The organism is Plantibacter sp. MPB07 (genome assembly GCF_046619465.1).
Lineage (GTDB): Bacteria > Actinomycetota > Actinomycetes > Actinomycetales > Microbacteriaceae > Plantibacter > Plantibacter auratus.
The window spans coordinates 454,620-566,332 of the sequence record NZ_CP177043.1; the positions used below are offsets into that span (position 1 = coordinate 454,620).

General features: G+C 69.5%; 108 protein-coding genes, 1 tRNA gene and 1 riboswitch (2 of these 110 cut by a window edge). Of the genes, 63 read left to right on the forward strand and 46 right to left on the reverse strand.

Going from position 1 to position 111,713, the window contains the following annotated elements; translation table 11 throughout:
* From ACLIME_RS02155 to folP, 3 genes are all read right to left on the reverse strand, one after another.
* Positions 1-1,957 carry the 5' portion of a hypothetical protein gene (locus ACLIME_RS02155; RefSeq protein WP_411558096.1) on the reverse strand. The gene continues 107 nt to the left of window position 1, outside the view, so the window shows 1,957 of its 2,064 coding nt (coding positions 1-1,957); it begins with the start codon at positions 1,955-1,957; the stop codon falls past the left edge of the window.
* Positions 1,958-2,051: 94 nt separating this feature from the next.
* Positions 2,052-2,804 (reverse strand): pyrimidine reductase family protein, encoded by a 753-nt coding sequence (locus ACLIME_RS02160; protein WP_411558097.1) that lies wholly within the window; start codon positions 2,802-2,804, stop codon positions 2,052-2,054.
* Positions 2,805-2,826: 22 nt separating this feature from the next.
* Positions 2,827-3,759: a dihydropteroate synthase gene (folP, locus tag ACLIME_RS02165; RefSeq protein ID WP_159878161.1), complete on the reverse strand. Its 933-nt coding sequence runs from the start codon at positions 3,757-3,759 to the stop codon at positions 2,827-2,829.
* A gap of 124 nt (positions 3,760-3,883) precedes the next feature.
* On the opposite strand from folP, the gene mfd reads away from it, so the two are divergent.
* From mfd to eno, 7 genes are all read left to right on the forward strand, one after another.
* Positions 3,884-7,495 (forward strand): transcription-repair coupling factor, encoded by a 3,612-nt coding sequence (mfd, locus tag ACLIME_RS02170; RefSeq protein WP_411558098.1) that lies wholly within the window; start codon positions 3,884-3,886, stop codon positions 7,493-7,495.
* Positions 7,496-7,581: 86 nt separating this feature from the next.
* The gene (locus ACLIME_RS02175) at positions 7,582-8,526 is read left to right on the forward strand and encodes an alpha/beta fold hydrolase (protein ID WP_411558099.1); all 945 of its coding nucleotides are present in this window, start codon (positions 7,582-7,584) and stop codon (positions 8,524-8,526) included.
* Positions 8,527-8,603: 77 nt separating this feature from the next.
* On the forward strand, positions 8,604-10,055 hold the full coding sequence (locus tag ACLIME_RS02180) for an aldehyde dehydrogenase family protein (RefSeq protein WP_411558100.1): 1,452 nt from the start codon (positions 8,604-8,606) through the stop codon (positions 10,053-10,055).
* On the forward strand, positions 10,052-10,720 hold the full coding sequence (locus ACLIME_RS02185; protein WP_411558101.1) for a MazG family protein: 669 nt from the start codon (positions 10,052-10,054) through the stop codon (positions 10,718-10,720). Before ACLIME_RS02180 ends, ACLIME_RS02185 begins: the two co-directional genes overlap by 4 nt.
* 60 nt (positions 10,721-10,780) lie before the next feature.
* A complete protein-coding gene (hisS, locus tag ACLIME_RS02190; protein ID WP_411558102.1) occupies positions 10,781-12,088 on the forward strand; it encodes a histidine--tRNA ligase in 1,308 nt (435 codons plus the stop codon).
* A 198-nt stretch (positions 12,089-12,286) separates the two neighbouring features.
* On the forward strand, positions 12,287-13,216 hold the full coding sequence (locus ACLIME_RS02195; RefSeq protein ID WP_139382428.1) for an endonuclease/exonuclease/phosphatase family protein: 930 nt from the start codon (positions 12,287-12,289) through the stop codon (positions 13,214-13,216).
* A 116-nt stretch (positions 13,217-13,332) separates the two neighbouring features.
* Positions 13,333-14,613, forward strand: coding sequence for a phosphopyruvate hydratase (eno, locus tag ACLIME_RS02200; protein ID WP_056007454.1), 1,281 nt, complete (start codon positions 13,333-13,335; stop codon positions 14,611-14,613).
* Here the strand turns inward: eno and ACLIME_RS02205 are convergent.
* A complete protein-coding gene (locus ACLIME_RS02205; RefSeq protein ID WP_411558103.1) occupies positions 14,603-14,851 on the reverse strand; it encodes a hypothetical protein in 249 nt (82 codons plus the stop codon). The genes eno and ACLIME_RS02205 overlap by 11 nt on opposite strands.
* Here ACLIME_RS02205 and ACLIME_RS02210 point away from each other — a divergent pair.
* The 14 genes from ACLIME_RS02210 (at position 14,829) to ACLIME_RS02275 (ending at position 24,248) form a co-directional block, all read left to right on the forward strand.
* A complete protein-coding gene (locus ACLIME_RS02210) occupies positions 14,829-15,464 on the forward strand; it encodes a septum formation initiator family protein (RefSeq protein WP_411558104.1) in 636 nt (211 codons plus the stop codon). The genes ACLIME_RS02205 and ACLIME_RS02210 overlap by 23 nt on opposite strands.
* Positions 15,465-15,502: 38 nt before the next feature.
* Positions 15,503-16,024, forward strand: coding sequence for a DUF501 domain-containing protein (locus tag ACLIME_RS02215; protein ID WP_124768964.1), 522 nt, complete (start codon positions 15,503-15,505; stop codon positions 16,022-16,024).
* Between the two features lie 104 nt (positions 16,025-16,128).
* Positions 16,129-17,367, forward strand: a complete 1,239-nt coding sequence (locus ACLIME_RS02220; protein ID WP_411558105.1) for a S8 family serine peptidase — start codon at positions 16,129-16,131, stop codon at positions 17,365-17,367.
* Positions 17,368-17,433: 66 nt separating this feature from the next.
* Positions 17,434-18,984, forward strand: coding sequence for an NAD(P)/FAD-dependent oxidoreductase (locus tag ACLIME_RS02225; protein WP_411558106.1), 1,551 nt, complete (start codon positions 17,434-17,436; stop codon positions 18,982-18,984).
* A 102-nt stretch (positions 18,985-19,086) separates the two neighbouring features.
* Positions 19,087-19,160 (forward strand) — tRNA-Leu (locus ACLIME_RS02230).
* Positions 19,136-19,384 (forward strand): hypothetical protein, encoded by a 249-nt coding sequence (locus ACLIME_RS02235; protein ID WP_411558107.1) that lies wholly within the window; start codon positions 19,136-19,138, stop codon positions 19,382-19,384. Before ACLIME_RS02230 ends, ACLIME_RS02235 begins: the two co-directional genes overlap by 25 nt.
* Before the next feature lie 297 nt (positions 19,385-19,681).
* A complete protein-coding gene (locus ACLIME_RS02240) occupies positions 19,682-20,017 on the forward strand; it encodes a hypothetical protein (protein ID WP_411558108.1) in 336 nt (111 codons plus the stop codon).
* A gap of 8 nt (positions 20,018-20,025) precedes the next feature.
* The gene (locus ACLIME_RS02245; RefSeq protein ID WP_079705478.1) at positions 20,026-21,255 is read left to right on the forward strand and encodes an NRAMP family divalent metal transporter; all 1,230 of its coding nucleotides are present in this window, start codon (positions 20,026-20,028) and stop codon (positions 21,253-21,255) included.
* Positions 21,252-21,683: a hypothetical protein gene (locus ACLIME_RS02250; protein ID WP_079705479.1), complete on the forward strand. Its 432-nt coding sequence runs from the start codon at positions 21,252-21,254 to the stop codon at positions 21,681-21,683. Before ACLIME_RS02245 ends, ACLIME_RS02250 begins: the two co-directional genes overlap by 4 nt.
* The gene (locus tag ACLIME_RS02255; protein WP_411558109.1) at positions 21,670-22,017 is read left to right on the forward strand and encodes a PRC-barrel domain containing protein; all 348 of its coding nucleotides are present in this window, start codon (positions 21,670-21,672) and stop codon (positions 22,015-22,017) included. The genes ACLIME_RS02250 and ACLIME_RS02255 overlap by 14 nt, the downstream gene beginning before the upstream one ends.
* A 166-nt stretch (positions 22,018-22,183) precedes the next feature.
* On the forward strand, positions 22,184-22,804 hold the full coding sequence (locus ACLIME_RS02260; protein WP_411558110.1) for a CinA family protein: 621 nt from the start codon (positions 22,184-22,186) through the stop codon (positions 22,802-22,804).
* Positions 22,805-23,095: 291 nt separating this feature from the next.
* Entirely contained in the window at positions 23,096-23,311 is a 216-nt protein-coding gene (locus ACLIME_RS02265; protein ID WP_064296464.1) for a histone-like nucleoid-structuring protein Lsr2, read from the forward strand.
* Positions 23,312-23,406: 95 nt separating this feature from the next.
* Complete coding sequence (locus tag ACLIME_RS02270; RefSeq protein ID WP_411558111.1) at positions 23,407-23,661, forward strand: hypothetical protein; 255 nt, start codon at positions 23,407-23,409, stop codon at positions 23,659-23,661.
* A 275-nt stretch (positions 23,662-23,936) separates the two neighbouring features.
* Positions 23,937-24,248, forward strand: coding sequence for a rhodanese-like domain-containing protein (locus ACLIME_RS02275; RefSeq protein WP_064296463.1), 312 nt, complete (start codon positions 23,937-23,939; stop codon positions 24,246-24,248).
* A gap of 67 nt (positions 24,249-24,315) precedes the next feature.
* Here the strand turns inward: ACLIME_RS02275 and ACLIME_RS02280 are convergent, their stop codons facing one another.
* Both ACLIME_RS02280 and ACLIME_RS02285 read right to left on the reverse strand, forming a co-directional pair.
* Complete coding sequence (locus tag ACLIME_RS02280) at positions 24,316-24,753, reverse strand: hypothetical protein (RefSeq protein ID WP_159878169.1); 438 nt, start codon at positions 24,751-24,753, stop codon at positions 24,316-24,318.
* A 107-nt stretch (positions 24,754-24,860) separates the two neighbouring features.
* A complete protein-coding gene (locus ACLIME_RS02285; protein ID WP_411558112.1) occupies positions 24,861-27,047 on the reverse strand; it encodes a hypothetical protein in 2,187 nt (728 codons plus the stop codon).
* A 206-nt stretch (positions 27,048-27,253) separates the two neighbouring features.
* On the opposite strand from ACLIME_RS02285, the gene ACLIME_RS02290 reads away from it, so the two are divergent.
* The 6 genes from ACLIME_RS02290 to ACLIME_RS02315 all read left to right on the forward strand — a co-directional run bounded on the left by ACLIME_RS02290 (position 27,254) and on the right by ACLIME_RS02315 (position 33,295).
* Positions 27,254-27,883, forward strand: a complete 630-nt coding sequence (locus ACLIME_RS02290; protein ID WP_411558113.1) for a TetR/AcrR family transcriptional regulator — start codon at positions 27,254-27,256, stop codon at positions 27,881-27,883.
* On the forward strand, positions 27,880-29,136 hold the full coding sequence (locus ACLIME_RS02295) for an MFS transporter (protein WP_411558114.1): 1,257 nt from the start codon (positions 27,880-27,882) through the stop codon (positions 29,134-29,136). Before ACLIME_RS02290 ends, ACLIME_RS02295 begins: the two co-directional genes overlap by 4 nt.
* Positions 29,136-30,380 carry an alanine racemase gene (locus tag ACLIME_RS02300; RefSeq protein WP_411558115.1) on the forward strand — a complete coding sequence of 415 codons (1,245 nt, stop codon included), beginning with the start codon at positions 29,136-29,138 and terminating at the stop codon, positions 30,378-30,380. The genes ACLIME_RS02295 and ACLIME_RS02300 overlap by 1 nt, the downstream gene beginning before the upstream one ends.
* Positions 30,380-31,690 carry a D-arabinono-1,4-lactone oxidase gene (locus tag ACLIME_RS02305; protein ID WP_411558116.1) on the forward strand — a complete coding sequence of 437 codons (1,311 nt, stop codon included), beginning with the start codon at positions 30,380-30,382 and terminating at the stop codon, positions 31,688-31,690. The genes ACLIME_RS02300 and ACLIME_RS02305 overlap by 1 nt, the downstream gene beginning before the upstream one ends.
* A gap of 134 nt (positions 31,691-31,824) precedes the next feature.
* Positions 31,825-32,391: a LemA family protein gene (locus ACLIME_RS02310; protein WP_064296457.1), complete on the forward strand. Its 567-nt coding sequence runs from the start codon at positions 31,825-31,827 to the stop codon at positions 32,389-32,391.
* A 19-nt stretch (positions 32,392-32,410) separates the two neighbouring features.
* Positions 32,411-33,295, forward strand: coding sequence for a M48 family metalloprotease (locus ACLIME_RS02315; RefSeq protein ID WP_124768976.1), 885 nt, complete (start codon positions 32,411-32,413; stop codon positions 33,293-33,295).
* A gap of 78 nt (positions 33,296-33,373) precedes the next feature.
* Here the strand turns inward: ACLIME_RS02315 and ACLIME_RS02320 are convergent, their stop codons facing one another.
* Together ACLIME_RS02320 and ACLIME_RS02325 are read right to left on the reverse strand one after the other, a co-directional pair.
* Complete coding sequence (locus ACLIME_RS02320; RefSeq protein WP_411558117.1) at positions 33,374-34,861, reverse strand: hypothetical protein; 1,488 nt, start codon at positions 34,859-34,861, stop codon at positions 33,374-33,376.
* Positions 34,862-34,899: 38 nt separating this feature from the next.
* Positions 34,900-36,246 (reverse strand): winged helix-turn-helix domain-containing protein, encoded by a 1,347-nt coding sequence (locus ACLIME_RS02325; RefSeq protein WP_411558118.1) that lies wholly within the window; start codon positions 36,244-36,246, stop codon positions 34,900-34,902.
* A 111-nt stretch (positions 36,247-36,357) separates the two neighbouring features.
* On the opposite strand from ACLIME_RS02325, the gene ACLIME_RS02330 reads away from it, so the two are divergent.
* Positions 36,358-37,680 (forward strand): AI-2E family transporter, encoded by a 1,323-nt coding sequence (locus tag ACLIME_RS02330; protein WP_411558119.1) that lies wholly within the window; start codon positions 36,358-36,360, stop codon positions 37,678-37,680.
* Entirely contained in the window at positions 37,677-38,933 is a 1,257-nt protein-coding gene (gene ilvA, locus ACLIME_RS02335; RefSeq protein ID WP_411558120.1) for a threonine ammonia-lyase, read from the forward strand. The genes ACLIME_RS02330 and ilvA overlap by 4 nt, the downstream gene beginning before the upstream one ends.
* Before the next feature lie 85 nt (positions 38,934-39,018).
* Here the strand turns inward: ilvA and greA are convergent, their stop codons facing one another.
* Both greA and ACLIME_RS02345 read right to left on the reverse strand, forming a co-directional pair.
* The gene (greA, locus tag ACLIME_RS02340) at positions 39,019-39,510 is read right to left on the reverse strand and encodes a transcription elongation factor GreA (protein ID WP_229938696.1); all 492 of its coding nucleotides are present in this window, start codon (positions 39,508-39,510) and stop codon (positions 39,019-39,021) included.
* A 156-nt stretch (positions 39,511-39,666) separates the two neighbouring features.
* Positions 39,667-40,101: a DUF4307 domain-containing protein gene (locus ACLIME_RS02345; RefSeq protein ID WP_159878183.1), complete on the reverse strand. Its 435-nt coding sequence runs from the start codon at positions 40,099-40,101 to the stop codon at positions 39,667-39,669.
* 168 nt (positions 40,102-40,269) lie between these two features.
* Between ACLIME_RS02345 and mca the strand changes: the two genes are divergently transcribed.
* Together mca and ACLIME_RS02355 are read left to right on the forward strand one after the other, a co-directional pair.
* On the forward strand, positions 40,270-41,145 hold the full coding sequence (mca, locus tag ACLIME_RS02350; protein ID WP_411558121.1) for a mycothiol conjugate amidase Mca: 876 nt from the start codon (positions 40,270-40,272) through the stop codon (positions 41,143-41,145).
* Positions 41,145-41,465, forward strand: coding sequence for a hypothetical protein (locus ACLIME_RS02355; RefSeq protein ID WP_411558122.1), 321 nt, complete (start codon positions 41,145-41,147; stop codon positions 41,463-41,465). Before mca ends, ACLIME_RS02355 begins: the two co-directional genes overlap by 1 nt.
* Positions 41,466-41,508: 43 nt before the next feature.
* Here the strand turns inward: ACLIME_RS02355 and trhA are convergent, their stop codons facing one another.
* Positions 41,509-42,225, reverse strand: a complete 717-nt coding sequence (gene trhA, locus ACLIME_RS02360; RefSeq protein ID WP_079705497.1) for a PAQR family membrane homeostasis protein TrhA — start codon at positions 42,223-42,225, stop codon at positions 41,509-41,511.
* 73 nt (positions 42,226-42,298) lie between these two features.
* Between trhA and ACLIME_RS02365 the strand changes: the two genes are divergently transcribed.
* The 4 genes from ACLIME_RS02365 to ACLIME_RS02380 all read left to right on the forward strand — a co-directional run bounded on the left by ACLIME_RS02365 (position 42,299) and on the right by ACLIME_RS02380 (position 46,554).
* On the forward strand, positions 42,299-43,081 hold the full coding sequence (locus tag ACLIME_RS02365; RefSeq protein WP_085510483.1) for an isoprenyl transferase: 783 nt from the start codon (positions 42,299-42,301) through the stop codon (positions 43,079-43,081).
* Complete coding sequence (locus tag ACLIME_RS02370) at positions 43,078-44,244, forward strand: aminotransferase class V-fold PLP-dependent enzyme (protein WP_411558123.1); 1,167 nt, start codon at positions 43,078-43,080, stop codon at positions 44,242-44,244. The genes ACLIME_RS02365 and ACLIME_RS02370 overlap by 4 nt, the downstream gene beginning before the upstream one ends.
* 344 nt (positions 44,245-44,588) lie before the next feature.
* A complete protein-coding gene (locus ACLIME_RS02375) occupies positions 44,589-45,872 on the forward strand; it encodes a PhoH family protein (protein ID WP_370282231.1) in 1,284 nt (427 codons plus the stop codon).
* Positions 45,873-45,972: 100 nt separating this feature from the next.
* Positions 45,973-46,554: a prepilin peptidase gene (locus tag ACLIME_RS02380; protein ID WP_411558124.1), complete on the forward strand. Its 582-nt coding sequence runs from the start codon at positions 45,973-45,975 to the stop codon at positions 46,552-46,554.
* A gap of 72 nt (positions 46,555-46,626) precedes the next feature.
* Here the strand turns inward: ACLIME_RS02380 and ACLIME_RS02385 are convergent, their stop codons facing one another.
* The 5 genes from ACLIME_RS02385 to xseA form a co-directional block, all read right to left on the reverse strand.
* On the reverse strand, positions 46,627-47,985 hold the full coding sequence (locus ACLIME_RS02385; protein ID WP_056011369.1) for a class II fumarate hydratase: 1,359 nt from the start codon (positions 47,983-47,985) through the stop codon (positions 46,627-46,629).
* 107 nt (positions 47,986-48,092) lie between these two features.
* Positions 48,093-48,734, reverse strand: coding sequence for a carbonic anhydrase (locus ACLIME_RS02390; protein WP_079705503.1), 642 nt, complete (start codon positions 48,732-48,734; stop codon positions 48,093-48,095).
* Positions 48,731-49,426: a DUF4245 domain-containing protein gene (locus ACLIME_RS02395; RefSeq protein WP_192005253.1), complete on the reverse strand. Its 696-nt coding sequence runs from the start codon at positions 49,424-49,426 to the stop codon at positions 48,731-48,733. The genes ACLIME_RS02390 and ACLIME_RS02395 overlap by 4 nt, the downstream gene beginning before the upstream one ends.
* Positions 49,423-49,659 carry an exodeoxyribonuclease VII small subunit gene (locus ACLIME_RS02400; RefSeq protein ID WP_064296575.1) on the reverse strand — a complete coding sequence of 79 codons (237 nt, stop codon included), beginning with the start codon at positions 49,657-49,659 and terminating at the stop codon, positions 49,423-49,425. The genes ACLIME_RS02395 and ACLIME_RS02400 overlap by 4 nt, the downstream gene beginning before the upstream one ends.
* A 9-nt stretch (positions 49,660-49,668) precedes the next feature.
* Positions 49,669-50,928: an exodeoxyribonuclease VII large subunit gene (gene xseA / locus ACLIME_RS02405; RefSeq protein ID WP_411558125.1), complete on the reverse strand. Its 1,260-nt coding sequence runs from the start codon at positions 50,926-50,928 to the stop codon at positions 49,669-49,671.
* 134 nt (positions 50,929-51,062) lie between these two features.
* Between xseA and ACLIME_RS02410 the strand changes: the two genes are divergently transcribed.
* Positions 51,063-52,094, forward strand: coding sequence for a 4-hydroxy-3-methylbut-2-enyl diphosphate reductase (locus ACLIME_RS02410; protein ID WP_071261248.1), 1,032 nt, complete (start codon positions 51,063-51,065; stop codon positions 52,092-52,094).
* Entirely contained in the window at positions 52,091-52,699 is a 609-nt protein-coding gene (locus ACLIME_RS02415) for a DUF6264 family protein (protein ID WP_192005251.1), read from the forward strand. The genes ACLIME_RS02410 and ACLIME_RS02415 overlap by 4 nt, the downstream gene beginning before the upstream one ends.
* 62 nt (positions 52,700-52,761) lie before the next feature.
* On the opposite strand, the gene fbaA is transcribed toward ACLIME_RS02415, so the two are convergent.
* Complete coding sequence (gene fbaA / locus ACLIME_RS02420; RefSeq protein ID WP_085510491.1) at positions 52,762-53,787, reverse strand: class II fructose-bisphosphate aldolase; 1,026 nt, start codon at positions 53,785-53,787, stop codon at positions 52,762-52,764.
* A gap of 76 nt (positions 53,788-53,863) precedes the next feature.
* Here fbaA and ACLIME_RS02425 point away from each other — a divergent pair, with 76 nt between their 5' ends.
* Both ACLIME_RS02425 and glpX read left to right on the forward strand, forming a co-directional pair.
* On the forward strand, positions 53,864-54,859 hold the full coding sequence (locus ACLIME_RS02425) for a fructose-bisphosphatase class II (protein WP_411558126.1): 996 nt from the start codon (positions 53,864-53,866) through the stop codon (positions 54,857-54,859).
* Between the two features lie 50 nt (positions 54,860-54,909).
* Positions 54,910-55,908: a class II fructose-bisphosphatase gene (gene glpX / locus ACLIME_RS02430; RefSeq protein WP_064296437.1), complete on the forward strand. Its 999-nt coding sequence runs from the start codon at positions 54,910-54,912 to the stop codon at positions 55,906-55,908.
* A 79-nt stretch (positions 55,909-55,987) separates the two neighbouring features.
* On the opposite strand, the gene rmuC is transcribed toward glpX, so the two are convergent.
* Positions 55,988-57,367 carry a DNA recombination protein RmuC gene (rmuC, locus tag ACLIME_RS02435; RefSeq protein WP_411558127.1) on the reverse strand — a complete coding sequence of 460 codons (1,380 nt, stop codon included), beginning with the start codon at positions 57,365-57,367 and terminating at the stop codon, positions 55,988-55,990.
* Between the two features lie 58 nt (positions 57,368-57,425).
* A complete protein-coding gene (locus ACLIME_RS02440; RefSeq protein ID WP_064296572.1) occupies positions 57,426-58,007 on the reverse strand; it encodes an exonuclease domain-containing protein in 582 nt (193 codons plus the stop codon).
* A 132-nt stretch (positions 58,008-58,139) separates the two neighbouring features.
* Between ACLIME_RS02440 and ychF the strand changes: the two genes are divergently transcribed.
* Positions 58,140-59,213 (forward strand): redox-regulated ATPase YchF, encoded by a 1,074-nt coding sequence (gene ychF, locus ACLIME_RS02445; protein ID WP_085510494.1) that lies wholly within the window; start codon positions 58,140-58,142, stop codon positions 59,211-59,213.
* 69 nt (positions 59,214-59,282) lie between these two features.
* Here the strand turns inward: ychF and ACLIME_RS02450 are convergent, their stop codons facing one another.
* The gene (locus ACLIME_RS02450) at positions 59,283-59,621 is read right to left on the reverse strand and encodes a hypothetical protein (protein WP_411558128.1); all 339 of its coding nucleotides are present in this window, start codon (positions 59,619-59,621) and stop codon (positions 59,283-59,285) included.
* A gap of 143 nt (positions 59,622-59,764) precedes the next feature.
* Between ACLIME_RS02450 and ACLIME_RS02455 the strand changes: the two genes are divergently transcribed.
* Positions 59,765-60,046, forward strand: coding sequence for a type II toxin-antitoxin system RelE/ParE family toxin (locus ACLIME_RS02455; RefSeq protein ID WP_191940773.1), 282 nt, complete (start codon positions 59,765-59,767; stop codon positions 60,044-60,046).
* 43 nt (positions 60,047-60,089) lie between these two features.
* A complete protein-coding gene (locus ACLIME_RS02460; RefSeq protein ID WP_411558769.1) occupies positions 60,090-60,350 on the forward strand; it encodes a HigA family addiction module antitoxin in 261 nt (86 codons plus the stop codon).
* A gap of 90 nt (positions 60,351-60,440) precedes the next feature.
* Here ACLIME_RS02460 and ACLIME_RS02465 read toward each other — a convergent pair whose 3' ends face one another.
* Entirely contained in the window at positions 60,441-60,959 is a 519-nt protein-coding gene (locus tag ACLIME_RS02465) for a hypothetical protein (protein ID WP_411558129.1), read from the reverse strand.
* Between the two features lie 134 nt (positions 60,960-61,093).
* On the opposite strand from ACLIME_RS02465, the gene ACLIME_RS02470 reads away from it, so the two are divergent.
* Entirely contained in the window at positions 61,094-62,263 is a 1,170-nt protein-coding gene (locus tag ACLIME_RS02470) for a hypothetical protein (RefSeq protein WP_411558130.1), read from the forward strand.
* A 13-nt stretch (positions 62,264-62,276) separates the two neighbouring features.
* Here the strand turns inward: ACLIME_RS02470 and ACLIME_RS02475 are convergent, their stop codons facing one another.
* The gene (locus ACLIME_RS02475) at positions 62,277-62,624 is read right to left on the reverse strand and encodes a LysR family transcriptional regulator (protein ID WP_064296432.1); all 348 of its coding nucleotides are present in this window, start codon (positions 62,622-62,624) and stop codon (positions 62,277-62,279) included.
* 46 nt (positions 62,625-62,670) lie between these two features.
* A complete protein-coding gene (locus tag ACLIME_RS02480) occupies positions 62,671-63,891 on the reverse strand; it encodes an ice-binding family protein (RefSeq protein ID WP_229938680.1) in 1,221 nt (406 codons plus the stop codon).
* Between the two features lie 209 nt (positions 63,892-64,100).
* On the opposite strand from ACLIME_RS02480, the gene ACLIME_RS02485 reads away from it, so the two are divergent.
* Positions 64,101-65,756 (forward strand): ABC-F family ATP-binding cassette domain-containing protein, encoded by a 1,656-nt coding sequence (locus tag ACLIME_RS02485; protein WP_411558131.1) that lies wholly within the window; start codon positions 64,101-64,103, stop codon positions 65,754-65,756.
* 16 nt (positions 65,757-65,772) lie between these two features.
* On the opposite strand, the gene ACLIME_RS02490 is transcribed toward ACLIME_RS02485, so the two are convergent.
* The 8 genes from ACLIME_RS02490 to ACLIME_RS02525 all read right to left on the reverse strand — a co-directional run bounded on the left by ACLIME_RS02490 (position 65,773) and on the right by ACLIME_RS02525 (position 72,923).
* The gene (locus tag ACLIME_RS02490; protein ID WP_411558132.1) at positions 65,773-66,342 is read right to left on the reverse strand and encodes a carboxymuconolactone decarboxylase family protein; all 570 of its coding nucleotides are present in this window, start codon (positions 66,340-66,342) and stop codon (positions 65,773-65,775) included.
* Positions 66,343-66,560: 218 nt separating this feature from the next.
* Positions 66,561-66,776 (reverse strand): hypothetical protein, encoded by a 216-nt coding sequence (locus tag ACLIME_RS02495; protein WP_079705518.1) that lies wholly within the window; start codon positions 66,774-66,776, stop codon positions 66,561-66,563.
* A 135-nt stretch (positions 66,777-66,911) separates the two neighbouring features.
* The gene (locus tag ACLIME_RS02500; protein WP_064296429.1) at positions 66,912-67,112 is read right to left on the reverse strand and encodes a hypothetical protein; all 201 of its coding nucleotides are present in this window, start codon (positions 67,110-67,112) and stop codon (positions 66,912-66,914) included.
* 108 nt (positions 67,113-67,220) lie between these two features.
* Entirely contained in the window at positions 67,221-68,363 is a 1,143-nt protein-coding gene (locus ACLIME_RS02505; protein ID WP_411558770.1) for a cysteine desulfurase family protein, read from the reverse strand.
* 1 nt (position 68,364) lies between these two features.
* Complete coding sequence (gene nadC / locus ACLIME_RS02510) at positions 68,365-69,216, reverse strand: carboxylating nicotinate-nucleotide diphosphorylase (protein ID WP_159878220.1); 852 nt, start codon at positions 69,214-69,216, stop codon at positions 68,365-68,367.
* The gene (gene nadB / locus ACLIME_RS02515; RefSeq protein WP_411558133.1) at positions 69,210-70,835 is read right to left on the reverse strand and encodes an L-aspartate oxidase; all 1,626 of its coding nucleotides are present in this window, start codon (positions 70,833-70,835) and stop codon (positions 69,210-69,212) included. Before nadB ends, nadC begins: the two co-directional genes overlap by 7 nt.
* Position 70,836: 1 nt before the next feature.
* The gene (gene nadA / locus ACLIME_RS02520; RefSeq protein WP_274499657.1) at positions 70,837-72,144 is read right to left on the reverse strand and encodes a quinolinate synthase NadA; all 1,308 of its coding nucleotides are present in this window, start codon (positions 72,142-72,144) and stop codon (positions 70,837-70,839) included.
* Positions 72,141-72,923, reverse strand: coding sequence for an NUDIX hydrolase (locus ACLIME_RS02525; RefSeq protein WP_192018209.1), 783 nt, complete (start codon positions 72,921-72,923; stop codon positions 72,141-72,143). The genes nadA and ACLIME_RS02525 overlap by 4 nt, the downstream gene beginning before the upstream one ends.
* A gap of 151 nt (positions 72,924-73,074) precedes the next feature.
* A riboswitch (glycine riboswitch) is annotated at positions 73,075-73,160 on the forward strand.
* Between the two features lie 161 nt (positions 73,161-73,321).
* Between ACLIME_RS02525 and gcvT the strand changes: the two genes are divergently transcribed.
* The 3 genes from gcvT to gcvP are packed head-to-tail and all read left to right on the forward strand — an operon-like array spanning position 73,322 to position 77,745.
* Entirely contained in the window at positions 73,322-74,446 is a 1,125-nt protein-coding gene (gene gcvT / locus ACLIME_RS02530; RefSeq protein ID WP_192005239.1) for a glycine cleavage system aminomethyltransferase GcvT, read from the forward strand.
* Positions 74,447-74,449: 3 nt separating this feature from the next.
* Positions 74,450-74,824: a glycine cleavage system protein GcvH gene (gcvH, locus tag ACLIME_RS02535; RefSeq protein WP_124769004.1), complete on the forward strand. Its 375-nt coding sequence runs from the start codon at positions 74,450-74,452 to the stop codon at positions 74,822-74,824.
* On the forward strand, positions 74,824-77,745 hold the full coding sequence (gene gcvP / locus ACLIME_RS02540) for an aminomethyl-transferring glycine dehydrogenase (protein WP_411558134.1): 2,922 nt from the start codon (positions 74,824-74,826) through the stop codon (positions 77,743-77,745). The genes gcvH and gcvP overlap by 1 nt, the downstream gene beginning before the upstream one ends.
* A gap of 75 nt (positions 77,746-77,820) precedes the next feature.
* Here gcvP and ACLIME_RS02545 read toward each other — a convergent pair whose 3' ends face one another.
* Complete coding sequence (locus ACLIME_RS02545; protein WP_411558135.1) at positions 77,821-78,633, reverse strand: CPBP family intramembrane glutamic endopeptidase; 813 nt, start codon at positions 78,631-78,633, stop codon at positions 77,821-77,823.
* 336 nt (positions 78,634-78,969) lie between these two features.
* Between ACLIME_RS02545 and ACLIME_RS02550 the strand changes: the two genes are divergently transcribed.
* The 4 genes from ACLIME_RS02550 to ACLIME_RS02565 all read left to right on the forward strand — a co-directional run bounded on the left by ACLIME_RS02550 (position 78,970) and on the right by ACLIME_RS02565 (position 84,279).
* Positions 78,970-80,580 (forward strand): ABC transporter substrate-binding protein, encoded by a 1,611-nt coding sequence (locus ACLIME_RS02550; protein WP_241160856.1) that lies wholly within the window; start codon positions 78,970-78,972, stop codon positions 80,578-80,580.
* Positions 80,581-80,655: 75 nt separating this feature from the next.
* A complete protein-coding gene (locus tag ACLIME_RS02555; protein WP_064296418.1) occupies positions 80,656-81,585 on the forward strand; it encodes an ABC transporter permease in 930 nt (309 codons plus the stop codon).
* Positions 81,575-82,543: an ABC transporter permease gene (locus tag ACLIME_RS02560; RefSeq protein WP_064296417.1), complete on the forward strand. Its 969-nt coding sequence runs from the start codon at positions 81,575-81,577 to the stop codon at positions 82,541-82,543. Before ACLIME_RS02555 ends, ACLIME_RS02560 begins: the two co-directional genes overlap by 11 nt.
* Positions 82,544-82,554: 11 nt before the next feature.
* A complete protein-coding gene (locus tag ACLIME_RS02565; RefSeq protein WP_079705528.1) occupies positions 82,555-84,279 on the forward strand; it encodes a dipeptide ABC transporter ATP-binding protein in 1,725 nt (574 codons plus the stop codon).
* A gap of 82 nt (positions 84,280-84,361) precedes the next feature.
* Here the strand turns inward: ACLIME_RS02565 and ACLIME_RS02570 are convergent, their stop codons facing one another.
* Genes ACLIME_RS02570 through ACLIME_RS02585 form a run of 4 tightly spaced genes read right to left on the reverse strand, consistent with a single transcriptional unit; the run spans position 84,362 to position 89,036 of the window.
* Positions 84,362-84,979, reverse strand: a complete 618-nt coding sequence (locus tag ACLIME_RS02570; RefSeq protein WP_192005234.1) for a hypothetical protein — start codon at positions 84,977-84,979, stop codon at positions 84,362-84,364.
* A gap of 47 nt (positions 84,980-85,026) precedes the next feature.
* Positions 85,027-87,132, reverse strand: coding sequence for an ABC transporter ATP-binding protein (locus ACLIME_RS02575; RefSeq protein WP_202939683.1), 2,106 nt, complete (start codon positions 87,130-87,132; stop codon positions 85,027-85,029).
* Positions 87,125-88,048 carry an ABC transporter permease gene (locus ACLIME_RS02580; protein WP_079705531.1) on the reverse strand — a complete coding sequence of 308 codons (924 nt, stop codon included), beginning with the start codon at positions 88,046-88,048 and terminating at the stop codon, positions 87,125-87,127. Before ACLIME_RS02580 ends, ACLIME_RS02575 begins: the two co-directional genes overlap by 8 nt.
* A gap of 4 nt (positions 88,049-88,052) precedes the next feature.
* Positions 88,053-89,036, reverse strand: a complete 984-nt coding sequence (locus ACLIME_RS02585; RefSeq protein ID WP_079705532.1) for an ABC transporter permease — start codon at positions 89,034-89,036, stop codon at positions 88,053-88,055.
* Positions 89,037-89,332: 296 nt separating this feature from the next.
* On the opposite strand from ACLIME_RS02585, the gene ACLIME_RS02590 reads away from it, so the two are divergent.
* The 3 genes from ACLIME_RS02590 to ACLIME_RS02600 all read left to right on the forward strand — a co-directional run bounded on the left by ACLIME_RS02590 (position 89,333) and on the right by ACLIME_RS02600 (position 93,629).
* Positions 89,333-91,057 (forward strand): ABC transporter family substrate-binding protein, encoded by a 1,725-nt coding sequence (locus tag ACLIME_RS02590; RefSeq protein WP_159878240.1) that lies wholly within the window; start codon positions 89,333-89,335, stop codon positions 91,055-91,057.
* A gap of 161 nt (positions 91,058-91,218) precedes the next feature.
* Complete coding sequence (typA, locus tag ACLIME_RS02595; protein WP_056007297.1) at positions 91,219-93,126, forward strand: translational GTPase TypA; 1,908 nt, start codon at positions 91,219-91,221, stop codon at positions 93,124-93,126.
* Between the two features lie 71 nt (positions 93,127-93,197).
* Complete coding sequence (locus ACLIME_RS02600; RefSeq protein WP_192005231.1) at positions 93,198-93,629, forward strand: hypothetical protein; 432 nt, start codon at positions 93,198-93,200, stop codon at positions 93,627-93,629.
* A 67-nt stretch (positions 93,630-93,696) separates the two neighbouring features.
* Here the strand turns inward: ACLIME_RS02600 and efeB are convergent, their stop codons facing one another.
* The 3 genes from efeB to efeU all read right to left on the reverse strand — a co-directional run bounded on the left by efeB (position 93,697) and on the right by efeU (position 97,322).
* Positions 93,697-95,094 carry an iron uptake transporter deferrochelatase/peroxidase subunit gene (gene efeB / locus ACLIME_RS02605; RefSeq protein ID WP_411558136.1) on the reverse strand — a complete coding sequence of 466 codons (1,398 nt, stop codon included), beginning with the start codon at positions 95,092-95,094 and terminating at the stop codon, positions 93,697-93,699.
* A gap of 113 nt (positions 95,095-95,207) precedes the next feature.
* Positions 95,208-96,419, reverse strand: a complete 1,212-nt coding sequence (efeO, locus tag ACLIME_RS02610) for an iron uptake system protein EfeO (RefSeq protein WP_411558137.1) — start codon at positions 96,417-96,419, stop codon at positions 95,208-95,210.
* Between the two features lie 54 nt (positions 96,420-96,473).
* Positions 96,474-97,322, reverse strand: coding sequence for an iron uptake transporter permease EfeU (efeU, locus tag ACLIME_RS02615; RefSeq protein ID WP_124769014.1), 849 nt, complete (start codon positions 97,320-97,322; stop codon positions 96,474-96,476).
* Positions 97,323-97,507: 185 nt separating this feature from the next.
* On the opposite strand from efeU, the gene ACLIME_RS02620 reads away from it, so the two are divergent.
* From ACLIME_RS02620 to ACLIME_RS02635, 4 genes are all read left to right on the forward strand, one after another.
* Complete coding sequence (locus ACLIME_RS02620) at positions 97,508-98,041, forward strand: hypothetical protein (protein ID WP_079705537.1); 534 nt, start codon at positions 97,508-97,510, stop codon at positions 98,039-98,041.
* Between the two features lie 39 nt (positions 98,042-98,080).
* Positions 98,081-98,404, forward strand: a complete 324-nt coding sequence (gene fdxA / locus ACLIME_RS02625; RefSeq protein ID WP_079705538.1) for a ferredoxin — start codon at positions 98,081-98,083, stop codon at positions 98,402-98,404.
* A 4-nt stretch (positions 98,405-98,408) separates the two neighbouring features.
* Positions 98,409-99,530, forward strand: coding sequence for a succinyldiaminopimelate transaminase (dapC, locus tag ACLIME_RS02630; protein ID WP_411558138.1), 1,122 nt, complete (start codon positions 98,409-98,411; stop codon positions 99,528-99,530).
* A gap of 179 nt (positions 99,531-99,709) precedes the next feature.
* Positions 99,710-100,969 carry a citrate synthase gene (locus tag ACLIME_RS02635; RefSeq protein ID WP_411558771.1) on the forward strand — a complete coding sequence of 420 codons (1,260 nt, stop codon included), beginning with the start codon at positions 99,710-99,712 and terminating at the stop codon, positions 100,967-100,969.
* Positions 100,970-101,074: 105 nt separating this feature from the next.
* Here the strand turns inward: ACLIME_RS02635 and dapD are convergent, their stop codons facing one another.
* Positions 101,075-102,052, reverse strand: a complete 978-nt coding sequence (dapD, locus tag ACLIME_RS02640) for a 2,3,4,5-tetrahydropyridine-2,6-dicarboxylate N-succinyltransferase (RefSeq protein ID WP_071261031.1) — start codon at positions 102,050-102,052, stop codon at positions 101,075-101,077.
* Between the two features lie 51 nt (positions 102,053-102,103).
* Between dapD and dapE the strand changes: the two genes are divergently transcribed.
* From dapE to ACLIME_RS02655, 3 genes are all read left to right on the forward strand, one after another.
* Positions 102,104-103,201, forward strand: coding sequence for a succinyl-diaminopimelate desuccinylase (gene dapE, locus ACLIME_RS02645; RefSeq protein WP_411558139.1), 1,098 nt, complete (start codon positions 102,104-102,106; stop codon positions 103,199-103,201).
* The gene (locus tag ACLIME_RS02650) at positions 103,191-104,414 is read left to right on the forward strand and encodes a hypothetical protein (protein ID WP_244175442.1); all 1,224 of its coding nucleotides are present in this window, start codon (positions 103,191-103,193) and stop codon (positions 104,412-104,414) included. The genes dapE and ACLIME_RS02650 overlap by 11 nt, the downstream gene beginning before the upstream one ends.
* Positions 104,415-104,517: 103 nt before the next feature.
* Positions 104,518-104,691 carry a DUF3117 domain-containing protein gene (locus ACLIME_RS02655; protein ID WP_079002123.1) on the forward strand — a complete coding sequence of 58 codons (174 nt, stop codon included), beginning with the start codon at positions 104,518-104,520 and terminating at the stop codon, positions 104,689-104,691.
* A gap of 94 nt (positions 104,692-104,785) precedes the next feature.
* On the opposite strand, the gene ACLIME_RS02660 is transcribed toward ACLIME_RS02655, so the two are convergent.
* Entirely contained in the window at positions 104,786-105,418 is a 633-nt protein-coding gene (locus ACLIME_RS02660; protein WP_064296167.1) for an O-methyltransferase, read from the reverse strand.
* A gap of 71 nt (positions 105,419-105,489) precedes the next feature.
* On the opposite strand from ACLIME_RS02660, the gene ACLIME_RS02665 reads away from it, so the two are divergent.
* Complete coding sequence (locus ACLIME_RS02665) at positions 105,490-105,930, forward strand: Sec-independent protein translocase TatB (RefSeq protein ID WP_079705542.1); 441 nt, start codon at positions 105,490-105,492, stop codon at positions 105,928-105,930.
* 35 nt (positions 105,931-105,965) lie between these two features.
* Here ACLIME_RS02665 and ACLIME_RS02670 read toward each other — a convergent pair whose 3' ends face one another.
* From ACLIME_RS02670 to ACLIME_RS02680, 3 genes are read right to left on the reverse strand one after another with little or no spacing between them, the layout of a single operon-like run.
* Positions 105,966-107,141: an Mrp/NBP35 family ATP-binding protein gene (locus tag ACLIME_RS02670; protein WP_411558140.1), complete on the reverse strand. Its 1,176-nt coding sequence runs from the start codon at positions 107,139-107,141 to the stop codon at positions 105,966-105,968.
* Positions 107,134-107,676, reverse strand: coding sequence for a DUF1003 domain-containing protein (locus tag ACLIME_RS02675; protein ID WP_071261025.1), 543 nt, complete (start codon positions 107,674-107,676; stop codon positions 107,134-107,136). Before ACLIME_RS02675 ends, ACLIME_RS02670 begins: the two co-directional genes overlap by 8 nt.
* On the reverse strand, positions 107,654-108,967 hold the full coding sequence (locus ACLIME_RS02680; RefSeq protein ID WP_079705545.1) for a magnesium transporter MgtE N-terminal domain-containing protein: 1,314 nt from the start codon (positions 108,965-108,967) through the stop codon (positions 107,654-107,656). Before ACLIME_RS02680 ends, ACLIME_RS02675 begins: the two co-directional genes overlap by 23 nt.
* Positions 108,968-109,035: 68 nt before the next feature.
* Here ACLIME_RS02680 and ACLIME_RS02685 point away from each other — a divergent pair, with 68 nt between their 5' ends.
* Complete coding sequence (locus ACLIME_RS02685; protein WP_079705546.1) at positions 109,036-109,539, forward strand: general stress protein; 504 nt, start codon at positions 109,036-109,038, stop codon at positions 109,537-109,539.
* A 42-nt stretch (positions 109,540-109,581) separates the two neighbouring features.
* Here ACLIME_RS02685 and ACLIME_RS02690 read toward each other — a convergent pair whose 3' ends face one another.
* Together ACLIME_RS02690 and ACLIME_RS02695 are read right to left on the reverse strand one after the other, a co-directional pair.
* Entirely contained in the window at positions 109,582-110,979 is a 1,398-nt protein-coding gene (locus ACLIME_RS02690) for an aminopeptidase P family protein (protein WP_137241952.1), read from the reverse strand.
* Between the two features lie 41 nt (positions 110,980-111,020).
* On the reverse strand, positions 111,021-111,713 hold the 3' portion of the coding sequence (locus ACLIME_RS02695; protein ID WP_411558141.1) for an endonuclease/exonuclease/phosphatase family protein. 345 nt of this gene lie beyond the right edge of the window; only the last 693 of its 1,038 coding nucleotides appear in the window; its start codon lies off the right edge, out of view; it ends in the stop codon at positions 111,021-111,023.

A 111,713-nucleotide genomic window follows, 5' to 3' on the forward strand; every position in this document is an offset into this window, starting at 1 on the left:
CCTCCGCTCCCGTCCGGACCAACGGCGCCTGCGGTTCGAGCGGCGCGACCCTCCACACGATGCCGAGCGAGGTGTGGAGCGCCCCCGTCGATACGCGGGGTGCGTCCGGGAGTGGCAGGCGACCGGTGTCGGCACGGTCCGACGCGCGCGAGTACCCGGTCAGGACCGCCTCGAACGCGTGGGCGAACGAGCCGTCGTCGAGCGCGGTCGGTGTCAGGACGAGCGGCTCGCTGCTGGTGCAGTTCGTCGAGGCACCAGGCTCGATGAACTCGCTGCTGCAGGTGAGGCGGGTGTCCGGCGTCTCCGCGAGGGTGATGTCGCCCAGCGCGTTCTCGCCGGTGTTGGTGACCGTCGCGATGACACGCAAGCGGTCACCGGGGTCGGTCGCGACGGTCTCGGCCTCGACCGGAACCCACGATCCGTCGGCACCCTGGATCTCGAGGCGGACGGTGCCCTCCACGGCCAGCGCGGGGACGATCACGCGGTAGGTGGTCTCGTCCGTGCTGCTGAGCCCCGCGGCGGTCTGCTCCACGCGCACGACCGCCTCGCCGGACTCGACGACCTCGGTGCTCGCGCAACTCCAGCGGCCGGCCGGGTCCACGGTGGTCTCACACCGGGTGTGGCCCTCGCCGTCGCGCACGGTGATGCCGGCGCCCGGCTCGCCCGTTCCGGCGGAGATCGGTCGTGAGGACTCGACGAGGGCGCCCGATGCCGGGCTCTCGATCGCGACCCGGTCGATGGCGGTCAGGGCCGGCTGTGAGCCGAGGTCGAGCCCACGGACGGCGTCTCCCGCCACGGTGACGGTCAGCACGCCGCGAGCGACCGGTGTTGCTTCGACCTCGACCGTGCAGGACTCCTCGCCCGCCGCGAGGTCGCCGGTGAACGCGATGTCGGCCCCGGACGCAGGAGCGGTCACCTCCGCCGAGCAGCTCGTGGTCACTCGCGGATCGGTGGCGACCGCGAGTCCACCGGGCAAGGCCGTCTGCACGGACCAACCGGCCTTCGCGGCGAGTTCCGGGGTGTTGCGCACGACGAAGCGGAGACGCATCGTGTCCCCGACGAAGGCGGTGTCCTGCGACAGCTCGACATCGAGGGTCGGGGTCACGTCGATGATGCTCAGATCGTCGAAGGCGTGGTCGTTGCCCGATCCGCCGCCGTGATCGTTGCGCATCACGACACCGATCGAACCGTCGTCCATGAGGATGGAGGAGTCCGCCGCGAAATGGCCGGCACGGACGGCGTATCCCGCAGCGGTGTGGTCGGAAGCACGGTCGTCGTTGCACGGGTCGATGGCGGCGTCCGAGACCGGCCGCTCAGCACCGTCCTCCGTCCGCAGGGACAATCGAAGCGCCGGGGAGATCGCATCGCCGCAGTTCGTGGCGGCCGCATTCACCGTGGCCGTGAGGAAGCGGCCGGTCCCGCCGGTCAGCGGGATCGACGTGGTGGTCTCGAGTTCGACGGCGTCGTCCGGGCCGCTCCGCTCCGTGTACGCCGCCACCGCCGAATTCGTCGCCGGGTCGGTTCCATTGACGAGACCGAGCACGCCTGCGAGGGCGCGGACCCGCGCATGGTTGCCGGGGAAACCGGAGCAGTCCGACGAGTCCTCCTCGACGTTCGCCGACGAGAGGATGAGGCCGTTGCAGGCGGAGCGGTCGGCCCAGAAGCCGTCAGACTCGAAGCGGGCACCGTCGGCGCCGACGTAGTCGCGGATGGAGGTGCCGCTCCCCGTGTCCGGCGCGCGTTCGAAGTCCTCGAGGAAGACCGGGGAATGTGCCGGTGCCGTCCCGGTGACGGCACTGACGGACCGGACCGGTGCGGACGGCATCGTCATCCTCGTCGCCGTCGCCGGCGACGAGGCGAGTGCGAGGTTGCCGGCTACGGCGACGACGACGGCGAGTGAGGCCGAACCGGCTCGAAAGCGGCGACCGGACGGATGGGTATGGAGCAGAGCGCGCACGCGGGATCCCAACGGTATGGCAGGGGGAGGATCACCACTGTATCAACCGCTGATGTTCTAGATTTCAGTCGAGTGTCGCGTGGCCTGCGACGGGTCAGGCGCGTACGTACCGCGAGATCAGCAGCTCGTCCGAGCGCAGGAGGTGCTGCAACCGCATCGGTCGCGGTGCTTCGGACGCGGGACCCGCGGAGACCCGGACACTCTCGCCGCCGACGAGCGACGGACTGATCGTCAGACAGAGTTCGTCGACGGCGTCAGCGGCGATGAACGAGCCGAAGAGTGCCGGACCACCCTCGCACAGGATCTGCCGCAGGCCGCGGTCGGAGAGTGCCTGGACGACACGCGCCGGTTCGACGTGTTCGTCGCCGCACGCCACCACGTCGGCGACCGCCTCGAGCGCCGCGCGCTTCGCGGGGTCGGCGTGGTCTGTCGTCACGACGAGCGGCCGGACCGGCGCCTGGGTGAAGACCTCCGAGCGGAGATCGAGGTCGAGCGAGCCCGACACGATCGCGAACACCGGGTGCAGGGGGAGGTCGTGGTCGTCGCGCCACGCCGCGGCGTCGACGTCGAGCCGCATGGCACCGTAGCCCTCGTCGCGCACGGTTCCGGCACCGACGAGCACGACGTCGGAGAGCCGACGCAGGATGTCGAACACGGTCTTGTCGGCCGGGCCGCCGAGCCCGCCGGAGACGCCGTCGACGGTCGCTCCACCGTCCAGGCTCGTCACGAAGTTCACGCGGACGGTCGTGGTGGAGCGGTCCTCGACGGTGTAGGCCGCCACGAGCTCCTCGACCGACAGCGGTCGGTCCTGCGCGGGGACCAGGCTCGTGATGCTGGGGATGCTCATGTGACTCCTCGAGGGTTCCGGATCAGACGTTGTGGACGGGCGCCACCGGGGCACGGAAGCCGAGGATCGCCTCGGTCATCCGCACGGCCGCGATCGACTCGGGCACGGCGTGCATCCGCACGATGCGGGCGCCGAGGAGGATGCACGCCGCAGCGGACACCAGGGACCCCTCGAGACGTTCCGACTTCGGGCGGTCGAGGGACTCGCCGATGAAGTCCTTGTTCGACACCGCGGCGAGCGTCGGCAGGCCGAGCGCGGCGATCTCGTCGAACCGGCGGGTGAGTTCGAGCGTCTGCACGGTGTTCTTGTTGAGATCGTGCCCGGGGTCCACGATGAGCCGTGACTCGGGGACGCCGTGGGAGAGTGCGAGGTCGACGCGGGCCGTCAGGAAGGCGGCGACCTCACCGGCGACGTCGTCGTAGTGGGGGCGGGGATGCGGCTGCCTCGGCCTGGCCAGACTGTGCGTGATGACGAGCGTGGCCTCGCTCGCGGCGACGACGTCCGCGAGAGCCGGGTCGTGGATCCCCGTGGTGTCGTTGATGACGGAGGCGCCTGCCGCGATGCAGGCCGCCGCCACCTCGGGGCGGAAGGTGTCGACGGAGATGACGACGTCGCTCCGTGCGGCGAGCGCCTCGACGACGGGGAGCACGCGGTCGATCTCCTCGGCGGTGGGGATCTCCGGCCCGGGGGCGAACTTGGCTCCGCCGATGTCGACCCAGTCGGCGCCCTGTTCTGCGGCGGTCACGGCGGCGTCGACGGCTCGGTCGAGCGAGAACGTCGCGCCCTGGTCGAAGAAGGAGTCCGGGGTGCGGTTGATGATCGCCATGACCGCGACCTGCTTCGAGAAGTCGAACGTCCGCGCTCCGATCCGGCGGATCGGTTGGCGGATCGGGGGGAGCGGGAAGCCGCCGGTCCGTTCGGGGTGTCGGTCTGACCGGGGCTCCGTGCTCGTCATGGGTCAATCATGACGCGTCCGGCGCGAGAGGATGCCGCGTGACGCGTCGTCCGCAGCCGATTGACAGCGGTGGCCGGTGGGCGATGGGGTCATGGGTGTCGGTGGCTCGGCGTAGGCTGTCCCGGTGACGCTTCAGGGTTTGACTCACGCGCTTCGGCGCGCCGCAACGATCGACGATGCCCTCGCGTACGCGGGCAAGAGCGCGGACTTCTCCGTGATCGACGGGCTGCGTGCACCGCTCCTCGCGGCGCTCATGGACGAGCGCGGTCGGCAGGGTGCCGCCCAGGCGGCCCTCGTCGTCACCGCGACCGGCCGCGACTCCGAGCGTCTCCGCTCAGCGCTCAGCGACCTCATGCCCGAGGCCGAGATCGTCGAGTTCCCGGCCTGGGAGACCCTGCCGCACGAGCGCCTCAGCCCGAGCGCCGAGATCGTCGGCCGACGCCTGGAGGCGCTGCGGCGGCTCGGCTCCTGGACGGGGGAGCGACCGTTCCTCCTCGTCGCGTCGGTGCGCGCCGCGCTGCAGCCCGTGGCCGACAACCTCACCGAGACCGCTCCGATCGAACTCGTCCAAGGCGGTCGCGGACACGACCTCGCCGCGATCGCGCTGCGACTCGTCGAACTCGCGTACACCCGGGTCGACATGGTGTCGCGGCGTGGTGAGTTCGCGTTGCGCGGGGGCATCCTCGACGTCTTCCCGCCGGTCGCCGACCACCCGTACCGGGTCGAGTTCTTCGGCGACGAGGTCGACGGCATCCGGGCGTTCTCGGTCGCCGACCAGCGTTCGCTGCCCGAGCCGGTCGACGCGATCCGCCTGCCGCCGTCCCGTGAGCTGCTCCTCAGCCCGGCCGTCCGGCAGCGCGCCGCGGAGATGCAGCACGAGTTCCCGAGCCTCACCGGGATCCTCGAGAAGATCGCGGAGGGCATCGCGGTGGAGGGCATGGAGTCGCTCTCCCCGGCCCTCGTCGACCGCCTCGTCCCGATCACCCATTACCTGCCGGATGGAGCGGCCATCGCCGTCGTCTCGCCGGAGCGCGTCGTCACGAGGTCGATCAGCCTCGCCGAGACGAACCGCGAGTTCCTCGCCGCCGCATGGAGCGCCGCGACCGTCGGTGCGAACGCGCCGATCGACCTCGCCTCCGGCGACTTCATCTCGCTGGGCGCCCTGAAGGAGTCCGTCACCTTCAGCGCTCCTGGCCAGCCGGCGCCCGACCACCCGTGGTGGACGTTCAGCGGCTTCCGCGCCGGCCCCGACGTCGAGACGCTCCCGGAGCACCTCGAACTCGACGAGCTCCTCACCGTCACGGTCGACGGCGACACCGTGCCGAGCTTCCACGGCAACGTCGAGGGCGCCATCGAACACGTCGCCGACCGCATCCGCGAGGGGTGGACGGTCATCGTCGCAGCCCGTGGGGTCGGTCTCGTCGAGCGCGCGGCGGACGTCCTCGCCGAGCACGAGATCGCGGCCCGCATGGTCGACGAGCTGCCGGCCGACCCGGAGCCCGGGGTCGCCTATCTGCTGCAGGCCGACGTCGAGGGCGGCTTCGAGCTGGAGACGTCGAAGCTCATGCTGCTCGGCGAGACCGAGTTCTACGGACGCACCGCCGGGTACGACTCTCGCCTGGTCAAGAAGCTCGCCACCCGACGCAAGAACGTCGTCGACCCGATGCAGCTCCGGTCCGGCGACTTCGTCGTGCACCAGACCCACGGCATCGGCAAGTTCGTCGAGATGACCCAGCGCGAGGTCTCGAGCGGTGGACGCAACCCGGTGAAGAGCACCCGCGAGTACCTCGTACTCGAGTACGCACCCTCCAAGCGCGGCTACCCGGGCGACAAGCTGCTCGTCCCGACGGACCAGCTCGACCTCCTCACCCGCTACGTGGGCGGCGAGGCTCCGCAGCTCAGCAAGATGGGCGGCAGCGACTGGTCGCAGGCGAAGAGCAAGGCGCGCAAGGCCGTCCGCGACATCGCCGTCGAGCTGGTCAAGCTCTATTCGGCGCGCATGGCGTCGAAGGGGCACGCCTTCGGTCCAGACACCCCGTGGCAGCGCGAGCTCGAGGAGGCGTTCCCGTTCGCGGAGACCCCCGACCAGCTGCAGACCATCGACGAGGTCAAGGCCGACATGGAGCGGGAGATCCCGATGGACCGCCTCCTCTCCGGCGACGTGGGGTTCGGGAAGACCGAGGTCGCCGTCCGTGCCGCGTTCAAGGCCGTCCAGGACGGCAAGCAGGTCGCGATGCTCGTGCCGACCACCCTGCTCGTCAAGCAGCATTTCGAGACCTTCCAGGAGCGGTTCGCCGGGTTCCCCGTGCACCTGCGGCCGCTCAGCCGGTTCCAGTCCGACAAGGAGGCGCGGGAGGCGCTCGCCGGACTCGCCGACGGCACGGTCGACGTCATCATCGGGACGCACCGTCTGCTGACCGACAAGGTGCAGTTCAAGGACCTCGGCCTCGTCATCATCGATGAGGAGCAGCGGTTCGGTGTCGAGCACAAGGACGCCCTCAAGAAGCTGAAGACGAACGTCGACATCCTGGCGATGAGCGCGACCCCGATCCCGCGCACGCTCGAGATGGCGGTCACCGGCATCCGGGAGATGTCCACGCTTGCGACCCCACCGGAGGACCGCCACCCGATCCTGTCCTTCGTCGGTCCGTACAACGGCAAGCAGGTCGGTGCGGCGATCCGGCGCGAGCTCCTGCGCGAGGGCCAGATCTTCTTCGTGCACAACCGGGTCTCGTCCATCAGCCGCGTCGCGGCGGACCTCGCGGAGCTCGTCCCCGAGGCGCGCATCGCCATCGCCCACGGGCAGCTCGGCGAGGCCGCGCTCGAACAGGTCGTGGTCGACTTCTGGGAGCGCCGTTTCGACGTCCTCGTCTGCACGACGATCATCGAGACCGGCCTCGACATCTCGAACGCGAACACGATCATCATCGACCGCGCCGACAAGTACGGCCTGAGCCAGCTGCACCAGCTGCGGGGTCGTGTCGGTCGCGGCCGCGAGCGCGCCTACGCGTACTTCCTGTACGACGAGCACAAGCCGCTCTCCGAGACCGCCCACGACCGGCTCTCGACCATCGCGGCGAACAACGAGCTCGGCAGCGGCATGCAGGTCGCCCTGAAGGACCTCGAGATCCGTGGCGCCGGCAACATGCTCGGGGGCGAGCAGGCCGGCCACATCGCGGGCGTCGGCTTCGACCTCTATCTCCGCATGATCGGCGAGGCCGTGTCCACCTTCCGTGGCGACGTCGCCGAAGGGCAGACCGAGCTGCGGCTCGAACTGCCCGTCGACGCACACATCCCCGAGGAGTACGTCGACAGCGAGCGGCTGCGGCTGGAGGCCTACCAGAAGCTGTCGGCCGCGTCCGGACCTGCGGCCAAGGACGGCCAGATCGACCTCGTGATCGACGAACTCACCGACCGATACGGCGAGCCGCCGGCGCAGGTGAGCACGCTCATCGCCGTGTCGCGGCTCCGTCAGCGTGCGCAGCGCTCGGGACTCAGCGACCTCATCGCCGTCGGACCGAACCTGCGGGTCACGCCCGCCGACCTCCCCGACTCCATCCAGACGCGGCTGCGACGCATGTATCCCGGCGCGAAGTACCTGGCCCAGACGAACACCGTCATCGTGCCGTTGCCGCGCGTCGGCGACGAACCGCTGGCCGACACCGACCTCATCGCCTGGGTGCAGCAGTTCCTGAACGCGATCTACCCGCTGCCGGAGGGCTCGACGTCGTTCTAGCGGGCAGCCGCAGATGGGCCCGCGGGACGACAGCGTCGGTACCCGCGACCGATCCGACGGTCGTCGTCCATCCCTAGCGTGGAGGGATGAAGAAGTTCCTCCGCATCGTCCTCACCGGGGTCGTGGCGCTCGTCGCGCTCGTGCTCGCCGGGCTCCTCACGACCACCATCGTCAACACCGCCGCATCGGCTGCTGAAGCCACGCGCATCGAGGAGTACGGGCAGCGGGTCGAGGTCGACGGCAAACGCATGAACGTGTCGGTGACGGGGGAGGGAGACCAGACGATCGTCCTCCTGCCAGGCTTCGGTACCGGTTCGCCCGTGCTCGACTTCTCGCCGCTCGTCGGGGAGCTCTCGTCGTCGTACCGGGTGGTCGTGGTCGAGCCCTTCGGATACGGGCTGAGCGACCAGACCGACGTGCCGCGAACGACCGAGAACATCGTCTCTGAGATCCACGAGGCGGTCGCCGGGCTCGGCATCGACCGGTACGTGTTGATGGGGCACTCCATCGCGGGGATCTATGCGCTGGACTACGTCGAGCGGTTCCGCGACGAGGTGACGGCGTTCGTCGGCATCGACAGCAGCGTGCCCGATCAGCCGGGCATGGACGCCGCGCTTCCGGTCGACGCCCTGCGTGCGGCGAAGGCACTCGGCATCACCCGGGTCGTCACGGCGCTGTCGGGCGACCCGTACTCGGATCCGCCGTACGACCAGCACACGCGTGAGCAGCTCGGGATGATCTCGCTGCGCAACACCTCGAGTGCGACGTCCTCGGACGAGATGTCGCGCATCGCGGCGAACTTCCGAGCGGCGAAGGGGAAGACCTTCCCGGCAGACCTCCCGGTGCTGCTCTTCGCCCAGCGCGACAACCCGACGGTGGCGGGGTGGCTGCCGCTCCATGAGGAGCAGGCTGCGAGCGTCGACCGTGGAGAGGTCGTGCCGCTCGACGCCGACCACTACCTGCACCACACGAAGTCCCGCGAGATCGCGGCGGACGTCGACCGCTTCCTCGCGACTCCAGGCGTCGGGTAGCCGGTCGCCGGGTCAGGCCGTCGGTCTGCGGACGGACGTATGCTGGTGCCCACGATCCCGTCGAGTCGGAGGAACCCATGGCGACCAGCATCCGGACGAAGCAGGAGCCGAAGGTGGTCGCGGCCGGCACCGTGGCCCGGCTCCGACAGACCTTCGACCGCGGCACCACGAAGCCCGTGGCCTGGCGGCTCCGCCAACTCCGTGCGCTGAAGCAACTGCTCCTCGAACGCGGTGGCGAGCTCGAGCGGGCGCTGGCGACCGACCTGGGCAAGAGCGGCACCGAGGCGCAGATCACCGAGATCGGCCTCCTCGTCGGCGAGATCGATCACACGCTGAAGCACCTGAAGCGCTGGGTACGGCCCCGACGGGTCGCGGTGCCGCTCACCCTCGCCCCGGCGTCTGCATCGGTCGTGGCGGAACCCGTCGGCGTGGTCCTCGTCATCGGCCCGTGGAACTATCCGGTCCAGCTCTGCATCGGTCCCGTCATCGGGGCGCTCGCCGCGGGTGACGCCGTCCTGCTGAAGCCCAGCGAGCTCGCCCCCGCCACGAGCGCCGCACTCGCTCGTCTCCTCCCGGAGTACCTCGACGACCGTGCCGTCGCGGTGGTCGAGGGCGATGCGGAGGTCGCCACCGCCCTCCTCGCCGAGCGGTTCGACCACATCTTCTACACGGGTGGAGCCGCCGTGGGCAAGGTCGTCGCCCGTGCCGCGGCGGAGCATCTGACCCCGATCACCCTGGAACTCGGCGGGAAGTCGCCGGTGTACGTCGACGACACCGTGGACCTCGCGGACGCGGCCCGCCGGATCGTCTGGGGCAAGCTCATGAACGCCGGCCAGACCTGTGTCGCCCCCGACTACCTGCTCGCGACGCGCTCGGTCGCCGATCGACTCGTCCCGTACCTGCGCGACGCGATCGCAGCCCTCTACGGCCCGGACCCCGCCGACAGTGCCGACTACGGCCGCATCATCTCCGACAGGCACTTCGCCCGGGTCAGTGGTCTACTCGACGGTCTCGAACCGGCCCTCGGCGGCGGGGTCGACGCCTCGGAGCGGTACATCGCCCCGACGGTCGTGAACGGCGTCGACGCTTCGGCGTCGATCATGCAGGAGGAGATCTTCGGTCCGATCCTGCCGATCCTCCACGTGTCCGGGCTCGAACAGGCCATCGCGCACATCCGGGCAGGGGAGAAGCCGCTCGCGCTCTACGTCTTCAGCGACGATCGCGCCACGCGGAAGCGGTTCACGCGCGACACCTCCTCGGGCGCATTGGCGTTCGGCGTGCCGGCCGCGCACCTCCTCGTGCCGGGTCTGCCGTTCGGGGGCGTCGGGGCGAGCGGGATGGGCGCGTATCACGGCCGCCATTCCTTCGACACGTTCAGTCACGCGAAAGCGGTGTTCTCCAAGCCACTGTCCCCGGACACGCTGTCGCTCGTCTACCCGCCCTTCACCGAAGCGCGGGACCGGATCGCGCGACTGATCTCGAGGACCGGCAGCACCGACGACCGCCGCCCGTGGGGAGCCCGTCGGTGAGCGGCGAGCCCGTCGGCGACACCTCCACTGAGCGCCTCGTCGACGCCATGCGACAGATCCGCGACCGCTGCGTCTGGACGCAGGGCATCGACCACGACATGCTCGTGCCGTACCTCATCGAGGAGAGCTACGAGCTCGTCGAAGCGGTCGAGGCCGGGACGCGCGACGAACTCGTCGAGGAACTCGGCGACGTGCTGTGGCAGGTCGTCTTCCATGCGGAGATCGCGTCCCGTGACGCCGATGCACCGTTCGACTTCGACGACGTCGCCGAGGCCGTCACCCGCAAGATGGTCCACCGTCACCCACACGTGTTCGGCGACGAAGCAGCGCCGACCCCGGAGGACGTGGTGCGCGTGTGGAACGCTGCGAAGGCCGAGGAGAAGGCGAAGCGCAGCAGCGCGCTCGAGGGGATCCCGCAGGGGATGCCGTCGCTCGCCCTCGCCGACAAGGTGCTGGGCAGGGCCGTGCCGCTCGGGGTGGGCCCGACGGTCGACGCCGATGTCGTGGACGACGAGGACGCCCTGGGGGAGCAGCTCCTCGCCGTCGTTGCCGCAGCACGGGCGAACGGGCTCGACGCGGAACGGGCGCTCCGGGGTGCCGTCCGTCGGTTGAGCGCGCGAGTGCAGGACGCCGAGCGTCCGGTGGCGTCCCCGACGGACGGCTGAGCGAGGGGTCGCCAGGCGTCGGCTCGCGGAGCCGGTTCGCCGCCATGCCAGAATTGAGGCATGGCAGCTCCAGTGAACCCGCCGCGCGGCATGCGCGATTTCCTCCCCGCCGACAAGGCCCGTCGGGAGCACGCGCTGGGCACCATCCGTCGGGTCTTCACCGCACACGGCTTCGACGAGATCGAGACGCCCGTGGTGGAGGAGTACGACCGGCTGCACTCCGGGCTCGGCGGCGACAACGAGAAGATGGCGTTCAACATCCTCCGGCGCAAGCTCACTCCGGAGGCCATCGTGGCCGCGGCGGACAACCAGACCGAACTCACCGACCTCGGCCTGCGCTTCGACCTCACCGTGCCGCTCGCCCGGTTCTACGCGACGCACCGGGCCGAGCTCCCGCCGGTGTTCCGCTCGATCCAGATCGCTCCGGTGTGGCGCGGCGAACGGCCGCAGCAGGGCCGGTACCGCCAGTTCGTGCAGTGCGACATCGACATCATCGGAGAGTCCTCGAACCTCGCCGAGACCGAGCTCATCATCGCGACCCTCGGGGCCCTCGCGGAGCTCGGCATCACCGGCTGCAGCGTGCGGATCAACGACCGCCGACTCCTCATCGGCATGCTCGAGTCGCTGGGCTTCCCCGCCGACGAGCACGCGCAGGTGCTCATCACGATCGACAAGCTCGACAAGATCGGTCAGCAGGGGGTGGTCGCCGAACTGCGCGACCGTGGCGTCAACGCCACCGCCGTCGACGCACTCGAGGCCTTCTTCTCCCGTCCGCAGACGATGGAGTTCAACACCTTCGGCGAGCGGGCGATCCGCAAGGCGCTGCCGCTCGGTGCGGACGACGCCGTCGTCGCGGAGCTCGACGCACTCGGGAAGGCCGTCGCCGCGGCCACCTCCCTCCAGGGCCAGCCGGCCGACCCCTTCGCGAACCCGCTCGTGTTCGACCCCTTCCTGGTGCGGGGCATGGGGTACTACACCGGCGCCATCTTCGAGATCGCGCACCCCGACCTCGGGTACTCGCTCGGCGGCGGCGGTCGCTACGACGGCATGATCGGGCGTTTCCTCGGCCAGGACGTGCCGGCGGTCGGGTTCTCGATCGGCTTCGAGCGCATCGTCGACCTCATCGAGCTCCCCGCGGGCGCGGCCGCGGATGCCGTCGTGCTCGTGCACGACCGCGACGTGCCTCCCGTGACGCTCGTGGCGTTGAAGGCCAAGCTCGTCGCCCAGGGGCGTCGGGTGCGCCTCGAAGCCCGCGTGAAGAACCTCAAGGCCCTCCTCGACCGCGTGTCGGCAGCCGGCTTCGGCGCCTTCGCGTTCGTCTCGGCCGACTCGACCCTCGAGTCGCTCGAGTTCAAAGCGCTCGACTGACGATTCCCGCTCCTCGGCGCGCTTCCGAGCCGCTGCCCAGCTCGTCGGTGCAGGATGGAGCATTCGGCCGGATCCCCTCCCACGAGCGATCCGTCCGTTCTGCCCCCGATCGAAGAACTGGTTCCCCCGATGAGCGTCATGGCCCCTGCAGCGCGCCCTCGGCGCGCGCCGGAGTCGACCGGTCCCACGCGCCGCCGGGTGAGCCTCGCACGGCGCCGGGCGACCACGCTCGCGCTGGCCGTCGGTGTCCCGCTCGCCCTGCTGACGGCCGCTCACGCCCTCGTCCCCGACATCCTCGGCCTCGGACTCGTCTGGGACAACGCCCTGCCGTGGACGTGGGTCGTGCTGCCGGTGCTCTTCCTCGTCCTCCTCGTCGCCCGCACGCCGGGCGCCGTCATCGGTCTCCTCGCGCCGACGCTCGTCTGGGCCTTCCTGTTCGGCCCCGGCGTCGTCCCCATGGGTGACGCACGCTCGGCGGTCCCTGCCGAAGCCTCCCTCACGGTCGCCAGCCAGAACCTCGGGCCGGAGGGCGACCCCGCGGTCATCGCGGCTTCCCTCCAGGCCAGTGGGGCGGATCTCATCGCGCTCCAGGAGATCGAGGACCACGACCGCGAACCGCTCGCCGCGACGCTCGACGAGCAGTACCCGTACTCCGTGCTCACGGGGACGGTGGGTCTCTGGAGCCGCTATCCGATCGCCGACTCGGTCGGATTGAAGCTCGGCCTCGACTGGTACCGGGCGATCAACGCCGTCGTCGACACCCCGTCCGGAGCCGTGAGCGTCTACGTGATCCACGCCGACTCCGCGCGTCCGGGTGCCCACGCCGAGCGGGACGTGATGCTCGCGGAGTTGGCCGACACCGTCGCGGCGAACACCCGTGATCGGATCGTCGTCATGGGTGACTTCAACGCCTCCGCCTCCGACCGGGCGCTCGCCGCACTCCAGAGCGAGGTGTCGGAGCCCAACCAGAGCGAGGGCGGCTTCGGACTCACCTGGCCGGCCGGGACACCGCTCATGCGACTCGACCACGTCTTCGTCCGCGGCATGACCGCGACCCACAACGCCGTCGGCGCCGCCGAGGGCAGCGACCACCACGGCATCGTGTCGAGCTTCCGGCTCGACCGCTGACCGCGCGCCTCGGGCGACGATCCGCGGCTCTGCGCCCGTTCAGCCGATGTCACTAGACTGAGCGCGGGCGGCCGTCGTACCCGTCCCACGTCCCAATCCCCACAAGGAGAACATCAGTGGCACTCATCGAGGCAGTAGGCGCTCGCGAAATTCTCGACTCCCGAGGCAACCCGACCGTCGAGGTCGAGGTGCTCCTGGAAGACGGCACGGTCAGCCGTGCAGCAGTCCCGTCCGGCGCATCGACCGGTGCGTTCGAAGCGTACGAGCTGCGTGACGGCGATGCCGCGCGTTACCTCGGCAAGGGTGTCGAGAAGGCGGTCGACGCCGTCCTCGACGAGATCGGCCCGGCACTCGAGGGCATCGAGGCGGACGACCAGCGCCTCGTCGACCACACCATGATCGAGCTCGACGGCACCGAGAACAAGAGCCGCCTGGGCGCGAACGCGATCCTCGGTGCGAGCCTCGCGGTCGCCCGTGCCGCTGCGGACTCCGCAGACCTGTCGCTCTACCGCTACGTCGGCGGCGCCAACGCCCACGTCCTCCCGGTCCCGATGATGAACATCATCAACGGTGGCTCGCACGCCGACACCGGCGTCGACATCCAGGAGTTCATGATCCTCCCGATCGGCGCTCCGAGCTTCCGTGAGGCGCTCCGCTGGGGCACCGAGACGTACCACACGCTCAAGGGCCTGCTGAAGTCGAAGGGCTTCGCGACCGGCCTCGGTGACGAGGGTGGCTTCGCCCCCGACTTCGAGCACAACCGTGCGGCCCTCGACTTCATCGTCGAGGCCATCGAGCAGGCCGGCTTCACGGTCGGCACCGACATCGCGCTCGGCCTCGACGTCGCCTCCAGCGAGTTCTACAAGGAGGGCGCGTACCAGTTCGAGGGCAAGGCGCTCAACAGCACCGAGATGACCGCGTACTACGCCGACCTCGTCGCGAACTACCCGCTCATCACCATCGAGGACCCGCTGGCCGAGGACGACTGGGCGGGCTACGCCCACCTCACCCCCGAGCTCGGCTCCAAGGTTCAGATCGTCGGAGACGACCTGTTCGTCACGAACCCGAAGCGTCTCGCCGACGGCATCGCCAAGGGCGCGGCGAACTCGCTGCTCGTCAAGGTCAACCAGATCGGGACGCTCACCGAGACGCTCGACGCGGTCTCCCTCGCGCAGCGCTCCGGCTACACGACGATCCTGTCGCACCGCTCCGGCGAGACCGAGGACACCACGATCGCCGACCTCGCGGTCGCCACGAACGCGGGCCAGATCAAGACCGGTGCGCCTGCGCGCAGCGAGCGGGTCGCGAAGTACAATCAGTTGCTGAGGATCGAAGAGGAGCTGGGCCAGGCAGCCGTCTACGCCGGCCGCAGCGCCTTCCCCCGGTTCACCGCCTAAGCATCGTCACCTGAAGGCTCTCAGGGGTGCCGATCGGCACCCCTGAGAGCCTTCGTCGTGTGCGGGAGGCGCCTGTGAAGAAGCCATCGATGCCGGCCGGCGGCGAGTCGAAGCCCACGTCGTCCGGCAGCGGAGCAGCGTCCTCCTCGTCCTCCGGCTCGTCGAAGCAGCGACCGACGTCGAAGCCCCGGTCGCGCTCCGCGGATGCCTCCTCCATGCGCGCCTCCTCGTCGTCCAAGCGCCCGACGGGAGCCACCGCGAAGCCCGCACGCTCCGCAGGCACAGCCCCGCGGTCGACGACGAAGGCACCGCGATCCGCGTTGGCCGGTTCCTCGGCACCGCGCTCGCGGACCGGCTCGACACGGACCGCCCCGGCACGCCAGTCGGACGCCGGCGGCTGGTTGCGGAGTCTGCGACTGTCCGGGTTCAGCGTCCTGCTCCTCGGAATCCTCGTGCTCGGGGTCGTCGTCCTCGCGCCGAACCTCAAGACCTTCCTCGAGCAGCGGCAGCAGATCGCCGCGCTGGAGGCCGGTGTCGCCGACACCCAGAAGAAGGTGGACGCGCAGCAGGCCGAACGCGAGCGCTGGAACGACCAGAGCTACGTCATGACGCAGGCGCGCGACCGCCTGTTCTACGCCCTGCCCGGCGAGGTCAGCTACATCATCATCAACGACGTCGACCCGGCCTCCTTGCCCACCACCGAGACACCCGTGAGCGACACGCTCGTCGACTCGCAGTCCGACTGGCTCGACGGCCTGCTGTCCTCGCTCGTCGCCACCGGCTACTCGCCGGCCCCCGTGGCGACCGAGACCCCTGCTCCCACGCAGACGACGCCGCCCGCCGGCGGCTGACGTCCGGACGCAGTGGTGAACCCGGCGATAATGGAACCATGAGCACCCCTCCCTTCGGCCCCGTCTCCGAGCGCGACGTCGAGATCGTGTCGGCGCAACTGGGACGCCCGGCCCGAAACGTCGTCGGCATCGCGGCGCGCTGTGTCTGCGGCGCCCCGACCGTCGTCTCCACCGCTCCTCGCCTGGCCGACGGCACGCCGTTCCCCACGTTCTACTACCTGACCCACCCGGCCGCCACGGCCGCGGTCTCATCGCTCGAGGCGACCCAGGTGATGAACGAGTACAACGAGCTCCTGGCCGAGGACGAAGCGGTCCGTGCCGACTACGCCACCGCACACACGGCCTACCTCGCCGACCGCACCTCCATCGCCGAGGTCGCCGAGATCGACGGGATCTCCGCCGGCGGCATGCCGGTGCGGGTCAAATGCCTCCACGCGCTCGTCGGCCACGCCCTTGCGGCTGGTCCGGGCGTCAACCCCATCGGCGACCTCGCGCTCGACCGCGCGAGCTGGAGCCCCGAGGTGTGCGCATGCGCGGACGGCCAGGCGGGGCAGGGATAGGCCCCGCACGCGACGGGGGTCGCCTGTGGGGGAGTGACGGACCGCGACGCGGAGACCGTCGTCGTCCGCGCGGCCTCCGAGGTGCACTGTCGGCGCTGTCCGCGATGCTTCTGGCGCTCCTGCTCGTGGGGACGCAGGCGCTCCCGGCGTCGGCGGACACCGTGCGCGACATGCAGTACTGGCTCGGCGACTACGGCTTCACGACGGCGTGGGAGACGACGAAGGGCGCCGGTGTCACCGTCGCCGTGATCGACACCGGTATCGCGAGCGGTCCGGCGGAGTTGACCGGGGCGGTCGCGGGTGGCGTCGACGTCTCCGGGCTCGGGAGTCCCGACGGGCGGACGCCGGTGGGTTCCGAGGGGAGCGAGCACGGGACGCTCGTCGCCTCGATGATCGCCGGTCGTGGCCGCACGGGCGGTGCCGGGGTCATCGGCGTGGCGCCCGAGGCCCGCCTGCTCTCCGTCTCGGTCGGGTTCGGCTCCGACGGGTCGGCCGTCGTCCCCTGGGACGATCAGATCGCGACCGCCGTCCGGTGGGCGGTGGACAACGGTGCGGACGTCATCAACATGTCGCTGACGCGCAACAGCCTCGACTGGCCGACGAGCTGGGACGACGCCTTCCTCTACGCCTTCTCGCACGACGTCGTCGTGGTGGCTGCAGCGGGCAACCGGGGGAGCGGGACGGTCGAGGTCGGTGCTCCGGCGACGATCCCGGGTGTGCTGACCGTCGCCGGTGTGGACCGCGCGGGGTCGGCGAGCTTCGACGCCTCGAGCCAGGGCATCACGATCGCCGTCGCTGCGCCGAGCGAGCAACTCGTCGGGGTGACGCCCGCCGGGTCCTACGTGCAGTGGCAGGGGACGAGCGGGGCGGCACCGATCGTCTCCGGACTCGTGGCCCTCGTCCGCTCCGCCTGGCCGGAGCTCAGCGCCGCCGACGCCATCAAGCGCGTGACGGCAACGGCGAAGCAGGTGGGCGACTCCGCACAGAGCCCCATCTACGGGGCAGGACTGATCGACGCCGCGAAGGCGGTCAGCGGTTCCGTCGGCCCGGCGGCGACCTCGCCGGAGCAGCAGCTGTCCGACTGGATCACGCTCTACCGACGGGCCCCGCAGGCCCCCGATCCCGATCCGGGTGCCGAGCAGCCGTCGCCGACACCGGAGCCGGTACCCCCGGCGATCCCGGAGAACGAGGCCGTCGAGGTGCGCGCCAACCCGTTCCTCCCGACGCCGAGCACTCTGCTCTACGGCTCGCTGCCACTGGCGCTCCTCCTCGGAACTGGTAGCCTGGTCACGCTCGGTGTCATAGGCGCTACCAGGCATTTCAAGCGGGTGCTGCAGAAGTAGTACCCTGTTCCGATATTCTCAGACACTCATCTGAACCAATCGTCTTGACGTAGGAGATCGTTCGCCGTGCCCAAAATTCTGATCGTCGGTGGTGGTTACGCCGGGTTCTACACCGCATGGAAGCTCGAGAAGCAGCTTCGTCGTGGTGAGGCCGAAGTCACCATGGTCGACCCGCTGCCCTACATGACCTACCAGCCCTTCCTGCCGGAGGTCGCCGCCGGTTCCATCGAGCCGCGTCACGCGGTCGTCTCGCCGCGTCGCCACCTGAAGCACACCAACGTGATCACCGCCAAGGTCACGGGCATCAACCACGCCGAGAAGAAGGCGACCATCACGCCTGAGGTCGGTGAGCCCTGGGAGGTCGACTACGACATCATCGTCGTCACCGCCGGAGCCGTCTCCCGCACCTTCCCGATCCCCGGTGTCGCCGACACCGCGATCGGTCTCAAGACCATCGAAGAGGCCGTCGCGATCCGCGACCGCGTGCTCTCCAACTTCGACAAGGCCGCGAACCTGCCGGCCGGGCCCGAGCGCGACCGCCTGCTGACCTTCACGGTCGTCGGTGGCGGCTTCGCCGGTATCGAGGTCTTCGCCGAGCTGCGTTCGTTCGCGAGCTCGCTGCTGAAGTTCTACCCGCAGCTCTCCTTCGAGGACACGCACTTCCACCTCATCGAGGCCATGGGTCGCATCATGCCCGAGGTCAAGATCGAGACGAGCCACTGGGTCCTCAAGAACCTGGCCGAGCGCGGCGCGCTCGTGCACCTCGACACCCAGCTGCAGTCGGCTGTCGACGGCAAGATCGAGCTCTCGACCGGTGAGTCGTTCGAGTCCGACCTCATCGTCTGGACCGCCGGTGTCATGGCGAACCCGGGCGTCGTCCGCGGTGGCGACCTCCCCGTCGAGGAGCGCGGTCGCATCAAGACCCGCGCCGACCTCCGCGTCGGCACCGACGACGACATCGTCGAGGGTGCCTGGGCGGCCGGCGACGTCTCCGCCGTCCCCGACCTCAGCGGTGGTGGCGTCGGCGGGTTCTGCGTGCCGAACGCACAGCACGCCGTCCGTCAGGGCAAGCTGCTCGCGAAGAACATCACCGCGGTCCTCCGTGGCGAGGAGCCGAAGAACTACTTCCACAAGAACATGGGTGCGGTCGCCGGTCTCGGCATCGGCGTCGGTGTCTTCCAGTCCGGCAACCTCGCGATCAAGGGCCTCCCGGCCTGGTTCGCGCACCGTGGGTACCACGGGCTGGCCATGCCGAGCTTCGAGCGCAAGTTCCGCGTGTTCGGTGGCTGGTGGAACAACTTCTGGCTGGGACGCGACATCGTCTCCCTGTCGGCCGTGCAGAACCCGCGTGAGGCCTTCGAGACCTTCGCGTCGCGCCCGAAGCCCCCGGCAGACGCTGCGGCCCCCGCAGCAGCTCCGGCGGCTCCCGCAACGGCTGAGAAGCCCGCTCGCAAGGCTCCCGTCAAGCGCAAGCCGAAGGCCGCCCCGGCCGAGCCCGCAGCGCCTGCCGCCGAGGCCCCCGCTGCCGAGGCTCCTGCTGCTGCTGGCGCCCCGACCGGTGCCGACGACGAGCAGGCCTATGCGACGCCCGCTGAGGAAGTCAGCGCGAACAAGTAGTCCGGTCCGGAGCCCAGCTCCGTTCCTCGAGAGGCGCATGTCATCCGGTCCGCCGGGGCATGCGCCTCTCGGCGTTCGACGCCTCGATACGATGAGGTGCACGCCCCCGTAGCCCAACTGGCAGAGGCAGGCGACTTAAAATCGCCGCAGTGTGGGTTCGAACCCCACCGGGGGTACCGCCCTGGGCGGCGAGATCACGCAGATCCGGGAGGAGGACATCGCGTCCATCAGCGATGTCTCCTCCGGCGTCATCGAGCTTGTCGTCCAAGTCACCGCCGACCAGACCACCGATGATGAGGCGAAGCGGTTGTGGATCATGGTGTCGAGCCTCGTCGGAACCACCTGCCCTGAACTGCAGTCGGTGATCGTGCAGACGGCCGGCGATGTCACGAGCAACTGATGTCCAGCGGCTGTCTGAGGCGCGGCCAGCCAAGCTCACTGGACGCCTCAACGTGTCGACGTCGGCGGGCAGCACGCCGAACTGAGCAGAGTGGAACGTGGCAGGTCAAGGGCGTTTGCGTTGCAGCGACGAAGGAGTACCGTCTGGCTGGTGAATCTGGATGTGAGACGTCGAAACATCGCGCGGGGTCGCTCGTCGGTCAGCGTCCGGGGCGGTGCCGTAGCCGTTGCCCTCGCCATGGTGGTGGTGTCGAGTGGCTGCTCGGGGGGTGCGGTCCCGACGATCGGAGCGGCGGCGGTGCAGCTTGATTCCGCCGTGCAGACGGCATCCCTTGCTCTCCAGCAGGCGGACGCCGACATCACCTTCACGCCCGTCGCGGAGACGACGCTCGAGAACGCGATCACCGAGGTCGACGACGTCTCGACGCAGCTGAGCGAGACTCCGGTTCAGACCGGCCGCGAGCAGGATGCGAAGCGTCAGGCCACGGCCGTGCTGCAGGACGCCGTCGCAGTCCTCGACGACGCCCGCACGGCACTCCAGGCCGGCGACGACCTCCCCGACACCGTGGAGCAGTTGCAGCAGACGGCGAAGCAGACGGCCGAACTCCGCGAGCGGTGGGAGCCGTTCTCGTGAGCGGTGTGATGAAGCGTGTTCTCGGTGTCGCGCTCGGTGTCCTCACCGCGATCGGTGGCTTCCTCGACATCGGAGACCTCGTCACCAACGCGGTCGTCGGCTCGCGGTTCGGGCTGTCGCTCGCCTGGGTGGTGCTCGTCGGCGTCGTCGGCATCTGCCTGTTCGCGCAGATGTCCGGGCGCGTCGCTGCGGTGAGTGGCCGGGCGACGTTCGAGATCATCCGGGAGCGCCTCGGGCCGAAAGCAGGGCTCGCCAACCTGAGCGCGTCGTTCCTCATCAACCTCCTCACGCTCACGGCCGAGATCGGCGGTATCGCCCTTGCTCTGCAGCTCGCGTCGAGCGTGTCTCCAGGCCTGTGGATCCCGGTCGCCGCGTTCGCCGTCTGGCTGGTGATCTGGCGGGTGAAGTTCTCGATCATGGAGAACGTCACCGGGCTCGTGGGCCTGTGCCTGATCGTGTTCGCCGTCGCCCTGTTCCTCCTCGGCCCGGACTGGTCGAAGCTCGCGGAGCAGGCGTTCGCGCCGTCCGTGCCGGGTTCCGAGTCGGCGGGCGCGTACTGGTACTACGCCGTCGCCCTCTTCGGAGCGGCGATGACACCTTACGAGGTGTTCTTCTTCTCCTCCGGTGCGGTCGAGGAGAAATGGACGAAGAAGGACATCGGGCAATCGCGCATCAACGTGCTCGTCGGGTTCCCCCTCGGCGGTGTGCTGTCGGTCGCGATCGCCGCCTGCGCCACCATCGTGCTGCTGCCCCGTGGGATCGAGGTTTCCTCGCTGTCGCAGATCGTCCTCCCGGTGGCGGAGGCCGGCGGCAAGCTCGCGGTCGCGTTCGTGATCGTCGGCATCGTCGCAGCGACGTTCGGCGCGGCCCTCGAGACGACCCTGTCGAGTGGCTACACGCTGGCGCAGTTCTTCGGCTGGTCGTGGGGCAAGTTCCGGAAGCCGGCGGAGGCGGCGCGGTTCCATGTCGCGATGATCGTCTGTCTGCTCGTCGGCCTCGCCGTTCTGGCGACCGGTGTCGACCCGATCCTCGTGACGGAGTACTCGGTGGTGTTCTCCGCGATCGCACTGCCGCTCACCTACTTACCGATCCTCATCGTGGCCAACGACGAGCAGTACATGGGCGATGCGCGCAACGGCAGGGTGACGAACGCGTTCGCGCTCGTCTATCTGGTGATCATCCTCGTCGCCTCGATCGCAGCCATCCCCCTGATGATCCTGACAGGAGCCGGAGCATGACCCGCCGATCCAAGCGCTTCGACGCACCATTGCCGGTGCTGGAACCGGCCGAACAGTACGCCGGACAGGTGCTCGACGCCCGGCTGCACCTCCTCGACCGGCAAGTACTCGACCGCGACGGTGTCCCGGTGCAGGTCGTCGACGACCTCGAACTCAGTGACGTCCCCTTCGGCGAGTCGATCCCTTCGGAAACGCCGGCGCCGGTCATCGAGTCGATCCTCAGCGGCCCCGTCCTCGGCACGCGGATATTCGGCGGACGTCCGCCCTCGAGTCGGTTCCATCGCGTGTCGTGGGACCGGATCGCGGAGATCGGCATCGCGATACACCTCGGCGTGGCAGGCTCGACGCTCGACGTGACGTGGGTCGAGCGTTGGGTGCGCGACCGCATCATCTCTCGCATTCCCGGAGGCCACCATGATCCTGAGTGACGTCCTGCGCTCGCGCGTCCTCGACGACGAGGGGCGGTCGGTCGGCATCGTCATTGACGCCCGGTTCGTGCTCGAGGGCGTCCCGCATGGCCCGCTCGCCGACGCGCGCTTGGTCGGCTTCATCGTCAGTCCCCACACCGGTAGCTCGTTCCTCGGCTACGAGCGCCACGACGACGGCCGGCCGGCGCTCATCGCCCGCGTCCTTCGCTGGCACCACCGAGGCTCGTTCCTCGTGCACTGGGAGGACATTGCGCGCCTTGACGAAACACGCGTCATCCTCCGTCCAGGCTACCGACGCATCTCACCGGCGCTGCTCGGCGCCCAGCGACGGTGAAGCCGCGGCGAGAGCCGTAACCGGGAGGTGCCGTTCGAGCGCCAGGGAGGCTCGAGGTCGACCGAACAGTCCGAATCCGGTCTCGTGTCCGAGCAGGTGCTGCCCGGTGGGTCGTGAGCGGTCAAGGCCTTGGCGGTGCGTGTGGCCTGAAGTTAGCGTGCGAGGCATGGATCCGAAGGAGAACGCAGCACAGGGTGACGAGCTGATTGCGGTGCCGACACCTCACGAACTCGCCAGAGACGCGATGGACGGCTCCGCTATTCCCGTGGAGACCGTGGACAGTGCCGGCACGGAGAATTCGAGTGAGACACTCGCGGAACGCATAGCGGCCACCGCGCTGCAAGGGGGTATTCGTGTCGGTGTGGCCGAGTCTCTGACCAGTGGGGCGATCGCGTCGACGCTCGGCGCCGCGTCAGATGCAGGCGAGTGGTTCTCGGGTGGAATCGTGGCCTACCGACCCGAGGTGAAGTTCGACGTACTCGGTGTTCCGCCAGGCCCGGTCATCACCGCGACTGCCGCGCAGCGGATGGCGTCAGGGTGCGCGCGCGTGCTCGCAAGCACGGCGACTGTCGCGGTCACGGGCGCGGGGGGCCCGGGACCGCAGGAAGGGCAGCGCGCCGGAACCGTGTTCATCGCCGTCCGTACTGAGCACGACGAAACCGTGCAGCAGTGCTGGTTCCCGGGCGATCCGAGAACGGTTGTGATGAAGACCGTCGAGGCCGCTCTGGAACTGCTGGCGACCACCCTGGAGAACGCCGCCTCCGGGGCGTCCCGCTCCGCTGAGTGAGCAGCCCGGCTAGTCCCACCGGACGACGCCGATGTCCGCATATGAGTTGGCGTACTTCTGCCCTGTGGGCGCTCTGGACTACACGATCCTCATCCGGTTCCGAACCGCCAGATCATCTGAGTTCACCCTCCTCTCGCCGGGCGCAGGCATCGCTCAACGGCGCGTGATCATGCACCCCGACGAGCCCGTCCTGTTCGAGTTCACCACGATCCTCGATCCCACTCCAGTGCGGGTAGTCGTCCCCGCAGACGACGTGGACTACTGCCGCCACTCCCGTGGAAGGATGGACGCATGGCTACCCGCACGATCACGACGCTCGTCGACGACCTCGACGGTTCCGACATCCCTCGCGGGCTGGGGGAGACGGTCCGGTTCGGCATCGACGGCGAGAACTACGAGATCGACCTGACCGACGACAACGCGGCGGCACTGCGCGAGACCCTGGCGTCATACGTCGAGGCCGCACGACCCGTCATCGCTTCGGCATCGCTCCGCCGGCTGCACTGAGCGGTCGCCCGCACGGCGGTCGTACCCCTCTGCACGTTCGCCCCGATCCTGCAAGGGTCCCTGCCGGGCTTGGGGGCGCGACTAGCGTGCTCAGCATGAGTACTCCGAGCGACCACGACCACGCCCTGAACGACGACGAGCAGACGAGCAAAGACCGCACGTACAGCCCCTCCAGCGAGGCGGAGACGGCGGCCAAGCAGGGCGACGGGCAGCCCGTCGTCCGTGATCCCGACATCGCCTCCGGCATGATCAACGTCGCCCCCGGGACCGGTGGTCCGGACGACACCGGCGACGTCGACGTCAACCCGGGTGAGCTCCACATCCCTCGCGATCCCGACAGCGCGCACTGAGACAACGATGCCTCGGGCGTTGACCCCTGAACGGGGTGCACAAAACGCACGACGCGAACGCGACACGGCGGTGTTGCGTCACGCGAGGTGCCTCCCGTCCGCTACCTTCGAGGTGGGGGCGTCACCCGTGAGCCGGTCCCGGAAGCCGCAAGCTTCTTGGTCGACCGGTTGCTAGACGCCTCAAGTGAGGGCGAGGTATTCGGGTTACCTCGCCCTCACGCTTGCCCGCCGCATCTTCCGGCCCGGCCGTACGTCCTCGACGGTAGGCTGAAACGATGCAGGAGATCACCCCAACCGAACTGAGCAAGCTCGAGCAGGCCGTCATCATCGACGTCCGCGAAGCCGACGAGGTCGCCGTCGCCAGCGTGCCCGGTGCCCGGCACCTGCCGATGTCGTCCTTCCTCGACCACCTCGACGAGGTGCCCCGCGAAGAGACCGTGTACGTGATGTGTCACTCCGGCGGTCGCAGTGCCCGCGTCACGGGATACCTCGAACAGCAGGGCTATGACGCCGTGAACGTCACCGGGGGCATCTCCGAGTGGGCCGCCAGCGGCCTGCCGGTCGAGCGTCCCGCCGACGCCGGCTGAGTCCTCCCCGACGAGCGGATCGCGATGGTCGCGAGCCGTGCCGTGCCGTGCGGTGCGGGCGATCGGATCAGCGCCGCTTGCGTCTCGCGATCTCGTCCGCGAGCTGCTGCACCAGGGCGGGGTCCGCGTCGCGCGCGAGGGCGACGTAGTGGTCCATGACGTCCGGGCGGTAGCGCACGGGCAACGTCTGTCCGGGGGCGAGTCGGGTGAGCTCCGTGATCGTGAAGTTCTCGTCGGCGATCCCGCGGAACGAGCGGCCGTCGGCGGTCTCCACGTCGAGCATCAGGACCAGGCGTGGATTGTTGTTGACCTCCCGCCAATCGACGAGGACACCGAGCGCCAGCGTCCCCGTCCGCAGTTCGGCGTTCCGCTTGCGAGCATCTCCGCTGAGGACCGGATTCGGGGCGACGCCGGGGAATGCGGGCCCGACGCCCAGTGCTTCCCGACTCAGGTCAGGCCTGAGCTGCGCCATGAGATCGTCGAGCTTCCTCTTCGAACCGAACATCCCGAACCCTCTCGCACCTCGGCACCGGGTTCTCGACCCGGTGTGTGGCCTTCACCGCGATTGTAGGCCAGGGCCGTTCGCGACCGCCGTCGCCGGAGGAGTCTGGCCTAGCGCGCGTCGATGAGCGGCCGGAGGTGACGGTTCCAGGCCCACGTCCCAGCTCCGACCGCCGCGAAGGCGAGCGACCCCAGCAGGAGCCCGACGAGCGTGTCACCCGCACCCGGAACCGTCGCCGTCGGGCCCAGGAGTCCGAACAGCAGTGTGAATCCCACGAACGCGCTGCCGAGCCACACCGGCCTCGACCAGGCGAGGATGGCGCGTCCACCGAGCGGCCCGAGGGGGAGGAGCGCGATCGACGCGGATCCGATCCCCGCGATCGCGGTCAGGTTCACGGCCTCGACGAGCATCGCGCCCACGCCGCCGCTCGGCTCACCGGCCAGCGCCGACACGAGCCAGGCGATCGAACCGAGCCCGGCGGCCGCAGCGACCCGGGCCAGCGCGAGGCGGCCCGCGATGCGTGGCGTGATGGCATCGGAATCGGTCTCCGTCGAGGTTGTCGAGCCGGCTTCATGCGTTTTGGGTCTCCGTGTCGGTCGGAGTTCGGTCAGTAGTGCGAAGAGCAGTGCCGGCTGCAGGGCCAGGAGGCGTGAGAGCGCGGTGACGACACCGACCGCCACCAGTCCGCCGACACGGACGCTGACGCGCATCGAGCCCAGCCTGGCTCGGCGGGCGACGACGAGTTGCGCGAGGAGGCCCACGACGTTGATCGCGACCACGGCGATGAGTGAGGCGAACCACAGCCGGAGGTACGCCGGCTGACCGGTCACCGGGTGCGCGAACATGAGGATGCCTGCCGCGAGCACGGCGGTGACGACGGCCATCGCCGTGCGACTCGGGAGTGGGACCGACGGGACCCGCTCGAACTCGTCCCTCGGTCGGTTGCGCCCGGTCACCGCTGCACGACGACGGTCGGCGATCGTGGCGCGCCAGGGGGCGATGGAGGTCGCGAGGAGTCGGGCCGGGATCGCGATGAGCGCAACCGCCGCGAGGGCGAGGAGTGCGGCGAGCCACCAGACCGGCTGGCCGCGTCCGTCGATCGTGGAGGCGAGGGTTTGCGTGAACGGCGTCGTCCCTGACCAGAGTCCGCCACCACCGGTGGGTGGAGCGGCGCCTGGTGCCGGTTCGCCGCTCGGCGACGGGGTCGGCTGCTGCGTCCCCGGAGCGGGTGTCCCCGGCGCGGGCGCGGGCGCGGTGCCGTCGGACGGCGATGGGGAGGCGGACGGTGCCGGCGTGGCGGGCGCGGCCGATGCGTCGCCGAACGTCAGGGTGATCGCCGTACTCGCCCCGCTCGTGTTGCCCGCGGCATCCTGTTGGATCGCGAGGACGACGTGCGCGCCCGCCGGTACGCCCCCGCCCGAGCAACTCCACACGCCACCGGTGACGACCGCCGTGCAGACCGACGTCGAGTCGGCGAAGACGGTGACGGTCGCGCCCTCCTCGCCGGTGCCGGCGTAGCTTGCCGCCGAGGTCGGCATCGCCTGTCCGGCCGTCGGTGAGGACATGACAGGCGGGGCCGGAGCGTCGCGGTCGATGGTGAGCATGACCGGGGCGGACGCGTCGGAGCGCTGATTGCCGCTGAACGAAGCCTGCTGCGTCGCCGTCACGGAGACGTCGCCGGCCGGCAGCGGCTCGCCCAGCACACAGAACCAGCTTCCGGAGCTGTCCGCCGCGAAACTGCAGGTGGCACCGGAGTCGGCGCGGACCGTCACCGTCGCTCCGGGGTGGGCGGTGCCGCGGACGCCGCCGTTGCTCGGCGTCCCCTCCGTGATGGTGGGCGGGCCGAGCGCGGACACGGAGATCTGCGCGGAGAGCGTCTCCGGGCCGCCGACCTCGATGGCGGTGATGAGCAGTCCGCCGCCGTCGGGCAGGTCGATCGAGCAGGACCACTCGGTGCTGTCGTCCTGCGGCAGGATGCAGACCGGCTCGAGACCGTCGCCGACCTGCAGCTGGACCCCCGTGCCGGCGTCCTTCGTCCCGGTGACGGTGGTGCTGCCGCTGCCGATGAAAGAACCGGAATCGGGGCTCGTGATGGTCGGCCCGTCGAGCGGCGGTGGTGTCGGCGTCGCAGCGCTCTCGCTCGGGGTGGGGAGCGGTTCGGGCGTCGCCGATGCAGGGCCCGCGACGGTCGTCGTCCAGAGTCCGGCCGAGAGGAAGACGGCGAGGAGGATCGCGACGCGTCCGATCGAGCGATTCGATCGGACTCCTGTTCCTGCGCGCGCGTGTTCCCCGGTCACCGTCTCCATTCCCCCAAGATCACCGCGGGAAGTCAACCTCCCGCGCCAGATCGGGTCACATTCTCGGCCGATCCGCACGGGAAAACCGTCGCGACAGGTGCGCTCGGGCCGGCGGTCCGCCATACTTGCGCGACTGGGTCATCCGTCCCAGTCGAGTCGACCGCGATGGAGCGGCACGACCCGTGGGCGCCCCGGGAAGGGTTGCGATGCCGAGGATCTCCGTTGTCGACCGACGAGCCGAGCTGATCAGCGCCGCCCTCCGCGTCGTCGCAGCCGAGGGCGTCGCCGCCGCCACGACCAGGGCCATCGTGGCCGAGGCCGGGATGTCGCTGGCCAGCTTCCACTACGCCTTCGCCTCCCGCGACGAGCTCCTCGCCGAACTGGTCGCACACGTCGTCGAGCATGAACGCGTCGTCCTCGACGTCGGCGAGCTGCTGACGGACGAGGAGGCCCGTCAGGAGCATCCGCCCACTCTCGAGGCCGTCGTCCGTGCCGGCCTCGAACGCTACGTCGACCTCCTCCGCGCCGATCCGGCTCGGGAGGCGGCGATGCAGGAGCTCAGCGCCTACGCGATGCGGACGCCGGGCCTCGAGCACCTCGCGCTCGAGCAGTACCGACGGTACGAGGAGCTCGCGCGTGAGGCGCTCGCGCTCGCCGCCACGGTCAGCGGCAGCACCTGGACGCAGCCGGTCGACGAGATCGCGCGGACCGTCATCGCCTTCACCGACGGGCTGACACTCGGCTGGCTGGTGCGACGCGACGATGCCGAAGCCCGGCGACTCGTCGGGACGGTGGCGCACCTCGTCGCGACCCTCGCCGAACCGGGGCCGAGATGAGCGGCCTCGGCACCGCAGCCGTCGACCACCCGGCCGACCGACGGGTCACCGGGCGCTGGGTCGCCGCCTTCGCGGTCGCCTGGCTGGGCGTCTGGATGGCCCAGCTCGCCCCGCTGCAGCTCCTCCTGCCCGCGCAGATCGACGCGACGCTCGCTCCCGAGCACTGGGTGGACAGCGTCGTCGCCTTCGGCGTCGTCGCCGGGGCGGCCGGACTCTGCTCCATCGTCGTGTATCCGCTGACGGGCGCCCTGTCCGACCGCACACGGTCGCGGTTCGGGAGACGCCGCCCGTGGATCGCAGCTGGTGCGCTCGTCTTCGCCCTGGGGCTCGTCCTCCTCGGACTCCAGAGCGGCATCGTCGGCATCGGCGTCTGCTGGTGCCTCGCCATCATCGGCTTCTGCATCCTGGGAGCGGCGCTCACCGCGACCATCTCCGATCAGGTGCCGGTGGGGCAGCGCGGCTTCGTCTCGGGGTGGATCTCCGCTCCGCAGGCTGTCGGGGTCATCCTCGGCATCGCCTTCCTGCTCCTGCTCGGCGCCCAGATGGTCCTGGGGTACCTGGCGCTCGCCGTCCTCCTCATCGTGCTCGTCGTGCCCTTCCTCCGGCTGCCCGATCCACTCCCGACGGGTGATCGACCCGTGCCACTCACCGTGCACGCGCTCCTGGAGAGCCTCTGGATCTCACCGCGACGGCACCCCGACTTCGCCTGGACCATGCTCAGCCGCGTCCTCGTGAACCTCGGCAACGCCTTCAGCACCTCGCTGCTGTTCTACTTCCTGCTCTTCGGGCTCGGGGACGCCGACGCCGAGACCGACCTCCTGCTGGTCACGGTCGTCTACACGGTGTTCGTGGTCGGGTCCTCGATCCTGCTCGGCCGACTGTCCGACCGCATCGGCCGACGACGAGTCTTCGTCGTCGCGGCCTCCGCCTCACAGGCGCTCGCCGCACTCCTGCTCGCGATCTGGCCCTCGCTGCCGATGGGGTTCGTGTCGGCGGCGCTCATCGGGCTCGGCTACGGCTGTTTCATGTCGGTCGACCAGGCGCTCGCGACGCAGGTCCTGCCGGACCCGGCGTCGCACGGCAAGGACCTCGGCATCATGAACATCGCCCAGGCGGTGCCGCAGGCGGTCGCTCCGCTCATCGGCGCCTTCCTCGTCGCCTGGCTCGGCGGATTCGCCGGCCTCTACCTCGTCTCCGCGGCCTGCGCCGTCGCAGGGGCGGTCGCCGTCACCCGAGTACGAGGAGTGCGCTGATGAGCATCGAACTGACCGCAGGCGGCCGGGTGTCCGACCCGATGCCCTGGCTCGACCCGAGACGGTACTGGGGCGGTATCGAGCGGGCCGTGTCGGACGTCGACTCGCCCGTCGCCGTCCTGCAGCTCGGAGCCCTCCGCCACAACACGCACGACATGCTCCGACGGGCCGCGGGGAAACCGATCCGCGTCGCCAGCAAATCCATCCGTGTCCGAGCGGTGATCGACGCGCTCCTCAGACAACCCGGATACGCCGGCGTGCTGGCCTACTCCCTGTCCGAGGCGCTCTGGTTGTCCGAGACGGTGGACGACATCGTGGTCGGCTACCCGACGGCGGAGCGGGGTGCCATCGCGCGGCTGGCAGCCGACGAACGGGCGGCCTCGCGGATCACCCTGATGATCGACTCCCTCGACCACCTCGACCTCGTCGACGCGGTGACACCTCCGGAGCGACGTGCACGCATCCGCGTGTGCATCGAGCTCGACGCCTCGTTCCGCGCGCCCGCCCTCGGCCACGTCGGTGTCCGCCGCTCGCCCCTGCGCACGCCGGACGAGGTCCGGGCTCTCGCGGAGGCGGTCGTCGCCCGACCCGGTTTCAGCCTGGTCGGGATCATGGCCTACGAGGCGCAGATCGCCGGGCAGGGGGACGACCTCGCGGGTCGACCGGCGTGGTCGGCTGCGCTCCGCGCGATCCAGCGGCGCTCGTGGGCCGAACTCCGGGAACGTCGTGCCGCCGTGGTCGCGGAGGTGCGAGCGGTCGCGGAGCTGGAGTTCGTCAACGGCGGCGGGACGGGATCCCTGGAGCTCACCGCGTCCGACGACTCGGTGACCGAGATCGCCGCCGGGAGTGGCGTCTTCGGCGGACACCTCTTCGACCACTACCGGGCGTTCACCCCGGCACCGGCCGCGGCATTCGGTCTGTCGGTCGTCCGGAAGCCGTCGCCGGAGCTCGCGACGATCCTCGGCGGCGGATGGGTCGCCTCCGGTCCGCCAGGGCTCGACCGCCTCCCGCTCATCGCGTGGCCGGAGGGCCTCGAGATGCTCCCGCGGGAGATGGCCGGCGAGGTGCAGACGCCGGTCTCCGGGGCTGCGGCTGCGTCGCTCCGGCTCGGTGACCGCGTCTGGTTGCGGCACACGAAGTCCGGGGAGCTCAGCGAACGGGTGGACGCCTTCCACGTGGTCGGGGACCACGGGGTGGAAGCCGTCCTACCGACGTACCGCGGCGAAGGGCAGGGGTTCGTCTGATGGGGAAGACGACATCGTGGACGAACTGGGCGCGGACCGAGCGGGCATGGCCCGTGCGGGTCGAGCGGCCCGACGCGGTCGGCGCGGTGCAGCGCCTCGTGCGTGCTGCAGCGGGGGCGGGCCTCCCGATCAAGGCGGTCGGAGCCGGACACAGCTTCACCGGGATCGCCGTCGCGCCCGGTGTGCTGCTCGAGCTCGACGCCCTGAGCGGTCTGGTCCGGGTCGATCGGGAACGCAACCGCGTGACCCTCCGCGCCGGTACGCGCCTCCATGACATCCCGCGCCTCCTCGAACCGTACGGTCTCGCCATGCCGAACCTCGGCGACATCGACCGGCAGACTGTCGCCGGCGCGATCTCCACCGGCACCCACGGGACCGGGATGGCGTTCGGCGGCATCGCGACGCAGGTCGTCGGGGTGACGATGGTGACGGCGGACGGCGAGCTGCTGACGTCGGACGCCCAGCAGGAACCAGGGCTCCTCCCGGCACTGGCGCTCGGGCTCGGCGCGCTCGGGATCCTCGTCGAGGTCACGCTGCAGTGCGTCCCGGCGTTCGTGCTGCACGCGGTGGAGCGGCCGGAGCCGCTCGACGAGCTGCTGCCGGCGCTGCTCGACCGGGCCGCCGCCGTCGACCACTTCGAGTTCTACTGGTTCCCGCACACCGCGACCGCCCTGACCAAGACGAACCACCGGCTGCCGGGTGACGCGCCCACCAGGCCACTCCGTCCGGTCGCGAAGTGGGTCGACGACACGCTCCTCGCCAACGGGGTCTACCGGGTCCTCTGCAACACGGGCGTCGTCGCGCCGGCCACCGTCCCGCGCGTGAACCGGCTCGCGGACCGCCTCGTCGGCGACCGTGAGTTCACCGATCGGTCGACGCGCGTGTTCACCACGAGCCGCACGGTGCGGTTCGTGGAGATGGAGTACGCGGTTCCGCTCGAGCACCTCCCGACCGCGTTCGCCCGGATCCGCGCACTCATCGAGGAGCGGGGGTGGCGGATCTCCTTCCCCATCGAGGTCCGGGTCGCGGCGGCCGACGAGCTGTGGCTCTCCACGGCATCAGGTCGTGCGACCGGATACGTCGCCGTGCACCGCTTCTTCCGTGAGGACCCGGGGGAGTACTTCCGCGCCGTCGAGGCGATCATGATCGAGTTGGGCGGTCGGCCCCACTGGGGCAAACTGCACGGCCGTGACGCGTCGTCCCTGCGCGGCGTCTATCCTCGCTTCGACGAGTTCGTCCGCCTCCGCGACCGCCTCGACCCCGGCCGCCTGTTCGGCAACCGGTACCTCGCCCGCGTCCTCGGCGAGTGACGGCCCGCCGGGTGTCCGGTGCGTCCGCGCTGCACGCCTGCTGCGTGCTTCCTCCGAACTCCCCAAGGGCACCGGTGCGTCGCAGGTAGAATGAGCAGACCCGCTCTCCATCGACTCACAAGGAGCCCATCCTCATGGAATGGCTGATCCCAGTCCTCATCGTCGTCGCCCTGGTCGTCATCGTCGGCATCTACTTCTGGGTGACGTACAACTCGCTCGTGACGCTGAACGTGCGGGTCGAGGAAGCATGGAGCGACATCACCGTCCAGCTGAAGCGACGCGCCGACCTCATCCCGAACCTCATCGAGGCGGTCAAGGGGTATGCGGCGCACGAGAAGGCCGTGTTCGAGAACGTGACGAAGGCTCGTGCCGAGACGCTCACCGCGCAGGGGCCGGCGGCCGTGAGTGAGGCCGAGACCCACATGCAGCAGGCGCTGAAGAGCATCTTCGCCGTCGCGGAGGCCTACCCGCAGCTGCAGGCGAGCCAGAACTTCCTCCAGCTCCAGTCCGAGATCGTCGACACCGAGGACAAGATCCAGGCCTCGCGCCGCTTCTACAACGGCGGTGTCCGGGAGCTGAACACCAAGGTCAAGGTGTTCCCGAACAACCTGTTCGCCAAGGGCCTCGGCTTCTCGGAGCACGACTTCTTCGAGGTCACCGACAACGCGGCGATCGCCGAACCGCCGCGCGTCCAGTTCTGACGTGCGGTAGCGCAGTCCCATGTACCGCGCCATCGCCAGGAACAAGCTCAACACGGTCCTGATCTTCGTCGTCTTCCTGGTCATCATCGGCGGCCTCGGTTGGCTCGCGGGGTATCTCTACCAGAACCTGACGATCACGATCGTGGTGCTCGTCGTGGCCGTCGTGTACGCGGTGATCCAGTACTTCTTCGCCGGGCGGCAGGCCATCGCGATGACCGGTGCGCAGCGCATCGAGCTGGCCGACAACCCGAGGCTGTACCGCATCGTCGAGAACCTCGCGATCACCACCGGGACGCCGATGCCCGAGGTGTACCTCATCGTCGACCCGGCGCCCAACGCCTTCGCGACGGGTCGCGACCCCCAGCACGCGATGGTGGCCGCGACGACCGGCCTCCTCGAGATCCTCAACGACGCCGAGCTGGAGGGGGTCATGGCCCACGAACTCGGTCACGTCCGCAACTACGACATCCGCGTGTCCATGGTCGTCTTCGGGCTCGTCGTCGCGATCGGGTTCCTCTCCGACATGCTCCTCCGGATGACGATCTGGGGTGGCGGCAACCGGAACAACAACAACGGCGGCAACCCCGTCATGCTGATCATCGGCATCGTGGCGATGCTCGTGGCACCGCTGCTCGCGACGCTCGTCCAGCTGTCCATCTCACGGCAGCGTGAGTACCTCGCCGACGCGACGGGCGCCCTCACGACCCGTCACCCGGAAGCGCTCGCGAGCGCGCTGGGGAAGCTCGCCGCCTACGGTCGACCGATGGCGAAGCAGAACTCGTCCATGGCGCACCTCTGGATCTCCGACCCGTTGAAGCCCGGCGCGGTGGCCCGCTTGTTCAGCACCCACCCGCCGCTCGTCGAACGGATCAAGCGCCTGAGCACCATCGGCGGCGGCTTCTAGGCGAGGGCCTCCCGGCCCCGATACACGAATGGGGCGGCACCCGGAGGTGCCGCCCCATTCGGCGTTCAGGCGAAACCGTTACTCGGTCTGCTCGTCGGAGTCGAACGTCACCGTGACCTTGTCGTCGGCGTCGATCGTGATCTTGCCGGGGAAGTTCAGGTACGTGTCCCACACCTGCTGACCCGCCACGGCGCTGCCGTACCAGGAGGCGTCGAACGAGCCGTCGATCCGGCCGTCCGAGGTGTAGAAGTACGAACCGCTCTCATCGACCTCGACGGTCGGGGGAGAGGTGAGCGTCCAGGTCACCGGGCCGACACTCGTGAACTGCTTCTGCTGCCAGTCCGGCATGACGCCACAGGTGGTGTCGAGCGTGGTGGCGTCGAGGCACTTCTCGATCATCGCGACGACCTGCTTCGTGACCTCGGTCGTGAGCGCCTCGGTGGCGGTCACGTCGATGTCGATGAAGGCCGAACCCTCGCCGGCGCTGTACGAGCTCAGCGTGATGGTCTGGGCGTCGCCCTGCAGGTACTTGCTCTCCGGCGGAGCGACCGTGTAGATGGCCGGGTAGGCGAACAAGCTCTCGTCGGACGCGCCGTCGAAGTTGACGCCGTTGACGCTGAACGCCGTGCCACCGAGACCGGTGTAGACGTTGATGCTGCCGACGAGGGAGCTGGCGAGCTTCCACTGGTCGAAGAACAGGAACTGCTTGCCTTCGCTCTCGAGCGTGACCGAGTCCTCGTACTTCTTGCCACCGAGCTCGTACGTGACCTGCACGCGTGCCTCGCCGTTGCGGTTGTAGACGCGGCCGACCTCAGGGTTCTTGATGCGCTCGTCGGCGCCCTTCAGGACCTCGTTGGTGAGCAGCGCGGTCGGCTTGACGGCGGCCGGGGCCTCGGCTTCGGCGTCCGCATCCGGGTCGGCCGACGCGGACGGGTCCGGGGTCGCCTCGGGCTCTGCGGACTCGTCGTCGGTGCTGCCGACGATCGAGGGGTCCGGCGCGACGAGGCTCGTCGCGAGCTTCGCGTCGCCGGCGGCGATGGCCTTGAGGTATTCCTCGACCTTCGCCTGCGGGCCGAACGCCGTGGTGTTCAGCACGCTGATGGTGATGGCGGCGGCGGCGATGAGCACGAGTGCGCCACCGGCGATCGACGACCACAGGATGATCCGCTTCTTCTGCTTCGGGTCCATCGGCTGCTTCGGAGCGCCGGTCGCGTACGGGTTCTGTGCCGTCGCGTACTGGCCGTTGGGCTGCTGGCCCTGCTGGTACGGGTTCTGGGCGCCGGTCTGCTGACCGTAGGGAGCCGGGGGCGCCTGGTTCGGCGTCTGCTGCTGCCCGGACTGGTACGGGTTCTGCTGACCCTGCTGACCCTGCTGGTACGGGTTCGGCGTCTGCTGCTGGCCCTGCTGGTACGGGTTCGGCGTCTGCTGCTGTCCGGACTGGTACGGGTGGGGCTGCTGCTGACCCTGCTGGTACGAGCGCTGCTGGTCGCCCTGGGACGGCTGGTTGTGCTGCTCGCCCGGGTTCGGTCGGCCTGGTTGCTGTGGTGTGGTGTCGTCGTTGCTCATGGGCGGGTTCCCCTCGTTTCGGACCATGAAGGTGCTCATCAACTTAGCAGTCGGTGTGCATCCCCTGAGAGTGATTGCGCCTCCTGAGCATGGGGAGTAGTACCCATCTCCGGCGCGCGCGAGCCGGGGACGAGCCGGGTGCCGACCGCATGCGCGAGGGGCGCCGCCAGCGTCCCGCGGTCGACGACGACCACCGCGTCGAGTCCCTGCCAGCGGGCCGTCTGTTCGAGGAGCTCCGCGAGGCGTGCTGCGATCGCGTCGTCGGCGACGGGACGAAGCCCTCTGGCGACGGCATCCTGGTGTCCACGCTCGAACCAGGCGGACTGGACCCGCAGGACCCCGGACTGGCGGTCGCTCTTCAGATCGACGCGCGCGACGATCTCGCCGTCGACGAGCACCGGTAGCACGTAGTAGCCGTAGACGCGCTTGGGCTCCGGCGTGTAGATCTCGATCCGGTAGTGGAGTCCGAACATGCGGAGGGCGCGTTCGCGGAACCAGACGACGGGGTCGAACGGGCTGAGCAGCGCGGCCCCCTCGATCCGCCGCGGCCGTCGGGCGTCACGGTGCAGCCACGCTTCCTGCGGCCCACCGCGTCGGTCCCAGCCGGCCACGGTCACGGGTTCGAGGACATTGGCGTCCACGAGCTCGTCGACAGCTCGGCGGACCGCGGTCTGCGGCTTGATCCGGAAGTAGTCCGCGAGGTCCGCGAGGGTCGCGACGCCCTGCGCTGCCGCTGCCTGCTCGACGAGCGCACGGATCGCGTCGGGCCGGGCGATGTCGAGGTCGAGGAGGTGCTGCGGCAGCACGTGCTCGGCCAGCGCGTACCGGCGCTCGAACCGGTCGCGACCGGCCGTGACCACCTCGCCGTAGAGGAACAGGACCTCCAACGCCCGTTTCACATCGGACCATCCCCACCAGGGTCCGCGTCGGACGTTCGCGTCGTGTTCGATCTCGCTCGCCTTCAGCGGCCCCTCGACGCGCAGGAGCGCTCGGACCCAGTCCAACATCTCCGTGTTCTGGCTCGCCCAGGTGGTCTCGTCGCCGACATGCTTCGCGCGGTGCGCGTCCATCCGCCACCGGAACAACGGCCACGAGTCGCGGGGGATGAAGGCCGCCTCATGCGCCCAGTACTCGAGGTAGGGCGCGTCGGCTCCGAGGGTCAGCCGATCCAGCAGCGTCTTGTCGTATCCGCCGAGCCTCGCGAACAGCGGCAGGTAGTGACTGCGCTCGAACACGTTGACGGAGTCGATCTGCAGGAGACCCAGGCGATCGATCGTCGAGCGCAGGGTGCGGGTACCCGCCGGGGTCGTGCGCTGCGGGGCGCCGAACCCTTGCGCACCGAGCGCGATCCGTCGGGCGAGGGCGGGGGAGAGGGAAGCGGACACGGCCCGACGCTAGCACCGGCGTCGGACACCCGCCGTGCACCGGCGGAAGCACCGCCGCCCGACCGGCGTCCGCATGCGCTCACCGGCATGTGCCAGCCATACACTTGAGCAATGGCGGACGACACTCCGAAGACCTGGTGGGGACGCTTCCTTCCCGAAGCGGCCTCGCCCGTGCGCGAACCGGACCTGAGCGGATCGAGCAGCGTCCCGCGCGGCATGCGCGTGGCCGCAGCGTGGTCCTGGCGGATCCTGCTGGTGGCCGCGGTCGTCGCGCTGCTCGTCTTCCTCGTCGTTCAGCTCCGCCTCATCGTGATCCCGCTGCTCATCGCCGTCCTCGTCTCCGCGCTCCTGAAGCCCGTGGTCGACATCCTGGTGCGTCACCGCTGGCCGAAGGGTCTCGCCATCGCGCTCGCGATGGTCGGCACGCTCTCCGTGGTGAGCGGGCTGATCTTCCTCGCGATCTCGCAGATCACCTCGCAGTTCGCCTCCGTGCAGGCCCGCACCATGACCGCCTACGGCGACTTCAAGGCCTTCCTGCTCGCCAGTCCGTTGCACGTGACCGAGACACAGCTCAACGATTTCATCGCCCAGGCGTTCGACTCGCTCCAGCAGGACAGCCAGGTCCTGCTCTCGGGCGCCCTGTCGATCGGTTCGACGCTCGGCCATGTCGCGACGGGCGTCTTCCTGACGCTCTTCTGTCTGCTGTTCATGCTCATCGACGGTCGGACGATCTGGCGTTGGACGGTGCGCGTCTTCCCGCAGCGGGCACGCCCCGCGGTCGACAGCGCCGGTCGCGCAGGCTGGCGGACGCTCGGCAACTACGTCCGCACGCAGATCCTCGTGGCCTCGATCGACGCGGTCGGTATCGGACTCGGCGCGTTCTTCCTCGGCGTCCCGCTCGCGATCCCGGTGGCCGTGCTCGTCTTCCTCGGCTCGTTCGTGCCGATCGTCGGCGCCGTGGTGACCGGCGCCGTGGCCGTCTTCCTCGCGCTCGTCTACAACGGTCCCGTCATCGCGCTGCTCATGCTCGGCGTCGTGCTCCTCGTCCAGCAGCTCGAGGGCCACGTCCTGCAGCCGCTCATCATGGGTACGGCCGTCAAGGTCCACCCGCTCGCCGTCGTCCTCGCCGTCGCGGGCGGCACGCTCGTCGCCGGCATCCCCGGCGCCCTGTTCGCGGTGCCCGTGGTGGCCGTGATCAACGTGATGGTCCACACCATCGCCAGCGGCACCTGGCGGACCGGCGGCAGTGCTCCTCCGGAACCGGGTGCCGACGGCGCCATCTGGCAGACCGTCCCGAGCCCCAGGCGAATCCGTCCGGGCTCCCGCTCGTCCCACGAGCCGCAGGATCGCCCAGGCGATCAGGAGCCCCAGCACCCCAGCGAAGACCTCCGAGAGACCTCGTCCCCAGAAAGTCCAGGACCCCGCACACCATGACCGATTCAACGACCACCACACCCGTGTTCCCCGGCCCGTCGCTCGCCGCGTTCGAGCGAGCCAGGGACACCCTCGTCGGCACCGTCCAGCGCACGCCGATGGAGAGCTCCCGCTACCTCGCCGACGTCCTCGGCGTGCCTGTGCACCTCAAGTGCGAGAACCTCCAGCGCACCGGCTCCTACAAGATCCGCGGCGCGTACAACCGCATGTCCAGCCTGACCCCTGAGGAGCGCGCGCGCGGCGTCGTCGCCGCCTCAGCGGGCAACCACGCGCAGGGCGTCGCCTTCGCCGCCCGTGAGCTCGGCATCACCGCGACCATCTTCATGCCGGTCGGCGTCCCGCTCCCGAAGCTCGCCGCCACGCGCGACTACGGTGCGCACGTCATCCTGCGCGGCCACACGGTGGCGGAACCGCTGATCGCCGCCGCCGAGTTCGCCGCGGAGACCGGTGCCATCCTCATCCCGCCGTTCGACCACCCGGACGTCATCACCGGGCAAGGCACGCTCGGGCTCGAGATCCTCGAGGAGGTCCCCGACGTCGAGACGGTCATCGTGCCGATCGGCGGCGGCGGGCTCATCTCGGGTGTCGCGGGTGTCATGAAGCAGCGCGCGGCCCTCGAAGGACGCACCATCCGCGTGATCGGCGTCCAGGCGGCGAACGCGGCCGCGTACCCGGCGTCGCTGGAAGCCGGAACCCCGACGACCATCACCGTGCAGCCGACCATCGCCGACGGCATCGCCGTGGCCCGTCCCGGTGAGCTCAACTTCGAGATGATCAGAGCCCTCGTCGACGAGGTCGTCACCGTCAGCGAAGACGACCTCGCCCGGGCGATCGTCGTCCTCCTCGAGCGCGCCAAGCTCGTCGTCGAACCTGCCGGAGCCGCCGGTGTCGCGGCGATCCTGGCCGGGAAGATCGAACCGACCGGCACGACGGTCACCATCCTCTCCGGCGGCAACATCGACCCGCTCCTGCTCCAGCGGGTCGTCAGTCACGGCCTCGCGGCGTCGGACCGCTACCTGACGCTGCGCATCCCGCTGCCCGACCGACCGGGGCAGCTCGCACGGACGGCGGAGCTCGTCGCGCAGGCCAACGCGAACGTCATCGAGGTGCTGCACACCCGACACGGCCACGGCTTGCAGATCAGCGACGTCGAACTCGAGCTCAGCATCGAGACGCGCGGGCCCGACCACCGCGACCTCGTCGTGCAGACACTCCGCGAGGCGGGGTACGACCCGCAGATCGTCGACGACTGATCTGACCGACGGAACGCGGCAGGGCCCCGCCGTATCGGCGGGGCCCTGCCGCGTCTGGTCGGTCGCGAAGGCGCGACGTACCGGATCAGGAACCGGTGTAGGTCTCCACCGCGCTGATCGACACGGTGATCTCCTTGCCGTTCGGCGCCTCGTAGGTGGTCTTCTCGCCGATCTTGAGACCGAGGATGGCGGCGCCGAGCGGGCTGCCCTCGCTGTAGACGTCGAGGTCGGTGTTGCCGGCGATCTCGCGGCTGCCGAGGAGGAACCGCTCCTCGCCGCCCGCGACGACGGCCGTGATGACGGTGCCGGACTCCACGACACCACTGGACTGCGGTGCCTCGCTCACCTTGGCGTCGCGCAGCATCTGCGTGAGCGTCCGGATGCGGGCCTCCTGCTTGCCCTGCTCGTCCTTCGCGGCATGGTAGCCGCCGTTCTCCTTGAGGTCGCCCTCTTCGCGAGCCGCTTCGATGCGCTTGGCGATCTCCTCGCGGCCCGTCGTGCTGAGGTGCTCGAGTTCCGCCTGCAGCCGGTCGAAGGCCTGCTGGGTGAGGAACGTCTCCTGGATCTGCTCGGACACGATGGAACTCCTTTGCATGGTGGGTCCGCACACGACGGCCGAAACGCCCGTCATATGCCAGACGCCCCGGCGGAATGCCGGGGCGTATGAAGTACTGCCTTCGAGTATCGCACGATCGGCGCGCGAGTGCGGTGCACGCGCCGACGACGTCGCGGGTCAGGAGCGGCGCTCTACCACCCAACAGGTGTCGACGACGCCGGTGTTGCTGAGCTCCGTGGTGCGGACGCTCTCCGTGAAGGTGCGGGTGCGCTGCTCGGACGGCGGCAGCTCGACGACCTTCCATCCGACGACCGCGAACTGCTCGTTGAGCGCCTGGACCGAGCAGGCCATGGGGGTGTCCTGCGGACCGGTGACCTCGAAGGACACGCTGACCATCGTGTCGTCGACGATCTCGTGCGCCGTGTTGCGCGACTCGATGCTCGGCCGACTGCCGTCGAGACCGGCCCACACGACCCACGCGATGAAGACGACGGCGAACGCGGCGGCGGCCAGCCAGATCAGGCGGCGGTCGCGGGCACGGTTGCCAGGGGTGCGTCCGTATCGCGCCGCGATGGCGTCCTGAGGGCCGGCATCCTGCAGGGGAGAGGTCACGTCACGGGCTCCGGTTCGAACGGTTAAGCTGGACCAGGAGTGCGAGACGCCTCGAGGTCGACACCTCAAGCGTATTGCCTCTTCCTGGATGCGGAGTCCCGACCGCGTCGTCACGTCACGAGTCGCGAAGCGGTCCCCTCGCGCAGACCAGCCGGAAGGCGGAGCACCATGACCATGAGACTGCTCGCCGTGCACGCGCACCCCGACGACGAGTCGAGCAAGGGTGCGGCGACCCTCGCGCACTACCGGAGCCTCGGCGCCGAGGTCATGGTCGTCAGCTGCACCGGTGGTGAACGCGGCGACCTCCAGAACCCCGGACTCGCCGATGTCGCGATGATCGAGCGCGACCTCCCCGGCTACCGTCGCCTCGAGATGGCCGCGGCGCAGGAGATCCTCGACATCGAGCACCGGTGGCTCGGCTATCAGGACAGCGGGATGGCACGCGACGACGGCACGGTCCCACCCGCGAGCTTCGCCGACATCCCCCTCGAGGTCTCGACCGGTGTGCTCGTGCGCATCGTCCGCTCCTTCCGGCCGCAGGTCATCATCACCTACGACGAGAACGGGGGCTACCCGCACCCCGACCACATCCGCTGCCACGAGGTGAGCGTCGCGGCGTTCGAAGCGGCGGCCGATCCCACGCGCTATCCCGAAGCGGGCGAGCCCTGGCGGGTCGACAAGCTGTACTACGACCGCTCGTTCAGCCCCGCCCGGCTCGAGGCCGTGTACGCCTACCTGTTGGAGCACCACCCCGACGACCCGGCGGTCGAGCGACTGGCCGAGATGCGCGAGTGGATGGCCGGCCGGCCCGATCTCGCGACGACGCACGTGCGCGTCGACGACTTCTTCGAGGCGCGCGACGCCGCGCTCCGGGCGCACGGCAGCCAGGTGCCGCCAGACTCACCGTTCTTCTTCTGGCCCAACGACGTCCTCCGTGCCGCATGGCCGTTCGAGGACTACCAACTGGTCACGTCGCACGTCGCGTCGACCACCCCAGAGTCGGAGCTGTTCGACGGCATCGACACCAGCGAAGGAACCGCATGATGCACCACCTGTTCACCGAGGTCCTGTTGGCGGTCACGCCGTCGCCGTCGCCCTCGCCGGCGTTCGACGAGAACCAGGTGACGCCGGGACCGTGGGGCTTCGTGATCACCTTCGCCATCGCCGGCGTCGTCGTGTTCCTCGTCATCGACATGGTGCGTCGCGTGCGCCGGGTCAACTACCGCGCGGAGATCGACGAGCGGCTCCAGGCCGAGGTCGCCGAGCGGGCAGCCGCGGACCGCGCGGGGAGCGACACCGGTCAGGCGGCCCCCGCAGGCGTCGAGGACGACCCTCGCCCGCCGTCGGACCAGTCGGCCCGCTGACACCACCACCGCGACGCCTCGCCGCGCGCCGGGCCGCCGGTCGTCAGCGGTTGTAGACCGGGTCGATCGCGATCAGCAGGATCCCGGTCCAGTGGCAGAGGAACGCGAGCACCGTGCACAGGTGGAAGAGCTCGTGGAACCCGAACCGCCCCGGCCAGGGGTTCGGTCGCTTCATCGCGTACATGACCGCGCCGACCGTGTAGAACAGGCCACCGGCGGCGACGAGCACCATCGTGGCGAAGTTGCCGCGGGCGATGTCGCCGAGGTACGCGACCGCACCCCACCCGAGTGCCAGGTAGAGCGGGACGTAGAGCCACCGCGGGGCGTTGATCCAGAACACGCGGAAACCGATGCCGAGGAGCGCGCCGCCCCAGACGAGCACGAGCAGGAGGTTGCCCTGCGCCGGTGGTAGCGCGAGCACGGCGAGCGGCGTGTAGGTGCCGGCGATCAACAGGAAGATGTTGGCGTGGTCGATCCGCTTGAGGAGGAGCTTGACCGAGGGACGCCAGGAGAACCGGTGGTACAGCGCCGAGTTCCCGAAGAGCAGCATCGAGGTGAGCACGAAGACCGTCGAACTCCACTTCGCGGCCGCGCCCTGTGCGAGCACGACGAGGACGATCCCGGCGACGATCGAGATGGGGAAGATCCCGGCGTGCAGCCATCCGCGCCAGGTCGGTTTGACCTCCTCCGGTGCGGCGGCATCGTCGGCGGCGACCTCGAGCAACGGCAGCTTCGGCAGCTCGGGGTCTCCACTCGTCATGGGTCCAGGATACGGGGTGGCACGGAACGCGTACTGGGAGCGATGCAGGAAACTGCACTAGCGTTGCAGGGTGATGACGAGGCATTCCGCACCGGTGGACGGCTTCCTGTACGGCGTCTACGCACGGCGCCTCCGGAAGGCGCTCACTCCGCAGACGCTGCCGCACCATGTCGCGATGATCATCGACGGCAACCGGCGGTGGGCCAAGCAGCTCGGGTACGACACAGCGGCGCACGGCCACCGGGCCGGTGCGGCGAAGATGCGCGAGTTCCTGACCTGGTGCGACGACCTCGGCATCGGCGTCGTCACCCTGTACCTGCTGTCGAGCGACAACCTGGTGAACCGCGCACCGGACGAGCTGGACGACCTCGTCGACATCATCGCCGACCTCGCCGAGGGGCTGTCGCACTACCGTGACTGGCGCGTGAAGCACGTCGGTTCGAGCGACGGTCTCCCGGAGTCGCTGCGCACGGCGTTGACGAGTGCGGAGGAGCGCACGGCCGACCGTTCCGGCATGCACATCAACCTCGCGGTCGGCTACGGCGGTCGCACCGAGATCGTGGACGCGATGCGCGCGATCGTCGCCAAGCACCACCTCGAGGGTCGGAGCCTGGAAGACCTCGCAGCGCTGCTCACCCCCGATCTCATCGGCGAGCACCTCTACACGGGAGGCCAGCCCGATCCCGACCTCGTCATCCGCACCAGCGGCGAACAGCGGATGAGCGACTTCATGCTCTGGCAGAGCGCCCACAGCGAGTTCTACTTCGTCGAAGCGCTCGGACCCGACCTCCGCGAGGTCGACTTCCTCCGCGCCCTCCGCGACTTCTCCAGGCGGCAGCGGCGGTTCGGCGGATGAGCCGGTCCACGCCCGCCTCGGAGCCGGACGAGCCGGAGACGGCGTCCCGGTTGGAGGCCTTCCAAGCGGGATTCGGAGAGGTCGCCGGCTACCTCAACTACGGCAGTGTGGGTCCGTTGGCCGCGTCCGTCGTCCTCGAGGCCGCCCGCTGGAACGACGTGCTCGCGAGTGCGACGCCCGGCACGCTCGGCGCGGTCGACGGGCAGGACGAACGGATGCGGACCGCCGTCGGGACGCTGACCGGGTTCCGAGCCGACCAGATCGTCGCCCAGCCCAACACCTCGCAGGGCCTCATGCACGCGATGTTCGGCCTGAGCGGCACGGTCCTGCTCTCCCGCCTGGAATACCCCACGCTGCCGCTCGCCGCGGAGCGGGCCGCCGAGCACCGGCACCTGCTCTCGCCGAGATGGCTCGAGACGCGACGCGGACACGTCACGGCCGAGAGCGTGCGCGAGCAGCTCGACGACGCCGTCACCGCCGTGGCCGTGAGCCTCGTCGACTACCGCACCGGATACGTCTGCGACCTCGAGGCCGTCCGCGAGGCGATCGGCGACCGCCTCCTGATCGTCGACGCCATCCAGGGCTTCGGAGTGGTCGACGCCCCCTACGCCGTCGCCGACGTGGTCGCCTCGGGCGGGCAGAAGTGGATGCGGGCGGGCTGGGGCACAGGATTCCTCGCCCTGAGCGACCGCGCCGTCGAGCGACTCGAGCCGGTCTTCTCCGGCGTGACCGGCACCGACGAGGCCTGGCCGTTCAGCGCGACCCCGGCACCGAGCCGATCGGCGCGCGCGTACTCGATCACCAGGCCCGACCCGCTCGCGGCGGCGAGGTTCGCCGCGTCGCTGGAGGACACGGTCGCCGTCGGGACCGCGACGGTCCACGCCGCGATCGCCGAGCTCACGGCCGAGGTGATCGAGCTCGCGGACGAGTTCGGCGTCGCGGTGGTCTCCTCGCGAGACGAGCACGAACGCGCGGGCATCGTCGTCCTGGAGCCGGAGGAGTCCGTCCTCGACACGCTGTGGACCTCGCTCGAGAACCACGGCGTCACCGCGACGATCCGCGCCGGGGCAGTGCGGCTCAGCGTGCACGCCGGTACCAGCCGGCAGACGCTGGACCAGCTGCGCGGTGCGCTGCTCTCGTTCGCGACGGCCGCGAGCTACTGAGCCGCAGTCCGACCACCGGCGGGCCAGGAGACGGCCCCCATCTGTTCACCTCCCCGTAACAGGACACGGGGCGTGTCGTCGCGTCGATGTCGGCGGCCGGACGTACGTTCATCTCATCGGGCATGGAGCCCGGTCGAGACGGCCACACAAGTTCGGCTCGAAACCCTGCAGGCGGCCGTTTCGCACAGTGATCCGAGCATCAGATGCTCGGGGTGGGAGTGGTTGTGGCCTCGCGAGAAATCCAGAACACGTCAGCCGGGACCGAGACGCGGGACGCGTCGACGAGACGGAGCCGGCGACCCGCCGACCACACGGCGAGCGGGGGGGATCAGGCGCAGGCCGAGATCACCTACGTGCTCGACACCTCCGTGCTGCTGTCGGATCCCAAGGCGCTCTTCCGGTTCGCCGAGCACGCCGTCGTCATCCCGGTCGTCGTCATCAGCGAGCTCGAGGGCAAGCGCAACGACCCCGAGATCGGCTACTTCGCACGTCAGGCACTCCGCATCCTCGACGAGCTCCGCATCGAGCACGAACGCCTCGACTTCCCGATCCCCGTCGGTGACGGCGGATCCCTGCGGGTCGAACTCAACCACTCGAGCATGGCCTCGCTGCCGTCCGGTCTCCAGCTCGGCGACAACGACTCGCGCATCCTCGCGGTCGCGCTGAACCTGGCGAACGACGGCCTGACGGTCACGGTCGTGTCCAAGGACCTGCCGCTGCGCGTCAAGGCGGCCTCCATCGGTCTGCAGGCGGAGGAGTACCGGGCGGAACTCGCGGTCGACTCCGGCTGGACGGGCATGTCCGAGATCACCCTCGGCTCCGAGGACATGAGCACGCTGTGGGAGCGCGAGGAGGGCACGACGCCGATCATCGAGGACCTGCCGATCAACACGGGCCTCGTGATCCACTCGGACCGGGGATCCGCACTCGGGCGGGTCACGGGCAAGCGCAGCTACAAGCTCGTCCGCGGCGACCGCGACGTCTTCGGTCTGCACGGACGCTCGGCCGAGCAGCGGCTCGCGATCGACCTCCTGCTCGACCCCGAGATCGGGATCCTCTCGCTGGGAGGTCGAGCCGGGACGGGGAAGTCCGCGCTCGCCCTCTGCGCGGGTCTGGAGGCCGTTCTCGAGCGACAGGCGCACAAGAAGATCATGGTGTTCCGCCCGCTGTACGCGGTCGGCGGCCAGGAGCTCGGGTACCTGCCCGGCGACCAGGGCGAGAAGATGAACCCCTGGGGACAGGCGATCTTCGACACGCTCGGCGCGGTCGTCTCGCAGAACGTGCTCGACGAGGTGGTCGAACGGGGCATCCTCGAGGTGCTCCCGCTGACGCACATCCGCGGCCGGTCGCTCCACGACGCCTTCGTGATCGTCGACGAGGCGCAGTCGCTCGAGCGCAACGTCCTCCTCACGGTCCTCAGCCGGATCGGGCAGAACTCGCGGGTCGTCCTCACGCACGACGTCGCCCAGCGCGACAACCTGCGCGTCGGCCGACACGACGGCGTCGCCTCGGTGATCGAGACGCTCAAGGGGCACCCGCTGTTCGCGCACGTCACGCTGACGCGCTCGGAGCGCTCGGCCATCGCGGCACTCGTGACCGAGATGCTCGAAGGGAACGAACTGGCCTAGCGGCCGTCGGCGGAGCGGGCTCGCGAGGCTCGCTCCGCCGGCTCCGGCCGCCTGTGGAGAACGCCGAGGGCCGGCACGAGGATCCTCCTATCCTGACGGGATGCCCTCGCGAACGACCTCCACCGGCAGGCGGAGCCGCCCGCGTGTCGCCACCGCGGCGATGGCCGGCTCGACGCTGCTGCTCGTAGCCGTCACCGTGGCTCGGCTCGGCCCCGACCCGCGTCCGGTCGTCATCGTGCTCGTGTGGCTCGCCTGCATCACGCCGCCGCTCGTGCGGATCGACGTCGCGGAGCGGAGGCTCCCCAACCGTCTCGTGCTGCCGGCGCTCGCCATCGCGGTGCCGGTCACCGCGGTCGATGCCGCAGCGCGCCTGGTGGCCCCGCTCGAACCGCTCCTGATGGGGTTCGCGGTCGGCGCCGTCCTGTACGTGTGCGCCCTCCTCGGCGGGCTGGGCATGGGGGACGTGAAGCTCGGCGCGCTGCTCGGCCTCGCGGTCGGCTGCTTCGGGACGTCCGCGGTTCTGCTCTTCGCGGTGGTGTCGGTCTCCTCGGCCGGCCTCGCGGGTGCGGTCGTCGTGCTCCTCGCACGCTCACGTGGCGGCTCCGCCGGTTGGCGCACGCGCATCCCGTTCGGCCCGTTCCTGCTCCTCGGCTGCTGGAGCGCGATCGCCGTCTCGGCGTGACCACACGGACGGAGACGGCCCCGGAACCGCGAGGGTTCCGGGGCCGTCCGGTCGTTCGACGAGCGGGTCGACTCAGCCGGGGTGCGTCATCGAGAGGACGTCGAGCGCCGTGTCGAGCTGCTCCTCCGTGATCTCGCCGCGTTCGACGAACCCGAGGTCGACGACGGCCTCGCGGACGGTCAGACCCTTGGCGACGGAGTGCTTGGCGATCTTCGCCGCCGACTCGTAGCCGATGATCTTGTTCAGCGGAGTGACGATCGAGGGCGAGGAGCCGGCGAGTGCCGCAGCGCGGTCGAGGTTGGCCTCGAGGCCGTCGACGGTCTTGTCGGCGAGGACCCGGGTCGCGTTCGACAGGAGACGGATGCTCTCGAGGAGCGCCGTGCCCATGACCGGGATCGCCACGTTGAGCTCGAAGGAGCCCGAGGCGCCGGCCCAGGCGATGGTCGCGTCGTTGCCGATGACCCGGGCGCCGACCATCAGGACGGCCTCCGGGATCACGGGGTTCACCTTGCCGGGCATGATCGAGGATCCCGGCTGGAGGTCGGGGATGTGCAGCTCGCCGAGACCGGTGTTCGGGCCGGAGCCCATCCAGCGGAGGTCGTTGCAGATCTTCGTGAGGCTCACCGCGATGACCCGGAGGGCTCCGGAGGCGTCGACGAGTCCGTCGCGTGCGCCCTGGGCTTCGAAGTGGTCCTGGGCCTCGGTGATGGGCAGCTCGGTCTCCTGCGCGAGCAGCTCGATGACGAGCTGGGGGAAGCCCTTCGGCGTGTTGATGCCGGTGCCCGTCGCGGTTCCGCCGAGCGGGACCTCCGCGACGCGGGGGAGCGCCGTGCGCACGCGCTCGATGCCGAGACGCATCTGGCGGGCGTAGCCACCGAACTCCTGGCCGAGGGTGACCGGCGTGGCGTCCATGAGGTGCGTCCGGCCGGGCTTCACCGCGGTCTTCCACAGCTCGGCCTTGCGCTCGAGCGACACGGCCAGGTGGTCGAGGGCCGGGATGAGGTCGTCGATGAGGGCGCTCGTGACCGCGATGTGCACCGAGGTCGGGAAGACGTCGTTGGAGGACTGCGAGGCGTTGACGTGGTCGTTGGGGTGCACCGGGCTGCCGAGGCGCGCGCTCGCGAGCGTCGCCAGGACCTCGTTCATGTTCATGTTCGACGAGGTGCCGCTGCCGGTCTGGTAGGTGTCGACCGGGAACTGCGCGTCGTGCGCGCCGGTGATGACCTCGTCGGCCGCTGCGGCGATCGCGTCGGCGACACCCTGGTCGAGGACGCCGAGCTTGGCGTTGGCGAGTGCCGCGGACTTCTTGATCCGGGCCAGCGAGGCGATCTGCGCCGACTCGAGTCCGCTGCCCGAGATCGGGAAGTTCTCGACGGCCCGCTGCGTCTGGGCGCCGTAGAGCGCGTTCGCGGGGACCCGCACCTCACCCATGGTGTCGTGTTCGATGCGGTACTCGGTTGCTGAGGTGTCTACCACGCTGTTCGTTCTCCTTCGTGCGATTGCGATGGTGGGTGCTGCGCCGGACGGCGAGCGGATGGTTATTCGGGGACCGTGACGTCGCCGATGACGATGTCGGCCATGGCGGTCCCCTCGAGGAGCTTGTAGTTCGCGCCGATGATGGCCACCGTGCCGGCGGCGACCGCGTCGCTGATGAGCTCGGACCTCGAGACGACCTCCATGACGGTACGCCGCAGGTGGCGGCGACCGACCTCTGAGGAGTCCACCGCGGCCGCGTCGATCGGGGCAGGTCCGGCGACGGCGCTCACCGCGGGGACGATCTGCTGGATGAGCCGGTCGATGTACGGCGGGAGCGGGACGGCGTCCTCCGCCTGCGAGTCGATCGCCGCGCGGACGGCACCGCACTCGTCGTGCGCGAGCACGAGGATGAGCGGCACTTGCAGGACGCCGACGGCGTACTCCAGGGTGCCGAGCACCGAGTCGGAGACGATCTGGCCGGCGTTGCGGACGACGAAGAGGTCGCCGAGTCCCTTGTCGAAGATGATCTCGGCCGCGAGACGGGAGTCGGAGCAGCCGAAGATGACGGCCTCCGGGGCCTGGGAGTGCGCGAGCGTGGCGCGGCGTTCGACGTCCTGCCGGGGGTGCGCGGGCTGACCGGCGACGAACCGCGCGTTACCGCGCTGCATCTCGCGCCAGACGGCACCGGGGCGCTTCTGGGTCATTCTGAGTCCGTTTCTGCGGGGGCGCCCGACGGGGCGTCGAGGTTGGCGGTGACCCCGGTGCGCACGGAGCGTGCGACATCGAGGACGTACTCGGACTTCGCCGTGCCGAACACGGCGATCGTGCTCCGACCGGCGACGGTCGACAGGGCGTACGCGACGTTGCCGTCGTCGGAGCCGCTGCCGTTCGCATATTCGACCCACTCGACGCCGTCGATGGTGACGGTTCCGGTGGGCCGGGCTTCGTCGAGCTCGGCGAGGAGCCAGGTGTCGTTGGCGTCCACGCCTTGGACGAGGCCGACGAACTCGTCGTCGGGGGAGATGAGTCCGACGTTCCAGGAGCGGATGTCGGGTGTGCCGGCGACCGGTGAGGCTGCGGTGCGGACGTCGGCGTAGTTGCTGCCCCAGTCGTCGCCGAGCTCGGGGGTGAGGAGTGGGACGGGGAGGTCGGGCTGCGCCTGACCGGCGAGCTGCGCGTAGTCGACGGTCGGGCGTTCCGGGGCCTCGCCTCGGGGCACGGCGAGCACGATCACGACCACGAGGCCGACCGTGGCCAGGAGCGACAGGACGAGGTTGTTGACGGTCTTGCGCGAGCGGTACAGGCGGGAGTTCTCCGCCTTCCGGTCGGCGGTCTCCTGCGGCGTCTCGGGGCGGCCGAGCTCGGCCACGACGCGCGGCGGCTTGGTGTCCTTCACCGCGATGCGTCCGGAGTGCCGGATCCGAGCTGGGCGGCGCGAGCCGCGTCCAGCCGTGCCTTCGCGCCGATCAGCCACTCCTCGCAGCGCTGGGCGAGCTGTTCGCCGCGCTCCCAGAGCCGGAGGGAGTCCTCGAGCGACGCCGAGCCCTGCTCCAGCTCGGACACGACACGCACGAGCTCGTCGCGTGCCTGCTCATAGCTGAGCTCCTGGACATCGGAGGGGGTTGGCATGCTTCTATCCTATTCGTCGTCGGTCCGGGCGGCAGCCGTGGCCGGGCCGGTACTGGAGGCGCCGATCGCGCCGGAGGCGAGGGTGACCAGGAGCTCCGTCCCGGCGGGGGCGTCGCCCTCCGCGCGGATGACCGCGCCGCCCGGGACACCGGCCTCCGGGTCCGCTCGCTGGACGATGGCGTAGCCGCGGTCGAGCGTGCGCTGCGGCGACAGGGCGCGGAGGTGCGAGCGGAGCTCCGTCACCTCGCGCTGGGAGCGCTCGACGGCGCGGTCGATGAGCTCGGCCCCCCTGGCGACCGTGCGGGTCAGCTCGTCCGCCCGCGAGTCGACGATCCAGGACGGGTCGGCGAGCGCGGGACGCGTCCGGAGTGTCGCGAGCCGGTCGATCTCGTGACCGAGCAACGAGGTCACCCGGGAGGACAACCGGACGCGGGCCTGCTGCACGCGAGCGAACTCCTCCGCGACGTCGGGGACGACCCGCTTGGCGGCGTCGGTCGGTGTGGAGGCGCGGAGGTCGGCGACGTCGTCGAGCAGTGGGCGGTCCGCCTCGTGGCCGATGGCGCTCACGAGGGGCGTGGTGCAGGCGGCCGCGGCGCGGACCACGCGTTCGTCGCTGAAGCCCAGGAGGTTCTGGAAGTCGCCACCGCCGCGCGCGACGATGATGACGTCGACCTCGGGGTCGGCGTCCAGGGTCTGGATGGCGCTCACGACCTCGCCGGGGGTGCGGTCGCCCTGGACGGCCGCGTGGACGACGCGGAACCGGACCGACGGCCAGCGCAACTCGGCGTTTCGGAGGACGTCCTTCTCGGCGTCGGAGTCCTTGCCGGTGACCAGCCCGATGCACTGCGGAAGGAACGGGAGCGCCCGCTTGCGCGACGCGTCGAAGAGCCCCTCGTCGGCGAGCTGCCGACGGAGTCGTTCGAGTCGCTCGAGGAGGTCGCCGATGCCGACGTGCTTCATCGCCATGACCTGCATGGTGAGCGTGCCGCCCTTGAGCCAGTAGTTCGGCTTGACCAACGCGATCACGTGGTCGCCCTGCTTGAGGTCGGCGGGGATCTTCGCCCGGACGGACGACCAGATGGTGAACCCGACCGTCGCATCGATCTCGAGGTCTTTGAGCTTGCCGTAGACGTTGCCGCCCGAGGCGCCCCACTGCGTGATCTCGCCCTCGACCCAGACCGTGCCGAGGCGGTCGATGTAGTCGCGGAGCTTCGTGCCGAGGAGCGCGACCGGCCAGGGGGCTTCCATGGTGGCCGGTGCATCGCTCATCCCTCAAGCCTAGCCGCGAGCACCGACGGCGCGGGGTCGCGGACCACCGGACCGTTCACGGCCGACTCCCGAGCGCTGCCGCGTAGAATCCACACGTGACCGATCTCCGCGACGCCCCAGCCATCGGCCTCGGCATGCCGAGGCTCCGACGCATCGCCGGACGCCTCGCAGACCTCCCCGTCGCCGGCGAGAAGCGCGTCCTGCTCGCCGCCCCTCGTGGTTACTGCGCCGGCGTGGACCGCGCGGTCGTCGCCGTCGAGAAGGCGCTCGAGCACTATGGCGCGCCGGTGTACGTCCGGAAGCAGATCGTCCACAACGTGCACGTCGTCGATCAGCTCGAGGCCCAGGGCGCGGTGTTCGTGGAGGAGGTCGATGAGGTGCCGTCCGGCGCGCACATCGTCTTCAGTGCGCATGGCGTCTCGCCAGCCGTGGTCGATGCCGCCGCCGACCGCGGGCTGCTCGCGATCGACGCCACCTGCCCGCTCGTCACCAAGGTGCACCGCGAGGCCGTGCGCTTCGCCCGCGACGACTACGAGATCCTGCTCATCGGACACGAGGGGCACGAGGAGGTCGAGGGGACGGCCGGTGAAGCGCCCGACCACGTCACGCTCGTGACGAGCCCGGAAGCCGTCGACGACCTCGTCGTCGCCGACCCCGACAAAGTCGTGTGGCTCTCGCAGACCACGCTGTCGGTGGACGAGACCATGGAGACGGTCCGCCGCCTGCGCGAGCGGTTCCCGAAGCTCCAGGATCCGCCGAGCGACGACATCTGCTACGCGACCCAGAACCGTCAGGTCGCCATCAAGAAGGTGGCCCAGGACGCCGACCTCGTGATCGTGGTCGGGTCGGCGAACTCCTCGAACTCGGTGCGCCTCGTGGAGGTCGCGCTCGAGTACGGCGCGAAGGCCGCCTACCGCGTCGACTACGCGCACGAGATCCAGCAGGCCTGGCTCGACGGCGTCGTCACGGTCGGTGTCACCAGCGGCGCCTCCGTGCCGGAGGTCCTCGTCGACGAGGTCCTCGAAGAACTCTCCGGAGCCGGCTACGGCGCGGTGCAGGAAGTCAAGACGGCCGAGGAGGACCTCATGTTCTCCCTGCCGAAGGAGCTGCGCAAAGACCTTGCCGGCACGACCGATCCGCGCGCCCTGGGAGGGCGTCGACCATGAGCGAATCCCGCCCCCGTCCGCAGTTCGGTGAGTACGCGTCCCCCGAGGAGCAGCGTGCCCGGATCGCCGAGCCCATCGACGAACAGCGGGCGGAGGAGCTCGGCATCGCGCCGGTCGTCCCCGTCGAGCGGCAACCGCGGCAGCAGCAGGAGCCGACCCTGCGCGAGCAGACGCGTGAGCAGGCGCATGAGCCGGGGGTGGTGCAGCCGGGCGCTCCGACCGTGGCCGCCAGACGTCCCGTCGCCGGAGACCGGATCGCGACGTCGATCCTGCTCGGACTCGGCCTCGTCGGCCTGATCGTGACCATGCCGGGCCTGCTCGACCTCCCCGGCCTGATCCGCCCCGCACTCGTGCAGATGGGTGTCTCGGGGTACTCCTCGGACGGTCTCGCGAGCGCCATGGGCATCCTGGCGCTCGGTCTCCAGATCGCCCTGTGGGTGGGCGCCATCATCCTGTCGAGCCGGTCCCTCCGCGCGGGTCGACTGACCTTCTGGATCCCGCTCGTCGCCGGCGTCGCGGCGAACCTGGTCGTGGTGATCTGTCTCGCCGTGGCCATGGGTGCCGACCCGGCGTTCATGGAGTACGTCCGCTCGCAGCAGCCGTAGTCGTCCACACACGAAGAACGGGCCCGGCAGCGATGCCGGGCCCGTTCTGTTGGTGCAGGTGACTAGGAGGTGCTGGTGCCGTACGAGCCGAGCTGCTTCGTCGACTCCAGGACGCGAGCGGCCATCGCCGACTCGGCGACCTTGCCCCAGGCGCGGGGGTCGTAGACCTTCTTGTTGCCGACCTCGCCGTCGAGCTTCAGCACGCCCTCGTAGTTCGAGAGCATGTAGCCGGCGATCGAGCGGGTGAACGCGTACTGCGTGTCGGTGTCGATGTTCATCTTGACGACACCGTTCGCGACGGCCTCGGCGATCTCGGCGTCGGTGGAACCCGACCCGCCGTGGAAGACGAGGTCGAGCGGCTTGGGGCCGTGGCCGTACTTGGCGGTGAGGCCGTCCTGGATGGTCTTCAGCAGCTCGGGCTGGAGCTTGACGTTGCCGGGCTTGTAGACGCCGTGCACGTTGCCGAAGGTGAGGGCGGCCATGTAGCGACCCTGCTCGCCGAGGCCGAGCGCCTCGACGGTCGCGATGGCGTCGTCGAGGGTCGTGTACAGGTGCTCGTTGATGTCGTGGCTGACGCCGTCCTCTTCGCCGCCGACGACGCCGATCTCGACCTCGAGGATGGCGTTGATGGCCTTGGTGCGCTTGAGCATCTCGGTCGCGATCTCGAGGTTCTCCGTGAGCGGGACCGCCGAGCCGTCCCACATGTGGGACTGGAAGATCGGGTTGCGACCGGCCTTCACCTCTTCTTCGGAGGCGGCGATGAGCGGCATGACGAAGCCGTCGAGCGCGTCCTTCGGGCAGTGGTCGGTGTGGAGCGCGACGGTGACGGGGTAGTTCTTGGCGACCTCAGTCGCGAACTTCGCGAAGGCGATCGCGCCGGCGGCACGGTTCTTCACGGTGTGGCCGGCGAAGTAGTCGGCGCCGCCCGTGGTGACCTGGATGATGCCGTCGGAACCGGCCTCGGTGAGGCCCTGGAGGACGGAGTTGATGGTCTGGCTGCTCGAGACGTTGAACGCCGGGTACGCGAACCCGTTCGACTTCGCCTTGTCGAGCATCGCTGCGTACTGTTCCGGGGTGGCGACGGGCATGTCTTCTCCTTGCGTGGGGACGATTCGCCTTGAAGTCTAGTGACTCGGGCTCCGAGGCATACGGCACGATGGGGACATGATCGAGCGCACTCCGGACACCGACCTCCTCGACGGCTTCCTCGACGCCACGAGGGCCGCGGCTGCCGCCGTCGCGGGTCTCGTCGGAGGTGGAGACGGCATGCGCATCGACGGGGTCGCCGTCGATGCGCTCCGCCGAGCGCTCGAATCGCTCCCGGTCGACGGGCGCGTCGTCGTGGGGGAGGGCGAGAAGGACCGGGCGCCCATGCTCTTCGTCGGGGAACGTTTCGGCACGGGAGCGGGGCCGGCGATCGACCTCGCCGTCGACCCCGTGGACGGCACGAAGCTCGCTGCCTCCGGGAAGCCGGACTCCGTCGCCGTGATCGCCATCGCCCCGCGCGGTGCGATGTTCGACATCGGCCCGGCGTACTACCTCGAGAAGCTCGTCGCCGCCGGCGGGGGACGCGAGTTGTCGCTGGCCGACCCGATCGCGGTGACCCTCGACCGGCTCGCGGCCCGGCTGGGGCGGCCGGTCGAGCAGCTGCGGGTCGCGGTCCAGGACCGTCCGCGGAACGCGGCGACCGCCCAGGCCGTGACCGCCGCCGGTGCCGAGCTCGTGAGCTTCATGGACGGCGACGTCGCCCTGTCCCTGCGGGCCGCGGCCGCCGACGGCGACCTCGATCTGCTCCTCGGTGTGGGAGGAGCCCCCGAGGGCATCCTCACGGCTGCCGCGGTCCGGGCCCTCGGTGGTTGGATGACAGCGCGCTTCGCACCGCAGTCGCCGGAGGAACGTGCGCGGCTCGTCGAGGCCGGGACCGATCTCGATCGCGAGGTCCCGCTCGACGAACTCTGCCGCGATGACGCCTGGCTGCTGCTCAGCGCCGTCACGTCGACCGCGCTCGCCGCCGGAGCCGAACTCGCCGGAGTCCGGGTCGAAGCGGACGGCGGTGTCATGGTCGAGTCCGTCGTCGTCGGTCCCGGAAGCCCGCTGACGAGGTCACGGAAGCGCCTCGATCGAGACGCACCCAGCGGCCTTCCCAGCCCGGTTCGATAGGCTGAAACCCTCATCCACCGAAGCGTCGTGTCCCACGAGGCGAGCGATCCATGGAGGATCCAGTGACCCAGCCTGAAACCGGCTCCCACTATCTGCAGCCCGACCGCAACCTCGCCATGGAGCTCGTGAGAGCGACGGAGGCCGCCGCGATCCGGGCGGCGCCGTTCATCGGGCGAGGCGACAAGAACGCCGCCGACGGTGCGGCGGTCGACGCGATGCGCGCCTTCCTCGGCACCGTCAACTTCGACGGCGTGGTCGTCATCGGCGAGGGCGAGAAGGATGAAGCGCCCATGCTGTTCAACGGCGAGCACGTCGGCAACGGCCGCGGCCCGTCCTGCGACATCGCCGTCGACCCGATCGACGGCACGAGCCTCACCGCCGCGGGGCGTCAGAACGCCCTCTCCGTCATCGCCGTGTCCGACCGCGGCAGCATGTTCGACCCGTCCGCGGTGTTCTACATGGACAAGATCGTCACCGGCGCCGACGGCATCGGTGTCGTCGACATCAGCCAGTCCATCGGCGACAACATCCGCGAGCTCGCGAAGGCCAAGGGCAAGCAGCCCGAGGACATCCGCGTCGCCGTCCTCGACCGACCGCGCCACGCGCAGCTCATCGAGGAGATCCGCGCGGCGGGTGCCGGGACGCGTCTGCTGCTCGACGGCGACGTCGCGGGTGGCATCAACGCCGCGCGCTACGACTCGCGGATCGACATGTGCGTCGGCATCGGCGGCACGCCTGAGGGCATCATCACCGCGTGTGCGGTGAAGGCGCTCGGCGGGCTCATCCAGGGCAAGCTCATGCCGAAGGACGACGCCGAGCGAGAGCGTGCGCTCGCGGCCGGTCACGACCTCGACCGCGTCCTCGGCGCGAACGACCTCGTCCGAGGCGACAACACGTACTTCGTCGCGACGGGCGTCACCCACGGTGAACTCGTCGACGGTGTGCAGCGCAAGGGGCCGATCATCCGCACCGAGAGCCTCGTGCTGCGGTCGCGTTCCGGCACCATCCGTCGCGTCGAGGCGGACCACCTCGCTGCGAAGTGGCTGTAGCCATTCCTCCAGCAGAGCGAAGCGCCCGGTTCCACCTCATGGTGGTGCCGGGCGCTTCGTCGTGCGGTGCTCGTGCCGGTCAGTCCTGCAGCCGGTGCGCGAGTCGCGCCTCGAGCTCGCTCGGCTCGCTATCGGACGGCTCCGGCGAGGGCTGCGCCTCCGGTGCGGTGAGGCGCTTCGGTGAGGCGTCGCTCTGGCTCACCTGACCGATGACCGTCGCCTCGTCGAGGCCGTCGAGCTTGCGCGCCGTGACGAGCACGCGGGTCTCGAACGACGAGGCGAACTGGTTGTAGTTGGTGACCGTGCTCTCGATGGACCGGCGCAGGCGGTCGGCGTGGTCAGACAGCGTCGAGAGCCGCTGGTAGAGCTCCTTGCCGAGGTCGAACAGTCGCTTCGCGTCGTCGGTGAGGACGTCCTGCTGCCAGGTGAACGCGACCGTCTTGAGGACCGCCCACAGGTTGACGGGGGAGGCGAGGGCGACCCGTTTGCCGAAGGCGTAGTCGAGCAGGCTCGCGTCGGCCTCGAGTGCTGCGGCGAGGAGCGACTCGCTCGGGATGAAGCAGATCACGAACTCCGGGCTCGACTCGAGGCCGCGCCAGTAGCCCTTCGCCGCAAGGGCGTCGACGTGCGACCGCACGGCCTTCACGTGCTGCGCGAGGAGGGCGGTACGTCGTGCGGCTTCCTCGCCTGTCGCCGTGACGGGGATGGTGCTGGCTTCGAGGTACTGCGCGAACGGCACCTTCGCGTCGACCGCGATCGACTTGCCGCCGGGGAGTCGCACGACCATGTCGGGTCGGCCGATGCCGTTGTCGGACGTGATGCTCGACTGCAGGTCGAAGTCGACGCGCTGCGTGAGGCCCGCGGCTTCCACGACGTTCCGGAGCTGGGTCTCGCCCCAGACGCCGCGGGTGGCGTTGTTGCGGAGCGCCGAGGCGAGCGACTCCGTCGTGGACCGCAGGCGTTCCTCGGACTCCGAAGCCGTCTTCAGTTGTTGGGCGAGCTCACCGTGCTGGCGGCTGCGCTGCTGCTCGAGTTCCGCGACCTTCGCCTGCATGTGCTCGAGGCTGTGCTGCACGGGCGCGAGGGCCTGCAGGACCTGGCTCTCCTCGTGTTCCTGGCGCGATCGTCGTTCGGCGTCGGCGCGGTGGCGTTCGGCGAGCTCGCGGTACTGCTCGCGCTGGGCGTTCAGCTCGCGCCCGAGACCGTCGGCAGTGGCGTCGAGTGCGGCGAGTTCTGCGCGCAGCGCGGCCCGGAGTTCCGCCTCCCGGGCGGACGCATCGGCGAGGAGTTGCGCCTGCTGGCCGCGGAGGTCGGCGAGCTGGGCGGTGTGCCTGGCCTCGAGCAGCGCCGGGTCGACCGACCCCGCGCCGGCGCGCCGCTGCAGCAGGAGGACCGCCACGGCTGCGCCGATGACGAGTCCGATGAGGAGGCCGATCCCGAGGGCGAGTGCGCTGTCCATGCCCTCAGTGTGTCGCGGGCCGCCGACATCGCTCGGAGGCCGCGCGGCGACCGCGCGCTCAGGCGGCGACGGCTGTCCCGATCCGGCCGATCTTCACGCTCGTGAGCTGCGCGAGTTCGGCGATCGAGGAAGCTCCATGGCGGGCGGCGGCGTGGATGATGATGTGCGCGGAGGCCTCGGCGTCGCCGGTGGCGTCGTGGTGCTGGAAGTCGTCGAACCCGGCGGCGAGGGCCGCCACGGGGAGCCGGTAGGAGTCGAGCTGGTACGTCTTGCGGGCGACGTTGAGGCTGCACAGGTAGCTGAGGTCGGGGCAGTCGAGGCCGGTGGCGGCGCAGCCACCGCGGATGACGCCCATGTCGAAGCCGGCGTTGTGGGCGACGAGGGCGTCACCCTGGGCGAAGTCGAGGAGCGTGTCGAGCTGGTCCGCCCAGCCCGGCGCCCCGAGGACGTCGGTGGCGACGATCCCGTGGATGCGGGTGTTCCACTCGAGGAACGCGTCGTGTCCGGCGGGGGGCTGGATGAGCCAGCCCGCGCGGTCGACGACGATGCCGTCGCGGACCCTGACGAGGCCCACGCTGCAGGCGGAGGCGGATGACGAGTTCGCGGTCTCGAAGTCGATGGCGGTGAAATCCAGTGGCACGTCCTCACCCTCGCACCAGCGTCCGACACCGCTCGGGTGGCACGCCGCAACCCGCTCGATCGACGGTGCCGATCCGTGCCCGGAGCGGAGGCGCGACCCACGGGGACGCGCGGCCAAGTACGATAGACCCTCGTGGCTCTTACTCTCGGCATCGTCGGCCTGCCCAACGTCGGCAAGTCCACCCTGTTCAACGCGCTCACGCGCAACAACGTGCTCGCAGCGAACTATCCGTTCGCGACGATCGAGCCGAACGTCGGCGTGGTCGAACTGCCCGACGCCCGGCTCGGCAAGCTCGCGGAGATCTTCGGCAGCGAGCGCATCCTGCCCGCCGCGGTGTCCTTCGTCGACATCGCCGGCATCGTCAAGGGTGCGAGCGAGGGGGAGGGGCTCGGCAACAAGTTCCTCGCGAACATCCGAGAGGCCGACGCCATCGCGCAGGTCGTCCGCGGCTTCGCCGACCCCGACGTCGTGCACGTCGACGGCGATGTGAACCCGGCCTCCGACATGGAGACCATCAACACCGAGCTCATCCTCGCCGACCTCGAGACGCTCGAGAAGGCGATCACCCGGTTCGAGAAGGAGGTCAAGGGCAAGAAGCTCGACCCCTCCGTCCTCACGGCGGCGAAGGAGGCGCAGGACGCGCTGAACGCCGGCACCCCGCTCTCGGCGACCAAGATCGACCTCGCGCCCATCAAGGAACTCGGTCTCCTCACGGCCAAGCCGTTCATCTACGTGTTCAACGTCGACGAGGACGTCCTGCAGGACCAGGCGAAGCTCGACGAGCTGGCCGCCCTCGTGGCACCGGCGAAGGCCGTCTTCCTCGACGCCAAGCTCGAGTCGGAGCTCGTCGACCTCGACGAGGACGACGCCCGCGAGATGCTCGAGTCGACCGGCCAGACCGAGTCCGGCCTCGACCAGCTCGCACGCATCGGCTTCGCGACGCTCGGCCTGCAGACCTACCTCACGGCGGGCCCGAAGGAGTCGCGTGCGTGGACGATCCCGCAGGGTGCCAAGGCGCCCCAGGCGGCCGGCGTGATCCACACGGACTTCGAGAAGGGCTTCATCAAGGCCGAGGTCATCTCGTTCGACGACCTCGTCGAGACCGGCTCCGTCGCCGAGGCCCGCTCCAAGGGCAAGGCCCGCATGGAGGGCAAGGATTACGTCATGCAGGACGGCGACGTCGTGGAGTTCCGCTTCAACGTCTAGCCCGTCGAAAGCGCACGTCGCGTCGTCGACCAGCCCCAACGTCGACGGAATGAGCGCTCTCGGTCGTGGCTACCGCTTCCGCCGCTGTTCCGCGATCCACGTGTGATCGGCGATCGCCGCTGAGACGGCGTCGCGATACTGCGTGCCGTCTGCGCTGCGGTACAGGTCCCTGCTGAAGAACTGCGATGCAGGTCGGTAAGGCGCACTGTCGTGGATGCGTCCGGCGAGGTCGGACAGGACATCGTGGTCGCCCGCGAGGTAGGCGGCGAGCTCGGTGTCGTTCAGCCGGATGAGCGCGGAATCGTCGATGAGAGCGCTGTAGCTGTACCTCGCGTCGAGGTAGAGCGAACCCTCCTGCTCGACGAGGAACCACATTCCTGGTTCATGGTCCACGTAGCGCATGTTCATGCCTCGATTCTCCCGGAAGCCCGGAGGCCCGGAGGTCCGGAGGCCCGGGGCTTCGGGTAGGGACGGACCTACCATGAACCGGTTCATCGCAAGGAGCATGTAACGACTCGCGTTATTAACGAGGTGCGTTATACCCTGCTACGATGATCAGGTCGTTCGGCAACAGAGATACCGAGCGATTGTGGCGTCGGGAACGAGTGCGGTCGATCGATCCTCGGATCCATCGGGTTGCGCTCCGGAAGCTTCGCCAGGTGGGTGCCGCAGAGATGCTCGACGATCTTCGGATCCCACCGGGCAACCGACTCGAGCCGCTCAAGGGCGATCGTGTCGGGCAGCACAGCATCAGGATCAATGACCAGTGGAGAATCTGTTTCGTGTGGACGGACACAGGGCCAGAGGAGGTGGAGATCGTTGACTATCACTGACTCGAGCGGCAAGCTCGCACCGATCCACCCCGGTGTAGTCCTGATGGAGGACTTCATCGAGGGGTTCGGCATCACGCAGAACAAGCTGGCGGTGTCCATCGGAGTCGCGCCACGTCGCATCAATGAGATCGTCCACGGCAAGCGGTCCATCACGGCAGACACCGCGCTCCGGCTTGCGAAGTACTTCGGCACCTCGGCGCAGTTCTGGCTCAACCTGCAGATGCGCTACGAGCTCGACCTCGCCGAGGATCGGCTTTCGCAGCAAATCGCGGCGATCACACCGTTGAAGCCTGCTGCCGCATAGTGTCACGCTTCCACGCCGAGAGCGCGTGTTCTGTCGCCAGGATCCGGGTTGTGGAACAGAACGTGCACTCTGGGCCGAGGCGCTCGACCGTCACCACCAGCGCTTGGCGCGGGGGACCAGGCCCGCGAGGGTTGCGAGCCCGGCGAACGCGCTGACCACCCCGAGGATGCCCAGAGGGGTGTCGCGGAGCGGGCCGATGACGAGCAGGGCGCCGACTCCGAGCGCTGCCACGCCGAACCCGATGCGCCAGCGTCGCCCGGCTTTCGCCGATGGGCGGCGGCCGGGCAGGGCGGAGGGTCGCGGGCGCGCCCGGCGTCGAACGCTCAGCGGCGGTCCGCCGTCCTCGGGTCCGTCGACGGCACGCCCGAACCCGTCGACCCACGGACCGGCACCGACCTCGGGGCAGCGGTCGTGGACGTTCGTGTCGCGGGTCGAGGCATCCGCCGGGTGGGTAGGCATGGCTGCGGCGAGATCCACGTCGAACCTGACGGAACCGTCCGACAGGAGGGTGTCGTAGCCGACGAACCGCAGCGGCCGTCGGCGCCATCTCGACGTGCCACGGAACGCCGTCGCGCGGACGGCGACGGGACGGTCGGGCGATTCGCGCATGGATCGATGGTGGCACATCGGGTCACCGTGGTTCAGCACCCTGGTGCTTCCGACGTCTCTGCCGCCAGCGGGGTACTGCTCCGGCGGTACGCTCGATGAGGCGCCACCCGAACGGGCGCCACGGGAGGCACCGGGTGACGATCGATCTGGCGAGCATGCTGGTGGTGGCGGTGATCGTCTGCGCCGCGTGCGGGATCTTCTACGGACTCGACAGCGCGCGAACCCTCGCCGGACGCCACATGGCAGCCTGGATGTCCGGATTCGCCACCACTCTGCTCTCGGCGGTCAGCTATCTCGCCGCCACGCTCAACGGCGACTCGGTATGGATCGTCGCCGTCGCCAACGCCGCCATGGTCGCCTCGATCGCCGCCCTATGGGTCGGGTGCCGGCTGTTCAACGGGCGACGCAGCCTCGTATTGCTCGGCACCCTCTTCGTCGGCGTGACGGCGATCTCCGCCGTCCTCGACCCCACCGACGACCCGGAGTGGGCCGGCACCATCGCCCGGCTCATCTCGCTCATCATGCTGTCGCTCCTGGTCGCGTACGAGGCGCGGCGGGGGCGGATGCGAGCGGCACGGGCGTCGCTGGTGCTCGTCGTCGTCATGATCCTGCACGCGGCGTTCACCGCCGTGCGCCTCGCGGTCTACCTCACGGGCGGTCCCCACGCGGAGCTCTTCGAGCGGTTGTTCGGCACGGCCTTCGTCACGTACATGAACCTCGTGTTCGTGGTCCTCGTGGCGGTCGGCCTCGTCCTCCTGCGCTCCTGGGAGCGCAAGCAGCGCCTCTCCTCGGAGCGGGTGGGCGTCCGCGCGGTGGGGCGCCGGGCGTTCATCGCCGAGGCGACCCGACTCCGCGAGGGGCAGCAGTCCGATCGTCGCCTCGCGATCCTCGTCGTGGCGATCGACGGCTACGGCGACCTCCGCCGCGCTTACGGGATGGCGACGGCGGGGGAGCTGGAGGCACTGCTCGCAGCCGCGGTCTTCCGTGAGCTGCCGGCCGGGTCCGTCTGCACCCGCGTGTGGAGCGGGACGATCCTCGTGGCCACGTCGGTCGAATCGGGGCCGACCGGCCTCTCGGGTCTCCACGACCTCGCGGCACCGATCGCCGCCGGCTACCGTGAGGCCGTGACGCAGCAGCTCGACGGTTTCGCGGGCGCTGCCAACCTCGGTGTCGCGGTGGATTCGGCCGCGCCGACGCCCGTCGAGACCCTCGTGTCGATCGCTCGGACGGCCCGAGCCGACGCGGAGCGGCGAGGCGAATCGGTGCGGGTCGTCGAGTCCGCGTCGGAGACGCAGGACCGCTGACGGCGGGGACGGCTCAGCGACCCTGGCGCTTCTTGTACGGCAGCGGCTCGCCCTTGACCTTCGGCGCGCGACCCTTGCCCTTGTTCGCTTTGGCTTTGCCGCCCGGCGCAGGAGCCGACTTCGCTGCTGCTGCCGCTGAGGCGTCGAGTTGGCGACGCGCCTCGATGAGGAACGCGTAGCCGGCGTCCGTCAGCTGCGTGGATTCCACGTCGCGAGCGAACAGTTCCGCTCCGACGCTCTCCTCGAGCTTCCGGACGTCGGCGACGACGGTGCTCCGCGGCACGCCGAGCGCCTTGGCCGCCTTCGCGAAGTGGAGGGTCTCCGCGGAGGCGACGAAGGAGCGCAGCTGCTTGTGATCCATGCCCTCAGCCTACGGTCACGGCGTCAGGCTGCCGACCAGTGTCGCGTCAGCCACCCATCTGGTCGCGTCGACGACGTCGCACGATCACCGAGGCGATACCCGCGAGCAGACCGAGGCCGAGCAGGGAGCCGGCCACGATCGCGAGCGTGGATCCCTGGAACCCGGTGTCGGGGAGCCTCGTGATGTCTCCGGCCGGAACCGCCGGCTGACCGGGGACCTGCGGGGTGCCCGGCGGGACGATGACGATCGTCGATTCGATGGAGTCGTCGGGCGCGCCGCCGTTACTCGCAGTGATGGTGACCGTGTAGGTCCCGGGCGTCGTGGGCGTGCCGGTCACGCCACCGGTCACGCTATCGAGGACGAGTCCCGGGGGCAGGGCACCCGAGGTGACCGTGTACGTCGCGTCGGGGCTGCCCGTGGAGGTGACGGTGCTGTCATACGTCGTACCGACGGTGCCGCCGGGGAGCGGAGCGGAGGTGATCTCCGGGCTCGTCGTCACGACGGAGCCGCTGCCGTCGTCGCAGCCTGCAGGACGGGTGATGACCGTGTTGTCGAGCGTCACAGCACCGGTGGATGCGAGCAGGCGACCCTCGACGACCGTGCCCGATTGCGTGGAGATGGACGCGTCGGCGAGGATCGTGCCGACGAAGGGCGCGCCTCCGCGGAGCGTGGCCGAGCTGCCCACGCGCCAGAACACGTTGCAAGCACTCGCGCCGCCGACGAGGGTGACCGAGGAGCCGACGGCGGTGTCCAGCGTGCTCGCGGCCTGGAAGACCCAGACGGACTCTGCGGCGCCGGTGAGCGTCACGTTGCCGGTGAGGGAGATCTCTCCGCCTGCATAGACGCCGGGCTCGAGGTTGAGGCCGGTGAGGTCACCGACCTGCTGCGGGGCCGGCGTGAGACTGGAGGCGGTACCCATCGCGATGAGGAGGTCGTTCTTGGCGGTGGCGGCGACCTCGTTGGTCACATCCTGGATGCCGTTGACGATGCCCGGCGGGAAATTGGTCACGGCGCTCCCCGGGCTCAGCCCGAGGTCGCCGTTGATCGTGGTCGGGGAGTCGGTGTTGGTGACGGTCGACCCTGCGAGCACGCCGTACTTGGCTGCCGTGCCCAGGTTGATCGGGCCGTTGATCGTGGTCGCGGCGTTCGCCGGTCCGGCACCGATGGCCAGGAGTCCGACGGTCACGACTGCCGCTGCGGCGAAGAGGCGAGAGCGAACGCGGCCGGGTCTGGCGCTGCGGGCGGGTGGAGAGAGTTCGAGGCGCATCAAGGCCCCTTCCGTGTGGGAGGGGCGCGAAGCCAAAGAACATGGCGACATCAACCGCAACTGCTCCCTGTGTAACACCTTCGGGGGGCGCCCAGTCGGTTAGTGCGGAACGCGTACCCGATCGTGATGTCGTGCTATTCGCGGGCGGGCGCGAGGGTGGCGCGGAATGAACGGTCTCCTGCGCCCGGTCCGAGTGAGACGATTGACCTATGACTGCAACGCTCGTGGCCCAAGGCCTGGCCGGAGGACACGGCCACCGCACCCTGTTCGACGGCCTCGATCTGACGGTGGCACCGGGCGACGTCATCGGCGTCGTCGGGATGAACGGCGCGGGGAAGTCGACCCTGCTCCAGCTCCTCGGCGGCTCCCTCGAACCGCAGGCAGGCACGATCTCGCTGTCGCCCTCCGACGCCTTCGTGGGCGCGCTCCCGCAGGAACACGAGCGCGTCGTCGGCGAGAGCGTCGCCGCTTACATCGCCCGGCGCACCGGCTGTGCTGCGGCGACCGAGGCGATGGACGCGGCTGCCGCGGCGCTCGCCGAACCCCCGCAGGCAGGCGCGGACCCCGCGGACGTCTACTCCGCCGCCCTCGACCGCTGGTTGGCGAGCGGCGCTGCCGATCTCGAGGAGCGGATCCCCGCGGTCCTCGCCGACCTCGGGCTGGACCTCGACGCGGATGTCACGACCACGATGATGACCTCGCTGTCCGGTGGGCAGGCCGCTCGCGTCGGACTGGCGGCGCTGCTGCTGTCGCGATTCGACATCGTCCTCCTCGACGAACCGACCAACGATCTCGACCTGGACGGCTTGGAGCGGCTCGAACGCTTCGTGCAGGGATTGCGCGGGGGTGTGGTGCTCGTCAGCCACGACCGCGAGTTCCTCGCCCGCTGCGTCACGCGCGTCCTCGAACTCGACCTCGCACAGCAGAGCAACCGCGTCTTCGGGGGCGGATACGAGGCCTACCTCGAGGAGCGTGAGGTCGCCAGGCGGCACGCCCGCGACGCCTATGACGAGTTCGCCGACAAGAAGGCGGATCTCGTCGGTCGCGCCCGGGTGCAGCGGGAGTGGTCCAGCCAGGGCGTGCGGAACGCGATGAAGAAGGCGCCCGACAACGACAAGATCCGGCGGAAGGCCTCGGCGGAGTCCTCGGAGAAGCAGGCCCAGAAGGTCCGGCAGATGGAGAGCCGCATCGCTCGGCTGGACGAGGTCGAGGAACCGCGCAAGGAGTGGCAGCTGCAGTTCACGATCGGCAGCGCACCGCGTTCGAGCACGGTCGTCGCGACGCTGTCCGAGGCCGTCGTCCGGCAGGGCGACTTCCAGCTCGGCCCTCTGTCGCTCCAGGTGAACGTGGGCGATCGGATCGGCATCACGGGGCCCAACGGCGCCGGCAAGTCCACCCTGCTCGCGACGCTGTTCGGTCGTCGCGAACCCGACGCGGGCAGCGCGAGCCTCGGCTCGAGTGTGCGGATCGGCGAGATCGACCAGGCCCGCTCACTGCTCGTCGGCACGGAGCCGCTCGCCGACCGCTTCGAGGCGATCGTGCCCGACCTCAGTCCGGGAGAGGTCAGGACGCTCCTGGCGAAGTTCGGGCTGAAGGCCGACCACGTGAACCGACCCGTCGACGAGTTGTCGCCGGGGGAGCGCACCCGCGCCGGGCTCGCCGTGCTCCAGGCGACGGGGATCAACCTGCTGGTCTTGGACGAGCCGACGAACCACCTCGACCTCGCTGCGATCGAACAGCTCGAGGAGGCACTCGAGAGCTACGACGGAACACTCCTCCTCGTCACCCACGACCGCCGCATGCTCGACACCGTCCGGATCGAACGGCGATGGGTCGTCGAAGCAGGCCAGGTCTCGGAGCGCTAGCCCGCGGTGTCGCGTTTCAGAGGCCCCGGACGAGCGCGTCCCGCAGTTCGGGTCTGATGTCCTCCGGAACGTCGACGTCGACCGCGAGCGCCTGGATCGCTCGGCTGTAGTAGTTGCGGGCGGCCGCAGCGAGGGTGATGTCGAGGATCTCCCGGTCGGAGAAGCCGTGCTGGCGCAGGGTCAGGCTGTCGGCGTCGGTCATCCGGTCCGAGTCGCGACCCACCCGTTCCGCGTAGGCCATCATCGCGACCTCCGCGGGGCTCAGGCCGGCGTCGCGATAGTCCGCCGCGATGCGCACGAGCTGGTCCTCCTCGAACAGCGACAGCGATCTCCGGCCGTGAGCGAGACGGCAATGCCGTGACCGCGTCCCTCGCGCCGCGGCGAGCGTCACGAGCTCGTAGCGTCGCAGGCCGAGCGGTCGGGCGATCTCACCGATCAGCGCCTCCCATGCGGCGTAGGCCCCGGGGTTCAACGCCATCACCTTCGTGTGCGCCGCGACGAAACCCTGGTCGGCGATGTCGTCGTCGTACATCGCGGCCGTCGTCGCATCGGCATCGGCTTCGGGGATGGTGTGGAGGATCGACATGTCGGCCACCTCGTCGGAACGGGCCGCGGGCCGGGCGTCCGCGGCTACCGTTCATGATGGCACTCGAGATCGGCGCTGTCAGAACCCTTTTCCGGTTGGTCTCGGCGATCACATCGGCATCACCGGCCCCGGTTGTCGCCGGGGAGACCCGCGCCCCGACAATGAGCGAGGACCCCGCGGCGTTCGCCAGGCGGGGTCCTCGTCGTTCAGAGGGCGCGTCAGTCGCGCAGCTGCTCCTTGTAGTCGTTCTTCGCCTCGGTGGTGTCGCGCTCGGCTTCGGCCTTCTTCACGTCGGCCTCCGCCTGCTTCACCTTCGCGTCGGCCTTGGCCTCGTCGACCTTGTCGCCGATCCGGTCCTTGGCGTCTTCGACGGTCTCGCCGATCTTCCGGCCGGTCGCCTCAGCAGCGTCCTTGGCGTTGTCCAGGAATCCCATGTCAGCTCCGTCTCTGATCCCGACTCTCGGTCACCGTTCAAGCCTCGCGGGCCCGCGCCCGCGCGGCAACCACTTGTGTTCCGAGGCGTGGACGGCTAGATCATGAGACGATCCGGCGCGGGTGGGCGTCGTCCCTCAGGGGGCGGGGGCGCCACCGTCGGTCGGGGTCGCGTGCGGCAGCCAGTCCTTGAGGATGACCTCCTCCGGGTCGACCAGACGTTCGGTGTGGAGGTCGTACTCCGGGTCACGCTCGGCGAGGAACCGGGTGACGGCGTCAGCGTCCTCGTTGTCGTGTCGACGTCGTGCGCGGTCTGCCGCGTCCTGCTCGGTGCTCATGGATCCCACCGTAGCTCAGCCTCCGGCGGAGGGTGCCGCCAGACACCCGGCGTCGGACAGCCGTCACCGAACGCGCGGCCAGATCCGTCCGGTCGGTCGTCGTGGGGTTCAGCGGAGACCCGCGACGGCCTCCACCGAGGCGACGACGGCGCTCGCCGTCCGGTCCAGCTCGGCCGCGGTGACGGCGGCGGTCCAACTGAAGCGCACGGCGGTCTGCGCGACCTCCGGAGCGATGCCGATCGCGAGGAGGACCGGTGACGGCTCGTCGCTGCCGGCGGCACACGCGGAGCCGCTCGAGGAGATGACGCCCCGCCGTTCGAGTTCGAGGAGGACCGCCTCGCCGGAGGTCCCGGGGAACACGAACGATGCGATACCCGGTAGGCGTCGTTCGGGGTGGCCCGTCAACCGAGCACGCGGGACCTCGTTCAGAACCCTCGTGATGAAGGCGTCACGCAACCCACTGACGCGGTCCACCGCTTCCACCCGATCACGCTCGGCGAGCTCCAGCGCCGTCGCGAGCCCGACGGCGGCGGCCACCTGTTCGGTCCCGCTCCGGCGACCGCGTTCCTGACCGCCACCGTGCAGGAGCGGTTCCAACGGCAGGGAGCCGCGCACGGCGAGCAGTCCGACGCCCTTCGGAGCACCGAGCTTGTGGCCGGCCAGGCTCAGCGCGTCCACGCCGAGGCGATCCAGTCCGAGCGGCAGCCATCCCGCCGCCTGCACGGCATCGGTGTGGAACGGGACGCCTGCGGCCTGGGCGACGCCTCCGAGCGCCGACAGGTCCTGGACCGTGCCGATCTCGTTGTTGGCCGCCATCACCGAGACGAGCACTGTGTCCGGCCGCAGTGCAGCGGCGAGTTCGGCCGGGTCGACCAGGCCGGTCCCGTCCACCGGGAGGACGGTGGCCTCGACCCCGTGGAACCGCGTGAGGTACGCGACCGATTCCGCGACCGCCTCGTGCTCGATCGGCGAGGTGACGACATGGCGTCCGCGATCGAGGGCCGCCAGGGTCATGCCCTTGACTGCGAGGTTGTCCGCTTCGGTGCCGCCCGAGGTGAACACCACGTCTCCAGGTCGGACGCCCAGCACGGTCGCGACGCGTCGCCGGGCGTCCCGCAACGCCCCGGCCGCCGCCTCGCCGACGGTGTGATGGCTCGACGGGTTGCCGAAGGTGCTCGTCAGGTACGGCCACATCGCCTCGAGCACCTCCGGGCGCACCGGCGTCGTCGCGGCGTTGTCGAGGTAGAGCATCTCAGTCGACCGAGACATCGAGCCCGAGGTCGAGGGACCGGACGCTGTGGGTGAGGGCACCGGAGGAGATGACATCGACGCCGGTCTCCGCGATGGCCCGCACCGTCGTCAGCGTCACGTTCCCGCTCGCCTCCACGATGGCGCGGCCGGCGATCAGCGCGACGCCCTCGCGGAGCTGGTCGACGGTGAAGTTGTCGAGCATGATCGTGTCGACGCCCGCCGCGAGCACCGCCTCGATCTGGTCCAGGCGGTCGACCTCGACCTCGATCGTCGTCGTGTGCGGGAGCTCCTCGCGAGCCCGCAGCAACGCCTCGGTGACCGTCAGGCCGCGCTCGAGGAGGACCGCCAGGTGGTTGTCCTTGACCATGACGGCGTCGGAGAGCGAATGGCGGTGGTTGTGCCCGCCGCCCGATCGCACCGCGTGGCGCTCGAAGACGCGCAGGCCCGGGGTCGTCTTCCGGGTGTCGACGATGCGGGCGCGGGTGTCGGACACGGCTTCGACGTACGCCGCGGTGATGGTCGCGATGCCGCTCATCCGCTGGACGAAGTTCAGGGCGACGCGCTCAGCGGTCAGGACGGCACGCGCCGGACCCGACACCATGGCGATGGTGTCACCCGCAGCGAACCGTTCGCCGTCCGCGACGAGGAACGCGACCGTGATGCGCGGGTCGGTCAGCCGGAACGCCGCCTCGAACACGGCCGAACCGCTGAAGACGCCCGCCTCGCGGGCGGCCAGGGAGGCCGAGGCCGTGGCGTCCTCCGGGATGAGGGTCGCCGCCGTCAGGTCGCCCCACGGGGCGTCCTCGACGAGAGCCGCGGTGACGGTGGTGTCGATGAGATGTGGGGTCAGCATGGTGCGAGCACGGTTCCGTTCACGGATGGGTGGGTGGTGGGCTGGGGCGCGTCAGCCGGGGTCGCGAGGGTGATCGCGATCGGCGACGCCTGATCCGGATCGACACCGGGATGGTCGTCCCTGGCGTGGGCACCGCGTGACTCGGTGCGCGCGAGGGCAGCGGCGACAACGGCCCGGGCGAGCAGCAGGAGGTTGCGGTCCTCGGTGGCCGCGACCGACCGTGGCGCGGTGACGACGTCGTCGAGCTCGGTCGACCAACGGTCCAGGGTTCGGCGCGCGAGCTCAAGACCACCCGCGTCACGGACCAGCCCGGCATCCCGCCACATCACGGCGTGGAGCGCCGCGCGGCTGAAGGGCTCGACGGCGTCCGTTGGGAGTCGGAGGTTGTCATCGGCCGCAAGGGGATCGAGGACGACCCGCTCACCACCGAGCCTCGGGCGACCGGCGATCGGACCCGGTGCCGCATCGATCGCCGCGACGGCGCGGGCCGCGAAGACGGCACCCTCGAGGAGCGAGTTGGAGGCGAGGCGGTTGGCCCCGTGGACGCCCGTGCGAGCGACTTCGCCCACGGCGAGGAGCCCGGGCAGGGTGGTCCGGCCGTCGAGGTCCGTGGCGACACCGCCCATCCAATAGTGTGCGGCCGGGGCGACGGCGACCGGTGTGCGCGACCAGTCGACGCCGGAGGCTCGGAGGTGCTCGTCGATCCCCGGGAACCGCGCGGCGAGGCGGTCCGCACCGAGCGCGGTCGCGTCGAGTGTCACCGGGGCACCGCCCTGCGCTGCCATGGCCCGGGCGATCCCTCGGGCGACGACGTCGCGTGGTGCCAGCTCGGCGTCGGGGTGGAGCTCCCGCATGAAGCGTTCGCCGTTTGCGTCCCGGAGGACGGCCCCCTCGCCGCGGACGGCCTCGGAGACGAGGAAGCTTCCGGGTGCGGCGAGCGCGGTCGGGTGGAACTGGACGAACTCCACGTCGGCCAGCACCGCTCCAGCACGGAGTGCTGCAGCGGCGCCGTCGCCCGTCGCCACCGCCGGGTTGGTCGTGAACGGGTAGAGCTGCCCGACACCGCCGGTGGCGAGGATCACCTGGTCGGCGTCGACGGTGAACGCACCTCGCTCGGAGGACCGGAGGTGTGCACCGGTGACCGTCCCGGCGGTGACGACCAGGTCGACGAGGACGGTGTGCTCCAGCACGGTTACCCGCCGGGCCGCAAGCGTCTCGACGAGCGCCGTCTCGATCGCCGCGCCGGTCGCGTCACCGCCGGCGTGCAGCACCCGGGGGTAGGAGTGGGCCGCTTCGAGGCCCTTCGCGAAGCCGTCGCCGTCGCGGTCGAACGCCACACCGAAGGCGATGAGCTCGCGGATCCGTTCGGGCCCCTCGGTGCAGAGCACCCGGACGGCCTCCTCGTCGCACAGCCCCGCGCCGGCCAGCAGCGTGTCCCGGACGTGGTCCTCGACGCGGTCGTCGTCGAACATGACCCCGGCGATCCCGCCCTGCGCATAGCGCGTGTTGCTCTGGCCGAGGACGTCCTTCGTGACGACCACGACCTCGTGCCGTTCACTCGCGTGGATCGCGGCCACGAGACCGGCGATCCCGCTCCCGACCACGAGCACCGTCGCCATGTCAGCCGGCCTGGGTTCCGGCGGCGACCGGCGGCTTCGCGGCGAGCATGCGCTCGAGCGACAGGCGGGCCGGGACGGCCACGTCGTCGGAGACGGTGATGCGGTTGAGCACCTCGCCCGCGACGAGTCCTTCGAGCACCCAGGCCAGGTAGCCGGGGTGGATGCGGTACATCGTCGAGCAGGGGCAGATCACGTCGTCGAGGCAGAAGATCGTGTGCTGCGGGTACTGCGCGGCGAGGCGCTGCACCATGTTGATCTCGGTGCCGATCGCGAACGTGGTGCCGTCCGGCGCCGCCGCGATGGCCTTCTGGATGTAGTCCGTCGATCCAGCCTCGTCGGCGGCGTCGACGACCGCCATCGGGCACTCGGGGTGCACGATGACCCGGACGCCGGGGTGCTCCGCCCGGGCGCGGTCGATCTGGTCGACGGTGAACCGCTTGTGCACCGAGCAGAAGCCGTGCCACAGTATGACCTCTGCCTGCTCGAGGTCCGTCGCCTCGTTGCCGCCGAGCGGGCGGTTCGGGTTCCACATCGGCATGTGCTCGAGTGGCACGCCCAGCTTCTTGGCGGTGTTCCGACCCAGGTGCTGGTCCGGGAAGAACAGCACCCGCTGTCCGCGCTCGAAGGCCCACCGCAGGACCGTCTCCGCGTTGCTGGACGTGCAGACGATCCCGCCGTGCCGACCGCAGAAGCCTTTGAGCGCCGCCGAGGAGTTCATGTAGGTGACGGGGATGACCGGTACCCGGCCGTCGGCGTCCGGTTCGGTCCCGTAGAGCGCCTCGAGGGCCTCCCACGCCTCCTCGACCTGGTCGATGTCCGCCATGTCGGCCATCGAGCAGCCGGCGGCGAGGTTCGGGAGGATCACGGCCTGCTCGGGTCCGGACAGGAGGTCGGCCGTCTCGGCCATGAAGTGCACGCCGCAGAACACGATCGCCTCGGCCTCGGTGCGTGCCTTGGCCGCGTTCGCGAGTTGGAAGGAGTCGCCGATGTAGTCGGCGTGCTGGACCACCTCGTCGCGCTGATAGAAGTGCCCGAGGATCACGACGCGGTCTCCGAGGGTCTGCTTCGCGGCCACGATGCGGCGGTGGAGTTCATCGTTGGAGGCGTCGCGATAGGCGGCCGGGAGCTGGCCCTGCCGAGGCGAACCGGTCGGGATGACGTCGCCCATCGACGCGCCAGGGCCGTAGCTCGGCGGCTGCAGGTCGAACACCCAGGGCCCGGCCGCGAGCTCGGGCGCGCAGGTCGCGCCGTCGGACGCACCCTCGGTGATCTGCTGGATGGTGTCGTCGACGGATGCGGTGATGGTCATGCTGGCTCCTCGGACTGCTGACGGGTGGTCGGGGTGGACGTCGTGGGCCTGCGGCTCGTCGAACGCCCGGGCGACGGGGTCTCCGGTCGGGTGACGGGCTGGGTCCACCGGTAGAGCCGCGCCGGGCGGTGGCGCCCACCGGTACGGAGCTCGTCGGTCTGCAGGACGAGACCGGAGGACTCGACCTGGCGTCGGAAGTTCGCGGGGTCGAGCTGCTTCTGCAACACCGCCTCGTGCACCTCCCGGAGTTCGGAGAGGGTGAAGGTCTCGCCCAGGAAGGCGTGCGCGATGTGGCTGTACTCCAGCTTGTTGCGGAGCCGCCACAGGGCGTACTCGACGATGTCGCGGTGGTCGAACGCCAACGGGGGGAGTGCGTCGGCCGGGAACCAGCGGACGTTCTGGCCGAGCCGCGTGCGCTTCGCCTCGTCGGACCCGACGAGCGCCCAGTAGACGATCGAGACGACGCGCTCGGCGGGGGAGCGGTCGAGGTCGCCGAACGCGTACAACTGCTCGAGGTAGCGCGGGCGGAGGGAGGTTGTCGTCTCCAGGGTCGACGAGGCCGCGTCCGCGAGGGACTCCGCGGCACCGAGCGGGCCGCCCGGCAGCGCCCAGAGGCCGTCGTAGGGCTCACGGATGCGCCGGACGAGCGGGAGCCAGATGCCCGGCTGCGGGTCGGTCGCGCCGAACCCGTCGTCGGCTCGGAGCGTGAAGATGACGGTCGAGACCGCGAGGCCGACCTGCGGGTCCGTCTGCTCCGCGGGAGTCGTCGATCGCTGCATGGGGGATCTCCGTGTTCCGGAGCACCGGCGGCACTTCAGGTAGAAATGACCTGTACTCGATACAGGCTTAGTGTACACCTGACTCGAACAAGGTCCTGCGCCGAGGCGACCACTCGCGATATGCTGGCGGCTCAATCGAACATCGGGCCGCAAACACGATGCGGGAGAGCCGGTACGCCGGCACCGAAGGAGCAAGCCTCCCCGCCAATCTCTCAGGTCCTGTACCGCATCGGACTGGCCACTCTGGAAAGCAGCGCACGTTCGTGGTGCGCTCGCCGACGGTGAAAGCAGTGTCCGCAGCAGCGGCGCTCGTGAAGCTCTCAGGCCAATGACAGAGGGGGAGTTCCCAACGGGCACCGTCAGGTGTCCGCAGCGCACCACGCGACCCCGGAGAACTCGTGACCGACCTCGAACGAACCAGCCCGCTCCATGCCGTCCACGAAGCCGCCGGCGCGAGCTTCACGGACTTCGCCGGATGGCAGATGCCCGTGCGGTACTCGAGCGACCTCGCCGAGCACCACGCCGTGCGCACCGCCGCCGGCATCTTCGACATCTCCCACATGGCCGAGATCCAGGTCGTGGGCGACGACGCCGCCGACTTCCTCGACCAGGCGCTCGCGGGCAAGCTGTCCGCCATCGATCTGCTCCAGGCCAAGTACTCCCTGCTGCTGAACGAGGCCGGCGGCATCATCGACGACCTCGTCGTCTACCGCAACGGTGAGCACGAGTACCTCGTCGTCGCGAACGCGGGCAACCACGATGCCGTCGTCGCAGCGCTCACCGAGCGGGCCGCGGCGTTCGAGCACGTGGTCGTCATGGACCGCAGCGACGAGATCGCGCTCATCGCCGTCCAGGGGCCCGCCTCCCGCGCCATCCTCCAGGCGACCGAGGGGCTCCACATCCTGGACGAACTGCCGTCCCTCGACGAGGTGAAGTACTACCGCGCGACGGGTGCCTCCTTCGAGAACGGCACGGTCTTCATCGGGCGCACCGGGTACACCGGCGAGGACGGGTTCGAGCTGTACGTCGACGCGGCCGACGCCGTGGAGCTGTGGAACGCCATCGTCGCCGCCGGGACACCGCTCGGACTGGTCCCCGCCGGGCTCGCCAGTCGCGACACGCTCCGGCTCGAAGCCGGCATGCCGTTGTACGGCCACGAGCTCGGTCCGGACATGCTGCCCGTGCAGGCCGGACTCGGCCGCGTCGTCGCACTCGGCAAGCACGGCACGTTCATCGGTCGTGACGCCGTCGAGGCCGGTCCGGCGGACGACGCTCCGGTGCTCGTCGCCCTCGTCTCCGAGGGGCGTCGCGCCGGTCGTGCCGGTTACCGTGTCCTCGCCGGCGACACGACCGTCGGCGAGGTGACGAGCGGGGCACTGTCGCCCACCCTCGGACACCCGATCGCCATGGCCTACGTGCACCCCGACCACGCCGAGCCGGGCACCGTGCTCGACATCGACGTCCGCGGCACGCGAATCCCCGCGACCGTCACCACGCTCCCCTTCTATTCGAGAGAGAAGTAACCCATGGCCGACAAGACCACCCTCAAGTACACCGCCGAGCACGAGTGGATCCGCGTCGAGGGCGATCTCGCCGTCATCGGGATCACCGACTACGCCGCCGAGAAGCTCGGTGACGTCGTCTTCGTGGACCTCCCCGCCGTCGGCGCGGCGCTCTCAGCCAGCACCGTGGTCGGCGAGATCGAGTCCACGAAGTCCGTCGGCGAGCTCTTCGCCCCGCTCGACGGCGAGGTCGTCGAGGCCAACGGCGCCGTCGTCGACGACCCGTCGCTCGTCAACAGCGACCCGTTCGGTGCCGGCTGGCTCGTCTCGGTGCGCTACGACGCGCTGCCCGACACGCTCCTCAGCTGGGACGACTACGCCGCGCTGGTGGGCGAGTGATGGCGGACCGCTTCGCAGAACGGCACATCGGAACCGACACCGCCGCCCAGGCGACGATGCTCGCCGCCGTCGGGTACGACAGCGTCGACGCCCTGCTCGCCGCGGCCGTCCCCTCCGCGATCACGGCCGCCGAACTCGCCTCGTCCAGCATCCCCGATGCCGCGACCGAGCGGGCGGCGCTCGCCGAACTCCGTGAGCTCGCCGGCCGCAACACGGTGAACCGGAGCCTGATCGGTCTCGGTTACTTCGACACGATCACGCCGGCGGTCATCAAGCGGAACGTCCTCGAGAACCCCTCCTGGTACACGGCCTACACGCCGTACCAGCCCGAGATCTCGCAGGGCCGCCTCGAGGCGCTCATCAACTTCCAGACGATGGTCGCCGACCTCACCGGTCTCGACACGGCCAACGCCTCGATGCTCGACGAGAGCACCGCGGTCGTCGAAGGCATGCTCCTCGCGCGACGGGCCTCGAAGCTCGCCGACGCGACGTTCATCGTCGACGCCGACGCGTACCCGCAGACGAAGGCGCTCCTCCGGAGTCGCGCGGAAGCGGTCGGCATCGACCTCGTCGAGCTGCCGTTGTCGACCACCTCGCCCGAGGACCTCCCGGCGGCGTTCGGTGTCTTCGTGCAGTACCCCGGTGCCTCCGGGCTCGTGTGGGACCCGTCGGCGATCATCGCGGCGGTCAAGGCGGCCGGCGGCGTGTCGGTCGTCGCGGCCGATCTCCTCGCCCTCACGCTCATCTCCTCGCCCGGTTCCCTCGGCGCGGACATCGCGGTCGGGACGAGCCAGCGCTTCGGCGTGCCGATGGGCTTCGGCGGGCCGCACGCTGGGTACCTCGCGGTCCGTAAGGGCCTCGAGCGCCAGATGCCCGGTCGCCTCGTCGGCGTCAGCCAGGACGCGGCGGGTCACCCCGCCTACCGGCTCACGCTGCAGACGCGCGAGCAGCACATCCGCCGTGAGAAGGCCACGAGCAACATCTGCACGGCCCAGGTCCTGCTGGCGGTCATGGCCGCGATGTACGCCGTGTACCACGGGCCCGACGGGCTCAAGCGGATCGCGCAGTCGGTGCACGCGACCACCGCGAGTGCAGCCCGTCTGCTGAGGTCGGCGGGTGTCGAGGTGCTCACGGAGCACTACTTCGACACCCTGCAGGTGCGCGTCGCCGACAGCGCAGCGGTGGTGTCGGGTGCGCACGACCGCGGCCTCCTGCTGTGGGCCGTCGACGAGACGACCGTCTCGATGAGCTTCGACGAGGTGAGCGCGGTCGAGAGCGTCGTCCCGACCCTCGTCGAGGTGCTCACGACCGCTGGGACCGCCACCGCCGGAGAGCCGTCGGCATACGTCTTCGACGAGGGGGCGTCCGCCTCGGCGTTCGGTCCGAGCGCCGTGTCGGAGTACCCGGCCACGCTCGCCCGCGAGACCGAGTACCTGACGCACCCGGTGTTCAACACCCACCACTCGGAGACCGCCATGATGCGGTACCTCAAGCAGCTTGCCGACCGCGACTATGCGCTCGACCGGGGGATGATCCCGCTGGGTTCGTGCACGATGAAGCTCAACGCCGCCACCGAGATGGAGGCCGTCACCTGGCCCGAGTTCGCCGGGCTGCACCCGTTCGCCCCGCGTGAGGACGTCGCAGGCTCGCTCGAACTCGTCGACCAGCTCGAGACCTGGCTGGCCGAGGTCACCGGGTACGACTCCGTGTCGCTGCAGCCGAACGCCGGCAGCCAGGGCGAGCTCGCCGGTCTCCTCGCCATCCGCGGCTACCACCGCGCGAACGGCGACGAGCAACGGACGGTCTGCCTCATCCCCTCGAGCGCGCACGGCACGAACGCAGCCTCCGCCGTCCTCGCCGGCATGCGTGTGGTCGTCGTCGCGTGCGACGAGCAGGGCAACGTCGACCTCGACGACCTCCGGTCGAAGATCGAGGCCAACGCCGAGTCCCTCGCCGCGCTCATGATCACCTACCCGTCCACCCACGGCGTCTACGAGCACGAGGTGAAGACCATCACCCAGGCCGTGCACGACGCCGGCGGCCAGGTCTACGTCGACGGCGCGAACCTCAACGCGCTGCTCGGGTACGCGCGGTTCGGTGAGTTCGGCGGCGACGTCTCGCACCTGAACCTGCACAAGACGTTCTGCATCCCGCACGGCGGTGGCGGCCCCGGTGTCGGGCCGGTCGCCGCCAAGGCGCACCTCGCGCCGTTCCTGCCCGGTCACCCGCTGGCGCAGCGGGCCGAGCACCCGCTGCTCGGCGGCGGGACGGTCGTGCACGACGGCGGTCCGATCTCGGCGGCTCCCTACGGCAGCCCGAGCATCCTGCCGATCTCGTGGGCCTACGTCCGCATGATGGGTTCGGAAGGGCTCCGCGAGGCGACCGGGGCCGCGGTGCTCGCAGCGAACTACATCGCTGCGCGACTGCGCGACCACTATCCCGTCCTGTACACGGGCGACAGCGACCTCGTGGCGCACGAGTGCATCCTCGACCTCCGTCCGCTCAAGGAGGCGACCGGGATCTCCGTCGACGACGTGGCCAAGCGTCTCGTCGACTACGGGTTCCACGCGCCGACGATGTCGTTCCCCGTCGCGGGGACGCTCATGGTCGAGCCGACGGAGAGCGAGGACCTCACCGAGGTCGACCGCTTCGTCGACGCGATGATCGCGATCAAGGCGGAAGCGGACGCCGTCGCGGCGGGCGAGTGGCCTGCCGACGACAACCCGCTCGTCGGGGCGCCGCACACGGCCCAGTCGGTCATCGAGGGGGAGTGGACGCACGCGTACTCGCGCGAGCTCGCCGTCTACCCCGTGCACACGCTCGTGCGCACGAAGTACTGGCCGCCGGTGCGTCGCATCGACCAGGCGTACGGCGACCGCAACCTCGTGTGTGCCTGCCCGCCGCCCGAGGCCTTCGCCTAGCCGGTCCATGGGCACTCCCTCGCCCATTCGTGGGCGAGGGAGTGCTCGTTCGCCCCGTGATGGGCGAACGGTTCGTCAGGAGGACGGCGTCGCGGCGAAGATCTCCGGCCACCAGGCGACGGCGAGCGGGAAGCCCGCGAACGAGATGATGTCGATGACCGTGTGCGCGACGACGAGGGGCATCACCCGACCCCAGCGCTTGTAGCACCAGCCGAACGCGATCCCCATGGCGACGTTGCCGAAGAACGGCCCGATGCCCTGGTACAGGTGGTAGCTCCCGCGGAGGACGGCGGTCGACAGGATGATCGTCCACCACCCCCACCCGATCTCGCGCAGCCTGGTGTACAGGTAGCCGATGATGATGACCTCCTCCTGGAGGCCGGCGCGGAGGGCGGAGAAGACGAGCATCGGGATCGTCCACCAGTACATGGTGTCGGGGAACGTCGAGACCGCGACCGTGACGCCGAGTGCGCGGCCCAACGCGTACACACCGATGCCGGGGACACCGATCGCTGCGACGAGGAGCAGACCGCGGCCGAGGTCGCGTCCGGGGGAGCGGAGGTCGAGTCCCATCCGCGCGAAGCCGCTGCGTCCGGGCTGCCAGAGCAGGTAGATGACGAGGGCGACCGGCGCGAGCTGGAAGAAGAGCCCGAGGAACTGGTAGCTGAAGTCGAGCCACTCCCGGGTGGCCTGGGTGGTGTTGATCGCCGCAGATTGATCGGAGAGCGGCGCCCCCGCGGTGAGCTTCGCGATGAGCGAGATGATCGAGTACACCGCCGACGCCCCGAGGCTCAGCGCGAGGACGATGCCGATCTCCCACCACCGACGGTTGTCTCCGGCGCCCTCGGGGAGGTCCGGTCCCCGCTCGGTGGTGTTCTGTTCGCTCACCGGTCCATTCTGCTGGCTGGTGGCTCCGAGCGCACCGCATACCATCTGCGCGTCCGCTCGGCGGATATCAGGAGACGAACGCCTTACGATTCGTATCCAGAACGACGAAGTGACTGCACGAGTTTTGCGATCATGATCGTTCTGTTGCGTCGTGGGCGGGATCCGTGCACGAAAAAGCATCCGTGAGCAACAATCCGGCGATTGGGTTACCGCTGTGTAACGTTTGGCGTCCCAGTTTGCTCGCCGTCCTGCTTCTGCTTATCGTCAGAGTATTCAAAGAGCGATCCAGCGCACACGATGCGCTGTTTTCGCTTGCCCTTTCCCCAAGGAGGAACTGTGAAGTTCAGTCGGTTCGGCTCTGCCGCCGCCATCATCGCAGCAGGGGCTCTCGTCCTCACCGGTTGTTCCGGTGGCGGTTCCAGCAGCGAGAGCACCAGCAGCGCGTCATCCGTCATCACGACCAACGGCTCCGAGCCGGAGTCGGGCCTCATCCCCAGCGACACCAACGAGGTCGGTGGCGGAAAGATCATCGACGAGGTCTTCGCAGGCCTCCGCTACTACGCGGCCGACGGCAAGCCGGTCGACGACCTGGCCGAGTCGATCGACACCGACGACTCGACCACGTTCACGATCAAGATCAAGGCTGATCAGAAGTTCACCAACGGCGACCCCGTCACCGCTGACTCGTTCGTCATGGCATGGCAGGACGCCGTCGTCAACCTCCGCAAGAACGCCTCGTTCTTCGCTGACGTCGAGGGCTACAACGAGACCGGCCAGCCCCTGACGGGCCTGAGCGTCGTGGACGACACCACCTTCACGGTGAAGCTGTCCGCACCTGCATCGGACTTCCCGTTGCGTCTGGGCTACTCCGCCTTCTACCCGCTGCCCGCTGCAGCGTTCGACGCGGCCGGCAAGGTCACGGACGAGTTCGGACAGAACCCGATCGGCAACGGCCCGTACAAGGTCGACGGCGACAAGGCGTGGAAGCACAACGAGTCGATCAAGCTCGTCAAGAACGACGAGTACAAGGGTGGCCGCGAAGCCAAGAACGGTGGCCTGACCATCACGTTCTACAAGGACTTCGACAGCGCCTACGCCGACCTGCTGAGCGGCAACCTCGACGTCCTGGACCAGATCCCGGACTCCGCGCTCTCCACCTACCAGGACGACCTGGGCGACCGCGCGGTCAACCAGCCGGCCGCCGTGTTCCAGTCCTTCACGATCCCGTCCCGCCTCCCGCACTTCAGCGGTGAAGAGGGTCAGCTGCGTCGTCAGGCCATCTCGTACGCGATCAACCGTGAAGAGATCACCAAGGTCATCTTCAACGGGACCCGCACGCCGGCGACCGACTTCACCTCGCCGGTCATCGACGGCTACTCGAAGGACATCGAAGGTAACGACGTCCTCAAGTACAACGAGAAGAAGGCCAAGGAACTCTGGGCCGAGGCAGACGCCATCTCCCCGTGGGACGGCTCCTTCCAGATCGCGTACAACGCCGACGGGCCGCACCAGGCCTGGGTCGACGCAGTGACCAACGGCATCAAGAACGTCCTGGGCATCGAGTCCTCGGGCGTCCCGGTCGCCGTCTTCGGTGACTTCCGTGCCGGCATCACCAACCGCTCCATCGAGACGGCGTTCCGCTCCGGATGGCAGGCCGACTACCCGGGTCTGTACAACTTCCTCGCTCCGCTCTACGCGACCGGTGCTTCCTCGAACGACGGTGACTACTCCAGCCCCGAGTTCGACAAGCTCCTCTCCGAGGGTTCGTCCGAGACCGACCTGGACGCTGCGAACAAGAAGTTCCAGGACGCCCAGGCGGTCCTCTTCAAGGACCTGCCGGCCATCCCGCTCTGGTACCAGAACGTGAGTGGCGGCTTCGGCGAAGGCGTGCAGAACGTCGAGTTCGGTTGGAACTCGGTGCCGCTGTACTACGAGATCACCAAGTAGTCTTGTAGCGGCATAGCTGGGTGGGTCCGGTTCTTCCGGGCCCACCCAGCTTCACGAGTTCAGGAGTCCCACACCATGGGCGGTTACATTCTTCGTCGTGTCCTGCAGGCTATCCCCGTACTGCTCGGCACGACCTTCCTCATCTATTTCATGGTCTTCGCGTTGCCCGGTGATCCCGTGCTCGCATTGTTCGGCGACAAGACGCCGAGCGCCGCGCAGATCGCTCAACTCAACGCCGAGTACAACCTCGACAAGCCGTTCATCGTGCAGTACTTCCTGTACCTCGGCGGCATCTTCACCGGCGACCTCGGAACGTCCTTCTCCGGGCAGCCGGTCAGCGAGATCCTCGCGCAGGCCTTCCCGGTCACGCTGCGGCTCGCCGTCATCGCCGTCTTCTTCGAGATGGTCGCCGGCATCACGATCGGTCTCATCTCCGGCATCCGCAAGGGCGGCATCTTCGACGCCTCGTTCCTCGTGGTCAGCCTGATCCTCATCTCGCTCCCCGTCTTCGTCATCGCGTTCGTCGCGCAGTACGTGTTCGGGATCCAGCTCGGATGGTTCAGACCGACGGTCGGCCCGGGCGCGCCGATACAAGACCTCCTACTCCCCGCGCTGGTCCTCGCCACCATCAGCTTCGCGCAGATCGTGCGGTTGACCCGGTCCTCGGTCATCGAGACGCAGTCGCTCGACTTCGTCCGTACGGCGTACTCGAAGGGCCTCAGCCGTCGCCGGGTCATCCCCGTGCACATCCTGCGCAACTCGCTGATCCCGGTCGTGACCTACCTCGCGGTGGACTTCGGTGTGCTGATCGTCGGCGCCACGGTGACCGAGGGCATCTTCAACGTCCCCGGTGTCGGCCGCACGCTCTACCAGGCCATCCTCCGAGGAGAAGGCCCGACCGTGGTGTCCTTCGTGACGGTGATGGTGTTGTTCTACCTCATCATCAACCTCGTCATCGACCTCTTCTACGCCGTGCTCGACCCAAGGATCCGCTATGTCAAGTAATGATCAGGAGCCGACGATCAAGCGATCCCCGAATCACTTCGTCGCGCCGCTCGAAGAGACCCCGCTCGCGGTCATCGACGCCGTCAAGGTCGACGAGAAGGTCAGCAACCTCTGGACCGACGCGTGGGCGTTCATGCGCCGTCGTCCCATGTTCTGGATCTCGTCCGTCCTCATCCTGCTCGTCGTGGTCGTGGGCCTGTTCCCCTTCCTCTTCACGCAGACGCCCCCGAACAACCAGTGCTTCCTCGAGAACAGCAACGGCGGGCCTGAGGCCGGCCACATCCTCGGGTTCACGAAGCAGGGCTGCGACATCTTCGCGCGGGTCATCTACGGGACCTCCACGTCGCTGTCCGTCGGTCTCATCGTGACGTTGATCACCGCCACGCTCGGCATCGTGTTCGGCGCGTTCGCCGGCTTCTACGGCGGTTGGGTCGACTCGGTGCTGTCCCGCATCGGCGACATCTTCTTCTCCATCCCGTACATCCTCGCGGCCGTCGTCGTCATGTCGGTGCTCGCGAAGTACCGGAGCGTGTGGACGATCTCCTTGGCGATCGGTCTGTTCGCCTGGCCATCAGTCGCCCGAGTGCTTCGAGCGGAGGTGCTCAGGGTCAAGAACGCGGACTACGTCCAAGCGTCCATCGCGCTGGGTGTCTCCCGCTTCAAGATCCTCCTGCGCCACGTGCTGCCCAACGCGATCCCACCGGTGATCGTCGTCATCACGATCTCGCTGGCGTCCGCGATCGTCGCCGAGGCGACGCTGTCCTTCCTCGGCGTGGGGCTCGGAAGCGAGACCATGTCCTGGGGCAACGACATCAGCCAGGCGCAGCGTGACCTCCGCACGGCGCCGCAGGTGCTGATCTACCCGTCGATCGCGCTGTCGCTCACCGTGCTCAGCTTCATCATGATGGGCGAAGTCCTGCGAGACGCGCTCGACCCGAAGGCGAGGGCCCTGCGTTGAACGCGAGCCAGATGAACACCCAGCAGCCGCTGCTCGAGGTCAAGGACCTCGAGGTCACCTTCCGTACCCAGAGCGGGACGGTCCAGGCCATCCGCAAGACCGGGTTCACCATGATGCCCGGGGAGACCGTCGCGATCGTCGGTGAGTCCGGATCCGGGAAGTCGACGACCGCGCACGCGATCATCAACCTCCTGCCCGGTACCGGCAAGATCAGCGGGGGCGAGATCCTCTTCGAGGGGCGCGACCTCTCGAAGCTCTCCCGCAACGAGATCGAGGACGTCCGAGGACGCCTGATCGGTTTCGTACCGCAGGACCCGATGTCCAACCTGAACCCGGTGTGGAACATCGGCTTCCAGGTCGAGGAGGCCATCCGTGCCAACGGCATCGCCCACGGCAAGAAGGCCGTCCGCGCCAAGGCGATCGAGGTGCTCCAGCAGGCCGGCCTCTCCGACGCCGACCGTCGCCTGAAGCAGTTCCCGCACCAGTTCTCCGGTGGCATGCGTCAGCGCGTGCTCATCGGTATCGGTCTGTCGTCGAGCCCGAAGCTGCTCATCGCGGACGAGCCGACGTCGGCGCTCGACGTCACGGTCCAGCGGAAGATCCTCGACCACCTCGAGAGCCTGACCCGCGACAGCGGCACGGCGCTGCTCTTCATCACGCACGACCTCGGCCTCGCCGCCGAGCGCGCTGAGAAGCTCATCGTCATGTACAAGGGGCAGATCGTCGAGGCCGGTCCGTCGGTCGAGATCCTGCAGAACCCGGTGCACCCGTACACGAAGCGGCTCGTCGCAGCGGCGCCGAGCCTGGCGTCGCGTCGCATCCAGTCGGCGACCGGATCGCTCGAGACCCTCGACCACGAGGCTCCCGCCGGCTCCGAGGGCATCGACCTCATCGTCGCCGCCGAGCACCGCGCTGCGGCGCAGGCTGCCCAGCCGGACGCGGAAGCCGCGATCGTGGTCAAGGACCTCGAGAAGGTCTACAACATCCGTGGCCAGAAGGCGGCTGAGCGGGAGCTCAAGGCCGTCGACGGCGTCTCGTTCGAGATCCCGAGGGGCACCACCATGGCGCTCGTCGGCGAGTCCGGATCCGGCAAGTCGACCGTGGCGAAGCTGCTCCTGCAGCTGGAGACGCCGACGTCCGGCCAGATCCGCATCGGTGGCAAGGCGATGGAGGGGCTCGATCGCAAGGGCCTCCTCGCGCTGCGCCGGAAGATGCAGCCGGTCTTCCAGGACCCCTACGGTTCCCTCGACCCGCTGCGGAACATCGGCAACACGATCGCTGAACCGCTCGTCACGCACAAGGTGGGCGACAAGGCCTCCCGCCGTGCTCGCGTGCTGGAGCTCCTCGACCAGGTCTCGCTGCCGCAGGCGGTCGCGACCCGGTACCCGAACGAACTCTCCGGTGGACAGCGTCAGCGCATCGCGATCGCTCGCGCACTCGCGTTGAAGCCTGAGATCGTCGTCCTCGACGAGGCGGTGTCCGCGCTCGACGTCCTCGTCCAGGCGCAGATCCTGCAGTTGCTCGCCGACCTCCAGTCGGAGCTGCAGCTGACGTACCTCTTCATCACCCACGACCTCGCGGTCGTGCGCGTGATCGCCGACAACGTCGCGGTCATGCAGAAGGGGAAGATCGTGGAGGCGTCGACCACGGACGACGTCTTCGAGAACCCGAAGCAGCAGTACACGCGCGAACTCCTCGACGCCATCCCCGGCGCCGGGATCGAGCTCGCGCTGTAACCGGCGCACCACGTCGAAGGGCGGTACCGCGGAGTGATCCGTGGCGCCGCCCTTCGGCGTTGCGGGAGGCGTCCGCCGGTCGCTAGCCGAGGAGCGCCGAGGCGACGCCCCAGAGGACGAGTGCGGCCGTGACGCCGAGGGCGACGACGTCCCAGCGCGAGGTGGCGAGGCGGTCGTCCTTCGGGTCGATCCGACCCCAGCGTTCGTGCGCACGGTCGATGAGGTCGACGGCCGTCGGACCCTCGTTGCCGGCGCGGCCGGGTCGGCGGACACCCGCCGCGCGGTCCTGGTGGTCGACCCCGCGTCGTCCGGCGCGTCCGCCGATCATCGACGGGCGGTCGAGACCGGCGCTCGGCGCGCCCCAGCTCGTGATCTTCCGACCGTCGCGGAGGAGCACCGTGAGCTGGTAGCGGCTGGTCGCCTCCTCCATGCGCGACCACGGGATGTCGTGGAGACGCCCCACGTTCACGATGGTCAGCTGCGACGGCTCGATGACGATGCAGGGGCGGACGAGGACGAGGTAGACCAGCCACACGACGAGGAGCTCCCACGGGAGCGCCTGGACCGCGAAGTTCCAGGCCCCGCGGCCGACGGCGTCGATGATGAAGAAGACCATGAGCAGGGCGGTGACCCCGAGGATCCAGAAGCCGCTCGTGCTCCGCAGAGTGGTCCGATTGCCGGCGTTCGTCGCTTCGTTCACGTCCACCATCCTTCCAGGCCGCCGACCCGCGGGGCCGCACGGCTCGATCAGGCGGTGACGAGCCGGTCGCTCTCCGCATGGTGACACGCCACGAGCCGTCCGTCGACGGGGCGCTCTCGCGGATCGTCGCGTTCGCAGACCGCCTGCTTCTCCGCCGGCAGCAGCTGGAACAGCGGGCAGCGGCTCCGGAAACTGCAGCCGACCCGGTCGTCGCTGGGGGAGGGGAGGTCGCCGTTCAGCAGGATGCGCTGCCGGCTGCGTTCGATCTCGGGGTCCGGGACCGGCACCGCGGAGAGCAGCGCCTGCGTGTACGGGTGCTTCGGGTCGTCGAAGATCGTGGCACTGGGTCCGTACTCGACGATGCGCCCGAGGTACATGACCGCCACGTCGTCGGCGATGTGCCGGACGACGGCGAGGTCGTGGGCGACGAACAGGTACGAGAGTCCGAGCCGCTGCTTGAGGTCTTCGAGCAGGTTGATGACGCCGGCCTGGACGGAGACGTCGAGCGCGGAGACCGGCTCGTCGAGCACGAGGATCTTCGGTTCGACGACGAGCGCCCGGGCGATGCCGATGCGCTGTCGCTGGCCACCCGAGAACTCGTGCGGGTACCGGCCGGCGAAGGACGGTTCCAGGCCGACGAGTTCGAGCATGGCACCGACGCGGGAGCGGATCTCGGTGGGGGAGACCCCGTGGACGGTCAACGGTTCGCCGATGATGTCCTCGATCGTCATGCGCGGATCGAGCGAGGCCATCGGGTCCTGGAACACCACCTGGATGTCGCTGCGCAGCTTCCGGCGGTCGGGCTTCGACAGCGTCGCGGTGTCGACCCCGTTCACGTGGATGCTGCCGCCCTGCGTCCTGGCGAGTTCGAGGATCTCCATGATCGTCGTCGTCTTCCCGCAGCCGGACTCCCCGACGAGGCCGAGGGTGCGTCCGCGCTGGACGCTGAACGAGACCCCGTCGACCGCGCGGACGGTGCCGATGTTGCGACGGAACACGACGCCCTTCGTGAGCGGGAAGGCGCGGGTCAGGTCGCGGACGTCGAGGACGGTCTCCGGAGCGACCTCGGCGACGAGCTCCTCCGGTACCTCGTCCGGCCGAGGGAAGATCTCCGGGCGGCGCAGCGACCCGTCGGCGATCTCGCCGGCGCGGATGCACGCCGCGGTGTGGTTGACCGAGGTCGTCGGGTCCTCGACGGGACCGTCGAGGACGGGGAGCAGCGCCGGTTCACCCTCGAGGCAGGCGGCCACGGCGATCGGGCAGCGCGGGGCGAAGGGGCAGCCGGTCGGCACGGTCGTCAACAGCGGTGGGCGTCCCTCGAGCGGGACGAGTCGCTCCTGCTGGTTCGCGGCCATGTTCGGCATGGAGCGCAGCAGACCGATCGTGTACGGCATGAGGGGTTCGCGGAACAATGGGACGACGGGTGCCGTCTCGACGATCCGACCCGCGTACATCACGGCCACCCGGTCGGCGTTGCCGGCGACGACACCGAGGTCGTGCGTGATGAGCACCACGGCGGCGCCGGTGATGTCCTTCGCCTTCTGGAGCACCTCGAGGATCTGCGCCTGGATGGTGACGTCGAGCGCGGTGGTCGGCTCGTCGGCGATGATCAGCTGCGGGTCGTTGGCGATGGCGATCGCGATCATGGCCCGCTGACGCATGCCACCGGAGAACTCGTGCGGGAACGACTTGGCACGCCGCTCCGCGTTCGGGATGCCGACGATCTTCAGGAGTTCGACGGCCCGGGTCTCGGCGGCGCGCTGCGAGAGCGCGGAGTCGTGGAGACGGAGGCCCTCGGCGATCTGCTGACCGATGGTGTAGACGGGCGTGAGGGCCGAGAGCGGATCCTGGAAGATCATGGCGATGTCGCGCCCGCGGATCTTCGACAGTTCCTTGTCAGACTGGCCGAGCAGCTCGACGCCGTCGTAGCGGATGCTGCCGCTCACCTGCGCATTGGTCGGGAGCAGCCCCATGACGGCCATCGAGGAGACGCTCTTACCGGAGCCCGACTCGCCGACGATGCCGAGGAACTCGCCTCGCCGCACCTCGTAGGAGACACCGCGGACGGCGTGCACCGGCGTGCCGGCGTTGGGGAAGGTGACGCTGAGGTCGTCGACCTTGAGGAGCGGCGCGGTCGCCTGGGGGTCAGTCACGGTTGGCTCCTGAGGTCGGGTCGATGGCGTCGCGGAGGGCGTCGCCGAGGAGGCTCGAGGCGAGCACGGTGATGACGAGGATCGCTGCCGGGAAGACGAACAGCCAGGGCCGCGTCACGGCCGCACTCGCACCGGCGGCGAGGAGAGTACCGAGCGAGACGTCGGGCGCCTGGACGCCGAAGCCGAAGAAGCTCAGCGTCGTCTCCGACAGGATCGCCGCGCCGATGCCGAGCGTCGCGTCGATGATGAGGAGGCTCGCGACGTTCGGGATGATGTGCCGACGGATGATCGTGAACCCGGGGACGCCCATGAAGCGCGCGGCCTTGACGTACTCGCGTTCGCGGAGCGACATCGTCTGCCCGCGGATGACGCGGGCGAGCACCATCCAGCCGAACAGGACGAGGAAGACGACGAGGGCGAGCCAGGAGAGCGACTTGAACGCCGGGCTGAGGAGCACGAGGAGGAAGAAGCCGGGGATGACGAGGAGCAAGTCGATGAGCCAGACGATCGCCTTGTCCCAGACACCGCCGACGTAACCGGCGATGGCCCCGACGAGTCCGGCGATGATCGCCGCCCCCGGGCCGACGATCAGGCCGATGACGATGGACTTCTGCAGACCGACGAGGGTCTGCGCGTACACGTCCTGGCCGATGTTGTTCGTGCCGAACCAGTGCGACAGCGAGGGCGGCTGGCTGAAGGCGAGGCCGTCCTGGTCGGTGAAGGACCAGGGGGAGAGCAGCGGGCCGATGAAGGCCCAGAGGATGATGAAGAGGAGGACGCCTCCACCGATGCGGGCGCGCTTCGTGGCGAGCACCTTCCGGAGGATCGTGCGTCCGCGGGACTGCGGCCGCTTTGGTGCATCCCGCATCGTCTCGGGTTCGCCGACGGTGAGGGTCGATGGGTCGGTCAGTGCCATGTCGTTACACCCGCACTCTCGGGTCGAGCGCCGCATAGATCACGTCGGAGAGGGTTCCGGCGATCAGGACGAGGATGGAGGTGAAGAGGATCGTTCCGGCGGCGGCGTTGATGTCCGAGTTCGAGACGCTCGTGAGGAGGTACTCGCCCATGCCGTGCCAGCTGAAGACGTTCTCCGTCACACTCGCGCCGGTGAGGATGAGTCCGAACGAGTAGGCGAAGAACGTCGACATCGGGATGAGCGCGACGCGGACGCCGTGTCGGATGATCGCGGAGCCGCGGGTCCGGCCCTTCGAGCGGGCGGTCCGGATGTAGTCGGCGCTCATCACGTCGAGCATGGCGCTGCGCTGGTACCGCGAGTACGAGGCGACGGCGCCGACGGTGAGGGTGATGGTGGGCAGCAGCAGATGCATCGCCCGGTCGCCGAACTGTGTCCAGAACCCGCCCTGTAGGCCGGCGGTATACTCGCCGGTGAAGTTGATGACGTTCGTGCCGACCGCCTGGTTGAGCGACGTCGCGAGGATCATGAGCACGACGCCGATGACGAAGACGGGCATCGCGAGGATCGTGAACGAGGCGTAGGTGATGATCTGGTCGCTGGCCCGGTACTGCCGGACGGCGCCCCAGACGCCGAGGGCGACGCCGATGACCGCGCCCAGGATGGTGCCGATGACGAGGAGTCGGAGGCTCGTGCCCGAGCGCTCGAAGATGTCGGCCGTGACCTGGGTGCCGCGGGTGCTGACGCCGAGGGACCCGGTGGTCACGAGCTGGGTGACCCAGTCCCAGAGGCGTTCGAGCAGCGGCACCTTCGGGTTGACGCCCATCTTGTCGAGCGCCGCATCGATCGAGGACTGCGGAATGGGCGGGTTCTTCCCGAGGAACCGGGCCGAGGGCTGGAGCGTCATGCTCACGAGCACGTAACCCAGCATGGTGGCGATGGCGGAGAGGAACAGGTAGTTGACCAACCGCCGTGCAATGAACCCGATCATGTACCAGCCTTGCGAAGTCGTTGTGCGGGACCGCGTCGTCCCGTCAGCTGTGCTCCCCTCGTGGGGTGGAGACACTGTAACCCCCAACCATCGGGAATCAGAAAACGACGCGTGTTCCCAGGAAACGAAACGTATGTTTCCGGCACGTGTTGCCGATAAATCGAAACGGTAACAATTCGTGCCCACTTGTGGGGGATCCCCGGAGCGGGTGCAAGATGGTGCACATTGGCCTGCGCGCCTTCCGCTCCGCATCGGTGCGGCGTTGCGCAGTTACACGTCACGAAAGGTGGATCTCGATGAGTTCCAGAACACAGGGATCGAAGCGGCGCGGCGGGATGATCCTCGCCGGCGTCTCGATCGTCGCCCTCGCATTGACGGCTTGCACCGGAGGCGGTTCAGGCGGTGGCGGCTCGACGTCGAAGCCCGCCGAGCTGTCCGGCACCGGCTGGGAGCGCGCCGACGCCGACCAGATCGCCCAGGGCGGCACACTCAACCTCGCGGTCGACACGATCCCGGCCAACTGGAACCTCAACAACCTCGACGCCGGCACGGTCGACGACCAGTTCCTCACGAACCTGTACACCCCGTCGTTCGTCAAGATCAAGGAAGACGGCTCCTGGGAGGCGAACCCCGACTACGCGACCTCGGTCGAGCTGAAGAGCGAGGACCCGCAGGTCGTCGAGATCAAGATCAACCCCGACGCCGTGTGGTCCGACGGCACCGCGATCAGCGTCGACGACGTCGCTGCGACGTGGCAGTCCCTGAACGGAGCGAACGAGGCGTACGCACCCACGTCCACGAACGTGTGGAAGGACATCGAGTCCGTCACCGCCGGCGACAGCCCGCAGGACGTCCTCATCACGTTCAAGAACAAGAACGCGGACTGGCCGTCCATCCTCGGCAACATCTGGCCGAAGTGGCTCGGCGCGACGCCCGAGTCGTTCAACACCCTCTGGGCGACCGGACCGTACGCGGCCGACGGCACGACCTACGTGTCGGGTGGCCCGTACATCGTCAGCAAGATCGACCAGACCGGTGCCGTCGTCACCTTCGCGCCCAACCCGAAGTGGTGGGGCGACAAGCCGAAGCTCGACAACATCATCTTCAAGCAGATCTCCCGCGCGGGCCTCGCCCAGGCGTTCTCCAACAGTGAGATCGACGTCTTCAGCGTGGGTTCCAACGCCGACAACTACCAGACGGCTCAGAAGCGCAGCGACGCCGAGATCCAGCGTTCGCGCGGCACCACCTACAACCACATCACGCTGAACGGCACGTCCGAGGTCCTGAGCGACCCCGAGGTCCGCCAGGCGTTCGCCAAGTCGATCAACCGTCAGACCATCGCCGAGGCCCGCCTCGCCGCGATCGACGCGCCGACCGACCTGCTGAACAACCTCATCTTCCTCCCGGGCCAGGACGGCTACGAGGACGACGCCTCCAAGGTGCTCGGCTACGACATCGACGCGGCCAAGAAGCAGCTCGAGGACGCCGGTTGGAAGGAAGGCAGCGACGGCATCCGCGAGAAGGACGGCCAGAAGCTGACCGTCCGCTACGTCATCGACTCCGACAACCCGGTCTCCGCCGAGACGTCGCAGCAGGTGCAGGCCATGGTCAAGGAGTCGGGCTTCGACCTCCAGATCGACACCGTCCCCTCGGATGACTTCTTCACGAAGTACGTCACCACCGAGACCCGCGACTTCGACGCCGTGAGCTTCGCGTGGCAGGGCACCGCCTTCCCGATCTCCAGCACCGAGTCGATCTTCTACCCGGCCGACTCCGGGCAGAACTTCCCCGGCGTCACCGACGACTCCCTCGGTGACCTCTGGGCGAGCGCCAACGCGGAGCTCGACCCCGACAAGCGCCTCGAGATCGCGAAGGAGATCGACAAGAAGATCGTCGCCCTCGCGACCACGCTCCCGCTGTTCCCGGTGCCGTACACCTACGGCGTCAAGACCGGCCTCGTGAACTACGGGCCGACCCAGTTCGAGACCATCGACTGGAAGAACGTGGGCTGGAAGAAGTAAGCGACACGACGGGTTCCTCCTGAACCCTGAGGACGACGGGCATCGGCGGGAAACCGCCGGTGCCCGTCGCCGTTCAGCCCCCGGCCAGGACTCCTGCGGTATGATGGTCCGTCGGCACCATCGTGCCCGAATCCCATCCACTTGAAGGAAGCCACCCTTTTATGGCGCTCGCCACTCGTTCCGATCTGCGCAATGTCGCGATCGTGGCCCACGTTGACCACGGCAAGACGACCCTCGTCGACGCCATGCTGCGACAGACCAACTCTTTCGCCGAACACGCCCACCTCGAAGAACGCGCCATGGACTCGAATGAGCTCGAGCGCGAAAAGGGCATCACCATCCTCGCCAAGAACACGGCGATCTCGTACAAGGGCGAACACGCCACCGACGGCCCGATCACGATCAACGTCATCGACACCCCGGGCCACGCCGACTTCGGTGGAGAGGTCGAGCGCGGCCTGTCCATGGTCGACGGCGTCGTCCTCCTCGTCGACGCGTCCGAGGGCCCCCTGCCGCAGACCCGGTTCGTGCTCCGCAAGGCGCTCGAGGCCAAGCTGCCGGTCATCCTCCTGGTCAACAAGACCGACCGCCCCGACGCGCGCATCGACGAGGTCGTCGTCGAGAGCCAGGACCTCCTCATCGGTCTCGCCAGCGACATGGTCGACGACGTCCCCGACCTCGACCTCGACGCCGTCCTCGACGTCCCGGTCGTCTACGCCTCCGGTAAGGCCGGCCGCGCGTCGTCCAACAAGCCCGCCAACGGCGAACTGCCCGACAGCGAGGACCTCGAGCCGCTGTTCGCAGCCATCCTCGAGCACATCCCGGCTCCGCAGTACGACGACGAGCACCCGCTCCAGGCGCACGTCACGAACCTCGACGCCTCGCCGTTCCTCGGTCGCCTCGCGCTCCTGCGCATCTTCAACGGCACGCTGAAGAAGGGCCAGACGGTCGCCTGGGTCCGCCACGACGGCGACGTCCACAACGTCCGCGTCACCGAGCTCATGATCACGAAGGCCCTCGACCGCTACCCGGCCGAGAGCGCCGGCCCCGGCGACATCGTCGCCGTCGCCGGTTTCGCCGACATCATGATCGGCGACACCCTGGCCGACCCCGAGGACGTCCGCGCGCTGCCGGCCATCACGGTCGACGACCCGGCCATCTCGATGACCATCGGTACCAACACCTCGCCGCTCATGGGCAAGGTCAAGGGCCACAAGCTCACCGCGCGCATGGTCAAGGACCGCCTCGACCGCGAGCTCATCGGTAACGTCTCGCTCAAGGTCCTCGACATCGGTCGACCCGACGCGTGGGAGGTCCAGGGCCGTGGAGAGCTCGCGCTCGCCATCCTCGTCGAGCAGATGCGTCGCGAAGGCTACGAGCTCACCGTCGGCAAGCCGCAGGTGGTCACGAAGCGTATCGACGGCAAGGTCCACGAGCCGTACGAGCACCTGACCATCGACGCTCCCGAGGAGCACCTCGGCGCGATCACCCAGCTCCTCGCCGCTCGCAAGGGCCGCATGGAGAACATGGCGAACCACGGCACCGGCTGGGTCCGCATGGAGTTCATCGTCCCGTCGCGCGGCCTCATCGGTTTCCGTTCCGAGTTCCTCACCGCCACGCGCGGTACGGGTATCGCCAACGCGTTGGCACACGGCTACGGCGAGTGGGCCGGCGCGATCACGACGCGCAACAACGGCTCGATCGTCGCCGACCGCTCCGGCGTGGTCACGCCCTTCGCGATCATCGCGCTGCAGGAGCGCATGTCGTTCTTCGTGCAGCCGACCGAAGAGGTCTACGAGGGCATGGTCATCGGTGAGAACTCGCGCAACGACGACATGGACGTCAACATCACCAAGGAGAAGAAGCTGACCAACATGCGTCAGTCTTCGGCCGACAACTTCGAGTCGATGACGCCGCCGCGCGTCCTCACGCTCGAGGAGAGCCTCGAGTTCGCCCGCGAGGACGAGTGCGTCGAGGTCACGCCCGAGCACGTGCGCATCCGCAAGGTCGAGCTCGACGCTCAGGCCCGCCAGCGCAGCTACTCGCGTCTCAAGAAGCAGTCCGAGTAGGCAGCAGCCGCTCCAACCCGATGCCCGGTCCTCTCAGGAAGACCGGGCATCGGATCGTTAAGCTCATGGGCATGCGCCGACCCGCCTCCCTCGCCCTGCTGGCCGCCCTCGTCCTCGCTCCGACGCTCGCCGGGTGCAGCGTCATCGAGTCCACCGTCAAGGACTCCGTCGAGCAGGGCATCCGCGACGCCACCGGTGGCGACTTCGACGTGAACCTCGACGAGGGGCTGCCGGACGGATACCCCGTCGACGCGGTCCCGGTGGTCGACGGCACGGTCAACGGCGGACGTGGAACGGTCGACGGCAAGGACACCTTCGTCGTCACGGTCCAGGCGACCGACGCGGCCACCGCAGCGAAGGACGCGCTCGTCGCGGCGGGCTTCACGGTCGACGCGGAGATCGCGAACGGAGACGGTTCGATCGTGACGATGTCGACGACGGCCTACGACGTGAAGCTCGTCGCCTCGGCGGACAGCATCCTCTACACGGTGACGGTCAAGTAGCACTTCGACAGGCTCAGTGACCGGACAGGGAGGGCTCAGTGACCGGGGCTCAGCGACCGGGCAGGTCCTACGCGAAGAGCGTCTCGCCGACCCAGCCGTCCTTGCTCGCGCCCGGCGGCACCGCGAAGATCGCCGACCCGACGTGCTTGATGTACTCGTTGAGCGCATCGGTGGCCAGCGCGCGCTGCACGTCGATGAACTGCTTCGGCGATCGCTGGTACGACATGAAGAACAGTCCGGCGTTCAACCGCCCGAGGTCGTCGTTGCCGTCGACGAAGTTGTATCCGCGTCGCAGGAGCTTCGTGCCCTTGAGCTGGGTCGGGTGCGCCAGGCGCACGTGCGAGTGCTTGTCGATGAGCGGCTGATCCGTTGCGCCGACCGCGTCGAAGTCGGGCTCAGTGAACTCCTTACCGCCCGACAGCGGTGCGCCCTCGCCCTTGCTCCGACCGATGACGCGCTCCTGCTCCTGGAGCTGCGCGCGGTCCCAGGTCTCGATGATCATGCGGATCTTCCGGACCACGAGGTAGGAACCACCGCTCAGCCAGGCGGCGCTGCCTCCGTCCTGGACCCAGACCTGCTCCTCGACCGTCTTGGTCTCCTCGGACTTGACGTTCGCGGTGCCGTCTTTGAAGCCGAACAGGTTGCGCGGGGTGACCTGGCTGGTGGAGGTCGAGGAGGTACGACCGAAGCCGAGCTGCGACCAGCGGATGGAGGCGCGTCCGAACGCGATGCGGCTCAGATTGCGGATCGCGTGCACCGCGACCTGCGGGTCGTCGGCGCACGCCTGGATGCAGAGGTCGCCGCCGGTGAGGCCCGCCTGGAGGTTGTCGCCCGTGAAGCGGGGGAGCTTCTCCAACTCGGCCGGGCGCCGGTCGGCGATGCCGAACCGGTCCGTGCCGTCCTCGGCGGTGAAGAGGGTGGGTCCGAACCCGAAGGTGATCGTGAGCCCGCTGGCGGGCAGTCCGAGCGCTTCTCCGGTGTCGACCGGGGGAGCGAGCGGGGAGCCGTCGACGGCACCGCCGTCGGCGACCTCCTTCCCCTGCGTCATGCGCGCCGCGGCGACACTCCAGTCCTGGAGCAACTCGATGAGCTCCTCCCGGGTGGTCCCAGCCGACACGTCGTACGCGGCGAAGTGCAGGCGGTCCTGCGCCGGCGTCGTGATCCCGCTCTGGTGGGCCCCGTTGAACGGGTAGACCGTCGTGACGCCCGCGGCACTCGCCGAGGCGCTGACGGCGGCGGTGATGGCCGCGGTCGCCCCGGCTCCGGCCGCCAGCCCTGCGGCGCCCGCTCCGGCGAGGCCGAACAGCGCCCGGCGCGACAGCCCGCGCTGCGGGGCGTCGTTCGGTGGTGCGGACGCGGCGCCGGGTTCAGGCGCGGTGGGCGTCGATCCTGCCTCGGGTCCAGACGCGGTGGGCGTGGACCCTGCCTCGGTGGCAGGAGTCGTGGGGGGAGTGTGCTCGGTCATCGGACCTCATGCTATTCAGGGATGGCTGGAAGGCCGCAGGGCCGGAACCCCCAGAATGCTCTGAGCGGTTCCGGCCCGGCGCGCCGCGGAGGCGGCGGTGGATCCGTTCGGTGCTACTCGGCGACGCCGAGCACCGTGTGGGTGAGCTGCGACAGCGGCTCGGCGAGGGCGTTCACCTGGTCGGAGAGCTCCTTGCGCTGCTCCTCGGTGACGGTGTCGTAGCTCACGAAGCCGCTGTCGAGGCTGCCGTACTTCGCGAGCAGGTCCTGCAGCGCCGTGAACTCGGTCTCGATCTGGCCGACGAGCTTCGTGCCCGCGTCACCCTTGCTCGCGGCGATGTCCTTGACGTTGCCGAACGCGACCTCGGCTCCCTGCACGTTGGCCGCGAAGTCGTAGAGGTCGGTGTGGGACCACCAGTCCTCCTCGCCGGAGATCTTGCCGACGGCGACCTCGTCGAGGAGACCGATGGCACCGTTCGAGATGTCGCCGAGGCTCACGGTGAAGTCCTTCTCGGAGACGAGGTCGAACAGCTGCTGCACGTCGTCGACGAGTCCGGTGGCGAACTGCTGACGCTGTTCCGGCGTCGACGGCGTCCAGTCCGTCAGCGCGCTCGTGCCGTCGGAGTTCAGCGCGTCGGCTGCCGGCGGCCAGAGGTCCTTCTCGATCCGGTGGAAGCCGGTCCAGTCGAGTCCTTCAGCCACGGCGTCGACCTCGCGGTAGTCGATCTTCGGGTCGAGGTCGCCGAACGCCTCGGCCGTCGGCTCGATGCGTTCGTACGAGACGCGCGTCGTCGCGAACAGCTGACGGGCGGTCTCGTCGTCGCCGGCGGCGTACGCGTCGGTGAAGGCCTTCACCTGCGGCACGAGTTCGGCCACCTGCGACTTGATGTAGGCGACGTAGTTCGTCACGGCCTGGTCGGTGAGCGCCTGCTCGTCCTTCGAGACGGTCGCGTTCTCACCGGTGACGGTGAACTCGGCGAGGCCGACGGGAGCCCCGACGAGCTGGAACTTGCAGGCCGTGTAGTACGTGCCGGGGTTCAGCTGTGCGACGTAGGACACCGTCTGGCCCGGCGTCACGTTCTCCTTCTCGCCGACGATGCGCAGCTTGTCCGAGGCGAGGATCTCGAACTCGTTGACGTCGGTGCCGTTGTTGGTGATCGAGAACGTCACGGCACCGGCCGTCGCCTTCGCGACGGACACCGAGCACGAGTCGTCGGTGATGGCGACGGTGAGTGCGTCGCTTCCCGTCTTGTTCGGGACGCATCCCGTGAGGGCGAGGGCGAGGACGCCCGCGCCGGCGAGGCCGGCGATGATGCGGTGCTGCATGGAGACTCCTGTCGGAAGGTGCTGGTGCTTGGTTCGTTGTGGGGCGGGGACCGGTCAGGCGTTCGTCGTGACCGGTTTCGTGACCGAGGTCGGGCGCCGACGGCCGAGACCCGAGACCCGGATGAAGCAGACGAGCGTGACGATCAGGTACAGCAGCCACGCACCGAACTGCGCCCAGGTCGGGGCAGGGGTGAAGTTGAAGAGTCCGCCGAGGACGGTGCCGTACCAGCTCGTCGGAGGGATGATCGCGCTCAGGTTGAACGCGGCCTGCCCCCAGCCGGGGATGACGCCCGCTTCCTGGAGGTCGCCGACGCCGTAGGCGAGGACGCCGGCAGCCACGACGACGAGGAAGAGCCCCGTCCACGTGAAGAAGGTGCCGAGGTTGATCCGGACGAATCCGCGGTAGATGAGATACGCGATGACGACGGAGGTGAGGATGCCGAGGAGCGCGCCGATCGAGCCGACGACGGCGCTCTCACCGGAGTTGACGCTCGCCCAGATGAAGAGGGCGGTCTCGATGCCCTCGCGGCCGACGCTGATGAAGCCGAGGACGACGATGCCGATCGCCGATCCGGCGACGGCGGCGTCGAGTCGTGACTCGAGGTCGTGCTTGAGCTCTCGGGCGTTGCGCCCCATCCAGAAGATCATCCAGGTGACGAGCCCGACGGCCAGGATGGAGAGTCCGCCGCCGAGGATCTCCTGCGCCTGGAAGCTCAGCCCGTACGGTCCCCAGGTGAGGATGGCACCGACACCGAGCGAGACGACGATCGCGACGGCGACGCCGAGCCACAACCGGGGGAGGACGTCGCGGCGGCCGAGCTTGTTCAGGTAGGCGACGAGGATGCCGACGATGAGGCCTGCTTCGAGGCCTTCGCGGAGGCCGATGAGGTAGTTCGCGAGCACGTGACCGGACTTTCGGGCGTCGAGCAGGCGGTCGCCCAGGGGAGGCCGTCGTCTGCGGGGTGGGGATGCATCCGAGGGCGCGCCGGGCGGGGCGCTGCGACTTCGGAACGCGGTTGGGTAAGGCTAACCTTATCCGACGTCGACCATAGCGCCTGATGCTGAGGCTGTCCAGATACAATCGGCGGATGACCGATCCGGCCCCCGACCCCAGCCTCCCAGACGGCCGCACGGTCGGCGACGACCGCTGGTTCCCGCCGACACCGCCGCAGCAGGACGCACCGCACGAGCAGTCCACGGCGTCGCGGGTGATCGGGATCGTCCTCGCGTTCCTCGTCGGTCTGGCGTACGGCGCCATCGGCACGGTCGCGCACGCCTGGGCGCCCTCCGTACTCGGTGTCGCCCTCCCGGTCGGACTGGTGCTCGGGATCCTCGGCGTGGCCATGCTCCTGGTCGGACTCCGCATCGTCCTGGGGGACCGGCTCGCAGCGTCGGCAGCGGCCCTCGGGGTCATCCTCATGATCGGGATCCTGCTGCTCGAGAGCACCGGCGGCTCCGTCCTCATCCCGCAGAGCGTCTCGGGCCTCGTCTGGACCATCGCGCCCGGTCTCATCGCCGTCCTCGTCGTCGCGTGGCCGAAGCTCCCGGAGCGCGCCCGCAAGCGCGACGACCGTCCCGCGGGACCGGCGCCCGAACCGTTCCCCGTCTCGCCGCAGGCGTAGACTGGACAACTCAGTGCTCGTGAAGGGAGCCACCCGCCCGTGACCTACGTGATCGCCCTGCCGTGCGTCGATGTGAAGGACCGCGCCTGCATCGACGAATGCCCCGTCGACTGCATCTACGAGGGTGAACGGTCGCTCTACATCCACCCCGACGAATGCGTCGACTGCGGTGCGTGCGAGCCGGTCTGCCCGGTGGAGGCCATCTACTACGAGGACGACCTTCCCGAGGAGTGGGCGGACTACTATAAGGCCAATGTCGAGTTCTTCGACGAGATCGGTTCCCCGGGTGGGGCCGCGAAGGTCGGCGTGATCCCCTCGGACCACCCGCTCATCGCCGCGCTGCCGCCACAAGCCCACGAGTAGTCGCGTGGCACTGCCGCCGCTGCCCGACTACCCCTGGGACCTCATGGTCCCGTATGCGGAGCAGGCCCGTCGCCACCCCGACGGCATCGTCGACCTCTCGATCGGTTCGCCGGTCGATCCGACTCCCGGCCTCATCCGGGATGCGCTCCGGGCCTCCACAGACGCACATGCGTACCCGACCACGGTCGGGACGCCCGAACTCCGGCAGGCGATCGTCGACTGGTTCGCGCGCCGTCGTGGTGTCGAGGGGCTCAGCCTCGACGCCGTCCTCCCGACGATCGGCTCGAAGGAACTCGTCGCGCTGCTCGCCTTCCTCCTCGGCCTGGGCGCCGGCGACACCGTGGTCCACCCGGTGGCCGCCTACCCGACGTACGCGGTCGGCGCGGCGATCGCCGGAGCCGAGGCGTTCGCCTCCGACGACCCCGCCGAATGGCCGGAGAGCACCCGGCTGGTCTGGCTGAACTCCCCCGGCAACCCCGACGGTCGTGTCCTGTCGGTCGACGAGCTGCGCGCAGCCCGAGCCAGAGCCCGCGAACTCGGCGCCGTCCTCGTGGGCGATGAATGCTACGCGGAACTCGGCTGGGAGGGGGAGTGGTCCGACACCCCGACCCCGTCCGTGCTCGATCCCCGCGTGACCGACGGCGACACCGAGGGTGTCCTCGCGATCTACTCCCTGAGCAAGCAGTCCAACCTGGCCGGATACCGTGCCGCGTTCCTCGCGGGCGACGAGCGCCTGGTGCGTCGGCTGGTCACCGTCCGGAAGCACGCGGGTCTCATGCTGCCGGCCCCGCTGCAGGCCGCCATGGTCGCGGCGCTCGGCGACGACGCCCACGTGGCGGAGCAGAAGGCCCGCTACCGCGCCCGACGCGAGGTGCTGCTCCCGGCCGTCCGTGAGGCCGGGTTCCGGGTCGACCGCAGCGAGGCGGGACTGTACCTGTGGATCACCGAAGGCCAGGACGCCTGGGTGAGTATCGACCGCCTGGCGTCGATCGGTGTTCTGGCGGGTCCAGGGGTGTTCTACGGCGAGGCCGGACCGCAACACGTGCGGCTCTCCCTGACCGCCACCGACGAGCGCATCGCGGCCGCCGCGGCCCGACTTCGGGGACTCCGCCCGATTTCGGGGTGAACTCCAAGGAAGTCGCCGGATCACTGTGGGAAACAGCAGTAGGGTCCGAAGCCGATTAGGCTGTATGTGACACGCCGTCGTATCGGAGGGCGATGTCGAGTCCCTATCGCACAAAGATATGAGGAGGCGCCGTGGGCGACGTCGAGAAACAGGCTTCCACCGAGACGCAGCAGGTCACCCTGAACTACCCCGGCGGAACGGCCGAATTCCCGATCCACCAGTCAGCCCAGGGCGCGTCGAGTATCGACATCTCCTCGCTCACGCGGCAGACCGGCCTGACCACGCTCGACTACGGGTTCGTCAACACCGCGGCGACCAAGTCGGCGATCACGTACATCGACGGCGACCAGGGCGTCCTGCGGTACCGCGGCTACCCGATCGAGCAGCTCGCGAAGCAGTCGACCTTCCTCGAGGTCGCCTGGCTGCTCATCCACGGGGAGCTCCCGACTGCGGACGAACTCGGCGGATTCGACGAGAAGATCCGGCGCCACACGCTTCTCCACGAGGACCTCAAGCGGTTCTTCTCGGCGCTCCCGCACACGGCACACCCGATGGCCGTCTTGTCGAGCGCCCTGCAGGCCATGTCGACCTACTACGAGTCGGACGCCAATCCGCACGATCCCGACCACGTCGAGCTCACGACGGTCCGCATGCTCGCGAAGCTCCCGGTGATCGCCGCCTATGCGCACAAGAAGTCGGTCGGGCAGGCGTTCCTCTACCCCGACAACTCGTTGAGCTTCGTCGACAACTTCCTCAAGCTGAACTTCGGCAACCTCGCCGAGCCGTACGAGATCGATCCCGTCCTGTCGAAGGCGCTCGACCTCCTGCTCATCCTGCACGAGGACCACGAGCAGAACGCCTCGACCTCCACGGTCCGCCTCGTCGGCTCCACCGGAGCGAACCTCTACGCCTCCGTGTCCGCCGGTATCAACGCCCTGTCGGGTCCGCTGCACGGTGGCGCGAACGAGGCTGTCCTGCAGATGCTCGGCCGGATCCAGGAGTCCGGCGAGGGCGTGCAGCGCTTCGTCGACCGCGTGAAGAACAAGGAAGACGGCGTGAAGCTCATGGGCTTCGGGCACCGCGTCTACAAGAACTACGACCCGCGCGCCAAGCTCGTCAAGGAGAGCGCCGGCGAGGTGCTCCGGGCGCTCGGCATCAACGACCCGCTGCTCGACCTGGCTCAGGAGCTCGAGCAGATCGCCCTGGAGGACGACTACTTCAAGGAGCGCAAGCTCTACCCGAACGTCGACTTCTACACCGGCGTCATCTACAAGGCGATGGGCTTCCCGACGCGGATGTTCACGGTGCTCTTCGCCATCGGACGCCTGCCCGGGTGGATCGCCCACTGGCGTGAGATGAACCTCGACCCGCAGACCAAGATCGGGCGCCCGCAGCAGCTGTACACGGGTTCGCCCGAGCGTCCCTTCCCGACGCGCTAATCCTGTCGGTTCCTGAGCCTGTCGAAGGGCGGTTCCTGAGCCTGTCGAAGGGCGGCCCCGCATCCACCTCGGATGCGGGGCCGTTCTGCGTCCCGGGAGGCCGGGTCAGGCGTGCAGTGCCGCGTTCAGCTCGACGCCCGAGCCCGAGCGGGGGAGCACCTCGACGGCACCGGTGAGTGAGTTCCGTCGGAACAGGAGGTTCGGGACACCCGACAGCTCGACCGCCTTGACCGTGCGCGGCGCGCCTTCGGCCGTGGCCGCAGCACCCGCGAGGACGACCTTGGTGCCCGCAGTCACGTAGAGACCCGCCTCGACCACCGAGTCGTCGCCGATCGAGATGCCGATGCCGGAGTTGGCGCCGAGGAGGGCGCGCTGACCGATCGCCACCCGCTGCGTCCCGCCGCCGGAGAGCGTCCCCATGATCGACGCACCACCCCCGATGTCGCTGCCGTCACCGACGACGACGCCCTGCGAGATGCGTCCTTCGACCATCGACGCGCCGAGGGTCCCGGCGTTGAAGTTGACGAAGCCCTCGTGCATGACGGTGGTGCCCGGTGCCAGGTGGGCGCCGAGCCGGACGCGCGAGGCGTCGGCGATCCGGACCTTGTCGGGCGTCACGTAGTCGAGGAGTCTCGGGAACTTGTCGATGCCGGTCGCGTGGATGCCGGCGCGGAGGAGCGACGGTCGGAGGCGGTCGAAGTCCGCGGGGTGGACGGGGCCGGCGTTGGTCCAGACGACGATGGGGAGGTGCGCGAAGACACCGTCGAGCGAGATCGTGTTCGGCTGGACGAGCAGGTGGCTGAGCAGGTGCAGCCGCAGGTAGGCGTCCGGGGTGCTCTGCGGAGCGGCCTGCAGCTCGATCTCGACCGTGACGATGTCGATGCGGACGGCCCGGCGCTCGTCGTCGGTCGCGAGGGCCTCGAGGTCTGCGGGGGCGATCCAGCGGTCGCGGCCCTCGGGGATCCGTCCGAGCGAGGGCTCGGGGAACCAGGTGTCGAGCACGGTGCCGTCGGCGGCGATGGTCGCGAGGCCGGAGCCCCAGGCGTGAGTCGGAACAGGGGTCTCGGCAGGCGCAGCGGTCATGGCTCCAGGGTACCGGCCAACACTCAGGTCGACGGCCAATACACTGGTGCCATGCCAGCCGAAGTCCCCGTACTCGACCTGTCCGTCTCCTCGGTGGAACTCACCCAGCAGCTGTGCGACATCGCCTCCGTCTCGGGGGATGAAGCCCGCATCGCCGACGCGATCGAGGCGTCGCTCGAGGGTCTCGAGCACCTGACGATCGTGCGCGACGGCGACACGGTGGTCGCTTCCACTTCGCTCGGACGTGCACAGCGGGTCATCATCGCCGGCCACATCGACACCGTCCCGATCAACGGAAACGTCCCGACCCGGCTCGAGGAGCGCGACGGCGAGGCGGTGCTCTGGGGTCGAGGGACGGTCGACATGAAGGGCGGCGTCGCGGTCCAGCTGAAGCTCGCGGCTGAGCTCACCGATCCCATCGTCGACATCACCTGGATGTGGTACGACAACGAGGAGGTCGCATCCGACCTCAACGGCCTCGGGCGTCTCGCGCGGAACCGTCCCGACCTCTTCGTCGGTGACTTCGCGATCCTCGGCGAGCCGAGCAACGCCGGCGTCGAGGGTGGCTGCAACGGAACGCTCCGCGTCCACGTGAGCGCCCACGGCAAGCGCTCGCATGCGGCCAGGAGCTGGGTCGGCGTCAACGCGATCCACGCGATCTCACCGGTCCTCGCGACGCTCGCCTCGTACACGCCACGGGAGGTCGAGGTCGACGGGCTCGTCTACCGGGAGGGCGTCAACGCGGTCGGGATCACCGGCGGCGTCGCCGGGAACGTGATCCCGGACTTGGTCACCGTCGAGGTGAACTACCGCTTCGCTCCGAGCCGGACGGGTGCCGAGGCGCTCGCCCACCTCGAGGAGCTCTTCTCCGGCTTCGAGGTCGTGCAGACGGACGTCGCGGAGGGCGCTCGTCCCGGGCTCGACGCGCCGATCGCCCAGGACTTCCTGGCCGCGGTCGGCGGCACACCGGCCCCGAAGTACGGCTGGACGGACGTCGCACGCTTCTCCGCACTCGGCGTCCCCGCCGTCAACTACGGACCGGGTGACCCGCTCCTCGCCCATGCCGACGACGAGCGCGTCCCGCTCGCACACATCCAGGACTGCGAGCGCGGGCTCCGCGCCTGGCTGACCGGGCCCGATGGTCGCTGACGCGGCCCACTCGACCGAGGTCGAGGAGCGGCCGTCGATGCTCCAGCGCTGGGCTCGCCTGCCCTGGTGGGGGCGGATCACCATCGTGTACGTGCTGTCCCGCCTGGTGACGACCGCGATGTTCGCGGTCGCGAGTCTGCTGCAGGCGCCGGACTCCCGGTTCGGCGCGTTCCCCTCGCTCGGCACGCTCGCCGCCGGCTGGGACGGACAGTGGTACTGGTGGATCGCGACGTACGGCTACCCGACCCAGCTGCCGCTCGACGACGCCGGCCGGGTCGCGGAGAACGCGTGGGCGTTCATGCCGGTCTATCCGGGGGTCGTGAAGGCGCTCTCGGTCGTCACCTTCCTGCCGTGGCCGGTCATGGCCGTCATCGTCTCGCTGTGCTGCGGCTTGGGGGCGGCCCTGCTGTTCCACCGGCTCCTGCGCATCCGCCTCGGCGATGAACGGGCGATGTTCGCCGTCGTGCTGTTCTGCATCGCCCCGCTCAGCGCCCTGTTCCAGGTCGCCTATGCGGAATCGATGTTCCTGCTGCTGCTGACGCTCGCACTGCTCCTGCTCGTGACGCGCCGGTACGGCTGGCTCCTCGCCGTCATCCCGGTCATGGCGTTCACCCGCCCCGGAGTCCTGGCCTTCTCGCTCCTGCTGGGCCTCCATCTCATCGTGCGTATCGTCACGCGACACCGCGACCCGCTCGCGCGCCGGGAGGTCGTCCTCATCCTCGCGGGCGGGGCCCTCGCTGCCCTCGCCGGATTCGCGTGGATGGTCATCGCCGGTCTCGTCACCGGGACGCCGGAGGCGTACCTCGAGACGGAGCTGGCGTGGCGGGCCGCCTTCATCGGGGAGCAGCCCCTCGTCCCGTTCTCGGCCTGGATCCAGGGCGGCCAGTTCTGGTTCGGGGATGGTCCGGGCATCGCCGTCGTCGCCGCGATCTTCGTCGGCTCCGTCGTGCTCCTGTTCCTCCCACCGGTGCGCCGGCTCGGTGCCGACCTCCGGTTGTGGGTGGGGTCCTACCTCCTGTACCTCTTCGCGGTGTTCTTCCCGCAGACGAGTGTCTTCCGGCTGCTCGTACCGGTCTTCCCGCTCCTCGGTGCGGTCGCCGTCCCACGGAACCGCTGGTACCGCGGTGGCGTCGTCATCGTCTCGCTGGCGTTGCAATGGTGTTGGATCTTCGTCATGTACGGCCTCGCGAACGCGTATTGGACCATTCCCTGAGCGCGGATCGGGCGTCATCCTGCGCCTCGCCGCGCTCAGGATTATCACGAGCCCCCGTGATACGAGATAATGGGGGTCAGTCGAATAACGAGAGGGGACTCGCATGGCCGCAATGAAGCCACGCACCGGAGACGGGCCAATGGAGGCCGTGAAGGAGGGTCGGCTCATCATCGTGCGAGTGCCTCTTGAAGGGGGAGGGCGTCTCGTCGTGTCGGTCAACGACGCAGAGGCTCAAGAACTGCATGATGCACTCGCGGGTGTGGTGAGCGCGGGCTGATCCCCGTCACCGACGCCGCATGAGCCGAGAACCGGCCGCCATCACTGCTCACAGAGTCAGGATGGCGGCCGGTTCGTCGTCGTGCGGGGAGCGCTCAGAGGTTCGGTTTGGTGATCTGCAGGAGGCCGTCGCCGGCCGGGGACAGGGCGCTGACGACCGCGTCCGACGCGGAGATCTCCTGGACGAGCGAGCGGAAGAGGCCTGTGGTCTCGTCCCGCTGAGCCGGATCGGCCACGCGGCCCCGCCAAAGCGCGTGCGGGACGAGCACGGTGCCACCGGGACGCACCAGACGGAGTCCGTGCTCGACGTACTCGATGACCGATCCCGGGTCGCCGTCGACGAGGACGAGGTCGTAGGAGTTCTCGTTCATCCGCGGCAGGACGTCGAGCGCGCTGCCGGTGATGAGGCGGATGCGGTTGGTCGTGATGCCGGCCTCCGTGAACGCCGCGCGTGCCTGCTGCTGGTGCACGATCTCGGTGTCGATGGACGTCAGCACCGCGCTCGTGGCGCCGCGGAGCAGCCAGAGCCCGGAGACGCCGGTGCCGGTGCCCACCTCGACGATGGACTCCGCGCGGGTGGCCGCGGCCACCACCGCGATCTGCGCGCCGATCGCCGGGGAGATCGGTTCGACGCCCAGTTCGTGCGCGTGAGCGCGCGCCGTGAGCATCGCCGCGCTCTCGACGACGACGTCGCCCGCGTACTTCCAGTTGAGATTGTGTTCTGACACCTTGCCTCCGGATCCCAGCGTATGGCCTGCAACTGCTCCGACAGCTGAGGCTCGCGCGGTAGTCTGATGTCGTGTTCGGTCTGACCTTCGACAAACTCCTCATCATCGGGGTCATCGCCGTGTTCCTGCTGGGTCCGGAACGGCTGCCGTACTACGCCTCGCAACTGGCGCGACTCGTCCGCACCCTCCGCGACCTCGCCTCCGGCGCCAAGGACCGGATGCGCGAGGAGATGGGACCGGAGTTCGACGAGGTCGACTGGAAGAAGCTCGACCCGCGTCAGTACGATCCGAGACGCATCATCCGCGAGGCGCTCCTCGACGACGAGCCTCCGGTGACGCCGACGGTCGCGACGACCGCTCCGCTCGACGCGGCTCCCGCTGCCGCGGCCGCCGCTGCAGCCGTTCCGTCGCTCGAGAAGCCGAAGTCGATCCAGGCGGCGACCGACGAGCGCCTGCGCCGACTCGCCGCCGGAGAGACCGCCGCGCCCCCGTTCGACCTCGAAGCCACCTGAGTCCGCTTCGGTCGCACACGTCCGACCCGGACGGCTCAGCTCGTGCTGACGCCGAGACGACGACCGGCGAGGCCACGAGGTCTCGCAGCGAGCTGACCGGCCAGCCGGAGGATCTCGGCAGCCGCGGGATCCGTCGGATCCGAGAGGACGATCGGCAGCCCGGCGTCCCCGCCCTCCCGAAGCGGGACGCTGAGCGGGACCGAGGCGAGGAGCGGTACCGGGGCGTCCTGGCCGATCGACAGCCGCGCCGCGAGCGCCTCGCCACCCCCTGAGCCGAACAGCTGCAGGACGCTGCCGTCGGGCTGGGGGAGACCCGCCATGTTCTCGATGACGCCGTGGACGCGCTGCCCGGTCTGGCGCGCCACCACGCCGCTGCGCTCGGCCACCTCGGCGGCGGCCGGCTGCGGTGTCGTGACGACGAGCACCTCGGCGTGGGGGAGCAGCTGGCCGATGGAGATGGCGACGTCCCCGGTGCCGGGCGGGAGGTCGAGGAGCAGCACGTCGAGGTCGCCGAAGAACACGTCGGTCAGGAACTGCTGGATGGTGCGGTGGAGCATCGGTCCGCGCCAGGCGACGGCGACGGCGGTGGTGCCGTCCGTCGGTGCGTCGATGAACATGCCGATCGAGACGACCTTCACACCGTGGGCGACGGGCGGCAGGATCATGTCGCCGACCTGCGTCGGTTTGACGGCCAAGCCGTTCTCGACCAGTCCGAGGAGCCCCGGGATGGAGAACCCGTGGACGTCCGCGTCGACCAGGCCGACCCGCAGGCCGCTGGCGGCGAGTGCGACGGCCAGGTTCGCGGTCACCGTCGACTTCCCGACACCGCCCTTGCCGCTTGTGACGGCGTACACGCGGGTCAGTGAGTCCGGGCCGAACGGGATGCCGCGGGCGCTGCGGCCGCCTCGCAGGCGCTCCGTGAGTGCCTGACGCTCCGCCGTCGTCATCACCTGGACGTCGACCGCGACGCTCGTCACCCCTGGGGTCGCCGCGGTGGCCTCACGCACGTCGCGCTCGATGCTCGTCGCTGCCGGGCAGCCGACGATCGTGAGCTTGATGGTGACGTCGGCGGCACCGGTGTCGTCCACCGTGATCGGGCCGACCATGTCGAGTTCGGTGATCGGTTTGCGGATCTCCGGGTCGATGACTCGGGCGAGCGCGGTCCTGATCCGCTCGGCGAGGCCGGTGTCAGCCGCGCCGGTGTCAGCCACGCCGGCGCTCGGGCCCGTCGTGTTCGGGCTGGTCCGTGCGATCCCGATCGAGTTCCTCGAGGAGGGAGCGCAGTTCGGCGCGGATGAAGTCCTTCGATGCCATGTCCTTGAGGGCCAGTCGCAGCGCGACGACCTCACGGGCGAGGTACTCGGTGTCGGCGAGGTTGCGTTCGGACCGCTGCCGGTCCTGCTCGATCTGCACGCGGTCGCGGTCGTCCTGGCGGTTCTGGGCGAGCAGGATGAGCGGAGCGGCGTACGAGGCCTGGAGCGACAGCACGAGGGTCAGGGCCACGAAGCCGATGTCGACGGAGTCGAACCGGAGGGCGAGTGGACCGTAGGTGTTCCAGGCGATCCACAGGATGACGAAGAGGGTGAGGCCGAGGAGGAACCACGGCGTGCCCATCGCCCGGGCGATCCACTCGGTGAACCGGCCGAAGCGGTCGCGCGAGGCCGGGGCGCGGCGGATGGAACGGACGGAACTCCGAAGCCCCTTCGGAGCGTCGAGCCGGACCTCATTGCGGGGAGCTCGTGCCACGACCTGCCCTCCTTCCGTTCGATCCGAGCCGCTGTTCCGACGCCGGGAGTTCATCGTTCTCGTCGATGCTGCGCCAGTCGTCCGGGAGCAGGTAGTCGAGGACGTCGTCGATCGTCACGACCCCCAGGAGCCGGTGCTGTTCGTCGACGACGGGTACCTGGACGAGGTTGTAGCTCGCGAGGATCCGCGAGACCTCGGCGGCGGAGGTCCGCACGCCCACCGGATCGAGGCTCTGATCGAGCAGGGTCCCGAGGCGCTCGTGCGGCGGGTAGCGGAGCATGCGCTGGAAGTGCACCATCCCGAGGAAGCGTCCCGTCGGTGACTCGTACGGCGGCAGGGTGATGCAGACGCCGGCCGCCAGCGCCGGTGCCAGCTCGGAGCGTCGGATCGACGCGAGGGCCTCCGCGACGGTGGCGTCGGCGGAGAGGATGATCGGCTCGGTCGTCATGAGGCCACCCGCGGTCTCCGGGTCGAACCGGAGGAGCATGCGGACGTCCTCCGCCTCCTCCGGCTCCATGAGCTCGAGGAGGTGCTCACCGCGGTCCTCGGGGAGCTGGGCGATGAGGTCGGCCGCGTCGTCCGGCTGCATCTGATCGAGGACGTCGGCTGCGCGGTCGTCGTCGAGCTGGGCGAGGATCTGGACCTGGTCCGTCTCGGGCATCTCCTCGAGCACGTCCGCGAGGCGGTCGTCAGACAGCTCCTCCGCGACCTCGATCATCCGGTCGCGCGGGAGGTCGAGGAGCGTGTTCGCGAGGTCGGCCGGTTTCAGGTCGGCGTAGGTCGCGATGAGCTGCTCGGCGGACTGGGCCTCGCCGAGCTCCTGCTCCTCGCGCAGCTCGTTCCAGGTGGCGAAGGTGGTCGGGCCCTTCACGAAGGGGGAGGCGGTGGTCTTCGGGCGGCGGACGAACAGCTGCGACACCTGCCACTCGCCGGGGCCCTGCTCCTCGATGGCGACGTCCTCGATTGTCGCCTCCTCACCGGTGGCGCGGAAGACGACGCGTCGGCCGAAGAGTTCGGCGATCACGCGCACCTCGCCACCGCGCTGCTCGAACCGGCGGACGTTGATGAGTCCCGTGGTGATGATCTGCCCGGCGCCGATGCTCGTCACGCGGCCGATCGACACGAACACACGGCGTTTCCCGGGGATCTCGACGATGAGGCCGACGACCCGCGGGGGTTTGCCGGTGCGGTAGACGACGAGCACGTCCCTGACCTTGCCGACACGATCGCCCGCGGGGTCGAAGACGGTGCACCCGGCGAGCCTGGCGACGAACACTCTGGTGGCACTCACGACTACTAACCTACCCGCCGGTGGTCGGCCTGGAGTGCCCGCTCGGGGCGGGGTGAGAGGATGGAGGCATGAGTGATCCGCGACAGTTCGGCCGGAAGGGCGCCCCGGCGCTCGGCGTCATCCCGCGAGGCGAGACGGTGGCCAGCTACGAGAGTTACGAGTCCGCGCAGGCCGCGATCTCGTCGCTCGCCCACACCGATTTCCCGGTCAAGGAGATCTCGATCGTCGGCAGTGATCTCAAGAGCGTCGAACGCGTCACCGGTCGCCTCAGCTACGGCCGTGCTGCGGGAGCCGGTGCGGTCAGCGGTGCCTGGCTCGGACTGTTCCTCGGGCTCGTCCTCGTCATCTTCAACCCCGAGACGAACCTCATGCTGCTGGGTGCCGCGGTGCTCATGGGTGCCGCGTTCGGCATGCTGTTCGGCATCGTGTCGTACTCGGTGACCCGCAAGCGACAGGAGTACACCTCGGCCACGCTCGTCGTGGCGACGCGCTACGACCTCATCGTCGGCGGCGAGCTCGCGAACCGCGCACGCAACCTCCTGGAGCGCGGCCCGGAGACCGACGCGGGCTGATCCAGCCGCGTCAGGCTCCGAGCCGTCGCCCGGCGGACGGGCTCAGCGCGCGAGCCAGGCCTCGACCTCGTCCGCGGTGCGCGGGATGCCGGCCGACAGGTTCTCCGCGCCGTCCTCGGTGACGAGGATGTCGTCCTCGATCCGGACGCCGATGCCGCGGTACTCCTCGGGGACCGTGAGGTCGTCGACCTGGAAGTAGAGGCCGGGCTCGATGGTGAAGACCATGCCGGGCTCGATCTCGGCGTCGGCGTACATCTCGCGGCGGGCCTGGGCGCAGTCGTGCACGTCGGTGCCGAGGTGGTGGCTCGTCCCGTGCACCATGTACCGCCGGTGCTGCTCGTTCTCCTTCAGGAGCGCTTCCTCGGCGGTGACGGGGAGCAGGCCCCACTCGGCGGTCTTGCGCGCGATGACCGCCATCGCGGCCGCGTGCACCTCGCGGAACCGGATACCGGGGCGGACGATGGCGAAGGCCTCGTCGGCCGCCTCACGGACGGCCTCGTAGACCCGTCGCTGGACCTCGGTGAACGTGCCGGACACCGGGATCGTGCGGGTGATGTCGGCGGTGTAGTAGCTGTCGAGCTCGACGCCGGCGTCGATGAGGATGAGGTCACCCGGGACGACCCGTCCGTCGTTGCGCGTCCAGTGGAGGATGCAGGCGTGCGGTCCAGCGGCGGCGATGGTCTCGTACCCGACGCCGTTCCCGTCGGCGCGAGCCCGCCCGGCGAAGACGCCCTCGACGATGCGCTCGCCGCGCTCGTGCGCGAGGACCTTCGGGAGTTCGGCGACGACGTCGTCGAAGCCGCGCGCGGTCGCGTCGACGGCGAGACGCATCTGCGCGATCTCGTAGGCGTCCTTCACGAGGCGCATCTCGGACACGGCGCGCGTCAGGGTGTCGTCGACGTCGACCGTGAGATCGGCGGCGTCGGCGGTGAACGCCGAGAGGTCGGCGGTCGCGATCGCGAGGTCGGCGGCCACCTGGGCGAGCGACGGACGCGCACCGATCCAGAACTCGCCGATCGCGGCGTTCGTGTAGAACTCGTCGGTGTCGCGGCCCGCTCGCTCGCGGAAGTACAGGGTCGCGGTGTGGCCGGACTCCTCGGGATCGAGCACGAGGACGCTGTCGGGCTCGGTGTCGGCCGCCCAGCCGGTGTAGTAGGAGAAGGCGGAGTGCGCCCGGTACAGGTAGTCGGTGTCGTTCGACCGCTGCTTCATCCCGCCCGCGGGGAGGACGAGACGGTGACCGGGGAACTGTGCCGACAGGCGTTCACGACGAGCCGCTGCGAGGCCGGCGGTCTCCCGCGGCTCCGGCAGGACCTCGGGGCGGTCTGCCCACCCGGTGCCGATGAAGGCGCGGAAGCCCTCGGACCAGGCGGCCGCCCGGTTGGAGGTCGCCTCGGTCTGGACGGTGTTCGAACTGGATGTGTCTGCGGAAGTCGCCATACCTCCATTGTCGCACTGCGGTCGCGACAGGCGCCCGACCCTCAGCTCCCCGTGCGGGGGAGCAGCGTCGCGACCACGGGCCGGTGATCACTGCCCGTGCCGTCGACGTCGGTCAGGACGTGAGCAGACACCGTGACCCATCCCGGTGTCGCCATGACGTGGTCGATCGGTGCGCCGAGGACAGCCGGGAGCTCGGTCGGCCAGGTACCGAGCCCGGCTGCCGCGTCGGCCGCCGCGGCGTCGTGGCACGCGCCGAGGTCGCCGACGCCGCGCAACCCGGCGAGGTGGTCGAGCGTCGCGTTGAAGTCACCGGCCATGATCACGTCCGCGTCGTCGGTGCAGCGGCCGGCGAGATCGGCGAGCTCCGCACGCCAGTCGTCGAGCCGACTCGGCAGTGGGGCCGTGGTGTGGACCGCGACGAGGGTCGGTCCGCGGCCGAGGACCGGATCGGCGATGAGGGTCTCCGAGCGCTCGATGGCGGTCGGGCCGGTCACCGTCGGTGCACGGACCGCGTACTCGCCGAGTCCGGTGCTGATGAGGAGGCTCGTCCCTCCTGCGTCGGCGTCGGTCGAATGCGCAACCATCGGCCGTCCGGCGGCGGTCATCGCGGCGGCGACGACCGCCGCGGTGTCGGACGAGGTCTCCGGCAGGGAGACGACGTCGGCGCCCTCACGCACCGCGATCGCCGCGATCGTTCCGGGGTCGACGGCATCGCCGAGGGTGTTCCAGGCGAG

Excerpts from the sequence above, each read along its gene's own strand:
- ACLIME_RS02385 (WP_056011369.1), bottom strand. The coding sequence starts at position 47,985 with ATGGGTGAGGTGCGGGTCCCCGCGAACGCGCTCTACGGCGCCCAGACG.
- ACLIME_RS02525 (WP_192018209.1), bottom strand. The coding sequence starts at position 72,923 with ATGCAGCGATCGACGACTCCCGCGGAGCAGACGGACCCGCAGGTCGGC.
- efeB (WP_411558136.1), bottom strand. The coding sequence starts at position 95,094 with ATGACCGAGCACACTCCCCCCACGACTCCTGCCACCGAGGCAGGGTCC.
- ACLIME_RS02380 (WP_411558124.1), top strand. The coding sequence starts at position 45,973 with ATGCCCTCGCGAACGACCTCCACCGGCAGGCGGAGCCGCCCGCGTGTC.
- nadB (WP_411558133.1), bottom strand. The coding sequence starts at position 70,835 with ATGGCGACGGTGCTCGTGGTCGGGAGCGGGATCGCCGGTCTCGTGGCC.
- ACLIME_RS02320 (WP_411558117.1), bottom strand. The coding sequence starts at position 34,861 with ATGAGCAACGACGACACCACACCACAGCAACCAGGCCGACCGAACCCG.
- ACLIME_RS02475 (WP_064296432.1), bottom strand. The coding sequence starts at position 62,624 with ATGGATCACAAGCAGCTGCGCTCCTTCGTCGCCTCCGCGGAGACCCTC.
- ilvA (WP_411558120.1), top strand. The coding sequence starts at position 37,677 with ATGACCGATTCAACGACCACCACACCCGTGTTCCCCGGCCCGTCGCTC.
- ACLIME_RS02280 (WP_159878169.1), bottom strand. The coding sequence starts at position 24,753 with ATGTTCGGTTCGAAGAGGAAGCTCGACGATCTCATGGCGCAGCTCAGG.
- ACLIME_RS02255 (WP_411558109.1), top strand. The coding sequence starts at position 21,670 with ATGATCCTGAGTGACGTCCTGCGCTCGCGCGTCCTCGACGACGAGGGG.
- ACLIME_RS02295 (WP_411558114.1), top strand. The coding sequence starts at position 27,880 with ATGAGCGGCCTCGGCACCGCAGCCGTCGACCACCCGGCCGACCGACGG.
- ACLIME_RS02330 (WP_411558119.1), top strand. The coding sequence starts at position 36,358 with ATGGCGGACGACACTCCGAAGACCTGGTGGGGACGCTTCCTTCCCGAA.
- ACLIME_RS02260 (WP_411558110.1), top strand. The coding sequence starts at position 22,184 with ATGGATCCGAAGGAGAACGCAGCACAGGGTGACGAGCTGATTGCGGTG.
- ACLIME_RS02160 (WP_411558097.1), bottom strand. The coding sequence starts at position 2,804 with ATGAGCATCCCCAGCATCACGAGCCTGGTCCCCGCGCAGGACCGACCG.
- ACLIME_RS02215 (WP_124768964.1), top strand. The coding sequence starts at position 15,503 with ATGAGCACCCCTCCCTTCGGCCCCGTCTCCGAGCGCGACGTCGAGATC.
- ACLIME_RS02300 (WP_411558115.1), top strand. The coding sequence starts at position 29,136 with ATGAGCATCGAACTGACCGCAGGCGGCCGGGTGTCCGACCCGATGCCC.
- ACLIME_RS02400 (WP_064296575.1), bottom strand. The coding sequence starts at position 49,659 with ATGCCAACCCCCTCCGATGTCCAGGAGCTCAGCTATGAGCAGGCACGC.
- gcvH (WP_124769004.1), top strand. The coding sequence starts at position 74,450 with ATGGCCGACAAGACCACCCTCAAGTACACCGCCGAGCACGAGTGGATC.
- ACLIME_RS02410 (WP_071261248.1), top strand. The coding sequence starts at position 51,063 with ATGCCGAGGCTCCGACGCATCGCCGGACGCCTCGCAGACCTCCCCGTC.
- ACLIME_RS02180 (WP_411558100.1), top strand. The coding sequence starts at position 8,604 with ATGGCGACCAGCATCCGGACGAAGCAGGAGCCGAAGGTGGTCGCGGCC.
- ACLIME_RS02310 (WP_064296457.1), top strand. The coding sequence starts at position 31,825 with ATGGAATGGCTGATCCCAGTCCTCATCGTCGTCGCCCTGGTCGTCATC.
- ACLIME_RS02305 (WP_411558116.1), top strand. The coding sequence starts at position 30,380 with ATGGGGAAGACGACATCGTGGACGAACTGGGCGCGGACCGAGCGGGCA.
- ACLIME_RS02585 (WP_079705532.1), bottom strand. The coding sequence starts at position 89,036 with ATGATCGGGTTCATTGCACGGCGGTTGGTCAACTACCTGTTCCTCTCC.
- ACLIME_RS02355 (WP_411558122.1), top strand. The coding sequence starts at position 41,145 with ATGCACCACCTGTTCACCGAGGTCCTGTTGGCGGTCACGCCGTCGCCG.
- ACLIME_RS02370 (WP_411558123.1), top strand. The coding sequence starts at position 43,078 with ATGAGCCGGTCCACGCCCGCCTCGGAGCCGGACGAGCCGGAGACGGCG.
- ACLIME_RS02175 (WP_411558099.1), top strand. The coding sequence starts at position 7,582 with ATGAAGAAGTTCCTCCGCATCGTCCTCACCGGGGTCGTGGCGCTCGTC.
- ACLIME_RS02620 (WP_079705537.1), top strand. The coding sequence starts at position 97,508 with ATGACCGATCCGGCCCCCGACCCCAGCCTCCCAGACGGCCGCACGGTC.
- ACLIME_RS02365 (WP_085510483.1), top strand. The coding sequence starts at position 42,299 with ATGACGAGGCATTCCGCACCGGTGGACGGCTTCCTGTACGGCGTCTAC.
- typA (WP_056007297.1), top strand. The coding sequence starts at position 91,219 with ATGGCGCTCGCCACTCGTTCCGATCTGCGCAATGTCGCGATCGTGGCC.
- ACLIME_RS02505 (WP_411558770.1), bottom strand. The coding sequence starts at position 68,363 with ATGCTCTACCTCGACAACGCCGCGACGACGCCGGTGCGCCCGGAGGTG.
- ACLIME_RS02245 (WP_079705478.1), top strand. The coding sequence starts at position 20,026 with ATGAAGCGTGTTCTCGGTGTCGCGCTCGGTGTCCTCACCGCGATCGGT.
- ACLIME_RS02690 (WP_137241952.1), bottom strand. The coding sequence starts at position 110,979 with ATGGCGACTTCCGCAGACACATCCAGTTCGAACACCGTCCAGACCGAG.
- ACLIME_RS02555 (WP_064296418.1), top strand. The coding sequence starts at position 80,656 with ATGGGCGGTTACATTCTTCGTCGTGTCCTGCAGGCTATCCCCGTACTG.
- ACLIME_RS02490 (WP_411558132.1), bottom strand. The coding sequence starts at position 66,342 with ATGTCGATCCTCCACACCATCCCCGAAGCCGATGCCGATGCGACGACG.
- ACLIME_RS02485 (WP_411558131.1), top strand. The coding sequence starts at position 64,101 with ATGACTGCAACGCTCGTGGCCCAAGGCCTGGCCGGAGGACACGGCCAC.
- glpX (WP_064296437.1), top strand. The coding sequence starts at position 54,910 with ATGGAGGATCCAGTGACCCAGCCTGAAACCGGCTCCCACTATCTGCAG.
- ACLIME_RS02250 (WP_079705479.1), top strand. The coding sequence starts at position 21,252 with ATGACCCGCCGATCCAAGCGCTTCGACGCACCATTGCCGGTGCTGGAA.
- ACLIME_RS02390 (WP_079705503.1), bottom strand. The coding sequence starts at position 48,734 with ATGACCCAGAAGCGCCCCGGTGCCGTCTGGCGCGAGATGCAGCGCGGT.
- dapE (WP_411558139.1), top strand. The coding sequence starts at position 102,104 with ATGCCAGCCGAAGTCCCCGTACTCGACCTGTCCGTCTCCTCGGTGGAA.
- efeO (WP_411558137.1), bottom strand. The coding sequence starts at position 96,419 with ATGCAGCACCGCATCATCGCCGGCCTCGCCGGCGCGGGCGTCCTCGCC.
- nadA (WP_274499657.1), bottom strand. The coding sequence starts at position 72,144 with ATGACCATCACCGCATCCGTCGACGACACCATCCAGCAGATCACCGAG.
- ACLIME_RS02450 (WP_411558128.1), bottom strand. The coding sequence starts at position 59,621 with ATGAACATGCGCTACGTGGACCATGAACCAGGAATGTGGTTCCTCGTC.
- ACLIME_RS02495 (WP_079705518.1), bottom strand. The coding sequence starts at position 66,776 with ATGGGATTCCTGGACAACGCCAAGGACGCTGCTGAGGCGACCGGCCGG.
- ACLIME_RS02465 (WP_411558129.1), bottom strand. The coding sequence starts at position 60,959 with ATGCGCGAATCGCCCGACCGTCCCGTCGCCGTCCGCGCGACGGCGTTC.
- ACLIME_RS02650 (WP_244175442.1), top strand. The coding sequence starts at position 103,191 with ATGGTCGCTGACGCGGCCCACTCGACCGAGGTCGAGGAGCGGCCGTCG.
- ACLIME_RS02500 (WP_064296429.1), bottom strand. The coding sequence starts at position 67,112 with ATGAGCACCGAGCAGGACGCGGCAGACCGCGCACGACGTCGACACGAC.
- rmuC (WP_411558127.1), bottom strand. The coding sequence starts at position 57,367 with ATGGACAGCGCACTCGCCCTCGGGATCGGCCTCCTCATCGGACTCGTC.
- ACLIME_RS02290 (WP_411558113.1), top strand. The coding sequence starts at position 27,254 with ATGCCGAGGATCTCCGTTGTCGACCGACGAGCCGAGCTGATCAGCGCC.
- ACLIME_RS02685 (WP_079705546.1), top strand. The coding sequence starts at position 109,036 with ATGAGTGATCCGCGACAGTTCGGCCGGAAGGGCGCCCCGGCGCTCGGC.
- ACLIME_RS02220 (WP_411558105.1), top strand. The coding sequence starts at position 16,129 with ATGCTTCTGGCGCTCCTGCTCGTGGGGACGCAGGCGCTCCCGGCGTCG.
- ACLIME_RS02265 (WP_064296464.1), top strand. The coding sequence starts at position 23,096 with ATGGCTACCCGCACGATCACGACGCTCGTCGACGACCTCGACGGTTCC.
- ACLIME_RS02460 (WP_411558769.1), top strand. The coding sequence starts at position 60,090 with ATGGAGGACTTCATCGAGGGGTTCGGCATCACGCAGAACAAGCTGGCG.
- ACLIME_RS02275 (WP_064296463.1), top strand. The coding sequence starts at position 23,937 with ATGCAGGAGATCACCCCAACCGAACTGAGCAAGCTCGAGCAGGCCGTC.
- fbaA (WP_085510491.1), bottom strand. The coding sequence starts at position 53,787 with ATGCCCGTCGCCACCCCGGAACAGTACGCAGCGATGCTCGACAAGGCG.
- mca (WP_411558121.1), top strand. The coding sequence starts at position 40,270 with ATGACCATGAGACTGCTCGCCGTGCACGCGCACCCCGACGACGAGTCG.
- gcvP (WP_411558134.1), top strand. The coding sequence starts at position 74,824 with ATGGCGGACCGCTTCGCAGAACGGCACATCGGAACCGACACCGCCGCC.
- trhA (WP_079705497.1), bottom strand. The coding sequence starts at position 42,225 with ATGACGAGTGGAGACCCCGAGCTGCCGAAGCTGCCGTTGCTCGAGGTC.
- folP (WP_159878161.1), bottom strand. The coding sequence starts at position 3,759 with ATGACGAGCACGGAGCCCCGGTCAGACCGACACCCCGAACGGACCGGC.
- ACLIME_RS02270 (WP_411558111.1), top strand. The coding sequence starts at position 23,407 with ATGAGTACTCCGAGCGACCACGACCACGCCCTGAACGACGACGAGCAG.
- nadC (WP_159878220.1), bottom strand. The coding sequence starts at position 69,216 with ATGCTGACCCCACATCTCATCGACACCACCGTCACCGCGGCTCTCGTC.
- dapD (WP_071261031.1), bottom strand. The coding sequence starts at position 102,052 with ATGACCGCTGCGCCTGCCGAGACCCCTGTTCCGACTCACGCCTGGGGC.
- ACLIME_RS02315 (WP_124768976.1), top strand. The coding sequence starts at position 32,411 with ATGTACCGCGCCATCGCCAGGAACAAGCTCAACACGGTCCTGATCTTC.
- xseA (WP_411558125.1), bottom strand. The coding sequence starts at position 50,928 with ATGAGCGATGCACCGGCCACCATGGAAGCCCCCTGGCCGGTCGCGCTC.
- ACLIME_RS02415 (WP_192005251.1), top strand. The coding sequence starts at position 52,091 with ATGAGCGAATCCCGCCCCCGTCCGCAGTTCGGTGAGTACGCGTCCCCC.
- ACLIME_RS02560 (WP_064296417.1), top strand. The coding sequence starts at position 81,575 with ATGTCAAGTAATGATCAGGAGCCGACGATCAAGCGATCCCCGAATCAC.
- ACLIME_RS02580 (WP_079705531.1), bottom strand. The coding sequence starts at position 88,048 with ATGGCACTGACCGACCCATCGACCCTCACCGTCGGCGAACCCGAGACG.
- ACLIME_RS02425 (WP_411558126.1), top strand. The coding sequence starts at position 53,864 with ATGATCGAGCGCACTCCGGACACCGACCTCCTCGACGGCTTCCTCGAC.
- ACLIME_RS02455 (WP_191940773.1), top strand. The coding sequence starts at position 59,765 with ATGATCAGGTCGTTCGGCAACAGAGATACCGAGCGATTGTGGCGTCGG.
- ACLIME_RS02655 (WP_079002123.1), top strand. The coding sequence starts at position 104,518 with ATGGCCGCAATGAAGCCACGCACCGGAGACGGGCCAATGGAGGCCGTG.
- ACLIME_RS02600 (WP_192005231.1), top strand. The coding sequence starts at position 93,198 with ATGCGCCGACCCGCCTCCCTCGCCCTGCTGGCCGCCCTCGTCCTCGCT.
- ACLIME_RS02480 (WP_229938680.1), bottom strand. The coding sequence starts at position 63,891 with ATGCGCCTCGAACTCTCTCCACCCGCCCGCAGCGCCAGACCCGGCCGC.
- ACLIME_RS02565 (WP_079705528.1), top strand. The coding sequence starts at position 82,555 with ATGAACACCCAGCAGCCGCTGCTCGAGGTCAAGGACCTCGAGGTCACC.
- hisS (WP_411558102.1), top strand. The coding sequence starts at position 10,781 with ATGGCAGCTCCAGTGAACCCGCCGCGCGGCATGCGCGATTTCCTCCCC.
- ACLIME_RS02590 (WP_159878240.1), top strand. The coding sequence starts at position 89,333 with ATGAGTTCCAGAACACAGGGATCGAAGCGGCGCGGCGGGATGATCCTC.
- ACLIME_RS02210 (WP_411558104.1), top strand. The coding sequence starts at position 14,829 with ATGCGCGCCTCCTCGTCGTCCAAGCGCCCGACGGGAGCCACCGCGAAG.